The sequence below is a fragment of the Caldisphaera lagunensis DSM 15908 genome, assembly GCF_000317795.1.
GTDB classification, from domain to species: domain Archaea; phylum Thermoproteota; class Thermoprotei_A; order Sulfolobales; family Acidilobaceae; genus Caldisphaera; species Caldisphaera lagunensis.
The window spans coordinates 1,038,087-1,153,429 of sequence record NC_019791.1 but is presented as its reverse complement, the minus strand read 5'-3'; the positions used below and the strand labels follow the sequence as shown (position 1 = coordinate 1,153,429).

Genomic DNA, 115,343 nt, shown 5'->3' with positions numbered 1-115,343 from the left:
ATGTCTTGGCTTTCTAATATGGATGTCAAACTTGATTCAAAAGATGATGTCTATCAAGTTATGGGTTGGAAAACTGATAACTTAGAAGAGGCATATGCTGGGGGAGAAGAAGAGAGTGACGTTGCGATGGTTAAGAAAGGATATATTTCATTAAGTCCATTATGTGTAAGATGTATCCCAGAAGCTATTTCATATGTTAAGGCATTTAACAAGATAGAAAACAGAATAAAAGGTATAGAAAATTTAATTTTAGCTTAGCAATTCCAAATTATTGACCATGGAGAACAATATCTATAAATTAATATGGACAATTTTGCTAAATCTTCCTTATCTAAATCATATAGCTTTGATAAAGGACAATTATCCTTGCAAGATATCTCTTTTGTTTTTCCACTAATTTCAATATATATATTATCTCTATTTCCATATATTTTAATATCGTTTTCTAAAAATTTTTTCTCTTTTAATCCCAAAAGATTTAGACTTAAATCTTTTGGAGGTTTTTTTAGTATAATTGATTCTTCAGCCATATTTATTGCATTTTTTACCTCAAAAACTGATCCCCTATTTTTAACGCTTACCTCCCCTGTTAAAATAATGCTTGCACCAGACTCTATCGATAAAAAAGTTGCAAATGCATTTGTCCCTGTTGTATCTGCATCCATGAGCTCAGTTACATTATTTATTCCAATCATTATTGGAAGACCTAAATTCGATAGCTTTTTTGCTCTGATTAATGTATTAAAGAATCCAGGATAAATGGCAGGATAAGCTATTGGGTCTAATATTAATTTTATACCTTTTCTCTTTAAATCTCTAATTTTTTTAATCATATCATGATTAATATCATTGATTAACAATACAGAAACCCTATCAAAAATCCAATCTATATTTTCATAAATATTATTTATAGTAAAGCTCATAAGAATATCTACATCATTTTTAAAATTTTTTAAAATATCAATATTAGCATCTAAACCGATGGGAATTGATGATAATTCTCTAATATTATGAATGACATCCTTTAAATATTCATATTGTATTGATGGAAAAACTCCCAAAATTATTGTATCAGCTCCATCTTGTATATAACTTTTTATTACTTTCATTAGATCATTCATTCTTTCTTCTTTATGCAGAAAAATTTCAGTGAATAATCTTATTGGATATCTTTTATAGATTTTAAGATCTCTTATTTTAAAAATAGGTTTTTTATAAGCTTTTTTCTTTTTTTCAACTATTTTCTTTATTTGCTCAGGAAATAGTTTATCTGCGCTAACTTTAGGACTTAGCTTTTCAATTTCAACATAATTAAGTAGATCAAATAAATAATTGTAGAATTCTGTTCCTTTAATAATCTTTCCATTAAAATCGCTAAAATCCCAAATTATATTTCCAGGTAATATTATATTATCATACTTATCCATTATATTGGATAGAATGTTAACTATTTGATCTAAGTTCATATTGTATAAATCTTTTATTTCTAATATATCAAATGAAACCAATTTTTTGCTAGGTATCTTAATAAATTTTTTATTTGTCGTTAAAAGTAAAACTTTCTTTTTGTTTTTCATTTTGCTTCCCATAAAACATTATTTTTAAAAATTATTAAGTTATAAGCTATTTTTAAATTTTTTATAAATTTTAAATTATTAGCAATTCTTTTTCCACTAGTCTACCTTCTAGACCAAGCCATGATACATTAAACTCTGTATTATCAAAAAGATTCGCATATTCTTTATTTAATGCGAGGCTTGCTGTTATTCTTCCAATGGAATCTCCTTTCATAATACCGCTGCCGCTTGTTCCTGCTGAAATTATTAAATTGCTTTCATATGGCTCATAAATAATTGGTTGCCCATCAAAGCTTATATCATAATGACCTGCCCAAGATGCATATGGATTTTTTTCTTTAAACTGATCAAAATATAACGATAGAACTGGCAATATACTATATAAATAAAAGTTTTCTTCTGCAACTGGGTTATCTTCCAGTTCAATTTTCCTTCCCAATTCATCACTTAATCCTATCCAAAAGGTGTTTTCTGAAGGATTAGGCCTAATATATACACCTTTTGGTAAAATTACAAACGGCATAGTATTTTCATCATTAAAACCTTTAGAATACAATATTCTTTTTAGTTCATTATTATCTGCTTTTATAGAAAATATCTGTCTTTTCTTAGGCCTACTATAGCTATCTAATCCAATTTTATTCAAATATAAATTGCTCCACGCTCCTAATGCAGATATTATTTTTTTATTTGCTCTTACAATCGTTCCATCGTTAAGCCTAACTCCCTTTACCTTTATTTCTTCCCAGGCAAAAGGTTCTCCTTCTATTCCAAGAGGTTTTTCTGGTTCAATAATAAATTCCTTTATTCCTATTCCATATGAGAACTCGACATTACGATCTTTAAGCTTTCCATAATAATAATCAATTATTTTTTCCGGATCTAAAATACCAGCATTTTTGAATAAAATAGATTTATATATGTTATGTGCACCAATAATATCGGCTTCTTCACTCCCTTCTATATCAGTTTTTATTCCAAGATTATTTTGTAAATAATCATTCTCAATTTCAGAAAATTCTACTCCTAATTTTTCAGCATATTCTAAACCTTTTTTAAAAACCGAATAATTATTTTTATCTAAAGAAAACAAATATCCAACATGTCTCATTCCTAAATCAAATTTTTCATTTTTTTGTAAATGTGAATAAAACTCAATGCTAGAAGAAGAAAGCAGGATGTTTAATTTGCTTGTAAATGCTGTTCTAAATGCTGCTGCACTCTTAGATGTATCTCCGGCACCAGGTCCATCATACTTATCTATAATTAATATAGAGGAATCCTTATCTTGTTCTGAAATATGATATGCAGTAGATAAACCCACAATACCTGATCCTATTACAATGTAATCTGGCATTGATACATCCCCCCGTGTTATGGAAAGGGAATATCAAGAATTTAAACAATTCTAATAAAAAATTTTCCCATTAACGTGGGAATAAAGCCTATTGTTTTAATATATAAACTGGATTTCTCCTGCTTGGGGAGTATAAAACTAAAACTCCTTCTTTTTCTAATTCTTTTAATATTCTTCTAGCTGTAGATAATGCAACATTATAGCTATTTGCAACTTTATAAGGTGTTACATAATTTAACTTTGCTAGGTCCTTTTTAACTCTTGATATCAGCTCTGAACTTGCATCAAATGCGCTTGTTTGTTTCTTTTCTTCTTTTGCTTTAGGCTGTTTACCGGGCTTTTTACTGACTTCTTTTGACATTACACTTCACCTAAAATAAGTAGAAAATTTCTTAGTTAAAAAACTTTAAAATGATATTGTTGTTGTCCCTCTGCCTTCTTCTCTCCTTTCTTCTCCTATTTCTCTAAATCTAGCGATGAGGGGATTTATTCTACCTTCTCTAGATAACTCATCTAGCATTTTTCTCATTGATGATGTGTGTTCAATATCCATTAATATTAGTTGTTGCAATATATTAATAGTTCTATCCCATACTTGTAATAAAAGTTCTTTAGGGGCATTTGTTGTAATAAATGGGTCCTGTAGCCAGTCGTCAAATGCCTTCAATGTTCTTATCATATGATTGAATGCTATCCTAGTATTTACTATTATATCTAATCTATCTGAATCTCTTACTTTTGGATAGTTTTCTTTAAATGTATCTAAAACTGCTTGTTGCATAGAAATCCATCTATCTAGATTCTTTAAAAACTCTCCCAAATCTTGTCTATACTGAGACACTTTTTGCACCTGTTTACTATCTGGTGGACCAGGCTTATTATGAATATATCTATGCATCCTAATGGGCTGAGTAATTAAGGGATAGGTGAATGATAATTTTATGAATATAAATATAAAAATTCCAATCATTATTTGTTACAATGTAGGTGACAATCTATGAAAGGATGGAATGGTAACATATTATGGATAGATCTCAATAAAGAAGAAGCTAAAACAATAGAATATCCAAAAGAATGGGCTGCCGAATATCTAGGAGGAAGGGGGCTAGCAATAAGGATTTTATGGGAATATAACAAACCAGGGATTGATCCTTTTTCTCCAGAAAACTTGTTAATTTTTGCAATTGGACCCCTATCAGGAATGCCTATACCTAGTAGTGGAAAGCTACAGGTTGCATCAAAGAGCCCCTTAACAGGAGGTTATGGAGATGGAAATATTGGTACACTGTTTTCTGTTGAAATGAGGAAATCCGGTTTAGATGCGATAGTATTTTATGGTAAATCAGAAAAACCATTACTACTTAATATAGAAAACGATAAGGTAAGTTTTGAAAATGCTGATGATTTGTGGGGTTTAGATTCTTGGGAAACCGAAGAAAAACTTAGAAAAAGATTTGGAAGATTTGCTGGAATGGTAGAAATAGGACCGGGAGGAGAGAACTTAGTAAGATTTGCAACTGTTATGAGCCAAGAAGGGAGAAGTGGGGGAAGGCCGGGTATTGGAGCAGTTATGGGATCTAAAAAGATAAAAGCTGTTGTAATAAAAGGAACAAAGAATGTAGAATTATTTGATGAAAAGAATTTCAAAATAGAAGGGATTAAGGCATTAAAAGAAGTTAGAGAAAGGCCCGGTTATAATTTCTGGATGAGAGAAGGTACGATGGCAACTGTTGATTGGGCCCAAGAAGCAAGTGTTTTACCAACTTATAACTTTAGCGAAGGAGTTTTTGATGAATATAAAGGTATCGATGGTTATACTATGGAATCATTAAAGGTAGATCAAAGAGGTTGCCCTGGATGTAATATGCAATGTGGTAATGTAATACTAGATACTGAAGGAAATAAAAGTGAGTTAGATTATGAAAATGTTGCTATATTGGGAAGCAATTTGGGAATTCCTAGATTACAAGATGTAGCCGTTTTAAATACCTTAGCTGATAAGTATGGTTTAGACACAATAAGCCTTGGCGGTGTTTTAGGTTGGGGGACTGAGGCAAGCCAAAAAGGGATATTAAATGTTGATGGAAGAAAATTAGAATGGGGAGATGTAAAGACATATAAAGAATTAGTATCTGAGATAGCTTTTAGAAAAACAGAATTAGGAAATATATTAGCTGAAGGCACAATGCATGCCTGCAATAAAGTAGGAGGTTGTGATTTTGCTGTTAATGCAAAAGGTTTAGAAGTAAGCGCGTATGATTGTCATACAGCTCCCGGTATGGCTCTTGCCTTTTCAACAAGCCCAATAGGTGCTCACCATAAGGATGCATGGGTTATAAGTTGGGAAGTACAAAATGATAGATTTTCATATGATAGGGAAAAAGCCGCAAAGGTTATTGAATTACAAAGGATCAGAGGAGGAATGTTTGAAAGCATAACTACTTGTAGGCTTCCATGGGTAGAAATCGGATTGAATTTAGAACATTACCCACTTTTATTAACTTATGCAACAGGTATAAAGTATACATGGGATACTATATATGATGTAGCTGATAGAATATATGCGTTGATTAGGGCATTTTGGATAAGAGAATTTAATGCGTGGGATAGAAAATATGATATGCCTCCTGAAAAGTGGTTTAAATATCCTTTAACTAAAGGTCCATTGAAGGGTGGTAGACTGAGCTATGAAGGATATAATCAGCTCTTAGACCACTATTATGATTTAAGAGGATGGGATAAAAATGGTGTTCCAAAAATAGAAACACTAAAAAGGTTGAATTTAGAATTTGTAATACCTACATTAGAAAAAATAGTTAAATTAAGTTAAGATAATTTAGATGCAGCTTCTCCTGCAATTTCCTTATATCTATTTCTAACTGTTACCTCTGTAACACCAGCTACATGGGCAACTTCTTTTTGTGTTCTTCTTAATCCATGCTTAAGAGCTGCAAGATAAACTGCTGCTGCAGCAAGTCCACTAGGATCTTTTCCTGCCGTTGTTCCTTTACCTCTTGCTTCTCTCAATATTTTTATTGCTTCTACCGCTACATAATCAGGAAGTCCTAATGCGCTAACAATTCTATTAACGAATAATTCCGGCTCTATTACTGGTATATCTACCTCTAAATCTCTTACTAATAATCTATAACATCTAGCTATTTCTCTCTTTACATCATTATCTTTTATTGATAAATGCTTAGCGATTTCATCTATTGTACATGGAATTCTTAATTTACGACAGGCTGCATATAAAGTTGCTGCAACAACGCTCTCAATACTCCTACCTCTTGTTAAACCTTTTTGTGTAGCATCTCTGTACATTTTAGATGCCTCTTCTCTAACTTTATTTGATAATTCCATATGAGTCGCTAACTCATCTAAAATTTTCAAAGCCTGATTAATGTTCTTTTCTAAACTGCTTAATGTTCTGCCCATCCTAAAACTACGTTGTAACCTTAACATATCAATTCTTCTTGATAATCCTCTAATCTTTTTTCCACTCCCTTCATGAAAACTACCAATATAAACATCTACTCCCATATTTGGTTTGCTTAACGATAAAGGTCCTCCAACTCTTGTTCTCCTTGCTTTTTCATCCGGGGTATATGCACGCCATTCTGCTTCGTCTCCTATAACTTGCTCTTCTATAACTTCTCCTGTTTCAAGACAAATCCTTGCTCCCATATTTGCATCATATATTATCTTATCTGGTGGGCACTTAACACTTGACTTAGATTGATCCTTACCAGAATCCTGAGACTGGGACATGCACTTCACCAAACCTTTTAAACTTTTCCTACCTATAAGTGTTGCGCAAAGTTTATATATTAATATTAACAGAATCTAATATATAAAATTTTTTGTTTATTATTTAATAAATAATTACTTGCTAACCATTATTGTTTGATAAGTTTATTAGACTTTAAAAGGTTAGATTTTTGTAATATAAATAAAGCGGGAATTGGTATGATATTAGCAAGTTGGAGAGATATAGCTAAAACAATTAAGACATCAGATGTGGTAATAGAAGTATTAGATATTAGGGATCCAATATCTACAAGGAGTAAAAGAGTTGAAGAAATAGCTAATTCTTTAAATAAAAATTTAATAATATTGTTAAATAAAGCTGATTTAGTTCCTTATAATATTGCAGAGAAGTGGAAAGAAAAGTTTACATTAGAGGGATTTGATACTATTTTTTATTCAGTATGGAGAAAGAAAGATAGAAAGCATTTGCTTGAAATGCTTGATAAGTATTCTAAAGGTAATGAAACTTTTTATTCATTAATTGGATATCCGAAAACTGGTAAGTCAAGTATAATAAATTCATTAAAAGGTAAAAAAAGTGCTCCAACAAGTCCATTGCCTGGTAGCGCTGGATATACAAAGTCTTTTACTATATATAAAATTAAAAATGGTATTTATGTTTTAGATTCTCCTGGAGTAATGCCAATAGAAGGAGGTTTTCCAGAATCTATAATAAGAGGAAAAGCAATTGATGAGCTAAATGATCCAGTTAGACCTGCTGTTGCTTTAATAGAAAAGATTCTAAAATACAATCCAAACGCATTTTTGAATTCATATAAGATTAATGAGAGAGATCCATACAAAATATTAGAAGAGCTAGCATATAAGAGAATGTGGATATATAAGAAAACCAAGGAACCAAATATAGATGAAGCAGCAAAGGCAATAATAAGGGATTATCATAAGGCTAAAATAGAGTTTTTTGTATATCCTGAAGAAAATATTGAAATGAGCCAAGAATAAAGAATATAATGGCAATTAGCTTCTGATCCTGACTATCTTCGCCTTACCCATTATTAACCAATATTCTACTTCTACTCCAGGTTTTAGTTTTTCTAATAATTCTGGTTCATCATTTGGCTTTTCTACTTCTATTGTATCATATGATTCCATATCCATAACTTGTAAGTTGTTTCCCAAATCAGCTAATACCTGGCCGTTCCTTTTTTCTATAATAGGAACCTGGACTTGTGTATCTGTTGGAGCAATCAATGTTTTCTTTTGCCCTGTAAATAGGCTAACTGCAACAACATGAGCCTTAGCACTTCCATGCTTTCCAGTTTTGGCTTTAGTTATTTCTACAACTCTGCAAGGTTCATTATCAATTACTATATAGCTTCCCTTTTTTAGATCTCCTAAAGTGGCGAATTGTACGCTCATTTTTTCACCATATTTCATAAATATGCAAGTTCTAGATTTAAAAATTAACGTTCTTCTTTATTAGATTATACTCATTATTGAAGCTCTAATAATACTTATAGCAAAACCAGCTAATATTAGACTCATGAATTTATCTACCAATAGCGCTCCATGTTCTCCTAGATATTTTAATATGTATTGACCTGCATATAATATTAAATAAGCTAAGACTATGTTTATGAAAATGGTTATTATGGCTATTGGATATCCGTAAGAATACCTTATGTATAAAACGGTAGATATACTCCCAGGACCTGCCAATAGTGGTGTTGCTAATGGAACTATTGCTTCTTTTTCTATGTCTTCTATATTATTTTTAGGGGCTCCAATTTCTATGTCAAATAAGCTTGAAATTGCATAAACCAACAAAATTAGACCTGCTGCAACCCTGAAATCATTGAATGTTACTCCTAATATTTTGAAGATATAATCTCCAATTATAGTAAATGCTAGTAGCATAAAAACAGCAGCAAGTATTAATGTATTTAAAAATTTCTTCCTCTTTTCCTTAGGTAACAAATTAGCAGTTGGTATATAAAAAGGTACTACAGTAAATGGATCCAACACAACGAATAGCATTATAATTGAATTTATCAGTTCTCTTGTATTCAATATTTGCAAATGATAACACCGTTATATTATTGTTTATTTTTCTTCTTCCTCCCCTTCTTCTTCTATGCCTTCTGGAGCAGCTTTTTCTGTTGTTATTTCGACCGCTTCTTTCTCTAGCTCTGTTTTAATATCATCATTTATATATGGTGAAATCAAGTAAATCTTGTGTTCAACATAGTTGTCTTCTCCTATCATCATGTTTTCAAAACTTATTGTGTAAACTGGGATCCTAGCTATTGCCTTTTCTGATGTTCTGCTTAAAGTACCCACATTTCTTAAGATATCGACAAGTTCTGGATCTAATGGCAATGGCAATTCTAATTCTCTTATATCTCTTAATACTATGAAATCACTTGTTTCTGGATTCCACTCTTTCATAGCATCTTCGCTCTTCTTTTTTACTATTTGATCCAATTCTCCTTCCATTAATTCGCTTGAAATTATTTTACCTACTTCTGACCTTATTACTATTATTTTCATTTCTTGCACTCTCTTCGTTCGTTAATATTGATTTTTCCGGTTTATATGCTTTAATATACGTGCCAAAAGGAATTACCTTATGTTAAAAATAATTAAAATTATTAAACATTTTATGTTAAATTTTTAAAATTGTTTACCTTATCCTTGAGAAATGTAAAGCCATTTAAAAATACTTATAATTATCCTATATTAGACAAAATGATAAAGTAAAACTTAATAGTGTTAGAAATTTTCTTGTGAAAGAGAAAATCATAAAAACTAATTTAATATGATAAAGTTATAATTTATGAGGATTTATTATTATTGAATAATATTTATAAATCCTTATGGAAAACAAAACTAGGATATACCATGAATAATAATGCAAGAGGTTACATTTACCTAATATTAGTCGTATTAATTTGGGGTTCGGCATATCCTGTAGTAAAAATACTTGAGAATTATATTTCACCTATATATGTAGCATTGCTTAGATCATTAATTGGGGGTCTTATAATTTTTATTATTTGGAGAAAAATGATTTTTGGAATAAAGGAAACAATTGCTGGTATCTTAAATAACGCTTTGTTTTTAATTTTTTTAAATTTAGGTATAATGTATTCTAAAAATCCATCATTAGCAGCTGTTTTGGTATATACTCAACCAATTTTTGTTGTAATATTGAGTAAAATTTATTTAAAGCTTAAGATAACATTAATTCAATATATTGGAATAATAATTGGTTTTGTAGGCATATTTTTAACTAATATATCATCAATAGGTTTCAGTATTGGATTAATTTTTTCATTATTGAGTGGTATTTCATGGGCTTTGGGTACTGTTTATTTTGTTAAAAACCTACATGATAGAGATATTATAGGATTAAATTCTTATATGTCTTTGATTTCAGCTCCATTTATATCGATTTTTATACCATTAAGCAATTACTTTATAATTAGCTTAAAGTCATTATTATTAATATTATACACAACAGCAATAATTCAAGCTGCTGCATGGCTTCTATGGTTTTATGCTGTTAGAGCATTAGGCCCAGTAAAGAGTAGTGCAATAGTTATGCTAACTCCAGCAGTTTCATTTATTTTTACAATATATTTAATAAAGGTGCTACCATCGCTTTTGCAAATAATTGGATCAGCAATTGTATTAATTGGATCAATTATGTCTCAATCGAGTTACAGAAAAAGGGCTTAGACTTAAAGCCTTGGAGAAATTCATCATATATAATGAATTTTAATGATGATCGCTTATGAGGAATAATTGTGATTCATAATGGGCCTACATTTTCATATCCTTGTCTAACTCCTTGACCTGCTTTTTTAACTAAGCCTTCTCCATCTTCTTTTAATAATATCGCTAAATTTTCTGCATGAGCCTTTGTTCTTTCTATAGCAATTTTCTTAAGCTCTTCTTCATTATCGCTTTCATCCTCATGAACAGTAACATCAATAATTATTTTTCCTGTTAAAACTGATAACATAACAAGTCCTACTGATAGAGCTATGTAGCTGTATTTATCTACTTGCTTTTTACCTACCCACCCCAAAGTTATTATTCCATCACACCCGCTATCTATGAGTCTTCTAGCCTCTCCAGGCAAATCTTTAATTCCTGGGACTGTATGCCTTATTATCATGTAATCAGGTAGTAGATCTCTCAATACTTTTAATGCAATTGAACCCATATCAACCCTTGAAAATGTTGTATCAATAATCCCAACACATTTTTTCTCCTTCACAGGCTTCTAACACCTCCTTACCGCTTATTAAAACATACCCCATTTTTTTAGCATATTTCTCAGCTTTTTCCAAGCTTAATGAAACTCCAAAATCTAGCATTTCTGCAAATGTTGTTGCAGGTTCCATCTTAGCTAATAAAGATAAATAGATGCTCAACTCAGTATGTCCCTTTCTTTCTTTTAAATTTCTTGCAGCTAGTAATGGAACATGACCTGGAGCCTGAAACTCCTCTACAAATTTTTTAATGGCTTCATTTCTTTTGTCTTCAACAAATAATTTGATTGTTTTATAGAGTTCTCTTATGGTTAATGCCCTATCATTATCGCTTATGCCCGTTCTTACATTTACATGGTTTACCCATATTGTGAATGCTGGTCTATCTTTATAGAAAAGTAATTTTTCTGTTAGGGGTTTTAAATTTGGGATTTTAGCTATTAATTCATCACCCCATATTAATCCAAGTTCCTTAGCTATATTCCAAGATGTTGCAAAACAAATTAATCCTCCCGCTTCATTTCTTAATTTATATATTGATTCAGGAGTTACTTTAGATGCGTGGTAGACCATATCTATTTCACTTTCTCTATTTGAAGAATCATATAGTAATATTGGATAACCATTCTTCCAGCTCTCAATAGCCTTATCTATGTCTTTCCCACTTTGCATTTGATGTCACCAACGCTAGCACTAGCGTCAAAAGTGATAGTAAAAACAAGCTATAATATATTATCATATAGAATTTGTTATAATCTTCTTTATTTTCTGAAAATATATTTGAGCTATTTAATATAGTAACATTGCTTAAATTTTCTGGATTTGTTATAATCGTCTTATTAGTTGTGATAATCCCAAAGACAACATCAAGAGATGAATTATCTGAAAATTGATATATTAGCCATGAGCTCTTGGAAAATGAAATCGTTTTTCCTATTAAATTGTTTAAATTAATTTCTAGAATGGAACCATTTATGTTATATGTTTCATTAATTCCCGGTATATTTAAAATGCCATATTTGCCAATTGATATATTTAATATTTTTAAGTTAGAATCATTTGTATTTAACAATAGATATGGCGTAGAATTATAAAATGTTAAGTTTTTTATTTTTATGTTTATATTTTTTAAAAATATAATTAATAAGTTTGTATTAATGTTATAAATAAGTATTTTATAGGCTCCATTTAAAACAAGGCTTCCCTCATAAATGTTATTATAATATATCGAATATATACCATTATTAAAACTTGAGATGCTGTTATTTTTTATTTCTATTGATGAAGAGGGATTATTTAATAAAATAGGAATGCTTTCCAAATTATATATTGGTAGAGAAATCATAATTAATATTAATATAAAAAATAAGATCTTCATTTTTACCTCAACTTATTATAGCATTGATGCAACGATTTCAGCTATCGTTCTTGTTAAAAATGATTCAATAAATGCAGCAACAGCCAACATTATAGCAGATATAAGTAAGAGACCTATAGAATTCTTATACATTTTTACTGGTCCTTTAGAAATCAAAAGTATGAAAACTGATGAAACTAGTGTTACAGAAGGTATTTCTATTACTCCATGAGGAACCAGCAGATAGAATAATACAAGAGGAGGATTAGGATAAGCTCCTGGCAAAACAAAACCTACTAAGCCACCGTTTACTGCAACAATTAATATAGGTATAACAATTGTAAGAGAAGATACCCATGTTATTATGGCAGTTTTTACATTATTTCCAAAAATAATAAATGGCAATAGATAATAGCTGTTTCCTAATCCAAAGCTTTGTGCGATTTGTCTAATACCCGATTCTTGACTTTGTAAATATTGACCAACAAAGGATTGCATAATAGCGTTGTATGATAAGATTATTATGATACCTACAATTCCAAATAGTGCAATTAATGTAATCCAAGTTCTTCTAAGGCTTTTTTCGTTTATCATCAAATCCACTGCATCATCTATTATACCCATATTTTATCACCTTCACCTATTATAATACAATCTTTTGGCAGCCTATCTCCAATTATCCACATTTTGGAAGCCGGCATTATTATAATTATTTCTTTATTTTCTTTACAATACTCTAGACACTCTTCATTTTTACAATTTAATAATTTATAATTTTCTTTAAGTTCTATAAATTTTATTTTTTGGCTTTTAATCATAATACCCCTAAAATAAATTTCAAAGAAAAAATTTATATTTTTATTTGAATTAAAGTAGAGCTAACAAGTGTATTTTTTAAATTCTTATACTAACATATATTTTGTTGAGGAGAAACTCAAACCCAAATATATAAACAAATTAAAATGGTAAGGTGTAATTCATGGAGAAAGAAGGTAAGGATTTAAAGAAAAGGAAATCAATATTAATGGATTTATGGAATGATTTAATAACTATATGGGAAAGTAATCCCAAAAAGGTAACAAGAGAATACGTGATAGAAAGGTTAAAGAACGAATATAACAAAGAAAAAATTTCTCCAATAAAAGGAGCTACAGATCCCAAAGATTTATATGATAAAGAAATGACAAGTTTATACGTATTAGGAAAATATGGAATGGGTCTAGAAATACAGTATCCTGAATTATTTGATTTAGTTTTTGCCCAAGAAATTAAGATGGATCAAATAAATGAAATTTTGCTATCAGATAATCTCGATGGAGGAAAAGATAAAATATTGGCTATAATTGGAGGGATTAATGGGAATACAATTGCGAAAATTATGAGACTTGGTGTAACAAAAGAATATTTTGGGTTTATAGATCAAAGATCTGTAGTAAAGCTTGCGGATTCTCTAAAGAAATTATTTCCAAATCAAGAGAATGAAGTCAATAAATATATGAAATTTTATGCCGCATTTAAAATTTCTAAGGCAATAGATGATGGAACTGTAAGAAATAGAATAATGAAAGAAGCTTTAAGGCAGGCATTAGCCATAGAATTGAATATTGATAAAAAGAATATGCCTAGAGATAATTACATAATGAAGGTTGCATCTGGCTCATTTAACATACCGAAAAAAGTAATAAGGCAAATATTTCCCTATAATAAATCAAAAAAATTAAATAAAAATGAAAATAAAAGTAATTAAATCTTTAATCCAAAAGCCTGTCTTACCAACTCCCTTGCTATAGTTAATCTTTGTATTTCATTAGTTCCTTCATATATGGTTGTTATAACTGAATCTCTTAGATATCTTTCTAATCCCATTTCTTGATCTACTCCATAACCTCCATGTATTTGAACAGCTTGTCTAGATATCCATTCAGCAGCTTCTGATGCAAAAGACTTTGCTAGGCTTGCTGCTATTATGAACTCGCTTCTATTAGCATCTGCTAGGCTTGCTGCCCAATAAGTTAATAACCTTGCAGCCTCTAATTTCATGTACATTTCAGCTATCTTTTCATCTATCATCTCGAAATTAATTATTTGCTGTCCGAAAAGTTCTCTCTGTAAAGAATAATTTAATGCCTTTTCAAAAGTTGCTTGAGCTATACCAACTGCTTGTGCTGCAATACCTATTCTTGTATAATCATATGTCGATACTATAACTTTGAATCCTTCATCAACCTTACCAACAACATTTTCTTGTGGGACCTTAACGTTATCAAAAATAACTTCATATGGTTGTTCTCCTCTCATGCCTATTACTTTAAAATGCTGCCCTAATTTTACACCTGGCCAGTTTTTCTCAACAACAAATACTGTAATACCCCACCATCTCTTATTTTGCTGTTGTGGATTTGTTCTAGCAGAAACAATGAAGTAATCGGCTTTTTCAGCACCGCTTATGAAAACCTTTCTTCCATTTATTACATAATGGTCATTTTGCTTTTCTGCTCTAGATTGTATACCAGCAACATCGCTACCCCCGCTTGGTTCTGTATTTGCATGGGCTCCTTGAGCTTCTCCTCTAGCAATAGGCATTATGTATTTTTTCTTTAATTCTTCGCTACCAAATTTTAATATTGGTACACCAAATAGATGGTTTACTCCAACTGCAACTGCAAGGCTAGGCACGATTCTTGCTATTTCTTCCATCATAATTGTTGTCATTAATTGGCCTCCACCTTGTCCTCCATATTCTTCAGGAATACCAATGCCAAAGAAGCCTTGTTCTCCCATAGCTTTAAATATTTCAGGCGGAATTTGATTAGTATCCTCTATTTCTTTCCATCTAGGTTCAACATTCTTTTCTAGGAATTCTCTAACAGATTTCCTAAATAATTCATGTTCATTATTTATATCTATTTTGAAGTCTTCAATGCTTTTGAATGGAAATACCATGCCCACCACCTACACTCCATATAGTTTAGAAATTGAGGAGGTATAATATTTACTTATTTTTATATATTCATTACTCTTTATCATTGAGCCTATTAATATTTTTATCATATTTTTATCATATTTTTATCATATTTTTATAAAAATAATTAATTATCAATGATTAGAAAAGTTTAAATAATCCCTACTAAAATTAAGAGAAAGGTGAATTGTTTAGATGCGGGATAGTGATGAGAGTTCTCGGCCTAAATTGAGGAAATTCTTGACATTAACTGATATATTTATGTTATCAATAACCGGCATGATAGGTTCTGCATGGCTTTTTTCTGTAGTAGCTGGAGATTATTATGCAGGACCTGCTTCTATTTTAACATGGATCATTGCCGGTGTATTTTTCATTTTTATGGTGTTTGGCTTTGCAGAACTAGGAGGAATTTTCCCATTTTCTGGATCGTTAGCAAGATATAATCACTATACGCATGGAATATTTAGCAACTATCTGTTAGCATGGGCTTACTTTTTGGGTGCAGTTACAACTGTATCCGTTGAGGCTATTGCAATAGTAACATATGCAAGTTCATATATTTCAGGTTTAGTTGGAGCGAATGGTCTTTTAACGCCATTAGGGGTATTAATTGCTGCAGGATTAATTTTATTATTTACAATTATACAACTAGTTGGTATTAATGTATTTGGATGGTTTAACAGATTTATAACTGCATGGAAAATATTAATACCACTAATTACCATAATTCTCTTAATATCGTTATATTTCCATCCATCTAATTTTGTTTCATTAACAGGTGGTTTTGCTCCATATGGAACTGCTGCAATATTTGCTGGTATGATTCCTTCAGGAATAGTATTTGCGTATGAGGGCTTTAGACAAGGGTTGGAATATGCCGGTGAAGCCAAAAATCCACAAAGAGATGTACCATTAGGAACTATATTGGCAATAGTTGTTGTTATAATAATGTATGTATTATTGCAAGTTGCATTTACAGGAGGTATCAATTGGAGCGCAGCAGGCATTACTCCAGGTAATTGGACAGGATTATATAATGCATGGGAATCGCACCCATTTTATAGTGAATTAGTTGCATCCGGAGTTCCTCTGCTAGCTATTTGGGCAATAATTTTGTTAATAGACGCTGCAATTTCTCCAGCCGGGACATTAGCAGTATATACTGGCTCATCAGCTAGAAATATATTTGGTATGTCAAGAGTCGGTTATATACCAGAATTTTTATCTAAGGTTCACAAAAAATTCAGAACTCCATGGATAGCAATTTTAATAACATTTGTTTTAGCAATAGCATTTTTGTTGCCTATTCCAAGCTGGTATTATGTTGTTAGCCTAAGTTCTCTTTTAACAGTCTATAATTATTTAACTGTTGGTATAACAAATCATGCATTAAAGAATCTTGCACCAAATCTTAAAAGACCCTATAAAGCTCCTGTATGGTTTATAACTTTTCCATTAGGTTTTGTAGCAGCTGCAATGCTTGTTTATTGGTCTGGTTATAGCTTAATTAATACAACAGTTATAGCCGTTGTAGCAGGTTTACCATTAGTCTTATTTGGACCATATAGAAATAAATTGAACTTACCTTTAAAAGAGGTGAGCATATTTTCAATATTATTATGGTTATTCCTCGCATTTATTGTTGCTGGTAATGTTTATTCATGGGGGCCATTAGCAAACTTCCCAGTTTATTGGGCATTATTATCTCTCTTGCAAATAGCTTCAATAGCATATTTATATTTAAAGAGTCATCACAGAAGCGTTAAAGCAACTTGGTGGTTGATAATATTTAATATATTGTCTGGCGTAATATCGTATTACGGTTCATTAGGAATATCACCTATAATACCTTATCCATATGATTATGTAGTATTTGTAGTTACAAGCCTTGTCGTCTATTTCATAGGTGTTAAAACAGCATATTTAACAAATGATTTAAAGGATGTTATTGAAAAAGGATTGCCTGAAGAATGATCTAATTTATATTTAATATTTTTATTTTTTTGAATATAAAATCATAAATTTTTCTCCAAACATTTTCAAAATAAATGACTAGTAAAGAAGACCAAATTCCAACTACTACACCTGCTAATAGGTCGCTGAAGAAATGGACTTGCAAGGCAAGTCTAGTATACATTATAATTAATGCGTAAATCCATGATAAATATTTTAATTTGCCTTTCTTAGTTGTGTCAAATATATATGTTATATAAAACGCTAAAACCGATACTCTAACAGTGTGACCTGATGGGAATGAGAAATAATCAGCATTAATTAACGATTTTAATAAAGACCAATGGGGCTGTATTTCATATGGTCTAGGTATCATAGTAAATGCTTTAATTAATAATGTAGCTATCATAGAAATTATAATTGCAATAATAAAGCTAACAACGTTTTTTGTAACATTTTTCCTTAATATTGCCTGCCCAAAATACAAAATTACCATATATACTATGAATGCCTCAAGGCTTGCTGTATCTGTAATAAATTTTATCAACAAATTATTCTTTAAATTAATATGGGATAAAAAATATGTATTTATACCATTAAATGCCTTAAGTTCTTCTAAAATGATCATAACAATTAATATTAAAGTTGCTATGATAAGTTTTTGGGAATTTTTCATTTTTATCACCAAAGGCCTCCTCCGTAAGGTCTAGGGAGTTTACAGATTACCTCAATAGTTATTTTTATTTGGTATTATATAAATTTGCATCAAATAATGAAAGTTATAATATAATTAATATGATTAAAATTTTAATTTGAATAGATCATCAAGATATTTCAGAATATCTTAAAATCATTTCAGTTAGCCTAGTAATTCTATAATATATATGGTGTGTTCTAGTTTCTTCCTTAGGTTTAGCCTTTCTATGTTTGGCTTTTATTATTTTTTCTTTAACAGGAATTACTAATCCAAGATTTTCCAATTTTTCCAATATGTTTATTGTTTTATCCATATCTAATCCAAATACTTTTACAATAGTTCCAGCATGTTCATTTTCAGCCTTTCTTAAAAATATTAAAAGCTTTAGTGTATTATCATAGTTTGTTATTTTTTTAAAATATTCATTAAGACCTTCATAATTTTTTATTAGTTTTCTAATGGATAAACATGTTTCCCTAGTTAATTTATAATATGTATGATGCTTTCTTACTTCTTCTGCTAGCTTAAATTTAGCCTCGCTCCTTTTTATTGCACTACCTTGATGTCTTTCAATCAACCCCATTTTCTCAAGTTTATCTAGTTCATCAGTAATTATATCTATTGATATTCCTAAAATGGAGGCGATGGACCTACCATAGTCAACATTTGCTTTTTTTAAGTGAAATAATATGTAAAGATCTAAGGGAGAAATTTCATAAATCCTTTGCAATGTTTCTTTTATAATCTTTTCTTCACTTCCTTTTTCTTCCATTAAGTTTCATCTCTTCTTACTTATTTTGTTAGTCTATATTAAAATAAAAGAAGATAAATATTTTTTAAACGTTTATGAAAATACTTTAAATTAATAATGAATTTTAGTTTTTATAATATACATCATTCTTTATATATTAAAAGAATACATTAAAGATCTTGCTCTTTTGGATTAACCTTTATATCTTTAAATATTTTTCAAAACATATCTTTAATTGTGGAACAATGGAAATATTTGTAGGCACTTCGGGATGGATGTATTCTTGGAATAAGGGAAGATCACTTGATTGGTATATAAAAGAATCAGGTTTTAATACAGTAGAATTAAATGCTTCATTTTATAGGTTTCCATATAAAAATCAAATTAAATCATGGTCTGAAAAGGGATCCTCATTAAGGTGGGCAATTAAGGTTCATAAGTCAGTTTCCCACACTCATAGATTGAATAAAGATGCAATAGAGGTTTTTAAGAAGTTTTTGGATGCTTTTAGCGTTATGGACAATATAACCTCATTTTACTTAATTCAATTACCTCCATCCTTTAATAAAAACGATGAAAATTTAGATAGGTTACTTAGTTTTATAAAAGAAGCTAATTTGGGAAGAAGATTAGCAATAGAGTTTAGGCATAAGACATGGTTTAATGAAGACACAATAGATCTTTTTAATAGATTAGAAACAACTTTTGTTAGTGTAAGCTCGCCAATAATAGAGTATATAGCTAAAACAAATGATATAATTTATTTAAGAATGCATGGAAAAACTAAATGGTATTATTATGAATACAGTGAAGAGGAATTAAACTATATAGCTAAAACAATAATTAATTTAAATCCAAAAGAAGTTTACGTTTATTTCAATAATGATCTATGGATGCTAAGTAATGGTCAATATTTGATGAACTTAATGAAAAAATCTTAAAAGTCTTTATAATAAGAAATTTGTCCTTTTTCATCAATATATGTACCGCAAAATTTACAATGATTTCCTTTCATTTCATGACCACATATAGGACAAGGGTTCTTATTTGATTTATTTTCCAATTCATCATTAAAAATTCCTAATTCAAGACCTTTTTTAAATAAGTAGAAATGAGATAATGAAGGGAAGTTTATTCTATATTTGTTTTTATATTCTTGGATTTCTTCTTTTTTAACTTTATTTTTCCAACTTTGCAACAAAATTTCAGATCCTGTACCAATAGTTATTGGTGTTTTATTTCTTAAAGCAACGAATTCTAATCCTTTCCTCATAAGCCATAGCCTCATAAAATATTTTCCATAGATTTTGCCATTAATTTCGTTAATTTTACATTTTGTCGGAATACTTAAAGAAAGTTCTTTAGATTCATTGCTATATAATGGTAATATAGCCTTGATTCCCATATAATTAGATATTGGAATGGAATTGAAAAATGCATTATTCAACACATTTTTTAGCCAGTTATTTAAATAGCTTTCATTTCTATTTAATAAGAAATCGTAGCCAAAATAGAGTTCATCTCCTCCATCACCAGTTATAATGCAATTGCATTTAAGTTCCTTTGCCTTTTTAAGACCTAAGCATACTGAAACACCTGAAATTATTTCTATAGGATCAATAACTTTTAAAGAATATAAAACATTATTTAAACAATCGCCTATTTCTTGTTCATTTTTTATAATAATTTCATAATTCTCTATATTTAATTTATTTTTAACATAATCTATATATTCCTTATCTTTAGATTCATTGAACACTACTGAAATTGTTTTAGGCTTCTCATTTATTAAGGACATTAAGATAAATGTTGTGTCAATTCCTCCACTAAACAAGATGCAATCACAATTATTTTTTCGTGAATTTTCATATATAATTTTAGATAATTTTTCTGCATATTCAATACACATATATTTTCACTGTTTTAATTTTTATTCTCTTAATTTTTAAAGTTTTATTAAATAAATTATAGCTATTGTTAGAATTAATGTTATAATATATGAAACCAATATTAATTTTAATGCATTATTTATATTTTCTTTTTTTGGTAAATCATAATCGCAAAGTCTATAACTATTAATTTTTTCTAAACTTATTTTTAAAGCACCTGCAAAAGATGACATTGGATGGCCTGCATTTTTGCTTTCAGTTTTATTTTTATATTTTTTCCAACATGAAAAAAGAGATCTTAAATCGTTTCCTATTAAAACAGATGAAAGGGCAAATATGATAACAGATATTCTTGCTGGAATATAGTTTATTATTGTATCTGCTAAGGCGCTTACAAATCCAACATCTTTGTGTAATTCATCTTTAAAACCTAAGGACCCATCTAAAGTGTTGATTAATCTTTGCATTAGCGAACCTATAGGACCAAAAATTATTAACCAAAATAATGGTGATAAAATCCCATCAACAAAGCTTTCAGATAAAGATTCTATGGAAGCGGATGAAATATGATATTCATCCAAATTGCTTGTATCCCTTCTTACCAAGCCGCTTACAATATTTCTTGCCTTTTCAATATCGTTATTATATAAAGATTCCTTTACTTTTTTAACTATATCATATAAAAGTTTAAAAGATAATGATGTTTTTATTATATATGAAGAGGCTATAATCCAAAGTATGAAATTTATCCTATATAATAAATATAATAATAATAAATAAATTAATAAATGTGTTCCAATAGTTATAATCCATATGAAAAAACCTCTAAGTTTCGATGAATATGGTTTATAGAGTTTTTGTGATAAAATATATGATGTATGAACTGGATGTATCTTGTAGAAAACTCCTTTGTGATAAGGATATACTATATCTAATATTAAGGCCAATATTAATGATGCAATGATATATAATGGATTTGGATATAAGAATTTGGGCAAATAAATCATTCTATATTATCACCGAAATTAATAAAGAAGCTGTTTCAATAATCTCAATAGTAAATCCTATTACATCTCCATTTGCATAGCCAAGCCTTTTATTTGAATCAAATACAATAATAGGAACTAATAATAATGAGAAGATGCTTATTAAATAATATTTTGTTTTGGAAACAAAAAGCAAAATAATTATAATGATTAAGTATATTATTAAATTATACAAAAGTTTTTTCTTATTTTTAGAACTTTCAATAAACATGCTACCTAAACCTTGGTATTTGGGGGCATTAGAAAAATATGAAATGAGGTAACCAGATTCTATTCCGGTAACATATGATAATACTATTGAAAAAATATTTTTGATATTTGAAAAAGATGCAAACCTTATTATAATTATTAGTGATGTAAAAATAATTGCAAAGCTTCCTTTTCTAGGATCTTTTAATATTTTTTCCGCTTCTTCTCCAATTTTTCGTGAACCAATTACATCAGAATAATCTGAAAAACCATCTAAATTAAGTCCTCCAGTTAACAATAAATGAGATGCTAATAATATTGAACCATTTATTATAAAATTAAATCTGAGAAGAAAGAAGATTAAACCAATAATTATCCCTTCTATAAGACCTATTAATGGTGATAAATAAAAATATTCAGATGCCTCTTTAATATTATTTTGATTTGTTGGTATTGTTGTTAAAAATGATAAAAGACTTAAAAATCCTTTAATAGCTCTTTTCATTTAACACACCTTTTATTGAATTTAATAAAATCAGATTTTCATCATGTGTTTTAATTGAAATTCTAGAATACGATTTATCTAGCCCAAAAAATGTCGATGCATCCCTAATAAGTATCCCTCTCTTAATCAGTTTCTTTTTGAATAATGGATTTGGTATTTTTTCATGCCTTATAAGAATAAATGATGTATTACTTTTAAATTTTGTTAAATCTAGATTACTCATGATGAATTCCTTTTCTTTAAATATTAAATTGTTTGATAATGTTAAATATTCCTTGATGAATTCCTTTTCTTTAAATAATTTTATATAAAAACAATTTGTTACGGAATCAATAGGCCATGCTTGCAATGAAGACTCTATTTTATTTAAAATATTTTTATTTAATGAAATAACTTCTCCAAGTCTTAATCCAGGGGTTGAAAATGTTTTCGTTTGGCTTCTCACGATTATAATGTTTTCGTTTGGCTTAATTTTGTTGCAGCTTGATATTTCAACAAATGCTTCATCTACAATAAGTAAGTTATTTATGTTTGATGATAAATATTCTAAATCTTTTTCTTTCATACAATAACCTGTAGGATTGTTAGGCCTTGAAAATAAAACTGGAGAATTATTTTTATTAGCTATTTTAACTATTTCATCTATATCTATATATAGTTCTTCAAGATCAAGTTTTATTAAAGGTCTTATTAGTCTAATTCTTAAGTTTTTTGACATTAAATCAAAATCTCCAAAATTAGGTTCAATAATTATTAATTTTTTCAACTTTAGGGCTAATGGTATTAGAGTTAGGGCCTCATCGCTTCCATTAACTGGTATTATATTATCTTCATCAATTCCCCAGTAATCAGATAAAGCTTTATTTAATTTTTTATATGAAGGGTAATATTTGTAGACCTTATTTTTTATACAATTTTTTAATATGTCATCAGAAATAGCTGGAGGTCCATATGGATTTGTGGGTGAACTAAAATCAATAACGTTTTTGTTTGATGTACCACCATGATTTCTCTTAATCATTGCATATCACCTTTGCATTATTTAAATCATCTTTTGTGTTTATATTAATCAAATCTTCGTTTAACTTTAAATTTGTCCATCTATTTAAATCATTCCCCTTAATAATTGAAATGCCTACAGGTTCTCCTTGTTTATTTAATATTGTTATTAAATCTTCATTCATTCCTCTTGATAATAATATGATCTCTTCAATTGTGTTCTCTTTAATAAATGGTATATCTGAGGGAAAAACTATAATTGGCCTTTTCTTTATCATATCTAATACTATTTTTAAGTCTATCGAATAATCAATTCCTGTTGTATAAATTAACAATAGATCTTTGTATTTATTTTTTAAAATATATAAAAAATTTTCTACATTTTCAGATATTGCTATTATATTGAATTTAAACAATTTCTTAGTTTTATCTATTATATTAAATATCATAGGCTTTCCACAAATTTCAATAAAAGGTTTAAAACTTGACCCAAATCTCTTCCCTTTTCCTCCTGCCATGATTATTGCTATATCAGCATCAAAAACCATTTATTTTGCACCTAATAATTTATCATAAATTCTTGAGAGGGTAGAGCCAATTAATGCAGATACTATATCATCTTCAAACATAGGTAAATGAGAGAACTTTAGATTTTCCTTATCTTTGATTGTATCAACCCAATATGTTGAAGTTAGCCCCTTAAAACCTGATAAATAAATGCTTAGAGATGAGGCAAGAGCTTCATCAGCTATGATTCTTTTTGAATCTCTTTCAAACTCTTCTTTATTTAAATATGGAAATGTATTGCTTACCCCCCTTAAATCCAATTCTCTTGCTGCAATTATGTAGGACCATACGTTGGGATCCTTAAGCTCATTATTTAATTCGCTATATATCATATTATAAACAGTTTTTTCGTCTACGTTTGGTACTGGCGCTTTTTTATATATTATCATAGCTTGTTCAACTAATTCTTCTAGTGATATACCAAGTGATCTTTTTAATAGGGTTTGTTCATTGTTGAAAGAAACTAGTGTTTCATAAATTAACTTAGCTATAGCATTTCCATGATATGTTGCAAGCCCACTAAACATAAATCCATCATTAGATATTTCTGCAGCAACTCCTATTCCATCGCTTGATGTTCCAGATGCCCTTGATTCGCATCTTAACAATAAATCACTAGATGCAAGACATTTGGTTTCAGTTATTGTTCTAAAAAGATCAAGTAAGCCGTTAAGGGTTAATTTTATGTTAACCCATGATATTATGTTTATTGTACCTCCACACATTCCATTGAAGAGATCTTTTTGATATATGCAATTAGGGACTTCGAATCCAGCTGTTATTAAAGCCCCACCAAATTCATTTTCTTTAATTTTATAGTTTTTTATATCCACTGCTGTTAAAAAAACAGGTGTATTTAAGCTAAGGCCTAGTTTTTTTAAAACTTCTTTTTTAAATCCTTCAATATCATTTGTTTTAAAGTCTTTTTCGACGTGATTAATTAAAATATGTTTGCTCTTTGTAATAGCATTTATATGAACCGTTGTTAATATATTCATTTCTTTATCAAATTCTAAGATTAAATTGTTGTCAATTATTTTTATGTTAACCAAGAGATCTCAGCCTCTCATATTCTTCATAAATACTATTTTTAATTTCGTAAACACTCAATCCAAGGTATTTGGATAATATCATTGTTCCCCCTGCACCAACACCTTCTTTCACGTAACCTTCTTCATATAATTTAAGTCCTTCATACTTTGCATCTGAAAAATTAATATCCGATACAATAATTTCAATTCTTTTATCAATTTGTTCAATAAGTTTAAAAATGTTTGATTCTTTATCTTTTGCTATCCAACTTGTTGTTGCAATTTTTATTCTATTATCTAAATAGTTTAGTTTAGATAATATTGAAACAACTGCCCCCATCTGTGTACCTCCTGCTAATAAAATTTTTGATGAATTTTTCAATGAGCCAGCGGCAATTCCAGCCATTGAGATGTGGACTGGATCTCCAACTTTATCTATAATAGAAAAAACATTATCATTAGGATCTATTCTTTTTAATGCATTACTAATAACTTTTTCCTTTAAATCCCTTGGGTTCTTTGGTGATGCACTACTAATAAATTTCAATGCATTATATCCTAAGGCTTCCATTATTGCAGCAGCTGTAGTTGTTCCTCCTGGAATACTTTCTCCTATCAAAACAATGTCCTGCTTTGAAGATATTATTTCCCCCAATAGTTTTGATTCCTCAAATATATTTTTTGCAGTTCCATAGGGGAATGCATTAGAAGAATAGATGTTTTCTCCAGGAATAGAACTTGGTATTTTTATATGAGGAACCTTTAGCTTATAATATAAACCAGAATCAACAACAAAGTATTGTATATTTAATTTCTTTAAAATGGACCTGGTTATTACAGCAGGTGTCGGTAATCCATTTGGTGTAACTGGGATTTCTTTTTTCGTTATAGGGATTCCATTAATTACATATTCTAAATCAAGGGTTGGTGTATATAGTGTATCTTGGCTATTAGATCCTGCTATACTTATACCTTCTATGGTTGAAGTTTTTGTTGATCCTCCTACATATATTGCAACTGCTTTCATTTTTGCTCGAAACTGGATAGGGTAACCAGCAATATTTATATTTAAAATAAACGGAGATATTTTATAAAATTTTATTCAATTATCATAATGTTATCTGGCTGAAAACCCATTTTTATTAATATATCTTTTACTTTTTTTCTATGATCTCCTTGTAATTCTATTCTTCCATCTTTATAAGTTCCTCCAGCTGCTAATTCGCTCTTAAGTTTAGATGCCAAATCTTTGTAATTAACTTGTTTTTCATCAATTCCTTCAATAACTGTTACCTGTTTGCCAAACCTTCTTGTTTCAAGCCTTATTTTTATTATCTGTTCTTCAGTTGCAAGTTGCTCGCATATATCCGGCGGAAGACCTCCACAATCAACTTCTTTCGACATGGGTTTTATGAAGCACCTCACGGTATCTAGTTTTTATAAGGTTAATCTAGGAATATAAACCTTATCTTACAGATAACTTATAGGTGCACAAGGTGTCAGAAGACGAAGGCATCGGAGAACCAATAAGAGAAGAAAATGAAGAAGAATACTCAGGACCTTTATATGGTATAAAAGAAAGAGAAGTTTATTATATGTGCTTAAATTGTGGTTATAAGATAAGCAAATCGGAACTTGATCAATACCGCAGCATGCAATGTCCAAGATGTGGTTATAGAATATTTATTAAATTAAGAGCTCCTCCAACTCTTGTTAAGCCCAGAAGGGTTGATGCAATTTAATTAAGAATTTTTCTTGCTTAATGATATATAATTCTTCATAATTATTTCATTTATTAGCTTTGCAGCTAGCGAAGATGTTATTCCGCCTTGATCATAAGGTGGTGATACTTCAACAACATCTGCACCGACAAGCCTTTCATCGACTATTTGGTTTATAATAGTAAGTCCTTCTATATTAGTTATTCCTCCAGGCTCAGGATTTCCAACTCCTGGTGCATAAGAGGGATCAAATCCATCCATATCAATAGATAAATAAATGTGTTTGCAATCAACTAAGAATTTCTTTACTGAATTTATTGCATTTATTAAACCAACTTTATAAATATCAGAAGGTTTAATTGTATTTATGTTATTTTTAGATAGAGCATAATTTTTTTCTTCTTTAGAGTATGCCCTAACACCTATATAATTAATTTTCGTTCCTCCCAATAATTCTAAAGATCTTCTCATTACCGACGCATGTCCATTCTTTAACCCAAGATATTCATCTCTTAAATCATAATGTGCATCAATTACAATCAAACAAGGAGTAATACCTTGCTTTTTAAATGCTCTCATTGATCCATAGGTTATTGTATGTTCTCCTCCAATCATTATTGGAATTTTGTTTTCTTGAATTACATCACTTATGACCCCAGTTATCCTGTTTAAGGTTTCATTTATATCACCTATTACAATGCCTACATCTCCTTCATCAATTATGCCTATATCCTCAAGGTAAATATCTGAAAAATAGCTATTTGATTCTAATCCAGATGCAGCCTGTCTTATTGCATCAGGACCAAATCTTGTTCCTGGTTTGTATGATGTAGAAGAGTCAAAGGGAACACCTATTATTTCATACCTTGAGTTCTTATTATTTTCTAATCCAGCATAATTTTTTGATGATTTTGTTAAGTATATATCTTTCAAACTCAATTTCCTCACCTCACAGTAAATAAATCTATATAAATAAAAGTTTTGACCTATATAAAGGAGAAAAGAAGGGTTGAGAATTTTGCCAGATGAAAACATTTATGATAAAATAATAGATATAGCAAAGAGGAGAGGTTTCTTCTGGCCATCATATGAAATTTATGGAGGTCAGGCAGGATTCTATGATATAGGGCCATATGGTACTGTTTTAAAAAGAAAAATAATAGAGTTATGGAGGGAACTCTTTATTAAAGGTAATCAAGATACTGTTGTTGAGGTTGAAACACCAATTATAGGCCCATCAATTGTTTATGAAGCTAGCGGTCATGTAGAGAATTTTACAGATCCGATAGTTAGATGTAATAGTTGTGGTAGAATTTTTAGAGCTGATCATTTAATAGAAGAGAAATTAAATATGGATGCCGAAGGAATTGGTATAAATGAACTTAATAATATAATAAAGGAAAAAGGATTAAGATGTCCAGTTTGTAATGGGGAATTAGGTGAAGTTAAAACATTCAACTTATTATTTAAAACACAAATAGGACCTTATGAAGGTAACGTAGGTTACATTAGGCCTGAGCTTGCTCAAGGAATATTTGTTGCATTTAAAAGAATTCATGAATCTTTAAGAAATAAGTTACCTATAGGAATTGCTCAAGTAGGTAAAGTTGGGAGAAATGAGATCAGTCCAAGGCAAGGTATGATAAGGTTAAGGGATTTTACAATAATGGAAATGGAATATTTCTTTAATCCTAATAAAAATGAGTGTCCAAATGTTGAAAAATATTATAACGAAACCCTTAATATATTACCTTATACATACAAAGAAAATAAAAAAGGTTTCATAACTGTAACAGTAAAGGAAGCAATAGAAAGGAACTTTGTTATTAACCCTTGCATGGCATATTGGATGGTTATTGGAAAGCTCCTGCTTTTAAAAATAGGAGTTCCAGAAACAAATATGTATTTCTTAGAGAAGGGACCCAAAGAAAGGGCTCATTATTCAAGTCAGACATTTGATCATATGGTTAAGACATCAAGATGGGGTTGGATAGAAGTAGCAGGATATGCTTATAGGGGAGACTATGATTTATCAAGACATAAAAAATATAGTAATGCTGACATAGAGGTGTTTGAAGCTTATGAAGAACCTGTAGTTATGAAGGTAAAGAAGGTTTTATTAGATAAGGCATACGCGGGAAAGAATTTTAAGTCAAAAGCCTTTGAATTTATGAAGAAGGTTGAAGAATTAGATCCTGATTATGTTATAAGGGAAATAAATGAAAAAGGAAAAATTAACATAGATGGCATAGATGTTCCTAAGGAAGCCTTGATAATAATTGAAAAAGAGGAAAAAGTTGCTGGCAGAAAGTTTATTCCTCATGTTATTGAACCATCATTTGGTACAGATAGGCTTCTTTATGTGTTGCTAGAATATGCGTATAGAGAGGTTGATGGAAGGATAGTATTATCATTTCCTAGATATTTATCTCCTGTAGATGCAGTAGTTTTACCATTAATAGAAGATGATGAGAAATTAATAAATAAATCTAAGCAACTCTATTCATATCTTGCCTCAGAAGGCTTTAATGTTTTATATGATGATAATGGTAGTATAGGAAAAAGATATGCAAGGGCCGATGAAATAGGTATACCTGTTGCATTTACGATAGATTATCAAACACTAGAAGATAATACAGTAACTATGAGGGATAGGGATACTTGGAAACAGGTTAGGGTAAGCATTTCAGAAACAGCAAATGTTTTAAAGAAATTCATTTATAATTCCGCTGACCTAAGAGAACTAGGGAAAGAAGTAGAAACAAAAGGTTGATGGGTATGAGTGAAGAAAATGATAGTAAAAAAGTTAGTAAAGATGTAAGGCCTGAAAAGGCAGATCTAAGTAAGGCTTTATCTATAATACCACCAGCGTCTTCTCTTAAAGAAAAAGGAAAAAAGATAGTTGAGAGAAGATTAAGAATATCTTATGATGAAGGCGTTGATAAAGGGAATGTAAAGTTATCCAAGAAATTAGCTTCGGAATTAGGGATTCAGAAAAAGCTTGAGATGGTTATTGCAAGCAAAAAGAAACTAGTATTTGATTCGCAAATAGATGAATCTATTCAAGAAGAAACCAAGGTATTTGTTAATCCAGATGAAATGAAAGAAAAAGGTGTAGCTGATAATAGTATTGTGACTATTAGGGCCTTTCAAGAATAGCGGTGAAATTTTTGAGGAAAAAATGTGAAGATAGCTGCGAAACATATTCTATTATTTTGGAACAAAATTCAGAAAGAATTGCACAATTAATGCAAGAACAGATCTCATTAATTAACAATGGTAATGTTGCACATAATTCTTATTTATCAGATAAGAAAGAGGAAACTTTAAATGAACTCAATGAAATAATAAATAGGCTTAGAGAAATAAGGAATGTGATTTCCAGCGAGGTTGATAAATACTCAGACTTTATTGAGTGTTGTGATAATAAAAAAAGTGATGATGTGGAATTATTAATAGCTTACTATTTAGAGGCGGGCTCAAGAAAGGAAGAGGAGTTTTTAAAGAGTATCTCAAATGAAATAGATACAAAAGAAGACTTAGTTAACTTAAGATCCCTAATCATGAGAATAAAAGGGAATGAAAACTTCAAATTTATTCTTTAGATGTTAGTTTTTTCTTTAAAGTTAGGAATTAATAATGATATAAGCCTATTATCTTTTATATTAATAATCATATCGTTTTCTAGCATAATTGTCTCTTCTTCTTCATCTTTACTAAAACCTATATATAGTGTATCTCCAACTTTATCGTATTCCATCCAAATGTTTTCTGGATCTTCAACTATCAGATTCTTCACTTTTTCAACTCTTTCCATTTTTCTATCCCCATAATCTATGTATGAGAAAATTTTAAATGGATTATGCATACTTTTAATTTTATGGAGTTAAGGAATGAAAGTCCTTTTCTGCGAGGGATGGATTTTTATAGAAATTTTTATTTGTGTAAAAACTATGAAAAGTTAGCCTTGGTCGAAAGAGCGGGCCATATCCCCGGGATGGAGGACTTCAAGCTTGTGGAGGGCAAATCTTCTTTAACCTCACTTCCACATGGGGCATAACAAAAGAATCCGTTTGATAGAGTTTCCTCTATATGCGTAGATGAATATCGATGTGGCTCTAAAAATCAGGAAATTCTCATCGAGATATGGGGTATGCTACCTCTGTAAGGCGGGGTAGTTCGCTTTAGCAACTTTTTCCCAGCTCAAAGGAGGTTTTTTCTTTTGTTGTAAATATAATATTCGAAAAATTTTTATACTGTATTGTATATCTTTTTATGCAGTTAGGTGACCATTTTGAAGGAAGGGAATAAGAGATTAAGTAGTGGTGAAATAATTATTATTGCTATTCTATTAATAATACCATTTTTGGTTTACTTGTTATATCCAACGTATAATAAAGTAGAACCCACATTAGGAGGACTTAGCTTTTTTTATTGGTATCAAACACTCTGGCTAGCATTATCAGGTATACTATTTGCAATAGCTGCATATATATGGGATAGAAAAAGGTGAAATTTATGTTTGGCTTAGTTGGCTGGATAGTCTTTTGGGTATTATTTGCAGTATTTGTTTTTCTAGGATTTTTTGGATCAAGGTGGAGAAGAGGAGATTTAAGCCAACTCCATGAATGGGCATTAGCTGGTAGAAAATTAGGAGTAATTTTGGTGTGGTTTTTGGTTGGAGCAGATTTATATACTGCATATACTTTTGTTGCAGTTCCATCTTTAGTATACGCAAGCGGCGCTGTTGGTTTCTTTGCAGTTCCATATGTTGCTATAACTTTTGCTATTGCAATGTTATTCATGCCAATTTTATGGGAAAAATCGAGACAAAAGGGTTATATAACTGCTGCTGACTTTGCAGGTGATGTATTTAATAGCAAAACATTAGCTATACTTATTGCATTAACTGGAATAGTTGCTGAATTACCTTATATAGCATTGCAAATAGATGGTATGAGAGCGGTCCTTAGCGTTATGCTATTAGGCTATTCTGGAGGTAAGTTGGCGTCAGAGTGGGCATTGATTATATCATTTATTATATTGGCTGCATTTGTTTATACAAGCGGTTTAAGGGGGGCAACCTTAGGAGCTGTATTTAAAGATGTTCTCATATGGATTTCTATAATTGCTTTAATAGTTGTTGTCCCATTGAAGTATGGAGGATTTGGAGCTGCTTTCGCTGATGCTGCAAAAATTCATACGTTCGCAACAGGTCTAGAAACTTTAAAGCCTCTGTTTGCATCGGCATTTGTAAGTTTATTTATTGGAAGTGCATTGGCATTATATCTTTATCCGCACGCAGTAAATGGATCTTTAAGCGCAGAATCAGCATCTAAATTGAGGTTAAGCACTGCTTTACTGCCATTATATGGAATAGGCTTAGCTATACTTGCATTAATGGGTATTCTAGTTTATTCAGATCCAGCAGCGCTAAACATAACTAAGGTCTTATCGGGTTTAGCATCAGTTCCAGCGATTGCGGTAACAGCTTTCCCAGATTGGTTTGCAGCAATAATTTTGTTGGGTATTTTCGTTGGAGGTCTTGTTCCTGCCGCAATTATGGCTATTGCCCAGGCTAATTTATTAACTAGAAATATAATAAAGCCATTTAAGAAAGATTTAACACCTAAAGGAGAAACTGAAATATCTAAGTGGGCTTCAGTTGTATTCAAATTTATAGCATTAGCATTTGTGTTTTTGACTCCATTGACATATGCTATACAACTGCAGCTATTAGGGGGAATAATAATATTAACAACATTACCAGCAGTGTTTATAGGTTTGCTAACAAATAAATTGGATAAATATTCTTTAATAGTTGGATGGTTTGTTTCACTGATCTCATCCATATATTTAGTTTTATTGGCAAATCACTTTAAGACATTATCTTCTTCAACGTATTTAATATTGGGACATCCAATATACATAGGAATAATTGGTTTAGGAATTAACTTAGCAATAGTATTAATTGGCACTCTAATAAAATTTGCAATTAAAAAATAAAGTGTCAGCCCTCACACGGCTCTTCATCAAATCGGGCCGAAATCGGTCATCATCCACATAATTTTTATGCTATTTTCCACATTTTTTTGGCTATGATTTTTGTTGCAGCTCCTACACTATCTAGTATCTTTGGGTTTAGTTGATATTTTAAGCTTAGTTTTTTGTTTATTGAATTACTTAAGTCTACACTTAAAAACCAAATGTGATAAAGAACTTCCTTTGAACCTAAATACTTATCTCCTTGTATTAGTGGTTCAAAATAGGTAATCCAATCTAATGGTTCTCTGCTCCTTCTTATCAAAATTAAGAAGCCTGCTACTATTGGACCAATATCTTGATTTAACTTAAGCCTTATGGAATTATTAGATGAACTTTCTTCTTCTATTAATTTCTTTTCTTTCAATACCTTCTCAATTTCATTAAAAATCTTTTCAATATTCTTTCCTCCAATTTTAAGCAAGACTCTTTCTCTTTCTTGTTGAATGTTACCCTTTAATAAAATGAAATCTCCCTTATTTGATTTTTTGTATATTAATTTATAGCCTTCTTTTTCCCAGCTCATCATTTTCACCTTCTATATTATAACTAGAAAAGGTATTTAAATGATATAAGAGGTAATGGCCTCGCTCTTTAAGACGAGGAGATTAGATTTATTTCTTAGATTACTTTAAAATAATTTTTTAATACCTATTAATTCATCCCATTGAACTCCAAATGCTAACAAAAATTGCTCTAATGCCGATCTTATATATTCAACATATTTTGATGTATCTACTTCAGATAGCTTGGCTAACCTGACTGGTTTAACGCTTAGTTTATCTTTTGTTTTAATAAACGATATGACGTCACCTTTAGCTATATTAAAACCTTCTTTTTTCATTAATAATGCAGCCTTTACATGTTGGGGTGTGTTCCTTTCATATTCCCTCAAATCTTTACTTAACATAACTGTTATAGCTAGTTGATCTAATGTATACTCTTTCTTCCTTAGTTTTTGATATATTTCTTGTATTAGGTCTTTAAGTTGATTAAGAGTTTTTTCAACTTCTTCAGGACTATTGAGTTTTTGCAATATGTTTATAGCATTTTGAAATTCTAGCTTTATAAATTCAGGAGTATTGCTCTTCTTAGCTATAAGTCCTTTTATTGTTACTGAATTCGAATCATCAATACCTATATAATTTTTCTTTAGTCCGCTGAAAAGAACTATTTTAAATTTTTTATCTATTTCTAAATCTAATTCATATTTATCTTTAACATATTTTATAATTTCTTCTAATTTCTCTTTTTGTGGGTCCCATAAGAATAAGCTATCAGTATCGCCGTATAATATGTGAAGATTAAGTTCCTTTGATTTATTGAGTGTATCTCTTAGTATATTTCTACCGATCGCAGTAACGCTTTCGGCGACAGGCAAACTATAAAGGCTAAACGTTTCTGTCCCAAAGACTCCATAGCTTGCATTTATATAGACTTTCATTGCTGCCTGTACAGTATCATACCACATTCTTTCTTGGTTTGATAATTTTTTATCTTTGCTTTTCTTTTTATATATGTTTACTCTAAAATCCCTTAAAAGGCCTACCAATTCACTTGATATACCTTTTCTTTCTTTACAAATTACATGCCCTACCTCTGGTACTTGAATTGTTTCTCCATTACAGTTCCTTATATTTACTGTTTCATAGCTTAAATTCCAGTTTTTAATTATACTTGGATATAGGCTTGCAAAGTCTAAAACTAATACATTGAAATAAACACCTTGAGGAGGAGACAATACTATGGCCCCTCTATATTTCTTGTCTTTTATGATAGCCGTGCTCCTCGTTTTATCATTACCTTTTGATATGTCTTCCTTATTAGGTATCAATAAATTCCTTCTTCTATGTTCCCAATACAATGTGCTTTTTATCCATGCAGATACCTGGGTTCTTGAAACCTCTTCTAACCCCATTTTGCTAATTCTCATTATTAACATAAGTAAATTCCAAACCAAATTATTAGAAAATGTTGTTAATGATATTGTTAATATGGCATCTTGCAAGTTATAGCTTGCTAGCTCATCAATGTTTATATCATTTATGTTATCGCTTAATTTTAACTTTGACGATCCCAATAGAGATTCAGCAACAGCATCTAAACTTTTCTCTCTGTATTTATTGCTAAATGCGTAAGTCTGTAATGCCTTAATATCAAATAATTTGTGCAAATCTAAATGAAGGGAATTTTGAAAAGTTATATAATCTTGATGGAAAATTATTGGAATATCCCTAGGATCAACTCCTAATTCTATAAGTCTATTATAAATATAAGGTATATCAAAGTTATCTCCATTAAATGTGACAATAACAGAGTATTTGCTAAGTCTTCTTAACGTCTCTAATATCAAAGCCTTTTCCGTATCAAATATTTCAATTTCAGCATTAGGTAATTTACCTTTTATTTTTGAGCCAAATCTGTTTAAAATCAAGACCTGTCTATTATTTTTATTATCTGCTAAAGAAATAGATATTATTGGATAATAAGCTTCATCAGCATTAGGGAATTTACCTTGGGGGGTATATACTTCTATATCAATTGCAACTCTTTCTATATCTGGGGCTTTTTCTTCTAATACGGGTAACCATAAATATGCTAGTTCTTTTGTGCTGTCCTGAAAACTCTTTTCTACCAACTCAGACATGCTTTTATCTATTTCAACATTTTTTCTTACCCATCTATCGTTTACCTCGTATGGCATGCCCGGTATTAGTTGATTATCATAAATATAATTCAAGAAATATTTAATATCAGCCTCCCAAGCATTAAATCCTTTCTCTTTTAGCGCAATTCTTACATTTTTAACTGATAAAGGGTCTTCCATTATAATTTTAGTAAGCCTTAAATCAGTATTTGTTAATGGATTTTTTTTAATTACGTATGCATAGTTGCTAAATGATTTAAATTTGCTTAAGTCTAATGTTTGCCTACTATTTTCATCAGGCCTCATATCCGTTAAAAGATAAGGTTTATGGCCAGTTTTATCTATCCATTTCTTAATTTTTTTATCATTAGTATCATAAATTAATGCAACTGCTTTACCTATTTCCCCATCATATCTTACTTCTAATAGATATCCTGAAACACTGTTATAATACTTATCCTCTTCATTTAACCACCAACTATTTATTTCCCCACTATTTTTATTTATAATATCATAATTTTTATCTTCTTTATTGATAATTTTATTTTTATCTTTATCTATCATTTCTTCAACTTTAATTTCTTGTAATAAAACTGTTCCACTTGTTTTTTCTTCTATTATTTCAGTTTTCGTTTCATTCTTTTCTTCTTTAGGATTATCGTTAAACATATAGTCTGTTAAATCTCTAAACCTTTTTTTAACCTCATTTTTATTATTTTTATTGGTTATATTTTCCTCTTTCTTTTTTTCTTGAGTATCAATTTTTTTCTTTAAATCATTTAAAAAGTCATTTATATCTGTCTGCTTTTTAGATCCCAGAGCCCGCACCCTATATATGTAAGTTGTTTGAAATTAAAATTATTTTAATAAATTAAACTTTAATAAATAAATTATTATATAAATATATAAGTTTAATCTATTGTTTATACTTAAAGAACCTATATTATAGGTTTTTATAGTATGTGAAATTTTATGTTTAAGTGAAAAAGGTGTAAAGATTGGCATACATAGGTATTTATAACTTTGTTTGGGTTCAAAGTTATGAAGCTATAGTATATATATTAGGAACAATTGTAGCATTGATTATTTTATATTCAGCATGGGTTGGTTATAAAAGGTGGACATTTGGAGGAGAAAAAATAAAGTGGCCCTCCATTGGATATATTGTGAAGAATTTTATTCAATATGTAATATTTCAATGGAAAATTTTAAGGAAAAGGTTTCCAGGAACAATGCATGCCTTAATATTCTATGGCATAGGATGGCTTGCAGTTACAACAACGCTTAGAGCAATAAATGATCATGTAGTTGTTTTCTTAACTGGGGATGTATTCTTTGTTTACAAAATATTAGCAAATATAGCAGGTTTTATTGCTTTAGCTGGAATAATAATAGCGATAATAAGGAGAAAATTTAAATTAACAAAAAATTTACCCCAAGATCCTTATTACTATTTAGTTTTAGGAATGCTATTAGTTATATTAATTACAGGTTTCTTGGTAGATGGTATAGCAGCAGTTGCTTATAGATATACATGGGAATCTTATTGGTTTGACCCTGGAGGGTATTTGGTATTTTTATGGGCTAAAACAGTTCCGGTATCAGAGTTGCAAGTAATTTATAGAGCCTTATGGCTTTTCCATATGACATTGGCAATGGTTGCTATGGCATTAATACCATATACTAATTTATGGCATATTTACCCAGCTGCAGTTAACGTTTCATTGCAAAGAGAAGGTAACATACCAGATGGAATTAAACCAGTTATAGATATTGATGAAAGAATAGAAAAAGGTCAACCAATTGGTGTTGTTAAATTATCAGATACTACTTGGAAGCAAAGAATAGATTATGATGCTTGCACAAGCTGTATGAGGTGTACAAATGCTTGTCCTGCAAATATTTCAGGTAAAATATTGTCCCCAAGAGATGTTATCGTTAATCTTGCAGATATGGAACACAAAGGGATGTGGAATGAAAATGTTATAGGAACTAAGGTAATGCAAGTAAATCCTGAGGCAATATGGAGCTGCGTTACATGTGGAGCATGTGTTTACGAATGTCCAGTTACAATACATCATTTAGATACAATAATAGATTTAAGAAGGGGTATGGTAAGCACAAGTTCCCAAGATATACCTGAAGATGCATTAAATGCTTTATATAGATTACAGCAAACAGGAAACCCAACTGGGATGAATCCTGTAGAAAAGGAGCAATGGTTTAACGACCTCGCACAAAAGTTTGGAGATGATATAATAGCAAAAGAAGGAGAAGAATATGATTATTTGTATTGGATAGGATGCGTAACAAGTTATGACCCTAGAATAAGACCCGTTGCAGAATCTGTAATAAAGATTTTGAAAAATGCAGGATATAAAATTGGAATCCCATTAGAGCAAGGTTGTTGTGGAGAGCCTGCCAGAAGTATTGGCGATGAGGCATTATATGTTGAATATATAAAAATGAACTTGGAAATGCTAAGTAAGTACAAATTTAAGAAGCTTTTGCTTAATTGTCCTCACGGATTTAACAATTTCAAAAACAATTATAAGAAATACAAGGATTACTTCCTTAAAAATGAATCATTAAAAGGATATGCTGATTTGTTAGATAATTTAAAAGTAGAGCATCATAGTATGGTTTTATCTAAGCTTATTAAAGAAGGTAAAATTAAACCTTCTAAAGAGTTGAGTTATGCTTTAACATATCATGATCCGTGTTATCTAGGTAGATGGAATAATGTATATGATGAGCCAAGAGATGTGATAAGCAATATAAAGGGACTTAGAATTAAGGAAATGCCTAGAAATAGAGAAAATAGCTTCTGTTGTGGAGGTGGAGGAGGACAATTATTTTATGAAATTAAGAGAGGGGAAAGAATATCATCATTAAGGGCAGAAGAGGCATCAAAGACATTAAGTAATGAAAACAATAAGGTTGTTGCTGTTGCTTGTCCATTCTGTAACACAATGTTTAGAGGGGAATCCGGTAAGTTTGGATTTAATGTAAAAGATATAGCTGAGTTGCTAGATGAATCCTTAGAAAAGAAAGAAGATAGTTAATATTAATAGTTGTTTTTACCTTGATATTTGACCCTTATTATAATCATTCCATTCTTTTTACTAACCTTTGCTGTTTTTGGATCAATTAAAAATGGTATTGAATAAGTTCCTTTATATTTGTTTATTTTTCTTGCCCAATATGCTTGTCTAAATGCATTTTTCACAACTTCCTCTTTTATTTGGGCCTCAATTGTTATTTTGTTGGGTAATAGTTCAATATCTATTGTATTGGGATCGCTTCCTGGTAAATCAATAGTTATTAATAGTTCATCACCTAAATTATGCATGCTTATTATTGGAGTTATATACCCATTAGATGTCTCATATAATCTCTCATTGAACATTTTGCTTGGATTCAATGAAAGCTCCAAATCATCAAACAGACTTTCAAACCACGCATCAATTTCATCAGTTTCTCTCATAATATCTCTATACATTTTTAACATTCTTTTTCTTAAGTTTTCGAAGTAGTCGTATGACAATTGGTACACCCCTTCAGCTATATATTAGGGGTGTCCTGTACTCATATCCCTTTCCTACCTTTGCCAATACATCGTTTGTTTCTTTAGCTAATCCTTGCAATCTTAGTCTTAAAGTTTCAGCTTCTCTTATAAGTGGCGAAACATCTATATTTACATTAATAATACTTGAAATGATCTTAACTATTTCAGCAGCGGCCTCTGGATCAGGTATATCTGTAAAGGTGTCTGATAATAGCAATAAATTGTTAACTTTTCTTCTAACGGATTCCTTTAATATAATTGCATAAGGTCCTACTATGATACCATCTGGAAATGGTTTTAGATCATTTAAAAATGGTTCTATTAATTTTTGTGTTTCTTGAGTTGTTGTTAAATAATAAACGTTTGGTTTATCTATCTCTGCCCTTGATGGATTTCCAACACCGCTTATGCTAATTATATATTCTATACCTCTTTTTCTTGCAAATTCAACAATTGCAGAAGCTAATGGAACTATACCTGATGGAACAGGAGGGACATCTGTAATTAATACAGAAACTTCATTGTTTGAATATATTCTCATAGGGTATTTTATTGAATTGCCTTGAATTATAGCTGCAGGGGGAATATAGCCATAACTTTCTATTCCTAATACATCTGGTAATTTTAAAGATGTTACTATATGGCTTGCTGCTATTGGTCCAACAATTCCAGCATCTGGTAGACCTAATATTAAATATTTTGGTTTACCCAAGTCTCCATATTCTATAAATTGATAACCCAAAATCTCTTCTAGCGAATAGTTCATATTTCTACACCTTAATTAATTTTGTGAACTGTAGATTAAATTTGTTTAGTATTATCAATTGAATAAGATGATTATCAAAATCTCAGATTTGTAAGTTTATTAATCATTTGCTATCAAAAGTTTTTATACCAATATTATTAAAAAATAGTTTGTGAGAGGTGCTAAAGGATGACTTTAAGAGTATGGGAAGAACCTAGGGATAACTGCATAGCTGATATGGTATGTGTAAGTCTATGTGGTGATGTTTTTGAAATGTCTGATGTTGATGGCAAAGCTAATATAATTGCAAAATGGAGAAAAGATCCAGATAAAATAAATGAAGGCTTTGTACCAGATGACATGAAAGACTGTGTCGAAGCAGCAGTGCAAAGCTGCCCAACACAAATAATACATATGGAGCCAGCATAAAAAAATTATAAATTCAAATACATGTATATTTCATATGGATTTGGCATCATTCTTATCATATCGCTTTCATTTCTTTTAATCTCTATATAGCTATTTAAAAGTTCCATGCTAAATACAGGCTGTAAATATTCATTATCGCTTTCCAGTTCTTCTAAAGCCTCATCTAAGCTTTTTGGAAGTGTAGCTATGTTACCTTTTAGTTTTTCTTTAGGCATTTCATATACATCAAGTTCATAAGGATCTCCCGGATCAATTTTCTTTTTAATTCCATCAAGGCCTGCTAACAAGGTTGCTGAAATAGCTAAATATGGATTGCATGTAGGATCTGGGCTTCTAAACTCTATTCTTGTTAAGTTTTTCTTACCTGCAGTAGCAGGAATCCTTATAGCGGCACTTCTATTGCTATGTCCCCATACAAGATATACTGGGGCTTCATAGCCTGGGACTAGTCTATGATAGCTGTTTGTCGTTGGGGCAACAAGTGCTGCCAGACTTCTTCCATGATGTAATATGCCTCCAATGAAATATCTTGCTAATTGAGAAAGTTCATTAGATGTTTCATCCAAGAATAGGTTTTTCTTCATATCCAAATCCCATAGGCTTAAATGGAAATGAAGACCACTTCCATTATCTCCAAACAAAGGCTTTGGCATGAATACAGGTATTAAATTGTTTTGGATTGCTACATTCCTAGCAACATACTTAAATGTTATTACCTCATCTGCAACAAATAATGGATCCCCGGCTTTAACGCTCACCTCGTTTTGAGAAACAGCTACCTCATGATGTGATGCCTCAAAACCATATCCCATTTTTTCAAATGAGTTTATTATATCTTCCCTAGTTTTAGCTAGCTTATCATTTGGTTCAGCATGATGGTAAGCTTTCTTTGTTCTTAACGTTAGAGTATCAATATCCCAAGGTTGTTCTATAGAGCTTAATGAATATCCCAAACCTCTTATTGGATTTTCTATATCAATGCTAACAGAACTAAATAAAAAGAATTCAATTTCTGTTCCAACAAGCGGTGAAAATCCTTGTTCTTTTATGTAATTTGTAACTAGGCTAGCTATATATCTAGGATCTTTTTGATATCTTTTACCATAGAAATCATATATTTCTGTTAAAACTCTTGCCTTCTTTTCATTCCATGGTAGAACTGAATATGTTTTTTCATCAGCTTTAAGAAACATATCGCTCTTGTTTATTGGTTGAAATCCTTCTACACTACTACCATCAAAAGCCCCTACAAAACCTTTAACTTTTTCAACATATGATTTGTAGGGAACTGTAACTGATCTTAAAAAACCATTTAAGTCTATATACTGTAGGTCCACAAAATCTATGCCCGCAATTCCCAAACCTATTCACGGGCAAGATATAGTATATTTTTCGGATTAATAAGTGTTTCTACAGTTAATCTACTGTTTAAACATATATTAGTATATATTGAGATACATTATGTCCTTATAAGCAGTGATACATATTTAAGCTACCTCGTTCATATATTAAACGGTGAGCTTTTTGACCGAATTAGAAGATATGGAGGAAAATGAAAAGGTTGTTATGAGAAAAGTTCAGAAATTGGGTACTTCCTCTATGATAATTACAATTCCTAGGTCATGGGCAAGAAAGCATAGGATTAGTGTTGGTAGTCTTGTATCAGTTTATGAGGATGGAGATAGATTAATTATTTCTCCTAATAATGAGGGTTCTGTTTTAAAGGCAACATTTTCCACTCAACATAATAATGTGTGTAAGCATGCTGGAAGAATTATTTTATGTTCATATATCTCTGGCTTGGATTCTATTATATTATATTCTAATAGGCCTTTTAGAAATGATGTTATGGAAAAGGTGAGCGAAGTAGTAGAAAAGCTTCCTTATACCGAATCTGGATTATTAAGCGAATATGAGTTTGTAATAAACTTTAAGGAGAAGCCAGTAAACGTTGTTGATACACTTTTAATATATGGTAGAAGCTTAAGCTCTTTGTTATCTAAGTTAGCTGCCCATTTAGATGGGGCTAAATTAATAAAGAGTGAATTGGAATCAAATTATGAAGAAATGAAATTTTATAGTTATAAATTGCTAAGATTAGCAAGTAAAGGCCATGGGCAAAGCCTTAATGAGGAACATATAAATAGATTATTGGCTGCAGCAGTTGGGCTTTTAATACTTACTAATGATTCATTATATAAATTTGCAATTGATTTGTTAAACCTTTCAGATTTCCTTGATAATGAAGAGAAGGAAAGGATAAAGTTTTTGTTGCAATTATTAGAGGTTTCGATTGTTGCTTCTACATCTAGCATAAATCCACCAAGTATAAAGAAGGAAGAGGAAGCTTATTGGAAATTAAAGGCCATTTTAGAACTAGAAAATGACTTGAAGGATATAATAGCAAATACTTCAGGAACTTTTGGTTATTTATTATCAACATTAATTAATATTGCAAGAATTATAAATAATGTAGAAGAAACATTATTATGTTATTCAATATTTTCAAAATATTCTGATTGAATTTTATTTAATATTTTTTATCATTATATATTCTGAGCTTAACAAATAGTAATTGTATAAAGTTAGCGCATTATTTAATGTCGTTATATCACCTATTGTAGGCTTACCACCATTTGATAAATTATTTATAATTCTGTTTACAGAATTTACTACGCTTAATGCATTAGATATGTTTGATGTAAAATTATTTGGTAATCCTAAAATCATTCCATTATATTTAATTTGGTTTAAGGATTGATATGTTATGTTTATATAATAGCTTGCAAGCGTTAAATTGTATTTTGATGGGTTTTGTATAGAATTAAGCGTTAAGTTTACAGCAACGCTAAATGAAGTTTGAGCAATTTTATACTCTATCATGCTATTATTATAAATTATTAACTTATTTTGAATGACTTGTAAGGTTAATGTTTTATTATATATTGATAATAAACTTGTTGTAATATTTAATAATTTCTCTGTTGCATTTAGTGTTTTTTGATAATATGCAATTGCTTTAGATGCATTATTTAATGTAATTAATGATTGATTCAAATCATGTTTATACTTATTTAAAGAGGCATTCATTTGAGTATAAGAAATAACCCACAGCACATTTGTTAATATTAATGCTAAGACTAATGCTATGATTATATATTTTGCATTTTTTTCCATTTAAATTCACCTATGTTCTTATTGTTAAATAGGTTTATAAAGGTAATTTTTATTTACAATCTATTATTTAAAAATTAATTGTTAAACAAAAAGCTTTTATATCACTTATAGTGGCTAAAATTAAATAGCACAAGATAAGTTAGGGGATAAAATATGGTATGCGAAGGTTCACCTGAGGTTAGAGTTGGTAAAAAACCTGTTATGAACTATGTGTTAGCTGTTTTGACAACACTAATGGAACAAAACGTTGGCGCAGTAGTAGTGAAAGCTAGAGGAAGAAACATTACAAAGGCTGTTGATACAGTAGAGATAGTAAGGAGCAGATTTGCTAAAAACGTAAAAGTTAAAAACATTGATGTAGGAAGCCATGAAATAACTGTCAATGACCCACAGACTAATCAACAAAGAACAAGAAGGGTTAGCAGCATAGAGATTTGTTTAAGCAAAGAGTAAAAGTAATGCAGATATAAAAATTTTTTAAAGTTTTAACATTTTCTTAACGAAATTTAATATTATGTCATATGCATCTGAAATGCTTAGTTTGGTTGTATCGATAACTAAATCAAATATTGATAAATCTCTTATATCAATCCCATAATATTCCTTAAATCTTGCCCAGTGCGTATATTCTCTATAAGTTGCCTCTTCTATAGAATTTTCTAAGCTAACTTTATCCCTTGATAATATCCTATTTACCCTACTATTGAGATCTGCTTTAACATATATCGATATCGTTGGTAAATCCTTTAGTATCCAAGCTGCTAGATGAGAATCTATAACTATACATCCTTTCTTTGCCTCTTCTAAAGTTTTTTTATCAATTTTCAAATCTATCTCTGGATCCTTTTGAGCTATTTTATTTAATTCTATTAAATCTTTATTTAATTCTTTTGCAAGTTCTCTAAAAGCTTGACCGCTTGTATAATATCTTAATCCAAGATCTTGAGAAAGTCTTTTAGCATATGTCGATTTTCCTGATCCAGGAGGGCCAGATACTATAATTATTGGTTTTATTTTATCACAAATTTTCTTTTCTTCTTCCATTTTTTATCACTTATTTGGTTTGTACTTAAAATTTAATAAAAAAGTTTAACTTCTCTAATTGATAATAAATTGGTTAGGTAGAGAAAATGATAATAGGGATACTAGGGTTTATGTTGGTATATTGGTGGATAATGATTTTAGGGTCATTGGTAGCAGGAGTTATAGTTGCTTTGCTAACATTATCAGCACCAAAAATTGTTAGCAAAGAACCAGAAAGTCTATCAAGCTTAAGATATTCTATGGCATTATCAGCAATAGCAATAATTTTAGCTGGCATAGGAGTTTTTATTGGAAGTGCAGAATTATTAAGTTATGCTTTTGGACTACCTTTAGTAGGAAGTTCTATAGTTATTGGGGCAGTAATTTTTACAGGTTTCATTATAATACTGCAATGGCTTTTTTCACCATTTTTAATTAATCTAATGTATAAAACTCACCCTCCAAAAACACAAGAAGAGTTAAGATTACAAAAGAGTTTAGAAAACGTTGCTAAGAAAAGTAATATAAAAGTACCAAAATTAAGAATTGCCGAAGTTAATATACCAAATGCATTTTCTTATGGAAGTCCTTTAACAGGTAATTTTGTTGCTGTAACAAGAGGTATTATGGATATAATGCCTGAAGATGAAATGGAAGCTGTATTAGGTCATGAAGTAGGTCATTTAAGGCATAGAGATGTTTCCTTTATATTAGCTTTAAGCCTAATTCCATTAGCAGTATATTATTTAGGTCAAATACTTATATGGAATGGTTTATTAGGTGGAGGAAATAATGATAGGAATCAGGTAAGCGGTAATTTTTTGCTGCTTATTGTTGGAATAATATTAATGGCTGCTGCAGTTTTGTTTAGATTTTTGGTTGCGCACTTTAATAGACTAAGAGAATATTATGCTGATGCCAATAGCGCAATTGTTACGAAGGATCCAAGAAAGTTGCAAAGGGCCTTAGCAAGGCTTGAAGTCACATATGATTCGAGTAGAAGGCTTAAAAGGGAAGCAAAGAATAACTCAACAGCTCAAATGTTGTTTATTATAGCTCCCTTTGTAGAAATACAAGGAGGATTTTTCTTCAGCATAGATTATTCGAGGAAAGGATACAGAATAGATGATATAGATGAGGTAGTTGAAGAATTGAAACATAAAGAAACTGATCCAAGGGAAGAAATAATTGCTACGCATCCTCCAACACCAAAGAGGATAAGATTTTTGGATAACTTAGCTAAAAGGTTAGAATACTTCTAATCTTTTAGTTTATAGCTTTTTGTTTTTCCATAAACAACTTCTTCAATATATCCCATCTCAACAAGTTTTGAAAGTCTTCTATATAATGGGGTTTTTGGTATTCCTGTTTCACTCATTATTTGATTAGCTGTTGCGATGCCTCCAAGCTTTTTAATTGCATTTATTATTTGTTTATCCCTTTCATCAATACCTTCTTCTTTAATTTTTTCTTTTTTCTTTTTTCCTATTTTTCTTTTTCTAAATATTATTAATGATGCTATTATTAAGACAATAGCAGCAATAATGATTATATATAATGAGTAGTTATTTTTATGCAATGTTAATTGCTGGGAAGATAACGTATATTGTATAAAGATTTTTCCAGGAGGCATTAGTATAACTGGAGAATTTGATTGATAATAAACATTTATTGGTGTGGGGTTTATGTTTATTGGTATCGAATTTTCAGGTAGAAATATCTTAGTATAATAGCTTTCGCTTATATTAAAGCTCCATATCATTCCTTGTTTATTTACTACACCCAATGAAATATATGTTATGTTTAAAATACCTGTTTGATTTGCCAAAACTATTAGATCTGTTCCATTATAATCTATTGGCATGGTTTGGTAATTATTTATATAATAAGCTATATAGCTAGAGGGTTGTATTGTTGGTATAATAATTGCTTCCGGAGAAGTTACATTAATTAAACTAACTGATATAAAATCACCGGCATTATCAATATATATGTTATTTTCTATATAATTATAGCTATATGTAATTTTTATAGAAATCAGCATTAGTATTAATGCAACTAGCAACAATATTTTCTTGTTTTTCAAATTACCACCAAATATAATACATATAAAAATCTTATAAATTCTTAATTTCTTTTTGCTATAGGTGAGAAAATGTATAAGCTATTTATGACTAGAGAAATTCCTTTTCCTGCAACTGAAAAAATTAAAAAGATGTTTGATGTAACTATATGGCCTAAATATACTCCTCCTAGTAAAGAAGATATAATTAATAATGCCAAAGGAGTAGATGCTTTAGTAACAACTCTGGAAGATAAAATAACATGTGAAATAATTGAGAAGTTATCTCCAAATCTTAAAATTATAGCTCAATATGCTGTTGGATTTGATAATGTTGATTTGGAGTGCGCAACAAAACATGGTGTATATGTAACAAATACCCCAGATGTCTTAACTGATGCAACAGCAGATGTTGCATGGGCATTAATTTTATCTGTTTCTAGGAGAATTGTAGAATCTGATAAATTTGTCAGGAGCGGTAAATGGTATACGCTTGGTTCTGCATGGCATCCAACTTTAATGCTAGGTTATGATGTTTATGGTAAAACTATTGGTATTGTTGGAGGAGGTAGAATAGGTTATGCAGTTGCAAAAAGGGCTAAGGGTTTTGATATGAATATATTATATAGCAGCAGGAGCAGACATAAGGAAATGGAAGAATTAGGGGCCAAATATGTTGATATGAATACATTATTTAAGGAAAGTGATATAGTATCTCTTCATGTTCCTTTAACAAAGGAAACTGCAAATATGGTAAATGAAAACCTTCTAAGGCTTATGAAGAAGACTTCAATTTTAATAAACACTGCTAGAGGAAAGGTAGTTGATTTAGACGCGTTATATAAAGCATTAAAGGAAGGTTGGATTGCAGGAGCAGGCCTAGACGTTTATCCATCAGAACCATTAGATCCTAGACATCCAATAACTACTTTAGACAACGTTGTTTTGTTACCCCATATTGGGAGTGCAACGCATGAAACAAGGGCTAAGATGGCAGATTTGGTATATAAAAACTTAGAGATGTTTTTTAATGGAGAAATTCCGTTAACTTTAGTTAATAAAGATGTTCTAAATATTAGAAGGCCAGAAAAGTTGATATGAAATTTTAAAATACTTTCATTTATCTCTCACCCTAATTATTAATTATAATGGAATTTTGATTAATTCTCTTATTTACTTCAAATTGGGCTTAGACATGTATAGCCTAACTGGTATACAAGCTTTAGATACTTTAATTAACCCTATAAATAAAGGCAATATAATAGAAATATATGGGGATTGGAGAATAGCCTTATCTATATCCCATATGACCATGGCTTCTTTAACTAGATATGGAAAAGTAGGGGTAGTTTATATACAAGATTTTGGAAATTTAGATCCATATTTTGTAAGGAAAATGATAAAAATATTTGGAGGCAATTTTGATAATATCTATATTTCAAGGGCTTTTAGAAGATATGATATACCAGAATTGATAAAAAGTATTGAGGGGATAAACAATTTAATTTTAATAGATCCTTATCTTTTCTCTCCAGTAAGCCCATTAAACTATAATTTATTAACTCCTATAACTGGGGCTATAAAAGAAATTTCATCTAAAGGTATAACTGCTATAATATTTAATAGGGAAACATCTCTTGGAAAGTTTTTGCCTGAAGGAGGTAAGTTTCATCACCACATATTGCATGCAATAATTAAGGTTTTACCTTATAGAAATGGGATAGAAGCGATTTTAATAAAGCATTATGCTAAGCTAACTCCCAGGATTTCTTATATATCTTATAAAGAATTAGGGGATGAGAGATTATGGGTAGGACAACACCTTCTACAAGAATGGTTATAGAAGATGAAATAAATAGGTTATTAAAAATACTAGAATATACAAATGAAGATAAGGATAAAGCAAAAGAAATAATAAAGGAGGCATATGATTTAGTTAGTTATTACCAATTTGAAACGTTAAGCGATCCATTAGAGCCTATAGTTCTTGGTTTAATCTTGTACATAGCTAAAAGGTGTAGTTAATGGGAGGTTTATTTTTAAACGCTGAATATAAAAAAGGTGAGCTTTTACTTTATTTTTTAAATAAAAATATAGAAAAAGTTATTATTAAAGATTATAGGATAGCATATGTTGAACCTGTTAATTTAAATGAGCTTTTAAAAATACTAGAAAATTTGGATTTTATATATGAGATAAATGTTGAGAAATGGCTATCACCGCCATATTATGATAAGGAAAGCAATATATTAAAAATTAGATATCTAGGCAAAAAAGAATTTATAAGGAAAATAGAGGAAAAAGGTCTTGGGATAAGTGTTAACAATTATATAAACGAATTAAATCTAATTCTAAAAGAAAGAGGGCTTAATCCTGGTTATTTTTATGATCATTTTAATAAAAAAGATGATGAGGGTCCTTTATATGAGTTGCCAGAAATAAGGTATGCATATATAACTTCATTAAACAAATATGGAAAAGAGGCCTCATGGTATGATATTAAATATTATAAAATAAAAACAAATGATAATGAGTTTATTATTAATAACATAAATGAAATTTATGATATAATAAAAAAAGAGAATATAAAAATTGTTATGGCAGATATAAATGCTTTAAATCAGATAAAAGAAAATGAAGATTTTATTTTAATTCAAAAACCTCTTGTAGGTATTTATGGCTTAATAGAATGGTCTAGGATTTCTGGTTTAACCTTAAAGCAAGCAAGCAACTCTTCTATTGGGAAGATATTAACTTCAGCTGAAATTCTTGAGGCAATGAGAAGATTTTATTTGATTAAGAAGGTTAAGAGGCTTGAACCTTGGAGGAGCTTATATGAATTGGAAAGAGCTGATAAAGCTGGTGCAATTTCTATTCCAAAACCAGGTATATATTTTAATGTTTACCAACTTGATTTTTCTAGCCTATATCCAAACATAATAGTTTTAAATAACTTATCTGCAGAAACTGTTAACAACCCTAATTGTTTAAATTATGAAATAAAGGGTATAGGACATAAGGTTTGCTTAGATAAAGAGGGTATAATTCCAGCAGTTTTAAGAAATTTAATAAAAAGGAGGGAAATTCTTAGACCATATAAAAATAATCCAATGTATAAGGAAAGGTTTGATGCAATAAAATGGATTTTGGTAGCTGGTTTTGGTTATTTGGGTTATAGGAATAGCCTATTTGGTAGTATATCTGCTTATGAAACTGTTACCTCCATAGCTAGAGAAATTATGAAGAAATCTTACGAAATTTCCATAAAAAATGGGTACAAGGTAATAAATTTTATTGTTGATAGCCTATTTATAATACCTGAAAAGCCTAAGGTAAGCATTGAAGAGCTTAGCGAAATGATAAGCAATGAAATAAAGATTAAACTAAGGTTGGAAGATAAATTCATATGGCTTGTTTTTCCATATACACAAAAAGGTTTAGGTTCTCCTGGCAAATATTATGGTTTAAGGGATGATGGATCTTTAAAAATAAAGGGAATAAATGCTATAAGAAAAAATGTGCCAGATATTATAAAAGAAGCTGAATTAAATGCATTAGAAATTTTAAAAAATGCTAAAAACGAAAAGGAATTTTTTGAATTATTAGGCAAGGCAAGAGAAGCTTATAATAAAATAAAGGAGAAATTGATTAATAATGATATAAAGGATGAGCTATTAATAATAAATAAAAATGTAAATAGTATAAAGAAAACACAACAAGTAAAGGCAAGTTCTTATCTATATGGTTTAAGCGATTCTATAAGCTATATAATAAACTATGATGGAAAGCCAATACCTATTGATTTTTATACTGGAAGTTATAATAAGGAATACTATTTAAAATACTTAGAAAGGTCTGAAAACGAGATGCCTTGGGTTTTCCATGCTCGCATACCATAAAAATTTTCTTAAAAATTCCTCTTTTCTCACATACAGAAGTTTAAGGCCCCCAACAATATTACCGCAGGTATCTACCTATCTAGTGCTATAAATTCTTAAGAATACTAAACCAATCTATTTACAAACAGGCCGAAAGGCCTAGGTGAATTGGAATGGCAAAGGGTAAGAAGGCCAAGAAAGAGGAAGGTGCTAGCTCAGAAAAGAAATAAAGAGGTTATATAGAAAGATAAACAATTGATTTGGTTTATTATTTTTTGTTTTTTGATTCTTTTTTAAAGTTTAAATAAAAAATTAAAAGGTAATAATTGTTTTATAAATTATGAGTTATTTAAATATTCCTCCCTGCAACATTTTTAATGTAGGATGCATAATTTATTTTGAGAGCAACGAATACATGGTGATCAAATGCTAAAGATGGCAATAATTCACACAAGAATAAAACTAGGGGCAAGAAGAACTAACATGAAAAGACTTGAAGAGCTAATAAATAGATTGATAATAGAACACGAAGATATCGATTTAATTTATTTACCAGCCTACCCATTAACAGGCCCAATTGTTGGTTATTATCCAAACCAAAAAGTAAAAAATATACTAAAGAACTTTGCAGAAAGGCTAAATGGATCTGAAATACAACAAAACCAGACATTCATGATTGTATCAAAATGGTCCCATGAATTCGGAATTTATATAATAGCAGGCCCTATAGTTGAGAGAGCAGGACCTAGGCTTTACTTAACAACATTTATGAGTAATCCTCTAGGAGAATTGGCTGGAAAATATAGAAAGATAGCTATAACTAGAAGTGAAGAAGAAAATGGTTTAACACCAGGGAAAACTGTTGAAGTTTTCAATATAAAGAAGAAAAACGCATATGTAGGCGTTTTTACTGATGAAGATCTGGGTTATCCAGAGATTTTTAAGGCATTAAGCTTTATTGGGGCAAACGTTATCATAGGTTCAATGCTTCCTTATGAATCGAGATTCTTTAAGATGAAAAGTGAAAGCGGGACATCTATGCTAACGTTAGATTTAGAAAGCATAAATAATTTCCTATCGGTAAGAAGTAAGGAAACAGATTTACCTGTTATATTAGTTGGTGGGGCTGTAGAAGGGGTTAACAACAGCGGATATGTAGCTTTTATGCCAACCATAACTTCTGAGCCAGAAATTGGTGTTGTAAAAGAGAAGATAATATCGTATGATGATATAGATTTACCCATTATAGTAGAGGTTGATACGAGCACAAAACCTGTTCAGTATGATGAAATAAGCAAATTGATATTAAAAAATTTATGTAGAAGAAATGAACTAAATGAAAAGGAATCGGACGAAATTTAGGCAATTGGTCCTATAACTGTTTTTCCAGCCCTTTTGTTTATTGCCTCTACTTTTTGATCAACTAATTTCTGTATTTCATTTATTTCATCATCAGTTAAATGAGCAAATCTTCCCTGTAGTTTTAAATATTCTTTAACAGGTTTTCTCTTCATTACTGGAAAAGTTACTCTGAAGTTATCGTGATCTATTTCATAAAGCGGGAATATACCTGTTTCAGTTGCTAGTCTAGATATAGTAATGCCTAAAGCAGGATCAAAACGCCAACCCGTTGTGCATGCCATTAAAACTTGTATAAATGATGGCCCTTCATTTAATACCTCAAGTCCTCTAGCAAACTTATTTATCATATCCATTGGATAAGCTGGGTTTGCTGTTGCAACATAAGGAATATGATGTGCAGCTGCTATACCTGCTATATCTTTCTTATCCCTCCATTCACCTCTCCAAACTTTCCCCGCTGGAGTTGTTGTAGTCCATGCTCCATGCGGGGTTGAACCACTCCTTTGAATACCTGTATTCATATATGCTTCGTTATCATATAAAACATACATAACAGGTTCTTTTCTTTCTAGCATACCGCTTAGGCTTTGTAAACCTATATCTACTGTTCCTCCATCTCCTGCTACTACAACAACTTTAACGTCTTTATTTTTATCCATTAACCCTTTTCTTTTCATTGCTTTTATTGCAGCAGCTATACCGCTTGCAGATGCCCCAGAATTTTCAAATGCTGAGTGGAACCATGGAACTAACCAATTTGAATATGGATATCTTGTTGTTGATACTTCTACACAACCGGTTGCATTAACTATTATTGTATCTTTTCCGGTTACTTTTGTTAACATTCTCATTATTGTTCCAGCAGTACAACCTGGGCATAAACCATGGCCGCTTATAAACAGCTCGTCTCTAGGTAAATCATAAAGGCTTTTTATCCTTAAAATTTTATTTTCGCTCATTCTCTCACCCCATAGAATATTGTTTCTTCATGCTTTCTTCCTTCATGCGCAAGTCTAGCTAATGCTAAAAAGTCTTCGAATTCAACAGTTCTTTGCCCAATACCTGTTACAACGCTTATTAAGTTAAGCTTTAAGCCTGATCTTACCATTGCACCTGAAATTTCATTTGCTAATGGACCTTGGTATGGTGCTCCATAACTTATTGCCCTATCTATAACTAGCAAATTTTTCTTATCACTTGTATACTCAATGAACTTTTGCAATGGGAATGGTCTATATACTCTTAGCCTCAATAATCCAACGTTTAAGCCCTGTTTTCTTATTTCAGGCAAAAATGCCTTTAATGTTGATGCATAGCTTGCATTTGTCATTATTAATGAATCCGCATCTTCGCACATATAACATTCCATTAAGCCATAGCTTCTACCAAATGTTTTTCCAAAATCTTCATCTGTTTTTTCTATAATTGGTAAAGAACCATTTATTGCCTTTACTTGCTGATATTTGAATTCATAATAATATTCTGGTGGAGTAATGGAACCTATACTAACAGGCTTATCGGGATCAAGTTTATATGGGTATTGTTTCTTTGGCGCAAACTTCAATACTTTTTCTTTATCTTCTGTAATAACAGGTTCTATTGTATGGCTCATAACATATCCATCGTATCCAACCATTACTGGTAATAAGACGTTATGATCTTCAGCTATTTTATATGATTGTATAACTGTATCATATGCCTCTTGAGCAGTATGGGCAAATATTATTATCCATCCTGAATCTCTTGCATTAAATAAATCGCTTTGATCATTCCATATGCTTATAGGCGCACTTAAAGATCTCATCGCAACGCTCATAACTACAGGCGCTCTTAATCCGGAGGCGATGTGAAGCATTTCATGCATCAGTGCAAATCCTTGGCTTGCCGTTGCGGTAAATGCTCTTGCTCCAGTTAAAGATGCTGATATTGCTGCACTTAATGCGCTGTGCTCGCTTTCTACATGTATATATTCTGCATCAAGTTCTCCTTTTGCTATGAATTCTGATATCTTTTCTACAACTGTTGTTTGAGGTGTTATTGGATATGCTGATATAACATCAACATCTAAGTCTTTTACAGCATTAGCAATTGCATGGTTTGTGCTTAAAGGTATAGCCCTTTTAACTAATTCTTGCATTTTAAGCCACCTCTACTGGAACCATTTCTATTGCTTTAACAGGGCATTCTTGGGCGCACATTCCACAACCCTTGCAAAAGTCTGAATTTACATCATAGCTTACCTTATACTTCCTGTTTTTCTTTGTTGTATATTCCTTATCTAATTCAATTATTGCATTATCAGGACAAACATACCAACAAATCCTGCATCTTGTGCAGGTTTCTTGGTTAATAACTGGAATTAATACCTTCCAATCTCCAGTTTTATATTCTAAGCTATTTCCAGGATTTACAACAATTCCTCCTGGAGCCATTTCCGTATATGAAACAAGTTTTTCCATTTAAATCGCCTCTTGTAATTTCATAACTAAAGTTGAATCATATGCCTCCTTAACTGCCATTGCATTTGATTCCCCAATCTTTCCATGGAATCTGTTCTTTAAAACTTCTATTATTGTATCAATCTTAATTAAATTTGTAGTTTTTATTACTGCACCCAAAATTGCAGTATTTACTATGTTTGCTTTTAACCATTTTAATGCTATGCTTGTTGCGTCAACTGTTGAAACGTTATAGCTATTAGGTAAATCAATCTTCTTAATTAATTCATCTGGTTTTAATGGCGTATTTGCTATAATATATCCTCCTTTTTTAAGCCCTTCCATGTATTCTTTCTTTAAAAGGCTTCTATCCAATATAACAACTACATCAGGATTTTCTATTGGAGTTCTAGGTATATTTGGATTATCTGTTATTCTTGTATAAGCCCTTACAGGGGCTCCTCTTCTTTCAGCTCCAAATTCTGGAAATGCCAAAGCATATTTACCTTCTATAATTGCGCCAGATGCTAATACTTCTCCTGCTGTAACAGCTCCTTGGCCCCCTCTTCCATGCCATCTTATTTCTATTGTAGTCAACTAAACCGCCCAGTTTGTTATATTAAATACAGAGATTAAATATTAAGCGATTTCTTGAATAAAAAATATATTAGTAAAACAAATTGATTATATGATTAAATAATAATTTATTTTTCTATTAGAAACAATTTTCATTTTATTTAACGCTGTTAAAGATATATAAGGGTGTACCTATACTGTATATATTTGAGGGATAGGGTGTGAGTCTAAATTCAACCAGGAGGATTCAAAGGTTAGGGGGTTCAAGTTTAATAGTTACGTTGCCTAAGCAATGGGCTAAAAAACTTGGCTTAAAGGTTGGAGATGAATTAATGATTTTAGAAGAGGGAGACCACTTAAAATTGGTCCCAGCAAATAATAAAGCAGCAATTAAAGCTGAAACAGTATCAATAAAATATAATGGGGTTGCAAAAATTGCAGGCCCAAAAATAATAGCTGATTGTGCATTTATACATGGATATAATAGATTAAATATTAACGTAAAGGGTTTAGATAACATTGCGTATGAGAACTTAGTTAAGACATTAAATGAAAATGATAAGGTAGAAAACGTTGTTGAAGGTATAGATAATGTTGAGGTTGAATTATTAAACCCTCAAGAAGATGATTCAAGTAAATTAATTAAAGAATTAAATTCAAAACTGCAAGATATGATAAGCATTGCAACTAATGGAGAAGATGTTAAAAGTGATTTAGAAAAAATTAGAAAAGAGGCTGAAGACATATCAATGACAATATTAAGAACATCAAAGAAAGAAGGAGAACAATTAGATTCAATTGCTTATGGCTTAATATTATCATTACCTAATCTTGTCTATACATATTTAGTTTTATCAAGCAAGGAAAAAATAATAAAGGATTCACAACAGTTAGCAATTGTTTTAAGCGATCTATTAGGAGGAATTGCATCAAGCAGTGGAAGGAGGATTTTAAATGCCGTTAAAATTGCATCTGAAAGTAAAAATAATGAAAACAGTACATTAGCAAGTATATATTCAATAATTGAAAGCATAGGGACAAAACTTATTTGCCCAGCTATAATAGATGAAAACATGGAATTGGATTTAGAAGAGCAATAATAAAGATTTATTTTCTAAAAAATATTTTTTTCTCGGTGGAAGAGTGGATTATATAAGGGAAATAGCAGAAAAATTAATCAAAGCAAATTTTGCAGTTGTTTTAACTGGAGCTGGTATCAGTACTGGAAGCGGCATACCAGATTTTAGGGGCCCTCAAGGGATATGGAGGGTATACGATCCAAATTTATTTCACATCTCTTATTTTTATGAAAACCCTTTAGATACTTGGAAGCTATTTAAAGATAATATGTATGAGAAAATTAAGGATGCAAAACCAAATAGGGCACACTATTCTTTGGCAAGACTTGAAGAATTAAACATTATAAAGGCAGTTATAACTCAAAATATAGATAATTTACATCAAAAGGCAGGAAGCAAAAAAGTTATAGAATTGCATGGTAATATGAAGTTTGCAATATGTACACAATGCAATAGGAAGTTTGATATAGAAACTGCTTTCAAAGAAGTTAAAGAAAATAAGGTTCCTTTATGCCCATATTGCGGCGGTTTATTAAAGCCTGATGTAATATTTTTTGGAGAGCCTTTACCTCAAAAAGAATTAAGAGAAGCCTTTGAATTGGCATCTGAAAGTGATTTATTCCTTGTTTTAGGCTCAAGCTTAGCGGTTTCACCAGCTAACCAATTGCCAATAATAGCTAAAAGCAATGGGGCAGATCTAATTATAATAAACATGGGAGAAACTGAAATTGATAACTATGCTGATATAAAAGTTGAAGGAAGGGTTGAAGATATTTTCCCAAAAATATGTAAAAAAATTGAGGAGATGATAGCATCACTTAGCAATTGTTAAATAATACTCCATGTATATACATTCTTTGTTTCTTTCTTTTCAACAAGGTTTAATTTCTCAAGCCTTTTTAGATGAGCTAATGTTTCTCCCATTGCAAAAAACCTTTCAGGATATGGATATTCTTCCCAAGAATTATAAGATGCTCTCCATTTAACTTTCTTTGCAATTTCATAGGCAGTTAATGAATTTTTACTTATTAACTTCATTATTTCATTTAACCTCTCTTCATGATGTTTAATTATTTCCTTTGCTCTTTTAGAAGGATTCAATATAGGTTCTTTATGTCCAGGGAAGGCTATTTTAGCGTTTAACGATGAGATTTTTTCTAAGCTGCTTAAATAGTCCCCCAAGGGGTCGGTGTTTTCATCTGTTAATGTTATTTGTGGTGTTATTGGATCAAGTATATGGTCTCCAGTAAAAATTATATCGTTTTCTTTGTTGTATAAATTTATTTGCCCAGGTGTATGACCAGGAACTTCAATTATTTTAAATTTTATTCCATAAAGATCTATTTCTGAATCATTGCTCATAGTAATCCAAGGAATTTCTTGTAAATCGTTTGTATATACATCAACTAATTTCATCGCAGGATGAAACTTTGAAATTTCATTTGCTTCACTAGGAGGCATACCATGATTAATGTAAATTTTTAATGCCTTAGTTATGAATTTATCAAAACCTCTCCTTAAAACTTTCTCATCCTTTAAACCTAAATAAAAATCCGATGCTCCTAAAGAATATAAAACTGGAGAGAGGGTTATATGATCAACGTGGAAATGTGTAACTATAACTGATTCCATTTCATTTATTTTATATCCATTTTTTTTAATTTCTCTAGATAATTCATGAAAAGACCTCATGTTATACATACCAGAATCAATTAGGCTGAAGGAGTTGCTATCCGAAATCATATATACATTAATATATTTAAGGGATTCTATAGGTATTGGAACTTTAATTCTATGCAACCAAGAGGGAAATTCAAGCGACGTATTTTCCAATTTATACACCTAATTTAGTGTTATTGCCTGGAGTTTAATACCTATTCCTATTTTCTCCCGTTAAGGAAAATCATTTAGAGCAGCTAATTCCCCTTTACTTTCTATATAGTTCCTTGTTCAAAAAATATGTAAGTTTAATCCATAATCCCATAATCCTTTTGTTTATTAAAAATTTTTGTAAAAAATTTGTCTTAACTTTTTTAATTTTCAAGTTTTAATTAAATATGGTATATGAAATGGTAACAAACCTGCCAGCGGAAGCAATTGCTAAGTTAAACAAGTATAGTGATGCAAAAACAGTTGAGGATAAAATTAAGGCATTAGAGGAATTTATAAGTGCTGTTCCAAAGCATAAAGGAACTGAAAACCTGCTTTATTGGGCAAGGAGTAGACTTGCGGAGCTTAGACAAGAAGAGGAAAAAGAGAGGAGGAAGAAAAAAGGTGGGGGGCCAAGAATATTTATTGAGAAGGCAGGAGCAGGTCAAATAGCTATAATTGGTCCTCCTAATTCAGGTAAGAGCAGTTTAATGTCTAGACTTACAAATGCAAAGGTCGTTATAAGCCCAAATCCATTTTCAACAACAGATCCCATACCTGGTATGATGCAATATGAAGATATACAATTTCAGCTAATTGATACACCCCCTATTATTAGCAATGAAGGGAATTATGTTAATACAAGGGTTTTGGCAATAGCTAGAAATTCTGATGCAATAATAATTGTTATAGGATTAGATGATGAAAACTATTTGAATACATTGAAAAGGGTAATAGATACATTAGAAAAAAGGGGTATAATGATATCAATGCAAAAGGGGTATATTAGGATTATAAAGCATAGAAGTGGTAATGGAATAAATGTAGTTTTTTATGGTAAGCCAAAGTTTACTGAAGAAGATGTAAAAAAGGCATTAAGCTCTTATAGAATTTTTAATGCAACAGTTGAAATATATGGTGAACCAAGTTTAGATGATATTGACGCATCTTTAATTAATGCAATAACTTATAAACCAACAATAGTTTTATTTAACAAAAAAGACTTAAACAATTTTAAAGGAGCTGATCTACCAAAAGATGTTTTATATAAGGTAGTTTCAGCGAAAACTGGTGAAGGTCTAGAAGATTTGGGAAAAGATATATTTAACATTTTAAAAATAAAAAGAATATATACAAAAAAACCAAATGCGCCACCAGATAAGGATCCTTTAATAATAAGGGAAGACGCAACAATAAGGGAAATAGCGGAAACGATTAATCATTCTAATATAAAATATGCAAAGATATGGGGAAAGGGGGCTAAATATGATGGTCAAAGGGTTGGGCCTGATTTCATACCGAAAGATAAAGATATTGTTGAGATAAGATTTTAAGATAGTTGCTTCGCTTTTTCTAATAAATCCTTCATTAACTTAGACATAAGAAAGCTTTTCCCCTTTTCTCTAGCCTTTTCCCTCATTTCCATGTATAGGGATTCATTTTCCGTAATTTTGTTTATTGCCTCTACACCCCCCTTTATATCATCTGGTCCTCTTAGATGTATACCTTCAACTCCATTTGTTATTAACCATTTTTGTCCATATACTGCGCTTGTTATAACTGGTACACCCCCATACATGAATTCTATTTGAGTTAATCCTAGGGCTTCCATTTTAGACATTATTATGTTTAAATAACTTGCTTTTATTAATGAAGCTTTCTGATCAACACTTAATTCACCTGTTAAAATTACATTTTCAAGTTTCTTTGATTCCTTATAAACCTTATCCCATTGATCACCAGGTTTGCCAGCTATAACAAATAATAAATCGTTATTGTTTTTAAAATGCTTAGCAATTTCAACAACTGCTAAAGGATTCTTCCTCTCTTCTATTGTGCCTAAATATGTTATGATTTTCCTATCTAATTTCTTTTTTACGAATTGCTCCAAAAAGAGGTCTGGTTTCGCATCATCTATCTTTTTGGCTTCATCATCATCTAGACCTCCTGGAAATATGTATATTTGTTTAGGATTAGCGCCTTGGGTAATCATATCTTCTCCTTCTATTCCGGTAACAACTAAAATTAAGTCTGCAGCCTTGAAAATTGATGGCAATTCAGTCATATTCCATGCAATTCTATAAGTCCTCTCTATGGGATCATATCTACCAGGCTCTGGAGGTTGGTAATGGGACATATGAGCATAAATAATCTTTTTTTCTTGCACTCCTATGCTTCCCATCAATTTTCTCCACAATATCCATTTAGCAGTATCTTCAGGACCATTCCATAAAGTTGAGTGGGTAACAATAAAGTTTATCCCTATTTCCTCATCTATTTTATTTAATGTTGTTATAAAATCCCTAAATGTTATTCTCCTAGGAGGCCAATTCACCTTCCTACTTAATACCCTTATCGTTGGTAGATCTATTTTAGGATCCCTATCAAATATTTTATATGGCTTTTCAGATAATTCTAAATCCCTTTCTCTTATTATTGGCTCATTATCATGATAAATGCTTGTTATCAAATAAGATTTATATCCTAACTTAATTGCCCATTTTAGCATCCTTTGAGCAACGAGTTCTTGGCCTTTGCTATTTGATGTTTGATACATGACAGGAAAAAAGTTAAACTCCATCTCAGGCCCTCCTTATGTATCTTGATATTATTAGGGCAACGAATGCAATTGCTAATCCCCATGCAAGGGGCTGTAGAAGAATCATTAATGGGGTTACGTCTAAACTCACTTCCCTCATAGCTAAGGTTATAACTGTTATATATAAAACAATTTTTATGTAAACGATTAGTATTTCAAGTTCTTGGCCCCCCCTTAACTTAGCTTCGCTTGATATATAGCTATCAAAAACATCTATTAAAATGAAACCTATTATTATTATAAAGACGAATAAGGCTACATAACCTAATCCTTTGGTTAATAATGAGGAGGTAATTCTTATTTCTGTAACATATGTTGATAAATAATCTATTGATAATATCACACCTGTTGCATATAAGAAATAGGCTATTAGATTTCCAAAAAAGTCTCCAGCGGTCATTCCAGCTCTTAATGTTATTCTCCCCATGCTTATATGTTTAAACCAATCATTGAAACCTGTTATTTCTAAGGTTCTCTTAACTAAAAACTTTACAAACTTACCAATTAAATAGAAGACAACTATTATTAAAATGAAAATTACTGCATCTATTATGTAATCAATAATCTGCATATTTTCTTATCGCCTCCGAAACCTCGCTAAATTCTACCATTTCCTTTACGCCTACATTTTTCAAATGTTTATTATATTGGTGTAAGACCAAAATTGGTATATCTGTTTTTTCAAATGCAGGTAAATCGTTTTCGCTGTCTCCAAAATAGATGGTTAAATCAGGATTAAAAAGTCTTTTCAAAAAAATAACTGCATCACCTTTGTTTAAGTTGCTTACTAATATATCAATGAATGGTTCACTTTTATACTTTATAACTTTTAATTTCATTTTTTCTGCTTGCTCAATAATTTTTTGAATGCTTTCTGGATAAGAAGAATTTCTCCAATCTATTGTTATTCCAGCTATTAAATTTGATGTAGTCTTCTTTACTTCAATCCTTGCATTACTCCTTATGATTTCTTTATCATTTTTTATGAAATTTATTAAAGTGGTGGCATCATCTTGATATTTTATTAAGTTTGTATCTATACAAGACCTGTTTTCATATAATATTTCTGCACCAGCTATGCATGAATACACATCTGCTTCAACCCTATTCATTAAAAAATCGCATACCTTTGTTGATACTATAGCTATTATGTTTCCTTTTTTCCTAGAATATCTAATTGCATTTAATATTTCATTTGATGGAAACGCTTTATCAATGCTTACATCAATAGGGCTTATGGTTCCATCGTAATCAAGCATTATCAATTTCAATTTTTTTCTCCCCGCATTGTACATTTTTATATATTTTCTTCAATTTTATAAGGTTTATAATAGGATATAATTTATTTTTTTTGTAAAATATTAAACTTATTTTTACCTGTGGGCTGCTATGTCTAGCAGAAAAGGGGGTTAACCCTTAAATACTCGATTAATACCAAATAATTAACAGCAAAAACAAGGTGTAAACATGATGAATTCGAGAGAAAAATATGGGGCTATTGCCTTATTGGCAGTAGCTTTTGTGTTAGTAATGGCCTTTGGAGTAATACCAATAAGTCATGCTGCTACTCCAGTAACAATATCATCAGGTAGAGGAGCAGAATTTCCAAGCATAGTAAGCCCTGGTTCAACTGTTGAAATTGCATTTAACTTTACTATAGCAGCACCATCATCTGGATATTACCAGTTATACCTTTATTATCCAACAACATCAGGATATGTCACTGAGCCTGTTTCTCCAACATTCTTCTTAGATTCAAATGCACAATATTTAGCTGTAAATGTAACATTAACTCCAAATGAGGTTCAACAATTTGTTAGTAACATAGAAAAGTATCAAAATATAAGCGGGTATGACAATTTAACTGTTTTCATTGCATTAAATACACCATATACTCCAACAATAACAACAACAGCTCCGGTTATAGGGACAAACCAGTTTACTTTATTGTTAACACCTGCACTTCAAACTGCTATAAATGGTACTAGAGATATAAGCTATTATACATTATATAATGTGACAACAAATAGAACGGTATACAAATTAAATGTTACATTGACTTCACCAGTAAGTAGCAATGTATTGCCTAATTATGGTTATAACAAAAGTACAACAAACGTTACTTTAATATTGAATTTATTAAATAGCAATTATATGAATTATCCAATAATGTTATATGAAAATCAAACGGAATACAACAAGTCACCTTCAGGATTTCATTCGGTTAGTAGTTCAGATTTACTATCAAAAGGATTTAGTAGCGAGATTTATTCAAGTAATAAAATATACTTAAATGGTGCATTATATCCAGCAACTGCTTTACCTTTGGTTACTAACGTGTTAACAGCTAACTTTGGTTTAGAATACTCATACTTTGAAGGTAATGTTTTGCAACTAATAGTCTATAATGCATCATCTCAAGTTAGTTTAACTGCAAAGAAAGGTTATGTTGTAGAATACTTTGAAGCTGCATCAAATAGTGTTCCTATAAAACCATCTACTTCAGGTAGTTTAACAGAAAATGTTACATTATATTCGCTTAGTAATTTAGGCGTTAGTGTAACTCCATCAACGGTCTTAAACATATTCCCAAGTACGCAGTTATCATCGCCATCAAGTTATGAGTTATATCCTGGCGGAACATTTTCTTATGATTTATTAGCAGCAAACTTCCCATCAGGTAGCAATATAACATCAACTGGAATTTACTTTATAAATCCTGTTAATAAAACAGTTCAAAACACAAGTGCCGCGATAAGTGGAGCTCCATTATTTTATGCATTAGAAGGCGATGAATATGCAGAACCAACTGCAACGCCGACTTATGCCCCAACTCCTACATCATCATTTACTGTAACTCTGCCTTTAAATGATCCATATTGGGGATCTCCTGTAATACTATATATAAAGACTAATAATAGTGTAATAACTTATGCGGTATCAACACCAGAGACAACATTACCAGAATTTGCTTCAGTATATCCAATTTATTACGTAGTATCAGCTGGTAGTAACGGAACTTTCAGTGAATTAAATACCACAGCAATATTATTAGGTCAGTACGTATTTGTTTATGGATATGGATTTTATCCCAATTTAAATGTTTCAAACATATCATATGTAACAAACGGAAGTACAGCTCCAGTAGTAAAACAGCTATTGTTATTATCAACACCAATGACTGGCAGTAATTTAGTAATGACAAACGAAAACGGTATATTCTATTTCGTTGCCCAAGTACCATATACAGGATCTATTGCCAACTTAGCAGTTAAAGCAGGTTCTTCTGGTTTACCGGTTTACTTTAATGTATCAACATTAAGCGTATCAAATGTACCTACATATAATAAGTTGAATTCATCATTACCATCATCAAAAATATATGCGTTAAAAACAGGAGATGCTATAATATATATAAACCCACAACTTGAATATGTTAAGCTAAACACATCATTGATGGTATGGTGGCCTGAAGTAGTACAAAACAAATATTACTACTTAGTTCCATATAATGCAACTCAACCATTTAGCTTAACAATTGCTGGAAAGAGCTTCTCATTTAGCGGAATAGCTCCTGTAAGTGATGGTGAATTCACAGCTCAAATAATAGGAGCAAATGCAACTGCGTATGCAAACTATCTTAACTTAACCAATTCATCAGTTATAAAATCAATTGATGTTACAAGTCAATTGGTTAATGGTTATGGATTTGTTACAGTAGAAGTTCCAAACGCAAACGGAGGAATAATTATATCATTAAAAGTTGCATCATATGAAAAGACGAGTAGTGGTATGGAAAGTGTTTCTGAATCATCTCCATCATATTCTAAGGTTAAAGTGTTAACAGCTTATGAAGTAATTGTTGGTAAAATGCCCATATATGCAGTTGATGAGGGTCCCACTTATATGGGTCCAGTAACAGGTTTAGATAACACAACTTTCATAGTATTAAATAATGTACCTATAACTGTTGTAGGATGGGGTTTCGTTCCTGAAACATCTCAAGGATTAGAATTTGAGGTTAATGGAGTACCAGTAGCAAATGTTTCAGCAATAGTAAATGGATACGCAGAAGGTACAATGTTTGTTAACCAAACTAATGGATTTATATTATCAGGAAGCGATTATAGTTTTACATTAGATCCAAGCAATGTTGAGATAGCAACTCCAACAAATGTGGTGCCTGCAGCATCAGAAGAGTTATATTACATAACACAAATAATAATACCAGTTAATGTTATATTCTCAGGATCAACTGTTTCAGTTGGTGAACCCTATATAGCATATGTATTGAATCCATTAATAACAATGCAAATATACAACTCTCAACTATCCCAGTTTACGAAATACTTTGCATTGGGCCCAAGCTCTACAGAGGCCTTTGTTTACAATAATGGAATGCAAATGGGTAAAGTAATGTCTGGACAAAACGTTGTTCCAACACCTCCAACTATGCAATCATTCTTGATAACACCACCTATGGTATCACAAGGTCAATTAATATTTGACTATAATGTATCATTAATATTCTTACCATGGCCTTCAGTATCAGCGCAAGCCTATGGTATAGGAGAAGCTGGTATAGTTTCAAATACATCATTTGAAGGTCTATATCAATCAGTTAGTGCGTTATCGACTCAATTAAGTAATGCGCAATCAAGCATAGAAGCAAATATAACAGAAGGCTTGAACTCCCTAGGTTCATCCCTATCATCTTCCATATCATCCCTAAGCACTTCACTATCAAACGTTAACTCCACATTAGAATCACAGATATCATCCCTATCATCTTCCATATCATCCCTATCAACTTCACTATCAAACGATTACTCTGCATTGTCATCTTCCATATCATCCCTAAGCACTTCACTATCAAACGTTAACTCCACATTAGAATCACAGATATCATCCCTATCATCTTCCATATCATCCCTAAGCACTTCACTATCAAACGTTAACTCCACATTATCATCTAAAGTTGCATCAATATCATCTTCACTATCATCATTAGAATCAACTGTTTCAGGTATAAGTTCCACAGTCTCATCCCTAAGTACAACAGTCTCATCATTAAGTTCCACAGTCTCATCCCTAAGTACAACAGTCTCATCATTAAGTTCCACAGTCTCATCACTTAGCTCATTACCAAGTACAGTCTCATCACTAAGCTCAACTGCATCATCTGCATCAAGCAGAGCCTTAAGTGCTGAATACTATGCATTAGGAGCATTAATAGTAGCTGTAATAGTATTAATATTAGCTGCATACATGGCCTTTGCTAAAATGTAAATAACCTTAATTTAAATAATTTTTTTAATTTTCTTTTTCATTCTTTTTGTGGGGTTAAGGTTGAGAAAGGTATTTGTGTTAGGATTAGATTCATTACCTCCAAAGGTATTATATGAAAATTATGGTAAAGGATTAGATTTTATTAGGGAAATTATTAAGGATTCTCAAAATTATTTAATGAAAACATGTCATCCTCCAATAACTGTGCCAGCTTGGATTTCAATGTTTACAGGTAAAACTCCAGGAGAGCTAGGGATATATGGATTTAGACATAGAAAGCCTGGAACTTTTGATTCCTATATTGTTAATTCAAATGATGTAAAAGAAAAAGCAATATGGGATGATTTGGGTAAAAAAGGGTTAAAAATGGGTTTATTTGGTGTACCTCCTACTTATCCACCTAAACCTATAAATGGATTTATGATAACAGATTTTAATACACCAAGTAAAGAAAAGCCTTATTCCTTTCCCCCTTGGATAAAAAATGAATTGCAAAATAATTTAAAAGAAGAACCAATATTTGATGTAGTTTATAGGACAGAGGATAGGGATAAGGCATATAATGATTTAATGGAAATGATTGATAATCATCAAAGAATTTTAAATTATTTAGTAAAGAAGAGCTGGGACCTTTTTCTATATGTTGAAATAGGAGTTGATAGAGCACATCATATGTTTTGGAAATATTTTGATAATTCTCATCCAAGATATGAATATCATGAAAAGTATAGCAATGCAATTCCAACAGTTTATAAGAAAATTGATAACTGGTTTTCCAATTTAATAAAACAATTACCAAAGGATACCATTTATGTTATAGTAAGTGATCATGGAACTAAAAGTATGATAGGCTCATACCCAATAAATCAATGGCTTATTGAACAAGGATTTTTAAAATTGAAGAAAGAAGTAAATAATGAAGGCACAGATTTAACATTTGATATTATAGATTGGAACGAAACAAAGGTGTGGGCTTGGGGTGGTTATTACTCTAGGTTTTTCTTTAACATAAAAGGAAGGGAGCCCCATGGTATAATAGAAAAAGAAGAAGTTGAAGGCTTAGTAAAGGATATTAAGAATTCAATAAACAAAATTAAGGGACCTAATAATGAAAATTGGAAAAATGAAGCATATTTACCTCAAGAAATTTATCCAGTTTCAAAAGGTGATGCTCCAGATCTAACAGTTTATTTGGATGATTTAAATTGGAGACCTATTGGAACTATTGGGTATAAAAGCATGTATTTAGAGAAAAACGATAAAGGGCCTGACGATTCAATGCACGATTGGTATGGAGTTTTTTCAATTTATGATCCTGAAGGAACGTTGAAAAAAGGAAATATGGGTGTCATAGAAATAAATAAAATTAGGCAGGTATTGGAAGAATTGGTTTTAAGTTAATGCTTAAATTTTCAATTATATTTTATTTTATGGGGGGTATGTTGATAACTTTAGCAATTGCAATAATATCATCATTGATTTCGTTCTTTGTAGCTTACATTTTAATAAAAGCATGGATAAATGTTGCAAAAAGGGAAGGGCTTGTTGGGATTGATATAAATAAAAAAGATAAAAGGGAGGTTGCTGAAGCTGGGGGCTTATGGGTAGTTATTTCTACAACATTTGGCTTATTAATTTTCGAGGGAATATATGTTTTCACAAAAAATAACTATTATAGCTTAAATGACCTATATTCATTAGTTATATTATTGGTTTTATCAGCATTCTTAGGTTTTATGGATGATATATTGGGATGGAAAAAAGGTGTTCCTCAATGGATTAGAATAATAGCAATGATTCCAATGGCTTTACCATTAATGATTGCAAAATATAATGCATATGTTTTATCAATACCATTTTTTAACAAGATTTACTTGGGTATTTTGTATCCCCTAGTTATTATTCCTATAGGAGTTTTAGGGGCTAGCAATGCCTTTAACATGATAGCAGGTTATAATGGATTAGAGGTAAGCAATGGATTGCTTTTATTGCTTTTTACATTAATTTTTAGCATAATAAAAGGATTATATTTTATTGCTTTTATTATTTTGATTGTAATAGGGGCAATGATTGCCTTTCTCCTTTTCAATTGGTACCCTGCAAAAGTATTTCCAGGAAATACATTTACATATGCTATAGGGGCATTTTATGCAGGTTTAATAATTATAGGTGATTTTCCAAAGTTTGGCTTAACTTTGTTTTTCCTATATTATATTGAATTAATTTTGTTTATAAGAGGATTATTCCATGGAATTTATAAGGAGAACTTTGGTAAAGTAAATTCTGATAATAGCCTAGATCCACCTTATGATAAATCATATAGTATTACTCATTTAGCAATAAAGGTTTTAAAGAAAGTTAAAGGAAAGGCAACTGAAAGAGGTGTTGTAATATTTATAATAATTTTACAATTAATTGTTGGAATAATTACGTTACTTTTGTTTATTTAATTCAAAAACTATAAATCCTTCGGAATTTGATACAAAATTTCTACTCATATGTCTTATTCCTTCTATGTAACCTTTTACTAAGAAAGGTGGATCAGTTTCCAATAAGATGAGATCATTGTTTGCATATATCTTCCCATTGTATTTTTCAATAGGATACCAAACCCAATCGTTTACAAATCCTTTAACATATTTTAAATCATAGTTTGTTTCCTTTAAATTAAATTCTTCAACTATTTTTTCATAATTATAGTCCTTCCCTTCAACATAATAAAATCTATCTATTTCTTTAAAACCTAAAGCCTTTGCCAACTGTATTGAAGGAACGTTTTTCTCATTTGCCGCTAGTCTAAATACACTTTTACCACTCATTTCCATCGCTTTTTTTGCTAAAGCTTTCCCAATTCCTTTTCTCCTTATTTCTTGCTTAACCCTTACCCCTTCAAACCATGCAAAATCATCAAAAATTCTTGCATGTATTATACCTACTATTTCTTCATTGCTAATTGCTTTGATAAATAATCCTTCATTTACCCATTTTTCAAAAAGCTCAGGCGTATAATCTCCCCATTCCCACGTATTTTCAGTTAGCTTATTTATTTTATCTTTGTCTTCTCTTTTGACTAGCTCGAATCTAATTGGTTCAAACAACTCAATCCCCTCATTTATTGTATACTAAGTTGTTCAAATATTTATATGAGAAATATTTATAAGTTCCGTATCGAATAATAGATACGGGTGAGAAAATTGGGTTGTGGTAGAAACTTCGGTTGGTATCCAGGTAATGGACCATTTAATTATTTACCACCATGGGAGAGGCCTGGGTATTATATGAGGTATGGAATACAAAATGTTGGGTTTGTTCCACCATTTGCATACGGTATTTCATTATCAAAAGAAGAAAGAATATCATATTTGCAAACAATAAAAAACAACTTAGAAATTGCTAAGACAAATATTGAAAAGGAAATACAAGATATAAATAATATTATTGAAAATTTAAAGAAGAGTTGATTTAATAAAATCAATTGTTTTCTTTAAACCCTCATTTAAATCTATTTTTGGTTCCCAATTCAAATCATTTTTTGCTTTTTCTATATCTGCAACGCTAAACCTTATATCATTTTTTCTAGGCTCATCATAGATTGGCTCAATGTAGACATTTAGAATATTTTCTATAATATTTAAGAGTTGCTTAATGCTTGTTTCTTTTCCAGTTCCAATGTTATATATTCCATTTGCTTTATATTTTATTGCATTTAAAAATGCGTTTACAACATCTTTTACATAAATAAAATCCCTCGTATTTCTTCCATCTCCATATATGATTGGTCTTTCATTATTTAAAATTTTAGAAATAAATATTTGTATTACTCCAGAATAGGGCCCCTTTTTCATTTTAGGACCATAGACGTTAAATAATCTTAATGCCGAACCCTTTAAACTATATTCCTTCATATAAGAAAAAAGGATTTCTTCTTCCATCAATTTTGTATAACCATATAAATTTATTGGGTTTTTCTCATCATCTTCTTTTATTGGCATGTGATTTTTTTCACCATAAACTGCTGCACTGCTTGCAATTGTTACATATGCATCAGTTTTTCTAGCCAATTCCATAATGTTAACAGTTCCCATAACATTTGATTTAAATGTATTTAAAGGGTTAATTCTGGATTCTTCTACATTTACTATTGATGCCAAATGTATTATATTAATTTCTTCTTTAATATTTTCAATAAATTTTATTTGATCATAATTAGATACATCAGCAATAACAATTTTTTTATTTCTTTCATAAGAATTTGATGAATATAAATTATCTATTATTAAAAATTCTTCTTTATTTTTATCTAATTCATCTGATATATTACTTCCTATGAATCCTGCTCCACCTGTTATTATATACATTGTTTACCCCAGTATAGAATTGTTGTAAGGATTTAATTGTTTATTTAAAAATTTTAAACTCTTAACTATTATTTATAATCGAGGAATTATGAGCGTTTCAATAAAATCTTTAGAAAAAAGCTATTCAAAAACAAAGATTTTGAAGGGAATAGACTTAGAAATAGATAAGGGAGAATTCTTTGTTTTGCTTGGATTCTCAGGATCAGGAAAGACAACGCTTTTAAGATGCATTGCTGGTTTGGAAAAGGTGGATTCTGGGAAAATAATAATTGATGGTGTTGATGTAACAAATTTAGAGCCTTCTAAGAGAGGAGTATCGATGGTATTTCAAAATTATGTTCTATATCCTCATAAAACAGTTTATGAAAACCTTCTTTTGCCAGTAGAAGATAAAAAGGATGCAAAGAAAAAAATAGAAGAAATAAGCAAGGCATTAGGAATTCATGAATTATTAGATAGAATGCCTTCACAATTATCAGGGGGGCAACAGCAAAGGGTAGCTTTAGCAAGGGCATTAATTAAAAATCCGAGGGTTTTACTCATGGACGAACCATTAAGCAACCTAGATGCTCCCCAAAGGATTTCTGCAAGAAGATTTATTAAAGAATTGCAGAGAAAAGAAAACATAACAACAATTTATGTTACTCATGATCAAATAGAAGCAATGGCATTAGCAGATAGAATAGCAGTGATGAAGGATGGAAAAATTTTACAAATAGGTAAACCTGAAGAGATATATAATGATCCTATAAATGAATTTGTTGGTTCTTTTATTGGGGATCCTCCTATGAGTATTATAAATGGAAATTTTATGAAAATTGATAAAAAAATTGGTATAAGGGCTGATGACGTAGTTATTGGGGATGGAGAACTAGAAGGAGAAGTTGTTGATGTAGAGTTTATTAATGGTAAATATCTTGTTCATATAAAATTTAATGGATCTGAATTAAGGGGTTATTATTATAAAAGAATTAATGAAGGAGAAAAAATAAAATTTGAAATAAAAAAATATAGGGTGTTTTAGATGAAATATTCAATGCCCTATTTTGCCTATATAATATTGTTGGGAATTGCACCTTTTGCTGCAACTTTCTTATTAGCTGGTGTTGGAGTTAAAAGCATTGTTTTAGTTTACAAGCTATATCCTATTTACCAAATAATAGCAAATACATTTATTTATACTACAGTAACATCTGTTTTAGCAACATTAATTGGTTTATTAGCAGCTATTGCTATAGATGCCATAAACAACAAAACATTACAGCTAATCCTTGCATTTTTAGTAATGTTGCCTTATACAATACCTTTTACCTCTGCAGCATTAATTTGGTCTATTAGTTTTTATGGCCCATATGGATGGTTTACTTATTTATTAGGTTTAAAATATGATCCCTTGCTATTATCTTCTACAGCAATGCTTGGTGTAATATTAGTAAGCGTTTGGGGATCAATTCCTATGTCATTTTTAATTATATTTTCTTCTTTGAAGTCAGTTCCAAAAGAAATAAAAGAAAATACATTAATGGATGGGATGAAGAAGAGCGAATATTATTTTAAGATTGCATTACCATTAATAGGTAAGGCTGTATTAATAGTATTTCTATTAAGTTTTGTTTTTTCCTTGGGCGCTTTTGATACACCTTATATTTTAACAGGTGGTGGTCCACTTTTTTCTACTACAACATTAGGCCTCGCTGTTTATACAATTTCATTTAAATCATCTTTAAGGCAGGCATTATCTGGAGGAGCGTTTGCAGCAGCTATTTTAGCTGTTATTGCAACAATACCAGCACTTCTTTATGTTAAGGCGTTGAGAGCTCAAAGAGTCCCATTTCCATCATTAAACATAAAAATAAATAACAAATTAATGATGGGATTAATAACAATATTTTTGTTTTTATTAATTTTCTTCTTAGACTTCCCAATTTATTACATGTTTTTGGCAGCATTTAGAACACCAGAAATGGATTTTACTTCACCACCAGTTTTGTTACCTGTTGGATTAACATCAAGTTATTTTATACAGGCATTAAAAGAATCAATACCTTATTTGATATCTACAGTTGTTGTTTCTCTTATTTCCCCTATAATTTCAATTTTACTTGCCTCTCCCGCATCTTATGAAATATCTAGGGGAAAAAATTCATGGATCTTACCCTTATCTATGTATCTATACTCTTTACCAGTAATGGTATTTATAATACCAATATATATATTTATTTCTAAAATAAATTTATTAAACACTTGGTGGGCGCTAATAATTACGATGCCATTATATGGAGCTTTGTATGCATTATGGCTTATGTATAATTACTTTACATTATTACCCAAATCATATGATGAAACAGCAGAGCTATTTGGTATAAAGAATAAGTTCTTAAGAATAATAATGCCTTTAAGTAGGCCTGCATTGTTTTCAACTCTTCTTTTATTGATAATTGGTTCATGGCATGCATTATTTGTCCCATTGGTTTTAACAGAGACCCCTTATAATTTTTCTTTTCCTCCAAAAGGGGCACAAACTTTATCAATATTTGCATTGCTAGCAATTGGAGATGTTAGCGTTAATTGGTCATTATTGGCTGCTTCAGCTGTTGTCACAGCATTACCTGTTATGATATTATCAATAATATCAATAACTAGGGTATTAAAAGGATCTTATAGTGGGGGAATCAAATTTATTTGATTTGTAAATAGTTTGTTAAATAAGTTTTTATATAAGGATAAGCTAAATTAATAACGGTGAAAAGATGTCCAAGAAATATAAGGATAGTGTATCTATGAAATTATTATCTTCAATTATTGTTGTTATAATAATTATAATTGGAGTTGCTGTTTTCTCTTTGTATTATGGAAGTAAACAAAAGTTATCTACATCAACTACAATACAAACTACATCGTCTTCATCAAGTCTACCCCCGCAGACAATAACAGTATTTATGTATAGCGGTGGAGGAGCTAATTTCCTTAATAAAACTGTAATTCCAATGTTTGAGAAGCAATATCCAAACATAAAAGTACAGTTAATAACAGTACCATATAGCCAATATTTCTCTGCAGTTTCTACAGCATTTCAAGCTAATTCTACTCAATATGATATAGTTTTATACACTCATGGAACTGCATACCAATTTTGGCCATATTTATTACCATTAAATAATTCAGGCATTAATGTAAGTGATTTGTTAAACGGAGCTATGGCAGATGGAGGTTATTATTATAATCCTACAAACGGTAAAAATGAGATGGTGGGTATATTATTTGGTTCAAGTTTCTATATTTTGGCATATAATACAAAACTATTCAATAATACACAATTGCAACAGGAATTTTACAATGAATATCACTTCAGCTTGAATCCATGGACATGGAAGAATTGGACTCAAGTTTTAGATGTAGATCAATTCTTTGTTTCTCACAATATAACTAAATATGGATTTTTAATTGCTGATAGTGCATCTGGAAATGATATAGATTATGCATATACTGCAGTTTATTATTGGTATTATGAAAACAACAAAACAGTTAGCAACGGTCTCCCATCTGGTTTGCCAAATTGGGGTATTTATTTTTACGGTATTAATTCAACAGGCAAGTTCCCAATGATAGCATTAAATACTAGTGTAGGGATCCAAGCTTTAATAACTTACAAAGAGCTTGTTAACTATGAACCTAATCCTTTACAATTACCAGTTGGTTATGATAATTTACCGGATCTAATTGCTCAAAATATTTCTCCTGGGGCATTTATGTGGAATTCTCAAATAGATGCCATACCAAAGAATTACAGTAAATATCTTGCATTTGCACCATTACCTGGAGGTTATGCAGAACCTGGACCCACATTTTTAGGTATAAGCAAGTTTTCAACACATGTGAAGGCAGCAGAACTTTTCTTACAGTTCTTGGTCAGTCCTCAAGTTCAAGTTCTATCATCAGTTCCTGTTTCAAAAATCGCATTTGAACAAATAATATCAAATACCTCAATTCCATATTTGATAAGAGAAAGATATAATGCAACATTGATTGCTTCCCAAAAAGCATATGCTGGAGTGGGAACTGGAGTTCCATCTCAAATTCCAACTTTAACTACTTATTTGGTTGATGGTATTTTCTCATATTTATCAAATCAAACAAATAATCCTCAAGAGGTAATGAATACAATAACTCAAAAATGGATAAATGCTCTTCAAGCATATTATAGTTAAAATTACTTAATAATTAATTGTCTAAATAATACTAGTAAATAATTTTTATTTTATTCAATTTTTTAAATGGATAGAAAAATTTATATACCTTGTATTACATAAACAAAAATGGCTTAATGGAGGTAGGAATTTTGGTTAGAAAAATACTTGTGGGAATTCTATTAGGAATAATGATGCTGAGCTTTGTTTTACCGTATACATATATTAATGGTAAAGCACAGACAACACAGTATCCAAGGTTAAATACAATAACAGTACTGACTTTTGGAGGAAATGATTTAAATGGATTAGAAGCTTTTACATCTGGATCAATACAGATGTACACATTCCCTATACCCCCTTCTAAAATAACTTCATTACCATCAAATGTCTCTGTTTATATAATGCCTGTCGGAATTTATGATGTATTATTAAACCCAGTGAACACTACTTGGGGATTTAATCCATTTATGTTCCAACCTGTTAGATATGCTGTTAATTATTTAGTAAATAGGCAGTTCTTCGTACAACAAATATTAGGAGGTTATGGAATGCCTGAGTATGGTCCATATGCTGGGGAATATGAGGCTTTAGCAACATCTAATGCAACTGCAAAATATGTTGGAATAACTTATAATTTAACATATGCAAATCAAACAATATATAATACATTAATCAAACACGGTGCCCAATATATAAATGGAAAATGGTATTATAATGGTAAACCAATAACAATTTATTTCTTTGTAAGAACTGATACAATTATAAGACAAGAATATGCATCTGATCTAATAAATGAATTAGAGCAATTAGGTTTTACTGTACAAACTATATCAGGAAACTTAGCTAAACAAAACTTGCTTATATATGGTAGTGATCCTGCAAATTCTACTTGGAATATTGCAATAGAATCATGGAGTGGAGGATACTCATATTATGAATATGGAAACCCAGTAGAATTTTATTCAACTTGGTACAGTGCAGTTCCTGCTACAAGCCAATTATACTTATCATTTGGTTCATATAATGATTCAGCTAGAGAAACACCTGATTTATTAAAAATGCAAACAGAAATTGATAATATATCTTTACAATTATTAAACACAAACTTCAATACATCAAAGCAATATTATAGTCTTCTAAATCAATTAGTTTCATTAGGTATGAATGAATCAATAAGAGTATTTATTGCTAGATCTTTTATACCAATTTATGGAAGCCCTACATTACAAGGGGTTCTTCCATCAATATATTATGGATCAGTACTAAATACTCCTAACTACATGACAATGTATACTCCATCAGGAGTAGCAACAATAGGGGTTAGGTATTTATCCCAAGGAGCTATGAATCCAGGCTTTGGATTTACAGATGCATATTCTGTAGACTTAGCTTATGCGCTCATATATCCCTTAAGCGAAGCTGGACCAAATGGATATACAGTTCCAACTGGTGTTATACTTAAGGTAGTTAATGAATCTAATACAACTAGCATATTAGTTCCACAAGATGCATTAGTTTACAACACAACTGCAAATAAGTTACAAAGGGTAGAACCAAACACATATGCACAGCTCGCAATAATAGCTAATTTTGCACCAATAATACAAAATACTAAGTTTGCTGATGGACAAAACGTGACACTTGCAGATATATTAAATATTTATTTAGAAGCTGCTAAGATGGTATCACCTAATAATTCAATAAGTGATTCGGCAGTTCAAGGATTCTATAGTTCATTTATAAATTCAATAAGTGGATTTAAGATAATAAACTCAACAGCAATAGAAATATGGGGTAATGTAAGATTCTTTGATCCATTATATGCTGCAGAAACATTATTAGGTGATTTCTTACCTTTGGGAGGTTATAGTCCAGCATCCTTATTCCCATGGCAATTATATTCAGCTATGAATAAATTGGTATCATCAGGAATGGCTGCATGGGATCAACCTACTGCAGAACAGAAAGGAGTAGATTGGCTAAGCATTGTTAACTTAAAAGACGTCTCTAATATATTAAGTGCATTGCAAAACTTCTCATCTACAAATTATATATCACCTACATTGCTTGAAGTACAAAACTTAAGTGGGGTCACATTAGTTACACCATCTAGTGCACAAAGCGGTTATCAAGCATTAATTAACTATATTAATACTTATGGGAATGCATTTGTAAGCAACGGACCTTTTATGCTAACCAGTTATAATGTCAATACAGGAGCTATATTAAAGAGAAATCCATATTTTAACATGACGCTGCCAAGTGTAGTATTGGCTACACCTATGATATACACAACTAGCATTAATGTGCCAACTATATTAACACCAGGGCAAACATTAACTGGAACCGTATCTCAAACACCTGATAATGGATCTAAAGTTTCGCAACAACCAGCTCCAAATGTTATAGTTTATGCTCAATTAATAGATAGTAATGGGAATGTTGTTAAGGTATATAATACAACAACAGGAGCTAATGGGAACTTTGAAATAACCTTACCAAGTAATCTACCTACAGGTAAGTATTATTTAAGAGCATATGCCTACACATATCAAAACATATTCATGTTCCCTGTAGTATATTCCTTATTTGTAGTACCATCAACCACCACAACATCAACCACAACATCAACCACATCAACCACAACTCCATCAACCACCACAACATCAACCACAACATCAACCACATCAACCACAACTCCATCAACCACCACAACATCAACCACAACTCCATCAACCACCACAACATCAACCACAACATCAACCACATCAACAACAACAATAATCGCAGTAGCAGTTGTGATTGTAATTATAGTAATAGTTGCGGCAGTTTTATTGGTTAGAAGAAGATAAATATAAATATCATTTTGCTATAAAAATATAAACCTATTTTTATTTTTTATTAAAATGCTACTGGGGAAAAATTATGGGTTATAAAGCATACCTAGTAAAGGAGATTATAATTTACATAACAGTATTAATTGCTGCCATGAGTATTTTATATTTATTTACATATCCCATTATACAAAAGTCTTTATTAGCAACAGTCAATACTGATGTCGCAGCTTTTAGATCTTCATTTCTTAAAAAATCTGCGGGACATGCTGTTAATATAACCCAAGTTAATTTATTAGCAGATAAATATAAGCAATCATTATTAAGTGCTTATGGATTAAATCAACCAATTTTTATAAAATATGCGATTCAAATGAAAAATTTGTTATTATTCAGGTTTGGAAATGCATATTTTTTAAGCGCTCCTTCTGGAAGTATAAAGGTTGCTGATATAATTGCTGCATATTTACCTTATACCATATTATTGTTCACTACTGGTACTATTATAGTTATTGTAATTGGTACAATATTAGGTCTTTTATCAGCTAGGTATGCAGGTACAGCATGGGATAAAATTATTCCAACTATTGCTATAATACATTCTAGTTTACCTACCTGGTGGCTTGGATTTCTTTTAATAGCAGCATTAGCATATGGTATAAAGATATTTCCTCCTGGAGGAATTGTTTCAGTTCCGCCTCCCAAAGAACCCTTTATGTATGCTATTAACTTACTCTATCATATGGCATTGCCTTTATTAGCGTTTTTTATAGTAAATGTTGGAGGATTTGCTTATGTTGTTAGAAGTCTTGTTATAAGCGTCACAAAAGAAGATTTTGTAACAACAGCAAAAGCAAGAGGTTTACCAGACTCAAGGATTTTATATAGACATATATTGAGAACTGCATCACCATCTATTTCAACTCAGGTTGCCTTGGCCATAGCAGGCTCTTTTGCTGGGGGTCTTACAACAGAGATAGTTTTTAATTGGCATGGAGTCGGATGGTTAACTTATGTTGCTATATTGCTAGAAGATGTACCTGTTATATTAGGAATTACTTTTGTTTTAACAGTAATTTTACTAATAGCTCTTTTCATTGATGAGTTAGTTAAGGGAATATTAGATCCGAGAATAAAAGCAGGTGAATGATATGTCTAATGAAGTAGGTATTAAATCATATATAAATGTATTAATTAAAAATAAATCAGGTCTTATAGGAATAATAATGATTATTATTTATGTTATCTTATCTATTTATGGTGTAGTTAATTATGGTTATGTTTCACAAGAATGGAAGAACATACCATATTGGGAAACTTATCCAAAAGTAGCACAACCAGCGTGGATGTCAATTTTTAATCCATCTAAAATATTTACTACAGTATCATATACATCAAAACCTAGTTTAATTTATTCTGGAAATGGGTTAAATATATATCAAATTACGTATAACTTTACATGGAATAAAGATGTACCTCCATCAGATGTAGTTTTTTATTTAAGTACAAATGGAAGTTTACAAAGCCTTCAGGTTTTATGGATAAAACCTAATGGAAATAATTTTACAATGTCGATATCTTCTTCTCCTGGAAATATAAATGATTTGGTATCTTTTTCTAGTTCAATACAAAGTTATATAGCTACTCAGGTTAAAACAGTTCCTTCTCAAATAACAGCTCCGATATTAAGCAAAGCATTGTTTGGTTATCCTGGGCCTAATTTATTGAATGGAACAGCTATGAAAGGAACTTATAAGGCAGTTGTTACTATAATCTCTTCTCAAAATGTTAAAATCTTATCAAATAGAATTTATTTAGAAGGAAATGCATATGGGTTATTTGGAACAGATATTGATGGGAGACCTTTAGATTTAGGTATATTATTAGGTTTTTCTAATGCATTGGAAATTGGTCTACTTACGTCAATTATTTCTGTTATAGGAGGGGTAATCGTTGGGGGTATTTCAGGTTATCTTGGTGGTAAGGTTGATTCAGGGTTAAATTGGTTAACGTTAGTAATATTAGTTTTACCTGCACTACCATTTTTAGTTGTCTTATCATTTGTTATGAGACCTAATCTTTTATTAGAGTCATTATTAATAGCATTTTTAAGTTGGCCATTTTATGCTATAATTGCAAGATCTGCAGCTCAAAGTATCAAAAATGAAGTATTTGTTGAAGCGGATAAAGTATTGGGAATACCATCTTATAGAACATTTTTAACTCATTTCATGCCAAGATTGACTCCATTTGCCATAGCATATACTGCATTAGGAGTCCCGGCAGCAATAATATTAGTGCAAACACTAGCATTTTTAGGGTTAGCACCATATGGTATATTAACATGGGGTACAATATTAAATAGTGCAGAATCAAACTTTGCGGCAGTAAATGGTTGGTGGTGGTGGATTCTCTTCCCTGGTATCATGATAATATTGGTATCTATACCTTTTGTAATGATAGGTTTTGCTATAGAAAAGGCAATTTTTGGAGGTAAGTAAAATGCCTATATTAAGCATTAAAAATTTGTCTATTCATTTTTATACACCAAAAGGAGTTAGGAAGGCTGTAGATAGGGTAGATTTGGAATTAAATAAAGGAGAGGTTATAGGAATAGCTGGAGAAAGTGGATCAGGCAAGAGCACATTAGCATTAGGGATAATGAGACTTATCACATATCCTGGAAGAATAGTTTCTGGGGAAATATATTTTAATGGAGAAAACATATTAAAAATGAGTGAAGATGAATTTAATAAGAAAATAAGATGGAAGAAAATTGCAATGATATTCCAAGGATCTATGAACGGTTTTACACCAGTTTTTAAGATAGGGGATCAGATAAGGGAAGTAATGGAAATTCATGAATATAACGGTGATTACGAATCAAGAATTAAGGAATTATTAAATATGGTAGAACTAGATGAAAGCGTCGCTAACAAGTATCCACATGAATTATCTGGTGGAATGAGGCAAAGGGCATTTATAGCAATGGCATTGGCATTAAATCCTGAAATACTAATATGCGATGAGCCTACAACGGCATTAGATGTAATAACACAGGCTAAAATAATAAATTTGTTAAAAAAATTAAAAAAAGAATTAAATTTATCAATAATATTTATAACTCATGATCTAGCATTGCTTTCAGAAATATCGGATAAATTATATATAATGTATGCTGGAGGAATTATGGAAAGAGGTAATTCATTAGATATATATAAAAATCCAAAACATCCATATACACAATTATTAATCGAGGCGATTGCTGATATAAATAAAGATTATATTAAAGGTATACCTGGATTTATGCCTGATTTGGCAAACTTGCCAAGCGGGTGTAGGTTTAGCAATAGATGTCCTTTTGTTATGGATATATGCAAAAAGAAAGAGCCTGAGCTGAAAAGATTGGAAGGTGATAGATATGTCTCATGTTGGTTATATTGATCCTAATTATATATTTTACATAAAAGATTTAAAAGTATACTTTACAAAAGGAGGTTTTCTATCAAAACCTCTTATAACAAAGGCTTTAGATGGAATAAACTTGAAGATTAGGAGGAAAGAAGTATTAGCATTAGTAGGAGAAAGCGGTAGCGGTAAAACCACATTAGGTAGAACTTTAATTGGGTTGCAAAAACCAACCTCTGGACAAGTAATTTATAATAGAGATGGTAATAATCCTATTTTAATAGATCCTAAAGCTAAGCATATAAAAAAGGTAAGAAGAGAATTGCAAATGATTTATCAAGATCCATACTCATCTATTGATCCATACATGAAGGTATATAATGCAATGGAACAGCCATTAAAATATGCAGGAATAAAATCAAAGGAGGAAATAAATAAGAAGATTGAGCAATCTCTAAAAATGGTTGGACTTCCATATGATTTGGTACAAAACTATGTTTTTCAATTATCTGGTGGGCAAAGGCAGAGGCTTAGCATAGCTAGAGCATTATCATTAGATCCAAAGTTTTTAGTTGCTGATGAGCCAGTTACCATGCTTGATGCATCATTAAAAGGGGAAATAGTTGAAGTTTTAAGCAAAATAAATAAGGAAACTGGTATAACAATTTTATTTATAACTCACGAATTACCAATTGCAAAGATAATTGCAAATAGGATAGCTGTTATGTATAAAGGAAAAATTGTAGAAGCAGGCAATGCAAAAACAGTTTTAACAGATCCATTGCATCCCTATACTAAGGCATTATTGGAAGCATATCCTAGAATTGATCCGACTTTAAAGGATACTTATAAGACAGTAAATGTTAAAGAAGAAGGAAAGATTGTTTCTAACGGTTGTCCATTTTATGATAGGTGTCCCTTTGCAACGCAAAAATGTCTTGAACAGAATCCACAATTAAAAGAAATAAGTTCAGATCATGAAGTTGCATGCTGGCTTTATTAAGAGAAGTGAAACTATGGAGAAATACTTTAAGGAAATAATAATTGGTTTTTTTATGTTATTGTTTTCTTTTGTTTTAACTTATTTTGGCAAAGCTTATCAAAATTTGTGGATTTTAGTATTTGCTATGTCGTTTAGTTTGGCAGGTGCATTAATAGGGTTAAGGGGGTTGGTTGAATTTTTAACAAAGGTTTTTAAAAAATAATAAGATAATTATTTAATTTTCTTCCATAGTAATAGTTATGGTGTAAGTTTTGAAAATTGCAGTGGTAGGAAGTAGAGGATTTGGTAGAGTTCACCTTTATGCATTAAATAAGTTGAAAAATGAGGGATATGATTTAAAGTTATATGTATTTAGTTCAGATAAAAGTGAAGCAGAAAAGTTGGGAAAAGAATTTATGGCTTCCGGCATATTTACCTCATATGATGAGATATTGTCATCAGATGTTGATATAGTTGATTTAATTGTGAGTCACGATTCACATTTAGATATGAGTGTTAAAGCAATGGAGAGAAAAAAACACGTTATCTTAGAAAAACCTATTGCTAGAACTGTAGAAGAAGCAACAAAAATAATTGAGAAAGCTAAAATTAGCAAGGTTAAATTTATGGTAGCAGAGAATTATTATTTTGACTCATCTATAAGAAAAGCAGTTGAGTTAACTAATAATGAACTAGGGAAGATATATTCAATTATAGTTAGATATTCAACATATAACCAACCAAGAACTTGGAGAAAAAATAAACAATCGATGGGAGGAGGCGCTTTAATAGATGGAGGAATACATTTTGTTGATGCTATGCTTAATTTAGGTGGAAGTTATGATAAGATATGTTCAATTAGCTATAAAACTTATGTAGATATGGAAGGGGAAGATACAACCGTTGCGATAATTAATTTCAAAAATGGGGCCAAAGGAACATTGATTTTCAGTTGGGGGATGAATAATTCACCTTTAGTTCCTGCTTTTGAAGTTTATGGAGAAAAAGGAACAATATATGAAGATCCTTATACAAGAAAAGTAGAAATATCTGGAAAGACTAAGTATGTAAGAAGGTTTGGTGATATAATTTATAATAATAATAGGGTTGAAATACCAGACTCTGATTCAATAAAAGATGAATTAAAGGGGTTTATAGATTCAATAATTAATGAAACACAAGTACCCATGCCTCCAGAAATAGCTTTAAGGGATTTAAGGGCGGTTTTAGATATATATGATTCAAATTGTTTTAAGCAATTAGCTTAGCAATTTTAGTATTTTTTCTTTGTATGGGGATTCATTTATAGCATCATTTAATACTTTTTTGTCCCTATTTTTCATATTTTCTGGTAAATTATTTTGCGCTTGAAGCCTCATTGCTATAACTTGTTTTGCAACATTGTCTGGCAATGATGATATTATTTTTAAGTTTGTCTTGCAAACTTCCTTATATTGATTATCATTAGCATATGTTTGAAGTCCTTTAAGAAAATCTGTTAAGGCATTAACAACTTGATCCTGTTGTAATCCTAATAATGATGAAAAAATACTTTTTAAAGTCTCCTCCCTTTTGTTTTCAGGAAGACTTAATAAAGATTTTATATCTAAAGACATACAACTCACCAAAATATTAATGTTGCCTAAAGATTAAATATTTATATATTTTATTTATATATCTTCAGAACTCAATTTTTTATAATTTATGCATTTTTTAGAAATTTCGTAATAATTGTCTATATCTCTTAAAGTTAATCTGATATATTCTCCATTTTTGCTTTTATGCATAGAATATTTTTTATAGATTTTAAGTTTAATTGTTTTTTCATTATATCCTTTAAATATTAATAAAACTATATCTTTAACTATTTCATTGTTGCAAACATCTTTATTTTCTTGCTCTTTATTTCTAATTTTGTATAGGCAATTAAATGCAATATCATAATAATTCAAAAATTCTTTATTGTTAAGTGATATTTTATAATCAAAATATAACATGGATTCTATACAATTTTTACCAAGTCCCTTTTTTATTAAACTTTCTATAATTTTTACTATTTTATCATTGCAATCTATACTCATTTTTAATCATTTAAAGGGTATGATTAAGGCTTTAAATTTTTTAGAGGCAAAAATATTTGTTAACTTATATGTATCTATATATCAAATGTTAAATAAAATTTTATGTAATATTGAAATAGGAGCATCTAAGAATGGAAAAGGTATCTGAAATACTAAATTCAAACCTTGAATGGTCTGATGTAGAGAGATTTCTTTATTATAGACCATATCATTACCATGTTTTAATAAAAAAGACAAATATTGGACATCCAAAAGAATCCGGGTATAAGCGATCCTATGGGGAATATAATGGAGAAAAATATGATTGGAGGAAAACTTTGATAGATGGAAGCTGTGCACATGTTAGAGAATATGATACATATTATATAGTGCATAGAGATAGGGTTAATCCAGATGACAATTTGATAAAGCATATAGCGCTAGATTCGCTGAAAAGTTTGCCAAAAATATTGCCATTTATAATTCCAATTCTTTTGTTGAGATATAATTATAAATTAGTTAAGAAAAAAAGATTGAGAAGATCTATTAAATAACATAAATAAATTAAAATATCTCATTTAAATTTCCTGATATTTTTGGTATATTTGCAAAGTACATTGTTAACCCCCCGGTTAACAATTACAAAAATATTTATCAAAAAAGATAATGATTTTTATAAATATTCATTTTTGAATGCAATCCTTACTAATATAATAATCATCAACCTTAACAAATGAATCATCGATTGGATTAAGGTATTTCGTACAATCATTTAAACCTGCTTTTATAAAAGCACTATGTCTATTTTTACATGATTCGCATTTTCCACAATGATATTTTTCGCTTAAATAGCAACTCCACGTATCATATATGGAATTTTCTAATATTCCATAACAAGTTTTTATTAGATCTGATTTTTTATATCCTTCTTTGCTAGGAGACCAAATCTCTATGTTCCTATCTCCTCTAAAATGACATATTTTAAAAGAAGATTGCAGAGATTCAATACATTCTGGACTACAATCTGGATATAGAGGTTCATAAGTATCTTCTCTAGGCTTAATATCATCATAATGGGAACCATAGATTATATAAATGTTTCCTTTATAGTTTTGTAAAATGCTATATGCATATGCTGTTGCTATTGATAACATTACAACATTCCTTATAGGTACAACAACACTTGGCATATAAGATTCCTCTACTTTTACACTATTGTCAGTTAATTGTGTTTCCTTCCAAAGTTCACCCATAAATGACATATCAACGACTTTATGCTCAACTATTTTGCCAAAATTATTAAATTTTTTAGATAAATTATTAAGTTTTTTTATCATTTCTTTTGCTATTTCGACTTCTTTATTTCCTTTTTGTCCATAGATGAAACTTAATACATGTACATCACAACCTCTTGAAAGCCATAAGGCAGTATAGCAAGTAGAGTCAGGTCCACCACTCATAATAGATACTGCTTTGCATGGCTGTTTAATGGTAGGTTTTATCCCTAAGCTAGACATTTTTGCATCCTCTTTTTAATTTAAGTTTAATATTTTTAACTTTAATCCTTAAAAAGAGTTTTATTGTTAAAAGGTTTAAGGAAAAAACTTAATATTTTGTATGATTGCTTATTATTTGGTGAAGAATATGAGTCAAGAAAAAGAAGTAGTTTATGTGTCAAAGGATTTATATGAAAAGATCAAAAAATACATTAAAGAACAAGGAACATTTAATTCTGTAGATGAATTGGTTGAATTTATGCTAAATGAATTATTGGATCAATCAACAAATGAAGTTATGACTAAAGAAGATGAGGAAAAGGTAAAAGATAGATTAAAAAGACTAGGATATATGTAATTTTTTAAATTTATTTAACGATTTATATGATTGATAATAGGGGGATTATAAACCATTTTTGATACTTACTATAACCTAAATGACATTTATTAGTTGTAATTTTGATTTAATTATTTATTAGGTTTATAATTTTGTTCTATAATAAATTATTTAATAAATCGTTCAACACTTTTTATAATAATAAATTTTTAAAGTATTATATATAATTATTTTTAACTGTTAGTAATCTACTTTTCGTTAATTTTTTTATTTATAAATTCATATAATTTATTTACATTTTCTTCTATAGAATTATTAACAGTATCTAGCAACAAATCGTATTCTTTAGGTTCTTCATATGGATCATCTATTCCAGTGAAATTTTTAATTTCCCCTTTTAATGCTTTTTTATATAATCCCTTTGGATCTCTTTTTATGCATTCTTCTAAATCGCATTTTACATAGATTAAATAAAAATCTGCTTCACTTTTTATGATATTTTTCACCTCATTTCTTACATCCTCATAAGGAGAAACAAAACTGCATATTGTAATTACACCATTCCTGGCTAAAATTTTTACAAAATTTGCTACTCTTATTAAATGTTTTCTTCTCTCTTCTTTAGTATATCCTGCATTTTGATCTATATTTTGTCTAAACCAATCGCCATCAATAATTTCTGCCTTATAACCTTCTTTCCTTAACCTTTCTTTAACTAAATTTCCTATAGTAGTTTTACCGCTTCCAGATAATCCTGTAAGCCAAAATACCAAACCTTTATCGAGGCATTTCATTTTTATCACAAATTATATTATAATTTTGCATATTTAAGTCTAACTTACATTAAATCGTATATACATTTTTAATTAAATATTATTAAACTTCTAATTAAATTTAATTAAGAGGTGAGAAAATGAAGCAGAGAGTTGGTGAACAAAGTTCAAAATACACGACTGTATCAATACCAATTACATTGTATGATAGGATAAAAAATTTAATAAATGGGACAGGATTTACTAGTGTTTCTCAATTCGTTATTTATGTATTGAGAGATGTCGTTGCAAGTATGGAACAGGAAAAAGTATCATCAAACATTTCTGAAGAAGAAAAGAAGGAAATTATAGAAAGGCTGAAAAAATTAGGATACATATAACGGTGAAATTATGGTTTCTAAACCTCATGGTGGGAGACTAATTGATAGAACTAGAACTGGAAAAAGTTTAGAAAGGCTGCAAGAAGATTCAGAAAAAATGTTAAAAATAAATGTAAATGAGGGAAGGGCTTATGATATCGAAAATATTGCTCATGGAGTATATTCACCTTTAGAGGGCTTTATGGGATACAATGATTATGAATCAGTTTTAAAAAATATGAGATTAGAAAATGATATTCCATGGACAATACCAATAATTTTAGATGTTGATAATAATGATATAGCTAATATAAAAGAAGGAGATGAAGTTGTTCTTAGTTATAACAATATCAATATAGCAATATTGAGGGTAGAAGAGATATTTTCATGGGATAAGAAGGAATATGCCTATTATATATACAAAACTAAATCAGTGGAACATCCTGGGGTAGAGAAAATATATAATAGAAAAGATAAAATTATTTCTGGGCCAATAACTTTGTTAAGAGATATTCCGGAAATTTATGAGAATGTAAGATTGTTTCCAAAAGATACAAGGGTTTTATTTGACCATTTAAATATGAAAAATATAGCAGCATTTCAAACTAGGAATGCCCCTCATATGGGTCATGAATATGTAATGAAAGCTGCATTAACATTTGTTGATGGCTTATTTATAAATCCATTGTTAGGTTGGAAGAAAAAAGGAGATTTTGTAGATGATGTAATAGTTAATTCTTATAAAGCATTGCTAAACAATTATTTTCCAAAAGATAGTTATGTGTTTAGCATTTTAAGAATGGAAATGAATTATGCTGGACCTAAAGAAGCAATTCATCATGCAATAATTAGGAAAAATTTTGGTGCTACCCATATAATTATTGGAAGAGATCATGCTGGCGTTGGCGATTATTATGCTCCTTACGAATCATGGAGAATTTTTGAAGAATTTCCAGATTTAGGAATAACGCCTCTTTTCATAAGGGAGGCATTTTATTGTAAAAAATGTAAAACTATGACTAATGATAAGATCTGTCCTCACTCAGATGAAGATAGAATAAAAATTAGTGGGACTCAAATAAGAAATTTGATAATGAAGGGAGAAAGACCGTCTGAATATATAATGAGACCGGAAGTGGTTGATGTAATTTTATCATATAAAAATCCCTTTTTCTAAAAACAATTCCAATTATAATTTTTGGCTAAGACACAATATATTATTAAACTAATAAATATTGAAACTAGTAATGATTCACCTAATATTATATATTTATTTATGTAGAAATTTAAATATTCTATTTTTAAATCATTTGTTATAATTGGAGAACCTGTTGTTTTATTAAATTGTATATTTATTTTAGTTGTATTAACGTAAGTTTTTTGATATGATATATTAATTTCTTTAATAAAACCTTTTGACACTATTGGATCATTAGATAAGGTATATCCAATAGGAAGTTTGTACCCTATATCACCATTTAAGGTTCCATTAATATAAAATCCTGCTTGATAATCATTATTTCCTATCGTCATTTCTCCCGTAAACCATAATCCCTTATCGTAATGGCCTTCATAATTAAGTGTAAATGGATATGATAATCCTATCATTGTCGTATAAACGTATTTATTTTCTATTATAGTTATTAGGTAACTCCATGTTGAATAAGGTCTATAAAGAAGAGAATAGCCGTTATAATTATCAACTCCTGCACCTATGAATCCTTGATAATTATTTAATCCTATTATATATGATCTATTATTGCTATTAAATAAGAAGCCATTCGTTGTATTGTTGCTTATAGATCCAGCAAAGTATAAGCTATTATAAGCGAAAATACTATCTATGCTTATTGATGATGGAAATGAAATTACATAACTATTGTTTTTAAATAATAATACATTATTGTTATTAAATGTTATAATGAAAGTATTATTATAGAAATATAATGATGAAGGAGTTCCCAAATATGTATCTACTTGATACAATTTTATCTGATTATTGCTAAAATTAAGAAATGCAATATATGGATTTATATTATTTAATCCTGTAAAAACAATTCCATTATTTAAACAATAAATATAATTTGGTGAAGAGTGTAAGCCCAACAAATAAATAGTGTAATTGCTTCCATTAAAAATTGCTATTGAAGGAATATTATTATAATAGCCCGATAATGCAATAAAATTTTCTTTATAACTACATGCACTTATGCTATTTAACCCATTTATTTCAAATTGTTTTCTGTTAACTATAATAGTTTTTGAGTTATTACTAAAAACAATCATAGGATTTCTATATGGCTCATAATATAACATGCTCATATTAGTTTTTACTAGAACTGCTTGATCTGTTTTATTATTGATACCATAAATGGAGAACATAAATGAAGAAAGTATGAAAAAAGAAAAAATAATAGCTATTGCTAATAGCCTATTGCTTAGCATTAATTACACCGTTAATTAAAAATGCCTTTTAATTAAAATCACGGCTATCAATATTACCAAGACTACAGCAACTGACCCTCCAATGGCTTCTTTTGTCATCATATTAGAATTATTACTATTAACAACAACGCTAACATTGCTTAAATTACCTATTGTTGTTTGATTTGGTTTAACTGTTACGCCTTTTCCAATAAGTGTAACTTTTACCATATAAGCAGAATTAACTTTGCTTGCTAATTGATCAAAACCATTTTGCTCTAAAATATTTGACATGTTTCCAATTAAATAGTCTATGCCTAAGAGGTTTTCTTTAGCATTTGTTGAAGTCTTAAATGCGATTTTAGGGGTCTCAAGACTATAATTTATTATTTTATTACCATATGAAATATTTAATGATAATGAGCTTGGAGTTAAAATTTCATAATTGTTGTTTATATATTTAATAATTTCTACAGATGCGTTTAATGCATTTTTAATTATTGAAATGTTGAATTGAGAAATTTGTGGTATATTGTTTAAATTTAGATTAGAATATGAAGGAATGCTTGTTGACGTTAAATTAATATTTGTGTTTATATATAAGTTTGCTTTGAGCGTGTGATTTTCAACAATTTTATATGATGATATATATAAATACTTTGGTTTTAAATAACTATTAATCAAATTGTTAATTAGAACGCTTTCATTGTTTGCATTGTTTTGTGTAATTACTGATGAATTGAATGTTGCATTTATTTCAATGTATATAGAGTTCTTATTTATTTTTACATTATAGTAGGTTATATTTAATCCAGGTATATTTGAATAATTAAAAGAAGAGAATCCAAAAATGTTTGAAACCCCTTGTATATTAAAGTTATTTTCAAAGTTATCGTTCATATTAAACTGTTGAGAAATAAATTGCTGGTAATTATTTAATTGGTTAAATATATCATTGGAATAGTTTATAGATCCTTCCCAAACTGCATATAATGAAAGATTAATATAATATATTTTTGTAGATGGATTTGCTGTTACTATCAGATGACCATTAGATGTAGAATTAAAATATTGTGATTCATGAATTGAGGTGTAGTTTGATATCCCCATTCCTCCATTTGCATTATAATATAATTTAAATTCACTCAATGAATATTTATTATTATCAACATATTTTGATAGGTTTAATGTTAATTCTTTTGAACCACTCAAAAACAACAAATTAACGTTTAAGCTACCATATCCTTCGCTATCAACATATTTTGATCCATTAAATAGCAATGATATTGAATTAGGGTAAACTATTATGTAATTGTTTGAGGTATAATTATTTTGGAAATAATCAGCCATAGATGCTAATGGAAATGCTATAATAGATGCAACAAGCATAAATGTTGCTATCATTAATAGATATTTTTTTAACATATCCTCACCCTATATATTTATGTTAAGCGGGGTGCGTTTATACTTTTCTATATGTCCTTTTATTTATGATTTCCTTTTTCCAATTTTTTTAAACTGATTTCGTTAACCATTTATTTTTAAACAATTTTTAATAATTTAATTAAGAGCCAATATTTAAATTTGGGAAAAATATAATATTAATGGGGTGTAAAAATATGAGTTATATTCAGGGATTAGATATAGAAAGATATGATATATTCATGGATTTTAATGAAGCCAAATACGAAGGTGTTGAGAAAATAGAATTAACAACTGACAGCCAAGTAGTATTAGATGCAGTTGGCTTAAAAATAAAATACGTAAAGGCTAATGGGAAAAGTGTTGAATTTAAACAAACAGAAAATAGCTTAATAGTAAATACTGGGCCTTTCAATGGTATATTAGAAATAGGATTTGAAGGAGAAGCTGTGGAGAGGCTTGTTGGCATATATAAGGCAAATTACGATAATAAAAACTATGTTATATCAACCCAATTTGAATCAGTTCATGCTAGAAAAATGATTCCATGTGTTGATAATCCAAATTATAAAGCAGTATTCAAGTTGAAAATAAGGGTTTCAAAGGATTTAGATGTTATATCAAATATGCCTATTGAAAAGATAGAATTTGATGGCAATAAAAAGATAGTAAGCTTTTACGAAACACCAAGAATGTCAACCTATTTATTATATTTAGGTATTGGTAAATGGGAGCAATTAAGTAAAGGAAAAATAATAGTTGCTACAGTCCCAGGGAAATCCAATAATGGAGAATTTTCTATTTGGGTTGCTAAGAAGTCCATAGAATTTTATGAAAGATATTTTGAAATACCATATATGATACCAAAAATGCATCTAATTGCAGTCCCTGAATTTGCTTTTGGTGCTATGGAGAATTGGGGAGCTATTACATTTAGAGAATCAGCATTATTAGCACCAAAGGATTCAGATTTGGGTCAACTAAAAAGGGTTGCTGAAGTAGTTGCTCACGAGATAGCCCATCAATGGTTCGGAGACCTAGTAACGATGAAGTGGTGGGATGACTTATGGTTAAATGAAAGCTTTGCAACATTTATGAGCTATAAGGCTGTCGACTCTTTTATGCCAAATATGAATATGTGGGATGATTTCTTGATTAATGAGACAAGTGGAGCAATGGTTAGAGATTCTCTATCAACAACTCACCCAATTCATGTAGATGTTAAAAGTCCTGAGGAGATCGAAGGAATATTTGATGATATAAGTTATGGGAAAGGTGCAAGCATATTAAGGATGATAGAATATTTCTTAGGAGAGTCGTTTAGAAAAGGATTAAATAATTATTTAAATCATTTTAAATATAGTAATGCAAAGGCAGCTGATTTATGGGATTCATTGCAAACAACTACGTCATATCCTGTTAGATCTATAATGGATAGTTGGATTATGCAGTCCGGTTACCCCTATGTAAAGGTAGATTTTGATAAAGACCATATTATATTGGAGCAAAAGAGATTTACTTTAGCAAATAATTTGGAAGATTTGAGCTATATTATTCCTATATCGATGAACGTGAATGGGAAAAGACAAGATATTTTAATGACAGAAAAGAAGATTAGCATAAATATAGACAATTTAAGATCTCTTAAGTTAAATTTGGATAGAGCAGGATTTTATAGGGTATACTATAACATCGATAAAAATTTAATTGAAGATATGAATCCAAAAGAAAAATGGGGACTTATAAATGATTATTATAATTTCCTATTATCTGGTTTATCAAATAAGGATGAGTATTTGGAATTAATTAAAAGGAATTACAATGAAGAATCTTATTTGCCAGTTAATGAAATTTCTTCACAACTTTTCACTCTTAGTTTAATAAATAAAAAATTATTCAAAGATGTTGCCATAAGCTATAATAAAGATCAATATAATAGGCAAAATAGGAAAGTTGATCCCAATTATAAATATTTAGCAGGATTAATAGCAAGGAGGCTTTCAATACTAGATAAAGGATTTGCCCAAGAACTTTCAAATATGTTCGGAAAAGAAGTAGAACCAGATTTAAGAGAAGCTGTATATACTTCTTATGCAATAATATCTAATGATTTTGAAACTCTTAGCAAGAGATATTTATCAGAGAATCTTGATTCAGAAAAGCTAAAGTTCTTAAGATCAATGATGTTTATGTCAGACCCATCAATTGTAAAAAGATCTCTAGAATGGGCAGAAAATAATGTTAAGATACAAGATTTATTATATTTAAATAACGCTGCAATGAATGAAAATGCAAAAGACGTATGGTGGGAATGGTTTAAGTCTAAGGGTTTCAATATATTATATAAAGCATTTGAAGGCACAGCAATTTTGGGTAGGAATTTGACGTATGTGATACCAATAATTGGAATTAATAGGGAAAAAGAAGTTGAGGAATTCTTTAGCAACAGTCCACTTTCAAATGATGCTGGCATTAGATCAGGCCTTGAGTTGCTTAGAGTATATTCAAGAATTTCTAAACTCTAACATTAATTATATTTTCAATTTTTGTATATAAGATAAAGATATCATTTTCAATTTTTGTATTAAGGCTTATAATGTTTTAATATATTAATAACACGGGGATAGATTTTGGGTAGTGAATTAAAAGTAGAAGATTTAACCCGCATATCATTAATTTCTAATCCTATGATTTCAAAAAATGGATCAAAAATTATGTTTGTTGTTTCAAAAAATGATTTAAATAAAAACAGGTTAAAGAGCAATATATGGATCCATGAAAAAAATGAATATTACCCATTAACAAAAGGAGATAAAGATTTATGTCCTGCATGGTCTAATAATGATGAGCTTATATCTTTTGTAAGGGTTGGGAAAAAGAAGTTTTCTTTAAATGTCTTAAAAATTGGAAGTGAGGAATATGAATTAATTACTCATAAACAAGGAATCTCTAATGTAAAATGGTCAAAAGATAATAATAGAATAGCATTCATATCTAGGTCAACAAATAAGGATTTCATTGAATATAGCAAAAGGGAGGCGTTTGTTATAGATAATATTCCCCCATATTTTAATGGGGAAGGATACATATTTGATAGGCCATACAATCTATTTACAGTTTCATATCCAGATGGGGAATTAAATCAGATTACTAACAGTAAATTTGGTGTTTCATCTTTTGATTTTTCTCCAGATGGCGATAAAATAGCATATGTTAACTCTTATGACGAACTCAAACCATATTTGAATGAAATTAGAATTGTGAATTTGAAAAATGGAGAAGATATTAGCGTATTAAAAGATTATTCCATTTCTCAAGTTATGTGGAGTCCTAAGGAGGAAAAACTTGCTTTCTTAGGAAATAAAATGGAGAAAGGATATTCAACCCATACAAAGCTTTATCTCTTAAATTTGAAAAATAATGAAATTAAACAGATTTGGGGAGGCCTAAATAGGAATATTGAAAATTCAATAAATAGTGATGTTAGAGGTCCCTCTTGTAATGAAACTGCATACTGGGCGTTAGATAACAATATTTATTTCTTAGTCAGCGATCAAGGTAGGGTTCATATTTATTCCACTAATGAAAAAGGAGGACTTAAAGGTTTGTTAACGCCTGAAGAAGCAACAATAGATGAATTTTCCATTTCAGAAAGCGGGACTATTATTGCGTATACTCAAATGACTGATAATGAGCCAAAAGAACTTTATTTATATGATGGTTTGAAATCGAAGAAAATTACAACGTTTAATGATGAATTGGTTAAAAATCTTGCAAAATCAAAGCATCTTAAAGCTAAATCAGAGACAGGAGAAGAATTAGATTATTGGGTTTTATTACCTAAAGAAATGAAAGAAAAGAATCCATGGATATTGTATATTCATGGTGGTCCGAAAACATTCTATGGATATTCATTTAACTTTATATTCCATTATTTGGCATCATTAGGTTATGCAGTAATATATGGTAATCCACATGGAAGTGATGCATATACAGAAGAATTTGCTGATATAAGAGGAAAATATGGTACAATAGATTATTCAGATTTAATGAACATTGTTGATAATGCATTGAAGCAATACAAGAACTTAGATCCAGATAAGGGAGCAGTAGCTGGAGGAAGTTATGGAGGTTTTATGACAAATTGGATTATTACCAAAACTAATAGATTTAAGGCTGCAATTACAGAAAGAAGTTGTTCAAATTGGTTTAGCTTTTATGGAGCAAGCGATATAGGATGGCATTTCGCATCAGATCAACTTGATTTAAAATATCCATGGACAGATTTTGATAAGTTTAAAGAAAAAAGCCCATTATTTTATGCAGACAAAATAGAAACCCCTCTTTTAATAATGCATGCATTAGAAGATTACAGATGTCCATATGAACAGGCATTGCAACTATTTACCGCATTAAAGAATTTAGGAGTAGAAACAAGGCTTGCATTATTTCCAGGAGAAAATCATGATTTAACAAGAAGTGGTAAACCAAAAACAAGGATAAAATATATGGAAATTATGGCAGATTGGCTTAAAAGGCATATAAGCTAATTAATTTTAAGAAGTATATATTAATGGTGCTCTGTATGCTAAAAGATGAAGACTTGAAAAGAGCAGAGAAGTTTTGTAAGGATGAGATAAATACATATGTATTATATAAAGCTATTTCTGAAAATAGTAAAGATATACAAATCAAAAATCATCTTCTAAACTTATCAAAACAAGAACTTGAACATTATAATTTTTGGAAGGAAATTGTTGGACATGAATGTAAACCAGATATAAAACCAGGTTTCGTGTTTAAGCTATTATATAGGTTATTTGGTCCAATTTTTACTCTTCAAATTATAGAAGGAAATGAGTCTAGTACTATAGAAGATTATGAAGACTTCTTAAATAAATTGGATGATGAAAATCAAAGGAAAATATTACAAAAAATAATAAATGATGAACAAGAGCATGAAAAACAGATAATATATGATATTAAAGATTTAAGAGTTAAGTATTTGAGTTATGTAGCATTAGGGTTAGCTGATGCAATAGTAGAGGTATCAGGTGTTCATGCAGGTTTCTTAGGGGCTACAGATAAAACATTGATAGCAGGTATCGCTGGATTAGTTGTTGGTTTTTCTGCGGCATTATCAATGGCTGGAGCTGCCTATTTACAGGCAAAACAAGAAAAGAGTGTTAGAGCATCTTATGGAGCCACTGTGACAGGATTTACATATTTGATAACGGTTTTTGTTTTAGCATTACCTTATCTACTAATAAGAAATATAATAGACGCCTTTTCAATATCTCTAATATTAGCTACAGCTATGATAAGCTCTTTTACATATTATAGTTCTGTCGTTCATGCACAGCATTTTTCAAAAGAAATTATAGAAAGCTTATTGATGCTATTCTTAACAGCAATAGCCGGTTTCTTCTTTGGTGATATAATAGGAAAAATTTTTGGAATAAGGGCCTTAATTGGATAATTTTTATTATAATTTTTTGCTAAGAATTTTAATTTCATACTAAACCTTTAAAAGATTTGATCTTATTAAATAATTGTGAACATAATGGATTTGATCTTAATTATATCAATTATACTTATAGCATCGATTCACATGATAGCCCCGGACCATTGGATGCCATTAACTGTGTTATCTATTAAAAGGAGCTATAGTTTAGGCAATATAGTCTTTATTTCAGCCCTAATAGGATTTCTGCATTCATTTATTTCAATTATTATTAGCCTCTTAATTTTATATCTAGGCTTAAGTTTATTAAATTTTACTGATTTAAAATATTTTTCTTTAGCATTAATATTCATTGTCTGTATTTATTTTTTAGTTGGATTATTTAAAGAAAGAAAAGAAAGCAATACTTTAGAAAATTCTTCGCTTATGGTTAGCATTTTGCCTGACCCGGCAATAATACCTTTTATAATTAACTCTTCTATTTTAGGAATGAACTTCCTTATATTCTCAATAATATTGTTTATATCAATTAGCTCATTAGCTCTAGCCTTTATATCAGTTTTAGTTAATAGAGGAATTATAAAAGCTCTTTCAAAGCTTAAACCATATTATGCAGATTATTTAATAATTATTATATTAATTATTACAGCAATATACATTTTATTTGAATAATTTATTTAATAATTATTATATTATGTTGGGATATATAAGATAAAAGATCTCCACAATTCATTATAAATCAGCCTTAGCGCTTGGTTAATCTATCTTGTAACGAATGAAATTCTTACCATTTAGGGCTTGGAAGAAATCAGTGGGAGGAAAAATAAATATCTCTTTTTTATTTGTTTAGAAAGTTTTAAAACAGTTATGTATCCTAATTAATTTTATGGTTACCCTTATTACTATTCTATGATATTTGATTAAAAAAGGGAATAGGTTATCATTTTATTAACTTTGTATTATAAATAATTAAATGGTGATACATTTGGAAAAAATTAAAAAGAACGTTATTATTAAAATAGAATTACCTGAGGAAGACTATAAAATATTATCAAAAATTGCCAAATCTAAGGGATATACATTAACAAATGACTACATAAGAGAAATAATTATTGATGCGGCAGAGAGAAAAGAAAACATGCAAATAAATAAAGAATCCCTAGATCAATTATCTAGGAAAATTGAAAAAACAGTTCAAGATTTGTTAAATCCATTTACTCAAAAAATAGATGAATTGTCTTCAAGAATTGCAGATTTAATAGAAAGCTTAGAAGAAGTAAAAGAGGAAAAAGAAGTAAAAGAGGAAAAGCCATTACTTAAAGAGTCTAAAGAAGAAGAGAAAGGTAAAAAGAAAACTGCTGTTGAAATACTAAGAGAACAAGGTGTGATATTTTCTGATGATGTTCGATGGTTAAGAAATCCTGATGCATATTTTAAAAAGCTTGAAAGCAGCGGTGCTTTAGTATTATATTTTGATAATGAAAGAATAGCTTTAGATAAGGAATATTGGAATAGATTTAAAGCAAAGCTTGAATCAATTGCGATAAGAGATGCTAAAGAAGTTGAGGAATTAATAATATCTGAATTCGGAGAGAACGGGGGAAAATTATTTAATATTTTAATTAAGAAAGGTTTGGTTTACTATGATGAGAGTTTAAATGCTTGGACTACTAATAAATAGGTATAATGGCTTTATTAATTATTATAATAATTTTGTATGATATTAAAATTTCAATATATTGCTAAAGAGTGTTGTTATTTGTTTTAAGATAGTTTTTAAGGCTATAAGATCTTTCTCATGATTGAATAACTTGTTTATTTGATATAATCAATTTAATAACTATAAATTAAATGCATTTCTAATACATTCTCAACAACTTTCTATAATATAGATTTAAAAATTTTTAAAAGAATCAATAAATGGGTAATATGATTGAGAATTAGGGAATTAATTGATTTTATGTCAGATTTAACATTAAAAACAGGATATCCTGTACCTGTACCAAAAGACTTTGCATATAAATGGGCTACAAATTTAAATTTTAGCAGAAAAGGGAAAAAGATTCTTTATACTGGAGCTTTATATCAATTAATTCCTTATATTGAAGCATTATCAATATATTTAAAGGCTATGGAATCTAGCGATGAAGGTGCATATTTAGCATTAAGATTTACCAGAAATATTCCTGGATCATTAATAAATTCTATTATTAAGCCTGAGCCTAGCTTAATAGAATGGTCAAATAGAGTTTTGTTAAACATAGCAAATTTATTATTAAAAAGTAAAATAGAGTTTTCATATCTTTATGATAAAGATGTTTACAGTGGAGTTCTTCTTTATGATATGGGTGCTGAAGAGAAATTTGAAATACACGCAAAAAATGTGTTTAATATATTAAAGGAGTCTGGGGCAGAAGAAATTATAACAGTTGATCCTCATACAACATTTATTTTGAAAAACATTTATCCTAAATATATAAAGGAGTTTAACTTTGATGTAAAGAGCTATTTAGAATTAATAAATAATGAAGGTGAAATTAAAAAAGATGGAGAAACAATAACTATACATGATTCATGTATATATGCAAGAGGGTTGTCAATAATTGAACGACCAAGATCATTATTATCAAATAAAGGGTTTATAATAAAAGAAGCTAATAGAAATAAAAAATTAACGTCTTGCTGCGGAGGTCCTGTGGAAGCAATTTTTCCTTCATTAAGCAATGCAATAGCAAGAAACAGAGTTAAGGAGTTAAGTAGTGTATCTAATGAAATTGTTACTATGTGCCCTATTTGTTATATAAATCTCAAAAAAGTTTCAAAGGATTATAATTCAACCATTTATGATATTTCAGAATTATTGCTTAGGTGATAATGATGGATTATCTTGAAAAAACTATATTAAATATATCAGAGATTTTAAAAGATTCTGATTTTAGAGAGGCTTTAGAATCTAGTGTACCCATGTCTGAAAAAAGAGTATTAGATTTTTTGAATAATCATGATGATATCGTAAAATTAGCTAAAGAAGTAGAAAACATAAAAAATGAAGTTTTATCAAATATAGACTATTATATTGATATGGTATTCAAATCATTAAAGTCAATAAATGGTAATCCATATTATGCAAACACAAAGGATGACGTCTTAAATATTATTGATAAAATAGTTGGAGAAAAGAAAAGAATTATTTTATCTAAAAGCATGGTAGCTGAGGAAGTAGGCGTTAGAGAACATTTATCAGCATTAGGAAAAGATGTTTGGGAAACTGATTTGGGTCAGCTATTAATTCAACTTGAAAATGGAAAGCCAATGCATGCTATAGCCCCAGCAATACATATGACAGTAAAAGATGTAATTAAATTAGTAAAGGATAGATTAAATATAGAATTAAGAGGAGATGAAACTCCTCAACAAATTGTTGCCAAAATAAGGCCATTTCTAAGGGAGAAATTTGTTAATGCTCAAATTGGAATTAGCGGGGCAAATGCTATTGCAGCAGATTCAGGCTCGATATTTTTGATAGAAAACGAAGGTAATATTAGACTTGTTACTACTCTACCTCCTGTACATATAGCAATTGCCGGCATTGAAAAAATTGTACCTACTCTTATTGATGCATTTAAAGTTGTATTAGTTCAATCATCTTATGCTGGGTTATATCCTCCAACATATGTAAGTATGATATCTGGTCCAAGCTCAACAGGGGATATTGGGCATAGAAGGGTTTATGGAGCTCATGGTCCACTAGAATTACATTTGATACTATTGGATAATGGAAGAAAAGATGCAATAAAAAATGAGTTCCTAAAAGATCAATTAAGATGCGTTAGATGTGGAAATTGCCAAATATTTTGTCCTGTATGGGATATAACTGCAAATAAATGGGGAGGTAAAGTATATGGAGGTCCCATGGGTGTGGGATGGACTGCAATAACAGAAGGCATTGAAAAAGGAGCTGAGCTTTCACAGCTTTGTCTAGGATGCATGAGATGCGATTTAGCTTGCCCAGTAGAAATACCTTTATCTTCATTAATCCATAATTTGAAAAAAATTTATGTTAGATCCAAATAAACTATAATAACTTTTAATGAAAATGTTATAATAGGGATCAAACTGCCTGCGTGAATTAGCCCCGCGTCACGGGGTCATGTGTGCGCAGGAGATCCCCTTCTAAGGTGAAAAGATGTATATAATATTATTGGGAACTGCAGGAGCTGGAAAGAGTACATTAGCAGGAGAGCTAAGATCTGTTATGGAAGAAACAGGAGGAAATGTTGCAATAGTAAATTTTGATCCAGCTGCAGAAAAGCTTCCTTACGATCCAGATGTTGATGTTAGAAATTATGTAAACATAGAAGATTTTTTAGATAAGGGTTTGGGTCCTAACGGTTCATTGGTGAGTGCAGTCGATTCATTAATTAATTATACAGATAAGATTAGAAATGAAATTGATAAGTTTAAACCAGATTTTACAATTATTGATACCCCAGGACAACTTGAATTATTTTCATACAGGGTAGGAGGGCCTTTAGTTTTAAATTCGTTAATATATAATGATAAGGCAGTTGTTATTTTCTTAATGGATTCAATATTTTTTGATAATCCGGCAAATATGGTTTCAATATTAACATTGGCAAGTTCTGTTAATACAAGGTTTAAGAAACCTCAAATAAATGTAATTAGTAAATCTGATTTATTAAGTGAAGAAGTTGTTAATGAAATAATTCCAAGGCTTCATGAAGAAGGGTATCTGGAATCATTGCTAAGGGATTTTAAAGAACTAGATGGTTATACTTTAAGTTTATCTTTAAGCCTAGCAAGAGCTTTATATGAAGCTGGCTATTTTGGTCATATACTTCCGGTTTCAATATTTAATGAATTAAGTCTAAGGAATCTTTATGGGCAAATCCAAGACATATTAACTGAAGGAGAAGATTATAAGGTTTATGATAACGAATAAATTTATAAATTTTTAGTTTTTAATTAGTTGTGGGAAATTAGATGGTAAGAAGAAGTTTATCCGTAATAGGAGCGGGAGTTATTGGAAGTGCTATAATTAGATCTTTGATTAGTTCTGGAAATGATTGGAAAATAATTGCGACAGCTAAGAGCGAAGAATCTTTAAATAAAATTAAAAAACTTGGTGTTGAGGCAACAAGGGATAATATAAGTGCTGTTAAAAATTCAGATATAATACTTTTGTCAATAAAACCTTCACAACTTATTCCTTTGTCTGATGAAATTAATCAATTTGTAAAGGGAAAGTTGATAATTTCTGTCGTGGCAGCATCACCTATAAAATGGCTTAGTAAGAAATTTTTGGGAGCAAAAATAGTTAGAGCAATGCCTAACATAAATTCTGAAACTTCATCTAGCTTTACTGTTTTATCAACAAATGATAATATTGATGAAGATTCTAAAAAATTAGTAGAGGAAATTTTTTCAACCATTGGTTATTATGAATGGATAGATGAAAAGTATATGAATGCTTTAACAGCATTAAGCGGGAGTGCCCCTGCTTTTTTAGCAGAGATAATTGATTCTTTGGCATTAGGAGGGATTGCTGCAGGATTACCAAGGGATTTAGCTTATAGAGCTGTATTATATACAATGAAAGGAACAGCAAAAACGCTTTTAGAAAAAGGATGGTCACCCCATTATTTGAGAGACTTAGTTATAACTCCAGCAGGTACGACTATTAGGGGGATCATGGTATTACAAGGAAATGGTTTAAAAAGGACAATAATGGAGGCTGTATTAGAGGCTCAAAAGAAAGCTGATGAAATAGAAAACTATTTATTTAATATGTAAAAATTATTATGATTTTTTAAAATATTTATGAATATTATCTTTCTTAAAAATAAGGGATAGATTTTTATTTAATCTATATAACATAGAGAATTGGAGAAAGGGTGCAAATAATGGCAATTGATAGCTTATCAAAAATTACGCTTATTGAAGTGTTGCAAAATATGGCTCAAGATATACAAAATGTTACAGCAATATTGCTAACTAATATTCGTGAAAATTCTAACGTAGAGTATATAGAGAAATTTTATAGACAAGAATTAATGTCAACAAAAGACAAAATTTCAAGAAACAAAGACAGGATATTTGATTATCTAGCAAGCGGCAGATTAGAGTTAATTTCTTATAAGGAGTTTTATATAAATACAGCACTTCAATTAGAATGTTCAATTAGTAAATTAGAGGCAGGAATTTACAGGTTATTGCTATCATATAGTATAGAGAAAGGAGTTGATAGCGATATATATAAAGCAATAGAAGGTCTGATAGGAGAAATATATAATTCTTCTCAATCATTAGTGGATCTTTTAAGATCTATATCAACAGGAACCAAAGGAAATTCAGAAAAAAGAAAAATGATAGAAGAAAGATTTAACAAAATAAGTGATTCTGAAGAAAAAGGAGACATGATATATAGAGAAGGGCTTGCAAAAGTTCTAATGAAATATTCAGATAAACCATCAAGGTTAATATCATTTAAAGAGACCATAGAATATCTAGAGGATTGCTTAGATTGTTTGTTTAATTCTGCAGTTTATATAAAACTAATTGGTTTTAGTGGGCTTTCATAATGGTAATAAGAGCTGATATATTAAATGGAGTAGTAATAATAAAGGATTTAAATAATTCAAGGAAAATATATTTTTTAGGATATTTTGGAAAACCTATAAATGCTGAAAAGGTAAAGGTGGAAACCGATATAACTTCACCTCTTATTTTGAATTCTTTTGAAGCATTGTATTTAATGGAAAAGGGGGTTATAGATTTATTTTATAATGATAAAAGAGTTAATGATATTAATGAGGCCAAAAAAATTTTAAAAATTAATTCAAAAAAAGAAAGGCAATATGAGATATATAAAGAATTGAGAGATAATGGTCTAAAAGTAAGATCAGGTCTTAAATATGGATCTGATTTTGTTGCATATCGATTAGGTCCAGGTATAGAACATGCACCTTTTATAATTCATTATTATGATATAAATGAAAATTTTGATCCCATAGAGTTAGTAAGAGCCGGTAGACTAAGTCATAGTGTTAAAAAAGATTTCATAATTTCATCGCTAAAAGACAATGGAAAATCTTTATACATAATATTTAAATGGTTTAAACCATAAATATATATAGTGGTAAACCGAAGTTTGGATTAATTTAATGAGGTGCAAGTATTGGTATCAAATACACCTGGACCAGTTAAGCAAGGTCATGATCAAGGTAGCCATATAGCAAAAAGTGATAATATGCAACAAAGTAGGGAATTAAAGCCAAGACCTATTGGAGATAAATGTAATCCTCTATGTCCATTCTTTAGGTGTGGTCAAAAAGCATTGAGATTCACCACAGATCATTATAGAGGTAGACCAATAAAGGTAGCATTGTGTAATTGGATTGGAGATAGATGTATTGGTGCATCTTGTAGATATGCATATTGTGAGAAAAAGGCAATGCTACCCGATGGAAGATGCTCATTTGCCGTTGAAAATCAACCCAAGAAAATGAAATCATTTGAAGAGGAATTAAATGAAGAAAACGAGATAGATTTACCTCAAGGTTATAAAGGTCTTCCAAAGAAGAAGATTTAATCCCATCTCTTATATAAGTTATTTGGTATATTTAAAGAATCCAAAATTTTTCCTACCATAAAGTTTATCAAGTCCTCTATATTGTTTTTATTTGAGTAAAAACCTGGTGATAAAGGCATTATTATGCCCCCATAATGAGCAATTCTTAATAAATTCCTTAATTCTGCAATGCCCAAAGGAGTTTCTCTAAATGCAACAACTAAAGGTCTTCTTAGCCTCAAATGAGCTAAAGCTGCTCTCGAGATTAACGTAGATTCAATTCCATTGGCTATTAGCCCAATTGTTTTCATACTTGCAGGGCATATAACCATGCACTTAGATATATTGCTAGAGCTTGCTAGTGGGGAATTAAAGTCATTTTCATCGTAAATATTTGCATATTGTTTTAAAATATTTATAAAACTATTTTTTTCTATACCTTCTTCGGCTTTAGCAACTTCTATTGAAGAATTCGAATAAATAATTCCTTTTATGCTAATATTCGATTGCTTTAATACTTCTATTAATCTTAATCCATATTTAATACCGCTTGCTCCTGTTAATGCAACGCTAATATCATCGCATTCCATTTAATCCATCTCCATATATGCTTTTTATTTTCAATTATATATATAATTATGAGGTGTTAAATTTGAGTAAATATGAAGGAACTAGTTATTCTAATGTTGGAATTAAAGTTAGGCTAAGCAGAATCCTTAAAAATGATAGGGCCGTTATATTTGCATTTGATCATGGTTTAGAGCATGGTCCTAGGGATTTTATGGAAGATAGATATATGGCAAAAACTATTTTAGAAAAAGTTGTTAATGCTGGAGTAGATGCAATGATGTTACTACCTGGTATGGCAAGGTTAACTTATGATATTTGGAAGAATAAAGTAGCATTAATTATAAAATTAACTGGAAAGAGCGATATAAGACCGCAGGATAAGCATTATTTACAATCTTCATTAGGTAGTGTTGAACAAGCAATATCATTAGGCGCTGATGCTGTTGCGGCAACAGTTTACTGGGGAAGCGATTATGAAGATGAAATGATTTCACATTGGTATGAAATAAAGGAATCAGCGACCTATTATGGTATGCCGGTATTGCAGCTTGCCTATCCAAGAGGATCAGCAATAAAAAACAGGTATGATCCAGAAATTGTTATGTATGGGGCAAGAGCAGCAGCTGAAACAGGTGCTGATTTGATAAAGACATATTATACTGGAAATAAAGAAACATTTGCAAAAGTTGTTGAAATGGCTCAAGGATTACCGGTAGTAATGAGTGGAGGGGCTGTTAGAGATAAGCCAATTGAATTTCTAGAAGATGTTTATAATGTAATTCAAGCTGGAGGTAGTGGGGTAGCTGTTGGAAGAAATGTGTTTAGAAGCAATAATATAGAGGGCATGGTAAGGGCAGTAATGAAAGTAGTTCATGAAAATGCCTTACCAGAAGAGGCAGTAAAAGAACTTGAAAAATGACTTTATTAAATAATTGAAATCTATATTTTTAAGTTTTAAATATTACTAGTTTGTTGAAAGGGTGCAAATAAATGTCAGATTCAAAAACTATTGATATCACATCAATTGGACACGCATTGATGGATATGAGATTTATGGTAGAAAAATTTGCAGAACCTGATGAGGAGGCTGATATACTAGAACAATCTACAGGACCAGGGGGATCCGCAGTTAATGTTTCTTTAAATGTAAGAAAATTAGGAGGGACATCAGCTATAATAACAAAAGTTGGCCTAGACACATTTGGAAGATCTATAGTTGAGGATCTAATGAAATCAAAGGTGGATATATCTGGTTTAAAGATATGCTTTGGAGAAACAGGATTTTCAATAGTTATAATAGATCAACAAGGAAATATTTCTATATATGGATTTAAGGGGTGTGCTGAAAAGCTCGAGCCTAAAGAAATAGATAGTGAAACGATATCAAAGTCTAAGATTATACATATAGCAAGTTTGAGACCAGATACTTCTATTAGAGCTGCCGTAGTCGCTAAAGAAAATGATACCTTAGTCTCTTGGGATCCAGGGAGGAGGTTGAGCCTTAGAGGATTGAAAGAACTAAGAGGTTTAATAAAGTTAGTTGATATAATATTGTTAAACGAGCAGGAGTGTAAAAACTTAACAGGTATAGATAATCCAGAAAAATGCAGTCAATTATTAAAATCAATAGGACCTGAAAATGTTATTGTCAAAATGGGACCCAAAGGATTATATGCTAATACAAATGATTTTGTAGGATATATGCCTGCATTTAGAGTTAAGGAAGTTAGGGATTCAACGGGTAGTGGGGATGCATTTGCAGCAGCATATTTGCTTAGTTTAACTAGAGGGATAAAAACCGTTGATGCATTAGAATTTGCACAAGCAGTAGCTGCTCTAAAAGTTACTAAACTAGGAGCTAATGCTATACCGACTCAAGAAGAGGCATTGGAATTTCTTAAGCAACAGAAAAAATTAGTTAATGATGAAGCTCATACAGGAACAAATTCATAAGTTAAATAACCTTCAGGCTCCCTTTTCGTTATTTCTAGTTTTACCTTCATTCCTATTCTAAGCTTTTTAGGATCAGTTTCCCTAACCCATGCTAATACTTGAACTCCATTAGATAATTTTGCTATACCTACGGTATAATCATTATAATGAGAAAAGCTGAAGGGCTTTGTTGTTATAATTGTGTATGTAATTAATTCTCCATCTTTAGGTAATTCAACCCACTCTACTTCACTTCCAGGAGACGATGGACAATCTACTTGAGGAGGAAACAGTATTTCTCCAGTCTTTACGCATTTTGTTGCTAATAGCTTTCCTTCAGATAATGATTCGAAGAATTTTCTTGTTTTTTCAATGCTTACCATAAATTTAAGATTTAATTCTCTTTGATCATACCAAATAGCAACATTTGTTTTTGGATCAACTATCATTGGTACTCCAATACTAGACTTCATATTATTTGCAAACGCTTCCAATTGTTTTAATGATTCAATCGCTTCTTCTTTCTGAGATTTAGGCATAATGATCACCTTAATCTTTAGGCTTATCCAAGCCTAGAATTGTTACGTATGCATAATGCCCAGTTCCACCTACATTATGTGAAATTGCCCTTCCATTTTTTATCGTTGCTTGTCTTCCTTTATCTGCTTTGTTTAATAGCTGTTTTGTTAATTCAACAACCATACTTTCTCCAGTAGCGCCTATAGGATGGCCCTTAGCTTTTAATCCACCGCTAAGATTAACAGGTATTAGGCCCCCTATGTATGTCTGTCCCTCTTTAGCTAGCTTATAACCTTCACCTCTTTTAACAAATCCTAAGTCCTCATAAGCCATTATTTCAGCAATTGTAAAACAATCATGGACTTCAGCTGCATCAAAATATTTTGCTGTATTTTCAGTTTCTAATCCTGCTTTTTTATAAGCCATTTTTGCAGCTAATTGAGCAGCCTCTAAACCGGTGAAGTCATTCCTTTTAGATAAGTTTGCACTTCCAGAGGCAGCACCTATAGAATGAATCCAAACTGGGGAATCAGTGATTTTCTTTGCTACATCTTCGCTTGCCAAAATTACTGCAGCGCTTCCATCAGTTATTGGCGATGAATCAAAGAGCTTTAATGGCCATGCAATGTATCTGCTATTCATACATGTTGGCATATCAATTTTTCTTTGGAATTGCGCCTTTGGATTCATACTAGCATAATAATGATTCTTTATAGCAACTTGGCATAAATCCTCTTCACTAGCTCCATATTTCGACATATATGCTGTTGCATATAATGCGTAATATCCAGGGAATGTTAAACCAAAGTTCTCAAATTCCCAGAAATAATTTCCAGCTCTACCGATAAATTCAACTACTGTAGGTGTGGGACTTTCGTTCATTTTTTCTACTCCAATAGCCATTGCAATGTCTGCTTGTCCAGATGAAACAGCATTATAGGCATTAAAAACTGCAGAACTTCCACTTGCACAGGCTGCCTCTACTCTATGTAAAGGCTTTCCGGTTAAACCTGCATATTCAGAAACTACTACCGCAGGTAAAGGCTCTCCGCTCCAACCACCTACGTTTGATACTGATATGTATTGTATATCCTTTGGCTCTAAATTGGAACTTTCAAAGGCCTGTTTTATTGATTCCCAAGCAAGTTCTGCGATATTTACATCATTTCTAACTCCAAATTTAGAATGTCCAATTCCTACAATAGCAACTTTTCTTCCCACTTTATACACCTCTGTATTAAAGATGCAAGAAAGAGTATAAATTCTTCTTATTGATGAATTAATTATAATCTTATATAAGAAACTTTTAACCTTTAATAAAAAGGCTATATAAATGTATTAAATAAATTTTTATTAATATGTTAAAGATATAACAATAATTATGTCTTATGCATGTATAAAAATTGGGTGGGGGAATGTCTCTAGATGAAATGAGAGTAAGTCTTGAAAGAATATATGAAAAAGCAAAAGATAAGGTACCTGAAATAAAATCATGGAACAAAGCTTATCAATTTGTAGTAGAAGGAGAGGGGGAATTTTACGTTGAAATATCAAATGGTAAAATAAATATAGCAAGTGGTAGACATCCTAATCCAATAGCTACACTAACTGCTAAACCTGACGTAATGAAGAAAATAATAACTGGAGAATTGGATTCAATGAAGGCATTTATGACAAGACAATTAAAAATAACTGGAAATGTTTTGGATACAGTTAATTTAAAAAGAGTTATAGATGCAGGTTTGGGAAAAGATTAATTTAATTTAATCAAGTTATTTTTATCAACTCTGTATGTTATGAATCCTTTTTGAACTCTTTTAACTATAGAATTATATAAGTTTAGTGAATTTATTATGCTAGATGAATATCCATCAATTAATAGGAAATGAGAAGGCATACCTTCCTTTATAATTTTTGGATTAACACCAACTGCCTTATAACCATTTATATATAGGGATTTTAATATTTCTTTAGCAATTTCTTCCCCCTTAATTTGGTTTAATCTCAAATAAAGTAAAAGTTGATAAGCTTCTCTATATACATCTGGTATAAACCATGAAGCGTTATCAGTTCCAATTGCAAATTTTATATTATATTTTAAAGATAAATCAATGGGAGGGAATTTTTTCCCATGCCATAAATTGCTTGATGGACAGAAAATTAAATATACATTTTTATTTTTTAAAATTTCAAAATCATCATTTCTCAAATATAACCCATGAATTAATGCATTAAAATCTGATTTCATAGCAATTTCAAAATCATTATTATTTCTAGTTTCTTCATCTTCTGCAATATGTGTCATAGACGGTTTAAATTTTCTAGATAATTCAATAACATAATTTTCATCATAATCTATTGGACTTGAAATGCCTAAACCGTCACAATTATTTGGAAAATCGTTACCTGGTCTTCCCAATACAATAATATCCATATCCTTAATATCCTTTGAAGCTTCTTTAGATGCTTTGCACCCAATGCCTCCCCCTTCTCTAAAATCTACAACTAATCCAAGGCCTAGGCTATAGGCAGTTCTATAAAACGAAGATATTCCAGAAACCAATTTATTATAACTTAATGAGTTTAATAATTTATGTTTTAACCCATCTGGGTAAGAAACCAATTCATGCAAATTTTTGTCTATGCCATATTCTGGAAAACTATTATCTGCGCTATGAACATGAGCATTTGCTGGTTGAGGTATTGCAATTATATTATCATTTCCAATGTAATTATTACAAGTACTCCCCTTACCGATAGATTCTATAATACCTTCATCATTTATTTCAATGCATACATCTTTTATTATTTCTAAATCTTCATTTATTAAAGCTATACCTGCCTTAATTTGCATTATTAAACCCCTAATTTTTATTGATCTATATTTTTTAAAAGCTTTCTGATTTGGATTTAAAAAGGGAATAAATAATTAAATAAGATTAGAAGCAGACATGGGGGAAAGAAATGTCGTTTTACATCGAGCAAAGGTGGAAATCAACACTGTTAAATCAAGTATATATAATTATATATTCTATTTTAGCAGCAATAATAGGAGTTAATTATTTACTATTTATACTAGTTATAGTTTTTGTAATCATAAGCATGTTTTTACAAAGCTATTTAAGTGGAAGTCCTTTAGGTAAGAATATCAAACCTCAAGAAGTATTACAAGGAAAAAGATTATATCATGAGCCTGAAACAAGGAGCATACAGATGAAGGATAAACAAGTAATGGTTGACTTCCAAGAGCAATCGCGTTTTACTATGTACACAACAATAGGCATGTTTATAGGTCTAATATACTTCTTCGTTTTATTTAGGTATGTACCAGATTTAGCTAACTTCTTAAAGTTATACATAACTGATTATAGAATTGATTTGTTTTTAGCATTTTTAATTTATTTCGAAGGTTATTTTGCTATAACCATGTTAAACACAATGTGGGCTGTAAGCAGAATAAAGAAGTTGCCAATGGTTAATGTGCCATCTCAATATACAATTACAGATAAAGGAATAGTAATAAAAGGCCTGGTAACCACTAAAGGTATAGCATTTCCATTACCTAATGAAACAAATGTGAATTTAAATGAAGAAAGAAGATTTGTTGAAATCATAAAAGAAGGAAAAAGAACTATTACAAAGCTCAGATTTTATTCAAAAAACCCAAAGAGGCTTTATGAAATAATTAAAAAATATGGCAAAATTGATCAACAAGACGGACAGAATACATAAGCTTTAATATATTCTCCTCTACAAATTAAGCATGAGAAATAGGAAAGGTGTATAAAATGTCTGGAGAAAATAAAACAATTAGCCCAATGAAATATTTGAGAGATGCTTTAAATGCTCAAGTTTATGTTAGGCTAAAGGATGGTAGCGAATTTGTAGGCATACTAAAAATGACAGATTCTACCATGAATCTAATATTAGAAGACTCTATAGAAGTTAAAGATGGAAAACAAGTTGTTGCAAAAATTGGAAAGATATTAATAAGGGGAAGTATGATCCAATACATAAGCTTTACGCCAGAAATCGCTGCAGGAGAAGCTATTGGCAAATAATGAGAAATACTATTTAAAAAAAGAATAATAACAAAAATATTCTTTCAAAAACGGAAAGGTTTTATATTTCGTAACATACAGGTATAAGTAAGATGATAAGGTGTTAGGATTGCCAATAAGAACAGTACTGTTAGGGGCTGGACCAGGAGCTGCTTACTTTTCAGCTGGTATAGAAAGATTGAAAATGGGTGAAATAGAAAGTTATGGTATACCCTTTGGAAATTTATTTAGATCCTATAGGCCTGAGGATATACAAATTGTTGGTGTTTTTGATGTAGATAATAAAAAAATTGGTTTAGATATGTATTCTTTAACAACCAAGCTATTAAATGATGAAAATGTTCCAAAAACGTTAAAAGATATTGAAATTTTGAGAGGATTGCATTGTAAGAGTTTACAAGGGCTACCAATTGATGCAATGGGTCTTGATGATATTATTGGTGATTCAAACATAGCAATGAATGAATTTATTTCTTTATTAGATAAGTTAAAGCCCGATGTTATTGTTAATATAATCACTACAGAAAAACAAATACAAGTTAATAATGAATCAGAATTTATAAAATTAGCTAAAAGTTGTAATGGAACAGCTTCTTTAGCATATGCTTATGCAGCTGCGGAATATAGCAGATTACATAACAGAGTTTCATTCATTAATTTAACCCCACCTTTATTAGCTAACTCTCCTGGGGTAGTTTCATATTATGAAAAGGTAGGGGGATTAATATTTGGAGATGATGCAGCAACAGGAGCAACACCTCTTACTGCAGATTTGCTAGAACATATGGCTGAAAGGAATAGAAAAGTTAATTCTGTTGCACAATTCAACATTGGAGGTAATATGGATTTCTTAAGTTTAACCGAGCCAGAAAGAAATAAATCAAAGGAAAACACTAAAGGAAGTATAGTTAACGATATATTGGGTTATGATGCCCCCCATTACATTAAACCTACAGGTTATTTAGAGCCCTTAGGGGATAGGAAGTTTATAGCAATGCATATAGAATACATAAGTTTTGGAGGGTTTACAGATGAAATAGTCGTTACAGGTAGAATTAATGATAAAGCTAATTTAGGAGGAGTTATGGCTTCGGTAATACCTATAACTAAAGCATATATTGATAGGGGGTACAAGGGAACAGTTTCTTCAATAAATAGGTTCTTTATGAAAAAACCCGGTCCTTTGGGAACAAAAAATGTATCAAGGATCATTGCATATAATGAGTTAATGAAAGAATTAAAAGCCCTTGATATTATTTAAGTTTATATTATTTAATTAATTTGTTAAGTGAAAATTTTATATGTATAATAAATACATAAAAGTTTATATTTTTAATTATCAATAGATAAAAATTTGTAGAGGGTGATATAAATGATAACTATAATACAATATGCTTTATCAATAGTTTCAGGTGTTATTGTTGGATTTTCTCTTGGCTTAATAGGAGGGGGAGGCTCAATACTTGCTGTTCCTTTATTACTTTATTTTGTTGGATTAAGTAGCATGCCTAATGCTGCTCATATAGCATTGGGCACAACAGCTTTAGCGGTTGGATTAAACGCTTTCGCAAATTCATATATGCATTTGAGGAAGAGGAATGTTGCAGTTAAAACAGGGGGGATATTTGCTGGAGTTGGTGTTGTAGGATCATTAATTGGCACATATCTGGGTCATATTACTCCAGGGTCTAGCCTATTGTTATATTTTGCAATTGCGATGATAGTATTAGGATTTTATGTTGGATTTGGTAGAAATTCAGCAAAAGCAGGAACACATGAAGAAATACCTAGAATTAATGAAGCAACTAAAAAATGTAAAAAATTAACATCTAGATCATTAGTTTTTGTAGGCGTGTTTGGTTTCTTAGTTGGTTTGGTAAGTGGTTATTTTGGGATAGGAGGAGGGTTTTTAATAGTTCCAGCATTAATGTTTTCATCATCATTATGCATATCTAGAGCAATAGGTACATCTCTTATTAGTGTTGGTGCGTTTGGCTTAACTAGTGGACTTCTTTATTTATATTATGGTGATACCATAGTTCAAATATCATTGCTATATTTGGTAGGAGGTTTATTGGGAGGATATATAGGAACCTCACTAGCCGTTAAAGCACCAAAATCAACCTTACAGAAGGCTTATGGTGCTATAATAGTCTTAGTTGGTATTTACATGATATTTAAGGTTGCTCATTTAGGATTATGATTTTTCTAAAAGGACAATTGTTAACTCCCCGGTTAACAATGAACATTTTTAAACATCATTAATAAAAAATTTTTATAAACAGAATCAATAAATTTATATTGATTCTTTTCTAGATAAAAATTAAAATTTGGATAACTAATTAAAATCTGGTAGATTATTATGAAGATAAGGGCAGCTGTATTAAAAGAATTTAGGAAACCATTTTCTATAGAAGAAATTAATGTGGAGCCAAAAGAAGATGAGGTAATAGTTAATATAAAGGCTGTTGGGGTTTGTGGTAGAGATTTAGTTGTATGGAAGGGAGGGTTTAGGAACTTAAAAACACCCTTAGTTTTAGGTCATGAGATTTTTGGAGAATTTAATGGGAAACCTGTTGCAGTGTTTCCTGCTAAGGTAGGAAAAGAATGTCTAAAGCTAAGCGAGGGAAAAGAAAATTTATGTAATGATTATTCAATTATAGGAGAAAAGGAAATGGGAGGATATAGCGAAGCAATAGCAATACCTAAATGGAATCTCATAGATCTCCCAGATAAAGATTATGAAAAATATGCAGCATCTACATGCGGTGTAGCAACTATAATACATGCAAATAATTTGGCTAAATTGGATAAAGGCTCAAAGGTTTTAGTAACAGGTGCTAATGGAGGAGTTGGTATTCATGCTATTCAATATCTATCAAATTTATATGAAGTTTATGCTTATGTTAGAAGTGAAGAAAAAGCAAAACAACTAAAAGACTTAAATGTTACACCTGTAACTTCTTTTGATTTCTATAAGAAATTCGGAAAGGTAGATGGTGTATTTGAAATAGTAGGAAGCTTAACAATAAACGAGAGTATGTTATCATTAAAAAAGGAAGGAAAATTAATTTTAATAGGTAACATATCAGGGGAACCAATAAACTTGATTAGGCCAGCATTTATTGTTATGAATGAAATAAGCATTATAGGATCCGCAGCTTATACTAAAAAAGAATATGAAGAAGCTATAAAAATAATCTCTGAAGGTAAGGTTAAACCTTTTTATAAAGCCTATAACTTAAGTGATATTAATAATGCATATAATGATATTATTAATGGTAAAATAGTAGGGAGAGCAGTATTAAGAATTTAAATTCAATTATCTAACAATTAATGGGAGTAAAAAATGAGCAATGTCGTCATAATAACTGGTGGAGATAGAGGTATTGGGAAAGCGATAGCAAAAAGATTTGCTAAAGAGAAATATTTTGTTATAATAACCTATAATGCAAATAAAGAAGAGGCTGAAAAAACATTAAATGAATTGAAGAAATTGGGAGCAGAAAAAGCATATAGCTTTAAATTAGATGTTTCTAATGAAGGTGAAGTAAAAGCTTTTTCTGAGGAAGTTAAAAAGATAACAGATCATGTCAATACTTTGGTTAATAATGCAGGTATAATAAGCTATACCCCTTTTGAGCAATTAACATTAGAAGAATGGAACAAAATAATATCAGTTGACCTAACAGGTGTTTTCTTAGTTACTAGATATCTTTTAGACTTATTAAAAAAGGCAGATTGGGCTTCGATAGTTAATATATCAAGTATAGCAGGTCAAACAGGCAGCGTTTATGGGGGAATTCCTTATGTTGCTGCAAAAGCTGGAGTAATTGGGCTTACAAAAAGGTTATCTAATGAATTAGCAAAATATGGGATCAGAGTAAATGCTGTTGCCCCAAGTTTTGTGGAAACAGATTTGGTAGCAGAATTTTTAAAAGATGAAAACAAGAAAAAAAGTATAATTGAATTGCATCCTTTAAAAATATTGCTTAAGCCAGAAGATATAGCGGAAGCAGTATACTTCTTCTCAGATCCAACATTATCTCGCGGAGTAACAGGACAAGTATTGGGAATAAATGCTGGAAGATATACTTAATAATCGCATGAGGTAATTATTTTGCTAGGTAAACTAAGAAAGTATGTAAATGAAATATTACCAAAAACTGTAGGAAAATATTTATCTAAAATAGGTTTAACACCAAATGCTGCAACAACAATAGGATTTTTATTTGCTATATTAGCACCAACATTGGCATATTTTAAATTTTTTATAGCAATACCAATAATGATTGTATTATCTGGTTTAATGGATGTTGTAGATGGAGCAATAGCAAGGGCAACAAATAAAACGACGAAATTTGGGGCTTATCTTGATTCATTAACAGATAGGATTTCAGACATGCTTTTCTTCTTAGCCTTAATATTTGAAGGTCTAAATCCATATTTATCAATAATTGCATTGGGTTTTTCAGAGATTGTAAGCTATGCTAGATCAAAGGGGGAATTGCTAGGAATAAAAATGGAAGGAATTGGCTTACTGGAAAGAAGCGAAAGGCTTATTCTTCTATTTGTAGCATCAATATTAGCTCTATTAAAATATTATTTAGTAGGAAACATTATAATAGTTATAATAGCAATTCTAGGGGCAATAACTGTATATCAAAGGTCTTATAGAGTAAAAAAGGCATTAAATGATTAAAAAGGATTTATTATATTTTTCCCTTTTATTATGTTATCATTATCTAAAACCAATTCTCCTCCTATGAATGCATTTGTAACAAATCCATAATTTTCTTCCATAAAATGATTATAATAAGGTGCTTTACTATATGTTTCTATAAATCTCCAAACTTTATCTTTATCTATGGTTATTATATTTCCTCTTTTTCCTTTTTCTAAAGAACCATAATTATTTAAGCCCAAAATTTTTGAGGGAGAATATGATATATAATAAAAGAAATTAGATATTTTAATGAGGTCATATTTAACAAGCCTAAAAATAAGCCAAGGCCAACTTCCAAGCCATGGGATTCCTGAAGGGCATGTCTTAAAGTTTTCCTTTTCTTTTTTAGAATGGGGTGCATGATCGCTGCACAAGGCATCTATATTACCATCTATAAAC

General features: G+C 30.3%; 121 protein-coding genes (2 of these 121 cut by a window edge). 66 read left to right on the top strand and 55 right to left on the bottom strand.

Annotated features, from left to right (window positions below; translation table 11 throughout):
- Positions 1-258 carry the end of a 5'/3'-nucleotidase SurE gene (gene surE, locus CALAG_RS05605; RefSeq protein ID WP_015232767.1) on the top strand. The gene continues 564 nt to the left of window position 1, outside the view, so 258 of the gene's 822 nt are visible here — the last part of the coding sequence; its start codon lies off the left edge, out of view; its stop codon occupies positions 256-258.
- On the opposite strand, the gene CALAG_RS05600 is transcribed toward surE, so the two are convergent.
- The 4 genes from CALAG_RS05600 to CALAG_RS05585 all read right to left on the bottom strand — a co-directional run bounded on the left by CALAG_RS05600 (position 255) and on the right by CALAG_RS05585 (position 3,775).
- Positions 255-1,577: a hypothetical protein gene (locus CALAG_RS05600; protein ID WP_015232766.1), complete on the bottom strand. Its 1,323-nt coding sequence runs from the start codon at positions 1,575-1,577 to the stop codon at positions 255-257. The genes surE and CALAG_RS05600 overlap by 4 nt on opposite strands.
- A gap of 70 nt (positions 1,578-1,647) precedes the next feature.
- On the bottom strand, positions 1,648-2,934 hold the full coding sequence (locus CALAG_RS05595) for an NAD(P)/FAD-dependent oxidoreductase (protein WP_015232765.1): 1,287 nt from the start codon (positions 2,932-2,934) through the stop codon (positions 1,648-1,650).
- 88 nt (positions 2,935-3,022) lie between these two features.
- On the bottom strand, positions 3,023-3,295 hold the full coding sequence (locus CALAG_RS05590; RefSeq protein ID WP_015232764.1) for a 30S ribosomal protein S25e: 273 nt from the start codon (positions 3,293-3,295) through the stop codon (positions 3,023-3,025).
- 45 nt (positions 3,296-3,340) lie between these two features.
- Positions 3,341-3,775 (bottom strand): DUF2153 domain-containing protein, encoded by a 435-nt coding sequence (locus CALAG_RS05585; protein ID WP_015232763.1) that lies wholly within the window; start codon positions 3,773-3,775, stop codon positions 3,341-3,343.
- Positions 3,776-3,931: 156 nt separating this feature from the next.
- Between CALAG_RS05585 and CALAG_RS05580 the strand changes: the two genes are divergently transcribed.
- Positions 3,932-5,764 (top strand): aldehyde ferredoxin oxidoreductase family protein, encoded by a 1,833-nt coding sequence (locus CALAG_RS05580; protein ID WP_015232762.1) that lies wholly within the window; start codon positions 3,932-3,934, stop codon positions 5,762-5,764.
- Here CALAG_RS05580 and CALAG_RS05575 read toward each other — a convergent pair.
- On the bottom strand, positions 5,761-6,705 hold the full coding sequence (locus CALAG_RS05575; protein WP_048816791.1) for a transcription initiation factor IIB: 945 nt from the start codon (positions 6,703-6,705) through the stop codon (positions 5,761-5,763). The two genes, CALAG_RS05580 and CALAG_RS05575, sit on opposite strands and share 4 nt — an antisense overlap.
- A gap of 135 nt (positions 6,706-6,840) precedes the next feature.
- Between CALAG_RS05575 and CALAG_RS05570 the strand changes: the two genes are divergently transcribed.
- Positions 6,841-7,707, top strand: a complete 867-nt coding sequence (locus tag CALAG_RS05570) for a GTPase (RefSeq protein WP_015232760.1) — start codon at positions 6,841-6,843, stop codon at positions 7,705-7,707.
- A gap of 15 nt (positions 7,708-7,722) precedes the next feature.
- Here the strand turns inward: CALAG_RS05570 and CALAG_RS05565 are convergent, their stop codons facing one another.
- Genes CALAG_RS05565 through CALAG_RS05555 form a run of 3 tightly spaced genes read right to left on the bottom strand, consistent with a single transcriptional unit; the run spans position 7,723 to position 9,255 of the window.
- Positions 7,723-8,124 (bottom strand): translation initiation factor IF-5A, encoded by a 402-nt coding sequence (locus tag CALAG_RS05565; protein ID WP_048816789.1) that lies wholly within the window; start codon positions 8,122-8,124, stop codon positions 7,723-7,725.
- 60 nt (positions 8,125-8,184) lie between these two features.
- A complete protein-coding gene (locus tag CALAG_RS05560) occupies positions 8,185-8,784 on the bottom strand; it encodes a MarC family protein (protein ID WP_245529225.1) in 600 nt (199 codons plus the stop codon).
- A 24-nt stretch (positions 8,785-8,808) separates the two neighbouring features.
- Positions 8,809-9,255: a DUF2286 domain-containing protein gene (locus CALAG_RS05555; RefSeq protein WP_015232757.1), complete on the bottom strand. Its 447-nt coding sequence runs from the start codon at positions 9,253-9,255 to the stop codon at positions 8,809-8,811.
- A 303-nt stretch (positions 9,256-9,558) separates the two neighbouring features.
- Between CALAG_RS05555 and CALAG_RS05550 the strand changes: the two genes are divergently transcribed.
- A complete protein-coding gene (locus CALAG_RS05550; protein WP_015232756.1) occupies positions 9,559-10,446 on the top strand; it encodes a DMT family transporter in 888 nt (295 codons plus the stop codon).
- Between the two features lie 73 nt (positions 10,447-10,519).
- Here CALAG_RS05550 and ribC read toward each other — a convergent pair whose 3' ends face one another.
- The 5 genes from ribC to CALAG_RS05525 are packed head-to-tail and all read right to left on the bottom strand — an operon-like array spanning position 10,520 to position 13,160.
- A complete protein-coding gene (gene ribC, locus CALAG_RS05545) occupies positions 10,520-10,936 on the bottom strand; it encodes a riboflavin synthase (RefSeq protein ID WP_048816892.1) in 417 nt (138 codons plus the stop codon).
- 22 nt (positions 10,937-10,958) lie between these two features.
- The gene (locus CALAG_RS05540) at positions 10,959-11,657 is read right to left on the bottom strand and encodes a 3,4-dihydroxy-2-butanone-4-phosphate synthase (RefSeq protein ID WP_015232754.1); all 699 of its coding nucleotides are present in this window, start codon (positions 11,655-11,657) and stop codon (positions 10,959-10,961) included.
- A complete protein-coding gene (locus CALAG_RS05535) occupies positions 11,632-12,363 on the bottom strand; it encodes a hypothetical protein (protein ID WP_015232753.1) in 732 nt (243 codons plus the stop codon). Before CALAG_RS05535 ends, CALAG_RS05540 begins: the two co-directional genes overlap by 26 nt.
- Positions 12,364-12,378: 15 nt before the next feature.
- Complete coding sequence (locus CALAG_RS05530; protein ID WP_015232752.1) at positions 12,379-12,966, bottom strand: stage II sporulation protein M; 588 nt, start codon at positions 12,964-12,966, stop codon at positions 12,379-12,381.
- A complete protein-coding gene (locus CALAG_RS05525; RefSeq protein WP_015232751.1) occupies positions 12,957-13,160 on the bottom strand; it encodes a hypothetical protein in 204 nt (67 codons plus the stop codon). Before CALAG_RS05525 ends, CALAG_RS05530 begins: the two co-directional genes overlap by 10 nt.
- 161 nt (positions 13,161-13,321) lie before the next feature.
- On the opposite strand from CALAG_RS05525, the gene CALAG_RS05520 reads away from it, so the two are divergent.
- Positions 13,322-14,089 (top strand): DUF2192 domain-containing protein, encoded by a 768-nt coding sequence (locus tag CALAG_RS05520; RefSeq protein WP_015232750.1) that lies wholly within the window; start codon positions 13,322-13,324, stop codon positions 14,087-14,089.
- Here the strand turns inward: CALAG_RS05520 and CALAG_RS05515 are convergent.
- Positions 14,086-15,285, bottom strand: coding sequence for an acyl-CoA dehydrogenase family protein (locus tag CALAG_RS05515; RefSeq protein WP_015232749.1), 1,200 nt, complete (start codon positions 15,283-15,285; stop codon positions 14,086-14,088). The genes CALAG_RS05520 and CALAG_RS05515 overlap by 4 nt on opposite strands.
- Before the next feature lie 259 nt (positions 15,286-15,544).
- Between CALAG_RS05515 and CALAG_RS05510 the strand changes: the two genes are divergently transcribed.
- Positions 15,545-17,281: an APC family permease gene (locus CALAG_RS05510; protein ID WP_245529224.1), complete on the top strand. Its 1,737-nt coding sequence runs from the start codon at positions 15,545-15,547 to the stop codon at positions 17,279-17,281.
- A 1-nt stretch (position 17,282) separates the two neighbouring features.
- Here CALAG_RS05510 and CALAG_RS05505 read toward each other — a convergent pair whose 3' ends face one another.
- Positions 17,283-17,936, bottom strand: a complete 654-nt coding sequence (locus CALAG_RS05505; RefSeq protein ID WP_048816788.1) for a phosphatase PAP2 family protein — start codon at positions 17,934-17,936, stop codon at positions 17,283-17,285.
- A 148-nt stretch (positions 17,937-18,084) separates the two neighbouring features.
- Positions 18,085-18,729, bottom strand: a complete 645-nt coding sequence (locus CALAG_RS05500; protein ID WP_015232746.1) for a DUF2250 domain-containing protein — start codon at positions 18,727-18,729, stop codon at positions 18,085-18,087.
- Positions 18,730-18,953: 224 nt separating this feature from the next.
- On the opposite strand from CALAG_RS05500, the gene CALAG_RS05495 reads away from it, so the two are divergent.
- Complete coding sequence (locus CALAG_RS05495) at positions 18,954-19,649, top strand: DUF72 domain-containing protein (RefSeq protein ID WP_015232745.1); 696 nt, start codon at positions 18,954-18,956, stop codon at positions 19,647-19,649.
- Here CALAG_RS05495 and CALAG_RS05490 read toward each other — a convergent pair.
- The 8 genes from CALAG_RS05490 to yciH form a co-directional block, all read right to left on the bottom strand.
- Positions 19,646-20,542 (bottom strand): asparagine synthase C-terminal domain-containing protein, encoded by an 897-nt coding sequence (locus CALAG_RS05490; RefSeq protein ID WP_048816787.1) that lies wholly within the window; start codon positions 20,540-20,542, stop codon positions 19,646-19,648. The two genes, CALAG_RS05495 and CALAG_RS05490, sit on opposite strands and share 4 nt — an antisense overlap.
- A 111-nt stretch (positions 20,543-20,653) precedes the next feature.
- Positions 20,654-21,604, bottom strand: coding sequence for a cobalamin biosynthesis protein (locus CALAG_RS05485; RefSeq protein WP_015232743.1), 951 nt, complete (start codon positions 21,602-21,604; stop codon positions 20,654-20,656).
- A 1-nt stretch (position 21,605) separates the two neighbouring features.
- A complete protein-coding gene (locus CALAG_RS05480; RefSeq protein WP_015232742.1) occupies positions 21,606-22,337 on the bottom strand; it encodes an adenosylcobinamide-GDP ribazoletransferase in 732 nt (243 codons plus the stop codon).
- Complete coding sequence (locus tag CALAG_RS05475; protein ID WP_015232741.1) at positions 22,321-23,358, bottom strand: pyridoxal phosphate-dependent aminotransferase; 1,038 nt, start codon at positions 23,356-23,358, stop codon at positions 22,321-22,323. Before CALAG_RS05475 ends, CALAG_RS05480 begins: the two co-directional genes overlap by 17 nt.
- Positions 23,351-23,884, bottom strand: coding sequence for a GTP--adenosylcobinamide-phosphate guanylyltransferase (locus CALAG_RS05470; protein ID WP_015232740.1), 534 nt, complete (start codon positions 23,882-23,884; stop codon positions 23,351-23,353). Before CALAG_RS05470 ends, CALAG_RS05475 begins: the two co-directional genes overlap by 8 nt.
- Positions 23,885-24,955 (bottom strand): adenosylcobinamide amidohydrolase, encoded by a 1,071-nt coding sequence (locus tag CALAG_RS05465; RefSeq protein ID WP_015232739.1) that lies wholly within the window; start codon positions 24,953-24,955, stop codon positions 23,885-23,887. It lies immediately after the preceding gene.
- Positions 24,948-25,979 (bottom strand): nicotinate mononucleotide-dependent phosphoribosyltransferase CobT, encoded by a 1,032-nt coding sequence (cobT, locus tag CALAG_RS05460; RefSeq protein WP_281086587.1) that lies wholly within the window; start codon positions 25,977-25,979, stop codon positions 24,948-24,950. The genes CALAG_RS05465 and cobT overlap by 8 nt, the downstream gene beginning before the upstream one ends.
- A 53-nt stretch (positions 25,980-26,032) precedes the next feature.
- Positions 26,033-26,338, bottom strand: a complete 306-nt coding sequence (gene yciH, locus CALAG_RS05455) for a stress response translation initiation inhibitor YciH (RefSeq protein ID WP_015232737.1) — start codon at positions 26,336-26,338, stop codon at positions 26,033-26,035.
- A gap of 92 nt (positions 26,339-26,430) precedes the next feature.
- On the opposite strand from yciH, the gene CALAG_RS05450 reads away from it, so the two are divergent.
- Positions 26,431-26,676, top strand: a complete 246-nt coding sequence (locus CALAG_RS05450; RefSeq protein ID WP_015232736.1) for a TFIIB-type zinc ribbon-containing protein — start codon at positions 26,431-26,433, stop codon at positions 26,674-26,676.
- Here the strand turns inward: CALAG_RS05450 and speB are convergent, their stop codons facing one another.
- A complete protein-coding gene (speB, locus tag CALAG_RS05445) occupies positions 26,677-27,603 on the bottom strand; it encodes an agmatinase (protein WP_425393256.1) in 927 nt (308 codons plus the stop codon).
- Positions 27,604-27,673: 70 nt separating this feature from the next.
- On the opposite strand from speB, the gene glyS reads away from it, so the two are divergent.
- The 3 genes from glyS to CALAG_RS05430 are packed head-to-tail and all read left to right on the top strand — an operon-like array spanning position 27,674 to position 30,260.
- Positions 27,674-29,428 (top strand): glycine--tRNA ligase, encoded by a 1,755-nt coding sequence (gene glyS, locus CALAG_RS05440; RefSeq protein ID WP_015232734.1) that lies wholly within the window; start codon positions 27,674-27,676, stop codon positions 29,426-29,428.
- 5 nt (positions 29,429-29,433) lie between these two features.
- A complete protein-coding gene (locus CALAG_RS05435) occupies positions 29,434-29,814 on the top strand; it encodes a hypothetical protein (protein ID WP_015232733.1) in 381 nt (126 codons plus the stop codon).
- Positions 29,815-29,825: 11 nt separating this feature from the next.
- A complete protein-coding gene (locus tag CALAG_RS05430; RefSeq protein WP_048816785.1) occupies positions 29,826-30,260 on the top strand; it encodes a hypothetical protein in 435 nt (144 codons plus the stop codon).
- On the opposite strand, the gene CALAG_RS05425 is transcribed toward CALAG_RS05430, so the two are convergent.
- The gene (locus tag CALAG_RS05425) at positions 30,257-30,472 is read right to left on the bottom strand and encodes a DUF2283 domain-containing protein (protein ID WP_015232731.1); all 216 of its coding nucleotides are present in this window, start codon (positions 30,470-30,472) and stop codon (positions 30,257-30,259) included. The two genes, CALAG_RS05430 and CALAG_RS05425, sit on opposite strands and share 4 nt — an antisense overlap.
- A gap of 477 nt (positions 30,473-30,949) precedes the next feature.
- Here CALAG_RS05425 and CALAG_RS05420 point away from each other — a divergent pair, with 477 nt between their 5' ends.
- Both CALAG_RS05420 and CALAG_RS05415 read left to right on the top strand, forming a co-directional pair.
- Positions 30,950-31,168, top strand: a complete 219-nt coding sequence (locus CALAG_RS05420) for a DUF3311 domain-containing protein (protein ID WP_015232730.1) — start codon at positions 30,950-30,952, stop codon at positions 31,166-31,168.
- Between the two features lie 5 nt (positions 31,169-31,173).
- The gene (locus CALAG_RS05415; protein ID WP_048816784.1) at positions 31,174-32,661 is read left to right on the top strand and encodes a sodium:solute symporter family protein; all 1,488 of its coding nucleotides are present in this window, start codon (positions 31,174-31,176) and stop codon (positions 32,659-32,661) included.
- 64 nt (positions 32,662-32,725) lie between these two features.
- Here CALAG_RS05415 and CALAG_RS05410 read toward each other — a convergent pair whose 3' ends face one another.
- Positions 32,726-33,223, bottom strand: coding sequence for a hypothetical protein (locus CALAG_RS05410; protein ID WP_048816783.1), 498 nt, complete (start codon positions 33,221-33,223; stop codon positions 32,726-32,728).
- Positions 33,224-33,328: 105 nt separating this feature from the next.
- Positions 33,329-36,172, bottom strand: coding sequence for a DNA-directed DNA polymerase I (locus CALAG_RS05405; RefSeq protein ID WP_015232727.1), 2,844 nt, complete (start codon positions 36,170-36,172; stop codon positions 33,329-33,331).
- Between the two features lie 170 nt (positions 36,173-36,342).
- Here CALAG_RS05405 and CALAG_RS05400 point away from each other — a divergent pair, with 170 nt between their 5' ends.
- Entirely contained in the window at positions 36,343-38,409 is a 2,067-nt protein-coding gene (locus tag CALAG_RS05400) for a heterodisulfide reductase-related iron-sulfur binding cluster (protein WP_015232726.1), read from the top strand.
- 2 nt (positions 38,410-38,411) lie between these two features.
- Here CALAG_RS05400 and CALAG_RS05395 read toward each other — a convergent pair whose 3' ends face one another.
- Positions 38,412-38,891 (bottom strand): Hsp20/alpha crystallin family protein, encoded by a 480-nt coding sequence (locus CALAG_RS05395; RefSeq protein WP_015232725.1) that lies wholly within the window; start codon positions 38,889-38,891, stop codon positions 38,412-38,414.
- A gap of 13 nt (positions 38,892-38,904) precedes the next feature.
- On the bottom strand, positions 38,905-39,678 hold the full coding sequence (locus CALAG_RS05390; RefSeq protein WP_015232724.1) for a proteasome assembly chaperone family protein: 774 nt from the start codon (positions 39,676-39,678) through the stop codon (positions 38,905-38,907).
- A gap of 168 nt (positions 39,679-39,846) precedes the next feature.
- Between CALAG_RS05390 and CALAG_RS05385 the strand changes: the two genes are divergently transcribed.
- Positions 39,847-40,086, top strand: coding sequence for a ferredoxin (locus CALAG_RS05385; protein ID WP_015232723.1), 240 nt, complete (start codon positions 39,847-39,849; stop codon positions 40,084-40,086).
- Between the two features lie 5 nt (positions 40,087-40,091).
- Here CALAG_RS05385 and glnA read toward each other — a convergent pair whose 3' ends face one another.
- Positions 40,092-41,423: a type I glutamate--ammonia ligase gene (gene glnA, locus CALAG_RS05380; protein WP_245529223.1), complete on the bottom strand. Its 1,332-nt coding sequence runs from the start codon at positions 41,421-41,423 to the stop codon at positions 40,092-40,094.
- Positions 41,424-41,601: 178 nt separating this feature from the next.
- Here glnA and CALAG_RS05375 point away from each other — a divergent pair, with 178 nt between their 5' ends.
- Positions 41,602-42,609 (top strand): AbrB/MazE/SpoVT family DNA-binding domain-containing protein, encoded by a 1,008-nt coding sequence (locus tag CALAG_RS05375; RefSeq protein WP_015232721.1) that lies wholly within the window; start codon positions 41,602-41,604, stop codon positions 42,607-42,609.
- Between the two features lie 3 nt (positions 42,610-42,612).
- On the opposite strand, the gene CALAG_RS05370 is transcribed toward CALAG_RS05375, so the two are convergent.
- Complete coding sequence (locus CALAG_RS05370) at positions 42,613-43,263, bottom strand: hypothetical protein (RefSeq protein ID WP_015232720.1); 651 nt, start codon at positions 43,261-43,263, stop codon at positions 42,613-42,615.
- 153 nt (positions 43,264-43,416) lie between these two features.
- Here CALAG_RS05370 and albA point away from each other — a divergent pair, with 153 nt between their 5' ends.
- Positions 43,417-43,716, top strand: coding sequence for a DNA-binding protein Alba (gene albA / locus CALAG_RS05365; protein WP_015232719.1), 300 nt, complete (start codon positions 43,417-43,419; stop codon positions 43,714-43,716).
- 24 nt (positions 43,717-43,740) lie between these two features.
- Here albA and cmk read toward each other — a convergent pair whose 3' ends face one another.
- Entirely contained in the window at positions 43,741-44,307 is a 567-nt protein-coding gene (cmk, locus tag CALAG_RS05360) for a (d)CMP kinase (protein WP_015232718.1), read from the bottom strand.
- Between the two features lie 86 nt (positions 44,308-44,393).
- On the opposite strand from cmk, the gene htpX reads away from it, so the two are divergent.
- A complete protein-coding gene (gene htpX / locus CALAG_RS05355) occupies positions 44,394-45,548 on the top strand; it encodes a zinc metalloprotease HtpX (RefSeq protein WP_015232717.1) in 1,155 nt (384 codons plus the stop codon).
- Here the strand turns inward: htpX and CALAG_RS05350 are convergent.
- Positions 45,545-46,372, bottom strand: a complete 828-nt coding sequence (locus CALAG_RS05350; protein WP_015232716.1) for a helix-turn-helix transcriptional regulator — start codon at positions 46,370-46,372, stop codon at positions 45,545-45,547. The genes htpX and CALAG_RS05350 overlap by 4 nt on opposite strands.
- A gap of 69 nt (positions 46,373-46,441) precedes the next feature.
- Between CALAG_RS05350 and gyaR the strand changes: the two genes are divergently transcribed.
- The 5 genes from gyaR (at position 46,442) to CALAG_RS05325 (ending at position 51,588) form a co-directional block, all read left to right on the top strand.
- Positions 46,442-47,449 (top strand): glyoxylate reductase, encoded by a 1,008-nt coding sequence (gene gyaR, locus CALAG_RS05345; protein WP_015232715.1) that lies wholly within the window; start codon positions 46,442-46,444, stop codon positions 47,447-47,449.
- Between the two features lie 94 nt (positions 47,450-47,543).
- On the top strand, positions 47,544-48,191 hold the full coding sequence (locus CALAG_RS05340; RefSeq protein WP_015232714.1) for a hypothetical protein: 648 nt from the start codon (positions 47,544-47,546) through the stop codon (positions 48,189-48,191).
- A complete protein-coding gene (locus CALAG_RS05335; protein WP_015232713.1) occupies positions 48,155-48,373 on the top strand; it encodes a hypothetical protein in 219 nt (72 codons plus the stop codon). The genes CALAG_RS05340 and CALAG_RS05335 overlap by 37 nt, the downstream gene beginning before the upstream one ends.
- On the top strand, positions 48,373-50,247 hold the full coding sequence (locus tag CALAG_RS05330; RefSeq protein ID WP_015232712.1) for a DNA polymerase domain-containing protein: 1,875 nt from the start codon (positions 48,373-48,375) through the stop codon (positions 50,245-50,247). Before CALAG_RS05335 ends, CALAG_RS05330 begins: the two co-directional genes overlap by 1 nt.
- Positions 50,248-50,652: 405 nt before the next feature.
- On the top strand, positions 50,653-51,588 hold the full coding sequence (locus CALAG_RS05325; protein ID WP_157463206.1) for a carbon-nitrogen hydrolase family protein: 936 nt from the start codon (positions 50,653-50,655) through the stop codon (positions 51,586-51,588).
- On the opposite strand, the gene CALAG_RS05320 is transcribed toward CALAG_RS05325, so the two are convergent.
- From CALAG_RS05320 to CALAG_RS05305, 4 genes are read right to left on the bottom strand one after another with little or no spacing between them, the layout of a single operon-like run.
- The gene (locus CALAG_RS05320; RefSeq protein WP_015232710.1) at positions 51,585-52,547 is read right to left on the bottom strand and encodes a thiamine pyrophosphate-dependent enzyme; all 963 of its coding nucleotides are present in this window, start codon (positions 52,545-52,547) and stop codon (positions 51,585-51,587) included. The two genes, CALAG_RS05325 and CALAG_RS05320, sit on opposite strands and share 4 nt — an antisense overlap.
- Positions 52,544-53,725 (bottom strand): 2-oxoacid:ferredoxin oxidoreductase subunit alpha, encoded by a 1,182-nt coding sequence (locus tag CALAG_RS05315; protein WP_015232709.1) that lies wholly within the window; start codon positions 53,723-53,725, stop codon positions 52,544-52,546. The genes CALAG_RS05320 and CALAG_RS05315 overlap by 4 nt, the downstream gene beginning before the upstream one ends.
- 1 nt (position 53,726) lies before the next feature.
- Complete coding sequence (locus CALAG_RS05310) at positions 53,727-54,047, bottom strand: 4Fe-4S binding protein (protein WP_015232708.1); 321 nt, start codon at positions 54,045-54,047, stop codon at positions 53,727-53,729.
- On the bottom strand, positions 54,048-54,623 hold the full coding sequence (locus CALAG_RS05305; protein ID WP_015232707.1) for a 2-oxoacid:acceptor oxidoreductase subunit gamma family protein: 576 nt from the start codon (positions 54,621-54,623) through the stop codon (positions 54,048-54,050).
- Between the two features lie 200 nt (positions 54,624-54,823).
- On the opposite strand from CALAG_RS05305, the gene CALAG_RS05300 reads away from it, so the two are divergent.
- Both CALAG_RS05300 and cobB read left to right on the top strand, forming a co-directional pair.
- Positions 54,824-55,702 carry an AbrB/MazE/SpoVT family DNA-binding domain-containing protein gene (locus CALAG_RS05300; RefSeq protein ID WP_015232706.1) on the top strand — a complete coding sequence of 293 codons (879 nt, stop codon included), beginning with the start codon at positions 54,824-54,826 and terminating at the stop codon, positions 55,700-55,702.
- A gap of 43 nt (positions 55,703-55,745) precedes the next feature.
- Positions 55,746-56,513, top strand: coding sequence for an NAD-dependent protein deacetylase (cobB, locus tag CALAG_RS05295; protein ID WP_015232705.1), 768 nt, complete (start codon positions 55,746-55,748; stop codon positions 56,511-56,513).
- Here the strand turns inward: cobB and CALAG_RS05290 are convergent.
- The gene (locus CALAG_RS05290) at positions 56,510-57,514 is read right to left on the bottom strand and encodes an MBL fold metallo-hydrolase (protein ID WP_015232704.1); all 1,005 of its coding nucleotides are present in this window, start codon (positions 57,512-57,514) and stop codon (positions 56,510-56,512) included. The genes cobB and CALAG_RS05290 overlap by 4 nt on opposite strands.
- Positions 57,515-57,750: 236 nt before the next feature.
- Here CALAG_RS05290 and CALAG_RS05285 point away from each other — a divergent pair, with 236 nt between their 5' ends.
- A complete protein-coding gene (locus tag CALAG_RS05285) occupies positions 57,751-58,884 on the top strand; it encodes a GTPase (protein WP_083859949.1) in 1,134 nt (377 codons plus the stop codon).
- Here CALAG_RS05285 and CALAG_RS05280 read toward each other — a convergent pair.
- From CALAG_RS05280 to CALAG_RS05270, 3 genes are read right to left on the bottom strand one after another with little or no spacing between them, the layout of a single operon-like run.
- On the bottom strand, positions 58,881-60,131 hold the full coding sequence (locus CALAG_RS05280) for a glycosyltransferase family 4 protein (RefSeq protein ID WP_015232702.1): 1,251 nt from the start codon (positions 60,129-60,131) through the stop codon (positions 58,881-58,883). The genes CALAG_RS05285 and CALAG_RS05280 overlap by 4 nt on opposite strands.
- Position 60,132: 1 nt before the next feature.
- Positions 60,133-60,720: a mechanosensitive ion channel family protein gene (locus tag CALAG_RS05275; protein ID WP_015232701.1), complete on the bottom strand. Its 588-nt coding sequence runs from the start codon at positions 60,718-60,720 to the stop codon at positions 60,133-60,135.
- Positions 60,707-61,420 (bottom strand): HAD-IIB family hydrolase, encoded by a 714-nt coding sequence (locus CALAG_RS05270; protein ID WP_015232700.1) that lies wholly within the window; start codon positions 61,418-61,420, stop codon positions 60,707-60,709. Before CALAG_RS05270 ends, CALAG_RS05275 begins: the two co-directional genes overlap by 14 nt.
- 199 nt (positions 61,421-61,619) lie before the next feature.
- On the opposite strand from CALAG_RS05270, the gene CALAG_RS05265 reads away from it, so the two are divergent.
- The 3 genes from CALAG_RS05265 to CALAG_RS05255 are packed head-to-tail and all read left to right on the top strand — an operon-like array spanning position 61,620 to position 67,888.
- A complete protein-coding gene (locus tag CALAG_RS05265; protein ID WP_015232699.1) occupies positions 61,620-65,438 on the top strand; it encodes a hypothetical protein in 3,819 nt (1,272 codons plus the stop codon).
- 60 nt (positions 65,439-65,498) lie between these two features.
- Positions 65,499-66,839 (top strand): alkaline phosphatase family protein, encoded by a 1,341-nt coding sequence (locus CALAG_RS05260; RefSeq protein ID WP_048816781.1) that lies wholly within the window; start codon positions 65,499-65,501, stop codon positions 66,837-66,839.
- 38 nt (positions 66,840-66,877) lie between these two features.
- Complete coding sequence (locus tag CALAG_RS05255) at positions 66,878-67,888, top strand: MraY family glycosyltransferase (protein ID WP_048816780.1); 1,011 nt, start codon at positions 66,878-66,880, stop codon at positions 67,886-67,888.
- Here CALAG_RS05255 and CALAG_RS05250 read toward each other — a convergent pair.
- Entirely contained in the window at positions 67,871-68,536 is a 666-nt protein-coding gene (locus CALAG_RS05250) for a GNAT family N-acetyltransferase (protein WP_015232696.1), read from the bottom strand. The genes CALAG_RS05255 and CALAG_RS05250 overlap by 18 nt on opposite strands.
- Before the next feature lie 96 nt (positions 68,537-68,632).
- Here CALAG_RS05250 and CALAG_RS05245 point away from each other — a divergent pair, with 96 nt between their 5' ends.
- On the top strand, positions 68,633-68,899 hold the full coding sequence (locus CALAG_RS05245) for a hypothetical protein (protein ID WP_048816779.1): 267 nt from the start codon (positions 68,633-68,635) through the stop codon (positions 68,897-68,899).
- Here the strand turns inward: CALAG_RS05245 and CALAG_RS05240 are convergent.
- Positions 68,885-69,796, bottom strand: coding sequence for an NAD-dependent epimerase/dehydratase family protein (locus CALAG_RS05240; RefSeq protein ID WP_015232694.1), 912 nt, complete (start codon positions 69,794-69,796; stop codon positions 68,885-68,887). The two genes, CALAG_RS05245 and CALAG_RS05240, sit on opposite strands and share 15 nt — an antisense overlap.
- 88 nt (positions 69,797-69,884) lie before the next feature.
- On the opposite strand from CALAG_RS05240, the gene CALAG_RS05235 reads away from it, so the two are divergent.
- The 10 genes from CALAG_RS05235 to CALAG_RS05190 all read left to right on the top strand — a co-directional run bounded on the left by CALAG_RS05235 (position 69,885) and on the right by CALAG_RS05190 (position 82,478).
- Positions 69,885-70,820 carry an ABC transporter ATP-binding protein gene (locus CALAG_RS05235; protein WP_015232693.1) on the top strand — a complete coding sequence of 312 codons (936 nt, stop codon included), beginning with the start codon at positions 69,885-69,887 and terminating at the stop codon, positions 70,818-70,820.
- On the top strand, positions 70,821-72,482 hold the full coding sequence (locus CALAG_RS05230) for an ABC transporter permease (RefSeq protein ID WP_015232692.1): 1,662 nt from the start codon (positions 70,821-70,823) through the stop codon (positions 72,480-72,482). It begins immediately after the preceding gene.
- 64 nt (positions 72,483-72,546) lie between these two features.
- Complete coding sequence (locus tag CALAG_RS05225; RefSeq protein ID WP_015232691.1) at positions 72,547-74,004, top strand: ABC transporter substrate-binding protein; 1,458 nt, start codon at positions 72,547-72,549, stop codon at positions 74,002-74,004.
- A gap of 131 nt (positions 74,005-74,135) precedes the next feature.
- Positions 74,136-76,838 carry an ABC transporter substrate-binding protein gene (locus CALAG_RS05220; protein ID WP_015232690.1) on the top strand — a complete coding sequence of 901 codons (2,703 nt, stop codon included), beginning with the start codon at positions 74,136-74,138 and terminating at the stop codon, positions 76,836-76,838.
- A gap of 73 nt (positions 76,839-76,911) precedes the next feature.
- Positions 76,912-77,970: an ABC transporter permease gene (locus CALAG_RS05215; protein WP_015232689.1), complete on the top strand. Its 1,059-nt coding sequence runs from the start codon at positions 76,912-76,914 to the stop codon at positions 77,968-77,970.
- Position 77,971: 1 nt separating this feature from the next.
- Complete coding sequence (locus CALAG_RS05210; protein WP_015232688.1) at positions 77,972-79,321, top strand: ABC transporter permease; 1,350 nt, start codon at positions 77,972-77,974, stop codon at positions 79,319-79,321.
- A gap of 1 nt (position 79,322) precedes the next feature.
- The gene (locus tag CALAG_RS05205; RefSeq protein ID WP_015232687.1) at positions 79,323-80,264 is read left to right on the top strand and encodes an ABC transporter ATP-binding protein; all 942 of its coding nucleotides are present in this window, start codon (positions 79,323-79,325) and stop codon (positions 80,262-80,264) included.
- Complete coding sequence (locus CALAG_RS05200; RefSeq protein WP_015232686.1) at positions 80,242-81,231, top strand: ABC transporter ATP-binding protein; 990 nt, start codon at positions 80,242-80,244, stop codon at positions 81,229-81,231. The genes CALAG_RS05205 and CALAG_RS05200 overlap by 23 nt, the downstream gene beginning before the upstream one ends.
- A 13-nt stretch (positions 81,232-81,244) precedes the next feature.
- Positions 81,245-81,433 carry a hypothetical protein gene (locus CALAG_RS05195; RefSeq protein ID WP_015232685.1) on the top strand — a complete coding sequence of 63 codons (189 nt, stop codon included), beginning with the start codon at positions 81,245-81,247 and terminating at the stop codon, positions 81,431-81,433.
- A gap of 49 nt (positions 81,434-81,482) precedes the next feature.
- Positions 81,483-82,478 (top strand): Gfo/Idh/MocA family protein, encoded by a 996-nt coding sequence (locus CALAG_RS05190; RefSeq protein WP_048816777.1) that lies wholly within the window; start codon positions 81,483-81,485, stop codon positions 82,476-82,478.
- Here CALAG_RS05190 and CALAG_RS05185 read toward each other — a convergent pair.
- Positions 82,470-82,826, bottom strand: a complete 357-nt coding sequence (locus tag CALAG_RS05185) for a transcriptional regulator (protein WP_157463205.1) — start codon at positions 82,824-82,826, stop codon at positions 82,470-82,472. The genes CALAG_RS05190 and CALAG_RS05185 overlap by 9 nt on opposite strands.
- A gap of 54 nt (positions 82,827-82,880) precedes the next feature.
- Complete coding sequence (locus CALAG_RS05180; RefSeq protein WP_015232682.1) at positions 82,881-83,291, bottom strand: hypothetical protein; 411 nt, start codon at positions 83,289-83,291, stop codon at positions 82,881-82,883.
- 131 nt (positions 83,292-83,422) lie between these two features.
- Between CALAG_RS05180 and CALAG_RS05175 the strand changes: the two genes are divergently transcribed.
- The gene (locus CALAG_RS05175; RefSeq protein ID WP_015232681.1) at positions 83,423-83,824 is read left to right on the top strand and encodes a hypothetical protein; all 402 of its coding nucleotides are present in this window, start codon (positions 83,423-83,425) and stop codon (positions 83,822-83,824) included.
- Positions 83,825-83,953: 129 nt separating this feature from the next.
- On the opposite strand, the gene CALAG_RS05170 is transcribed toward CALAG_RS05175, so the two are convergent.
- Positions 83,954-84,787: a 7-cyano-7-deazaguanine synthase gene (locus tag CALAG_RS05170; protein WP_015232680.1), complete on the bottom strand. Its 834-nt coding sequence runs from the start codon at positions 84,785-84,787 to the stop codon at positions 83,954-83,956.
- Between the two features lie 127 nt (positions 84,788-84,914).
- Between CALAG_RS05170 and CALAG_RS05165 the strand changes: the two genes are divergently transcribed.
- Positions 84,915-85,124 carry a CopG family transcriptional regulator gene (locus tag CALAG_RS05165; protein WP_157463204.1) on the top strand — a complete coding sequence of 70 codons (210 nt, stop codon included), beginning with the start codon at positions 84,915-84,917 and terminating at the stop codon, positions 85,122-85,124.
- Between the two features lie 227 nt (positions 85,125-85,351).
- Here CALAG_RS05165 and cysC read toward each other — a convergent pair whose 3' ends face one another.
- A complete protein-coding gene (gene cysC, locus CALAG_RS05160; protein ID WP_048816776.1) occupies positions 85,352-85,897 on the bottom strand; it encodes an adenylyl-sulfate kinase in 546 nt (181 codons plus the stop codon).
- A 119-nt stretch (positions 85,898-86,016) separates the two neighbouring features.
- Here cysC and CALAG_RS05155 point away from each other — a divergent pair, with 119 nt between their 5' ends.
- Both CALAG_RS05155 and sat read left to right on the top strand, forming a co-directional pair.
- The gene (locus CALAG_RS05155) at positions 86,017-86,256 is read left to right on the top strand and encodes a ribbon-helix-helix domain-containing protein (protein WP_015232677.1); all 240 of its coding nucleotides are present in this window, start codon (positions 86,017-86,019) and stop codon (positions 86,254-86,256) included.
- A 10-nt stretch (positions 86,257-86,266) separates the two neighbouring features.
- A complete protein-coding gene (gene sat, locus CALAG_RS05150; protein ID WP_015232676.1) occupies positions 86,267-87,412 on the top strand; it encodes a sulfate adenylyltransferase in 1,146 nt (381 codons plus the stop codon).
- Here the strand turns inward: sat and CALAG_RS05145 are convergent.
- Both CALAG_RS05145 and CALAG_RS05140 read right to left on the bottom strand, forming a co-directional pair.
- Positions 87,409-88,680, bottom strand: coding sequence for a hypothetical protein (locus CALAG_RS05145; RefSeq protein WP_015232675.1), 1,272 nt, complete (start codon positions 88,678-88,680; stop codon positions 87,409-87,411). The genes sat and CALAG_RS05145 overlap by 4 nt on opposite strands.
- Before the next feature lie 15 nt (positions 88,681-88,695).
- Entirely contained in the window at positions 88,696-90,084 is a 1,389-nt protein-coding gene (locus tag CALAG_RS05140) for a hypothetical protein (protein ID WP_015232674.1), read from the bottom strand.
- A 194-nt stretch (positions 90,085-90,278) separates the two neighbouring features.
- Between CALAG_RS05140 and CALAG_RS05135 the strand changes: the two genes are divergently transcribed.
- From CALAG_RS05135 to CALAG_RS05080, 12 genes are all read left to right on the top strand, one after another.
- Positions 90,279-92,606 (top strand): M1 family metallopeptidase, encoded by a 2,328-nt coding sequence (locus CALAG_RS05135; RefSeq protein WP_015232673.1) that lies wholly within the window; start codon positions 90,279-90,281, stop codon positions 92,604-92,606.
- Positions 92,607-92,711: 105 nt separating this feature from the next.
- Positions 92,712-94,631: an alpha/beta hydrolase family protein gene (locus CALAG_RS05130; protein ID WP_015232672.1), complete on the top strand. Its 1,920-nt coding sequence runs from the start codon at positions 92,712-92,714 to the stop codon at positions 94,629-94,631.
- A gap of 35 nt (positions 94,632-94,666) precedes the next feature.
- Positions 94,667-95,560 (top strand): VIT1/CCC1 transporter family protein, encoded by an 894-nt coding sequence (locus CALAG_RS05125; protein WP_048816775.1) that lies wholly within the window; start codon positions 94,667-94,669, stop codon positions 95,558-95,560.
- Between the two features lie 84 nt (positions 95,561-95,644).
- Positions 95,645-96,217 carry a hypothetical protein gene (locus tag CALAG_RS05120; RefSeq protein ID WP_048816774.1) on the top strand — a complete coding sequence of 191 codons (573 nt, stop codon included), beginning with the start codon at positions 95,645-95,647 and terminating at the stop codon, positions 96,215-96,217.
- 313 nt (positions 96,218-96,530) lie between these two features.
- Positions 96,531-97,226, top strand: a complete 696-nt coding sequence (locus tag CALAG_RS05115; RefSeq protein ID WP_048816773.1) for a hypothetical protein — start codon at positions 96,531-96,533, stop codon at positions 97,224-97,226.
- A gap of 252 nt (positions 97,227-97,478) precedes the next feature.
- The gene (locus CALAG_RS05110; protein WP_015232668.1) at positions 97,479-98,417 is read left to right on the top strand and encodes a heterodisulfide reductase-related iron-sulfur binding cluster; all 939 of its coding nucleotides are present in this window, start codon (positions 97,479-97,481) and stop codon (positions 98,415-98,417) included.
- Between the two features lie 5 nt (positions 98,418-98,422).
- Positions 98,423-99,619 carry a lactate utilization protein B gene (locus CALAG_RS05105; RefSeq protein WP_245529222.1) on the top strand — a complete coding sequence of 399 codons (1,197 nt, stop codon included), beginning with the start codon at positions 98,423-98,425 and terminating at the stop codon, positions 99,617-99,619.
- A gap of 112 nt (positions 99,620-99,731) precedes the next feature.
- Entirely contained in the window at positions 99,732-100,508 is a 777-nt protein-coding gene (locus CALAG_RS05100) for an ATP/GTP-binding protein (protein ID WP_015232666.1), read from the top strand.
- A gap of 41 nt (positions 100,509-100,549) precedes the next feature.
- A complete protein-coding gene (proC, locus tag CALAG_RS05095; protein ID WP_015232665.1) occupies positions 100,550-101,359 on the top strand; it encodes a pyrroline-5-carboxylate reductase in 810 nt (269 codons plus the stop codon).
- Positions 101,360-101,469: 110 nt separating this feature from the next.
- Complete coding sequence (locus tag CALAG_RS05090; RefSeq protein ID WP_048816772.1) at positions 101,470-102,147, top strand: hypothetical protein; 678 nt, start codon at positions 101,470-101,472, stop codon at positions 102,145-102,147.
- The gene (gene endA, locus CALAG_RS05085; protein ID WP_015232663.1) at positions 102,147-102,692 is read left to right on the top strand and encodes a tRNA-intron lyase; all 546 of its coding nucleotides are present in this window, start codon (positions 102,147-102,149) and stop codon (positions 102,690-102,692) included. The genes CALAG_RS05090 and endA overlap by 1 nt, the downstream gene beginning before the upstream one ends.
- A gap of 51 nt (positions 102,693-102,743) precedes the next feature.
- Complete coding sequence (locus CALAG_RS05080; RefSeq protein ID WP_015232662.1) at positions 102,744-103,157, top strand: hypothetical protein; 414 nt, start codon at positions 102,744-102,746, stop codon at positions 103,155-103,157.
- Here CALAG_RS05080 and CALAG_RS05075 read toward each other — a convergent pair.
- Positions 103,154-103,726, bottom strand: a complete 573-nt coding sequence (locus tag CALAG_RS05075) for a UbiX family flavin prenyltransferase (protein ID WP_015232661.1) — start codon at positions 103,724-103,726, stop codon at positions 103,154-103,156. The two genes, CALAG_RS05080 and CALAG_RS05075, sit on opposite strands and share 4 nt — an antisense overlap.
- A 62-nt stretch (positions 103,727-103,788) precedes the next feature.
- Between CALAG_RS05075 and fba the strand changes: the two genes are divergently transcribed.
- Positions 103,789-104,625 carry a class I fructose-bisphosphate aldolase gene (gene fba / locus CALAG_RS05070; RefSeq protein ID WP_015232660.1) on the top strand — a complete coding sequence of 279 codons (837 nt, stop codon included), beginning with the start codon at positions 103,789-103,791 and terminating at the stop codon, positions 104,623-104,625.
- 71 nt (positions 104,626-104,696) lie between these two features.
- Positions 104,697-105,659: a carbohydrate kinase family protein gene (locus CALAG_RS05065; protein ID WP_015232659.1), complete on the top strand. Its 963-nt coding sequence runs from the start codon at positions 104,697-104,699 to the stop codon at positions 105,657-105,659.
- Here the strand turns inward: CALAG_RS05065 and CALAG_RS05060 are convergent.
- Positions 105,638-106,177 carry a Zn-ribbon domain-containing OB-fold protein gene (locus tag CALAG_RS05060; protein WP_015232658.1) on the bottom strand — a complete coding sequence of 180 codons (540 nt, stop codon included), beginning with the start codon at positions 106,175-106,177 and terminating at the stop codon, positions 105,638-105,640. The genes CALAG_RS05065 and CALAG_RS05060 overlap by 22 nt on opposite strands.
- A gap of 10 nt (positions 106,178-106,187) precedes the next feature.
- The gene (locus CALAG_RS05055) at positions 106,188-107,378 is read right to left on the bottom strand and encodes a thiolase domain-containing protein (protein WP_015232657.1); all 1,191 of its coding nucleotides are present in this window, start codon (positions 107,376-107,378) and stop codon (positions 106,188-106,190) included.
- A 194-nt stretch (positions 107,379-107,572) separates the two neighbouring features.
- On the opposite strand from CALAG_RS05055, the gene CALAG_RS05050 reads away from it, so the two are divergent.
- On the top strand, positions 107,573-107,914 hold the full coding sequence (locus CALAG_RS05050; RefSeq protein WP_015232656.1) for an SCP2 sterol-binding domain-containing protein: 342 nt from the start codon (positions 107,573-107,575) through the stop codon (positions 107,912-107,914).
- Here the strand turns inward: CALAG_RS05050 and CALAG_RS05045 are convergent.
- Positions 107,911-109,011, bottom strand: coding sequence for an amidohydrolase family protein (locus CALAG_RS05045; RefSeq protein ID WP_015232655.1), 1,101 nt, complete (start codon positions 109,009-109,011; stop codon positions 107,911-107,913). The genes CALAG_RS05050 and CALAG_RS05045 overlap by 4 nt on opposite strands.
- A gap of 110 nt (positions 109,012-109,121) precedes the next feature.
- Between CALAG_RS05045 and CALAG_RS05040 the strand changes: the two genes are divergently transcribed.
- The 7 genes from CALAG_RS05040 (at position 109,122) to pgsA (ending at position 114,920) form a co-directional block, all read left to right on the top strand.
- On the top strand, positions 109,122-109,889 hold the full coding sequence (locus tag CALAG_RS05040) for a DUF2208 domain-containing protein (protein WP_015232654.1): 768 nt from the start codon (positions 109,122-109,124) through the stop codon (positions 109,887-109,889).
- A gap of 56 nt (positions 109,890-109,945) precedes the next feature.
- Entirely contained in the window at positions 109,946-110,218 is a 273-nt protein-coding gene (locus tag CALAG_RS05035) for a U6 snRNA-associated Sm-like protein LSm6 (RefSeq protein WP_015232653.1), read from the top strand.
- Between the two features lie 109 nt (positions 110,219-110,327).
- Positions 110,328-111,479: an inositol-3-phosphate synthase gene (locus CALAG_RS05030; protein WP_015232652.1), complete on the top strand. Its 1,152-nt coding sequence runs from the start codon at positions 110,328-110,330 to the stop codon at positions 111,477-111,479.
- Between the two features lie 111 nt (positions 111,480-111,590).
- A complete protein-coding gene (locus tag CALAG_RS05025; RefSeq protein WP_015232651.1) occupies positions 111,591-112,421 on the top strand; it encodes a sulfite exporter TauE/SafE family protein in 831 nt (276 codons plus the stop codon).
- A gap of 165 nt (positions 112,422-112,586) precedes the next feature.
- A complete protein-coding gene (locus CALAG_RS05020) occupies positions 112,587-113,534 on the top strand; it encodes an alcohol dehydrogenase catalytic domain-containing protein (protein WP_157463278.1) in 948 nt (315 codons plus the stop codon).
- A gap of 33 nt (positions 113,535-113,567) precedes the next feature.
- Positions 113,568-114,317, top strand: a complete 750-nt coding sequence (locus tag CALAG_RS05015) for an SDR family NAD(P)-dependent oxidoreductase (protein ID WP_015232649.1) — start codon at positions 113,568-113,570, stop codon at positions 114,315-114,317.
- Between the two features lie 21 nt (positions 114,318-114,338).
- Positions 114,339-114,920: an archaetidylinositol phosphate synthase gene (gene pgsA, locus CALAG_RS05010; RefSeq protein WP_015232648.1), complete on the top strand. Its 582-nt coding sequence runs from the start codon at positions 114,339-114,341 to the stop codon at positions 114,918-114,920.
- Here pgsA and pyrC read toward each other — a convergent pair.
- Positions 114,917-115,343, bottom strand: the end of a protein-coding gene (pyrC, locus tag CALAG_RS05005; protein WP_015232647.1) for a dihydroorotase. The gene runs 797 nt beyond the window's last position; only the last 427 of its 1,224 coding nucleotides appear in the window; the start codon falls outside the window, past its right edge — the gene reads right to left on this strand; it ends in the stop codon at positions 114,917-114,919. The two genes, pgsA and pyrC, sit on opposite strands and share 4 nt — an antisense overlap.

Excerpts from the sequence above, each read along its gene's own strand:
- CALAG_RS05590 (WP_015232764.1), bottom strand. The coding sequence starts at position 3,295 with ATGTCAAAAGAAGTCAGTAAAAAGCCCGGTAAACAGCCTAAAGCAAAA.
- CALAG_RS05060 (WP_015232658.1), bottom strand. The coding sequence starts at position 106,177 with ATGCCTAAATCTCAGAAAGAAGAAGCGATTGAATCATTAAAACAATTG.
- CALAG_RS05165 (WP_157463204.1), top strand. The coding sequence starts at position 84,915 with ATGAGTCAAGAAAAAGAAGTAGTTTATGTGTCAAAGGATTTATATGAA.
- CALAG_RS05555 (WP_015232757.1), bottom strand. The coding sequence starts at position 9,255 with ATGAAAATAATAGTAATAAGGTCAGAAGTAGGTAAAATAATTTCAAGC.
- CALAG_RS05015 (WP_015232649.1), top strand. The coding sequence starts at position 113,568 with ATGAGCAATGTCGTCATAATAACTGGTGGAGATAGAGGTATTGGGAAA.
- CALAG_RS05425 (WP_015232731.1), bottom strand. The coding sequence starts at position 30,472 with ATGGAAAGAGTTGAAAAAGTGAAGAATCTGATAGTTGAAGATCCAGAA.
- CALAG_RS05595 (WP_015232765.1), bottom strand. The coding sequence starts at position 2,934 with ATGCCAGATTACATTGTAATAGGATCAGGTATTGTGGGTTTATCTACT.
- CALAG_RS05565 (WP_048816789.1), bottom strand. The coding sequence starts at position 8,124 with ATGAGCGTACAATTCGCCACTTTAGGAGATCTAAAAAAGGGAAGCTAT.
- CALAG_RS05285 (WP_083859949.1), top strand. The coding sequence starts at position 57,751 with ATGGTAACAAACCTGCCAGCGGAAGCAATTGCTAAGTTAAACAAGTAT.
- gyaR (WP_015232715.1), top strand. The coding sequence starts at position 46,442 with ATGTATAAGCTATTTATGACTAGAGAAATTCCTTTTCCTGCAACTGAA.
- CALAG_RS05600 (WP_015232766.1), bottom strand. The coding sequence starts at position 1,577 with ATGAAAAACAAAAAGAAAGTTTTACTTTTAACGACAAATAAAAAATTT.
- CALAG_RS05415 (WP_048816784.1), top strand. The coding sequence starts at position 31,174 with ATGTTTGGCTTAGTTGGCTGGATAGTCTTTTGGGTATTATTTGCAGTA.
- CALAG_RS05135 (WP_015232673.1), top strand. The coding sequence starts at position 90,279 with ATGAGTTATATTCAGGGATTAGATATAGAAAGATATGATATATTCATG.
- CALAG_RS05435 (WP_015232733.1), top strand. The coding sequence starts at position 29,434 with ATGAGTGAAGAAAATGATAGTAAAAAAGTTAGTAAAGATGTAAGGCCT.
- CALAG_RS05175 (WP_015232681.1), top strand. The coding sequence starts at position 83,423 with ATGGAAAAGGTATCTGAAATACTAAATTCAAACCTTGAATGGTCTGAT.
- CALAG_RS05535 (WP_015232753.1), bottom strand. The coding sequence starts at position 12,363 with ATGAAGATCTTATTTTTTATATTAATATTAATTATGATTTCTCTACCA.
- CALAG_RS05235 (WP_015232693.1), top strand. The coding sequence starts at position 69,885 with ATGAGCGTTTCAATAAAATCTTTAGAAAAAAGCTATTCAAAAACAAAG.
- CALAG_RS05485 (WP_015232743.1), bottom strand. The coding sequence starts at position 21,604 with ATGATTTATTTGCCCAAATTCTTATATCCAAATCCATTATATATCATT.
- CALAG_RS05495 (WP_015232745.1), top strand. The coding sequence starts at position 18,954 with ATGGAAATATTTGTAGGCACTTCGGGATGGATGTATTCTTGGAATAAG.
- CALAG_RS05140 (WP_015232674.1), bottom strand. The coding sequence starts at position 90,084 with ATGTTAAAAAAATATCTATTAATGATAGCAACATTTATGCTTGTTGCA.
- cysC (WP_048816776.1), bottom strand. The coding sequence starts at position 85,897 with ATGAAATGCCTCGATAAAGGTTTGGTATTTTGGCTTACAGGATTATCT.
- CALAG_RS05515 (WP_015232749.1), bottom strand. The coding sequence starts at position 15,285 with ATGGTATTTCCATTCAAAAGCATTGAAGACTTCAAAATAGATATAAAT.
- CALAG_RS05090 (WP_048816772.1), top strand. The coding sequence starts at position 101,470 with ATGGCAATTGATAGCTTATCAAAAATTACGCTTATTGAAGTGTTGCAA.
- CALAG_RS05280 (WP_015232702.1), bottom strand. The coding sequence starts at position 60,131 with ATGGAGTTTAACTTTTTTCCTGTCATGTATCAAACATCAAATAGCAAA.
- CALAG_RS05240 (WP_015232694.1), bottom strand. The coding sequence starts at position 69,796 with ATGTATATAATAACAGGTGGAGCAGGATTCATAGGAAGTAATATATCA.
- CALAG_RS05025 (WP_015232651.1), top strand. The coding sequence starts at position 111,591 with ATGATAACTATAATACAATATGCTTTATCAATAGTTTCAGGTGTTATT.
- CALAG_RS05255 (WP_048816780.1), top strand. The coding sequence starts at position 66,878 with ATGTTGATAACTTTAGCAATTGCAATAATATCATCATTGATTTCGTTC.
- yciH (WP_015232737.1), bottom strand. The coding sequence starts at position 26,338 with ATGTCGAAAGAAGTTGATTGTGGAGGTCTTCCGCCGGATATATGCGAG.
- CALAG_RS05390 (WP_015232724.1), bottom strand. The coding sequence starts at position 39,678 with ATGAACTATTCGCTAGAAGAGATTTTGGGTTATCAATTTATAGAATAT.
- CALAG_RS05525 (WP_015232751.1), bottom strand. The coding sequence starts at position 13,160 with ATGATTAAAAGCCAAAAAATAAAATTTATAGAACTTAAAGAAAATTAT.
- CALAG_RS05125 (WP_048816775.1), top strand. The coding sequence starts at position 94,667 with ATGCTAAAAGATGAAGACTTGAAAAGAGCAGAGAAGTTTTGTAAGGAT.
- CALAG_RS05335 (WP_015232713.1), top strand. The coding sequence starts at position 48,155 with ATGGGTAGGACAACACCTTCTACAAGAATGGTTATAGAAGATGAAATA.
- CALAG_RS05155 (WP_015232677.1), top strand. The coding sequence starts at position 86,017 with ATGAAGCAGAGAGTTGGTGAACAAAGTTCAAAATACACGACTGTATCA.
- CALAG_RS05275 (WP_015232701.1), bottom strand. The coding sequence starts at position 60,720 with ATGCAGATTATTGATTACATAATAGATGCAGTAATTTTCATTTTAATA.
- CALAG_RS05040 (WP_015232654.1), top strand. The coding sequence starts at position 109,122 with ATGTCGTTTTACATCGAGCAAAGGTGGAAATCAACACTGTTAAATCAA.
- CALAG_RS05035 (WP_015232653.1), top strand. The coding sequence starts at position 109,946 with ATGTCTGGAGAAAATAAAACAATTAGCCCAATGAAATATTTGAGAGAT.
- CALAG_RS05100 (WP_015232666.1), top strand. The coding sequence starts at position 99,732 with ATGTATATAATATTATTGGGAACTGCAGGAGCTGGAAAGAGTACATTA.
- CALAG_RS05200 (WP_015232686.1), top strand. The coding sequence starts at position 80,242 with ATGTCTCATGTTGGTTATATTGATCCTAATTATATATTTTACATAAAA.
- CALAG_RS05265 (WP_015232699.1), top strand. The coding sequence starts at position 61,620 with ATGAATTCGAGAGAAAAATATGGGGCTATTGCCTTATTGGCAGTAGCT.
- htpX (WP_015232717.1), top strand. The coding sequence starts at position 44,394 with ATGATAATAGGGATACTAGGGTTTATGTTGGTATATTGGTGGATAATG.
- cmk (WP_015232718.1), bottom strand. The coding sequence starts at position 44,307 with ATGGAAGAAGAAAAGAAAATTTGTGATAAAATAAAACCAATAATTATA.
- CALAG_RS05180 (WP_015232682.1), bottom strand. The coding sequence starts at position 83,291 with ATGAGTATAGATTGCAATGATAAAATAGTAAAAATTATAGAAAGTTTA.
- CALAG_RS05170 (WP_015232680.1), bottom strand. The coding sequence starts at position 84,787 with ATGTCTAGCTTAGGGATAAAACCTACCATTAAACAGCCATGCAAAGCA.
- albA (WP_015232719.1), top strand. The coding sequence starts at position 43,417 with ATGGTATGCGAAGGTTCACCTGAGGTTAGAGTTGGTAAAAAACCTGTT.
- CALAG_RS05385 (WP_015232723.1), top strand. The coding sequence starts at position 39,847 with ATGACTTTAAGAGTATGGGAAGAACCTAGGGATAACTGCATAGCTGAT.
- CALAG_RS05195 (WP_015232685.1), top strand. The coding sequence starts at position 81,245 with ATGGAGAAATACTTTAAGGAAATAATAATTGGTTTTTTTATGTTATTG.
- CALAG_RS05185 (WP_157463205.1), bottom strand. The coding sequence starts at position 82,826 with ATGTCTTTAGATATAAAATCTTTATTAAGTCTTCCTGAAAACAAAAGG.
- CALAG_RS05045 (WP_015232655.1), bottom strand. The coding sequence starts at position 109,011 with ATGCAAATTAAGGCAGGTATAGCTTTAATAAATGAAGATTTAGAAATA.
- CALAG_RS05475 (WP_015232741.1), bottom strand. The coding sequence starts at position 23,358 with ATGATTAAGAGAAATCATGGTGGTACATCAAACAAAAACGTTATTGAT.
- CALAG_RS05480 (WP_015232742.1), bottom strand. The coding sequence starts at position 22,337 with ATGAAAAGAGCTATTAAAGGATTTTTAAGTCTTTTATCATTTTTAACA.
- CALAG_RS05105 (WP_245529222.1), top strand. The coding sequence starts at position 98,423 with ATGGATTATCTTGAAAAAACTATATTAAATATATCAGAGATTTTAAAA.
- endA (WP_015232663.1), top strand. The coding sequence starts at position 102,147 with ATGGTAATAAGAGCTGATATATTAAATGGAGTAGTAATAATAAAGGAT.
- CALAG_RS05325 (WP_157463206.1), top strand. The coding sequence starts at position 50,653 with ATGCTAAAGATGGCAATAATTCACACAAGAATAAAACTAGGGGCAAGA.
- CALAG_RS05575 (WP_048816791.1), bottom strand. The coding sequence starts at position 6,705 with ATGTCCCAGTCTCAGGATTCTGGTAAGGATCAATCTAAGTCAAGTGTT.
- CALAG_RS05210 (WP_015232688.1), top strand. The coding sequence starts at position 77,972 with ATGTCTAATGAAGTAGGTATTAAATCATATATAAATGTATTAATTAAA.
- CALAG_RS05120 (WP_048816774.1), top strand. The coding sequence starts at position 95,645 with ATGGATTTGATCTTAATTATATCAATTATACTTATAGCATCGATTCAC.
- ribC (WP_048816892.1), bottom strand. The coding sequence starts at position 10,936 with ATGGGTTCAATTGCATTAAAAGTATTGAGAGATCTACTACCTGATTAC.
- CALAG_RS05310 (WP_015232708.1), bottom strand. The coding sequence starts at position 54,047 with ATGGAAAAACTTGTTTCATATACGGAAATGGCTCCAGGAGGAATTGTT.
- CALAG_RS05230 (WP_015232692.1), top strand. The coding sequence starts at position 70,821 with ATGAAATATTCAATGCCCTATTTTGCCTATATAATATTGTTGGGAATT.
- CALAG_RS05530 (WP_015232752.1), bottom strand. The coding sequence starts at position 12,966 with ATGGGTATAATAGATGATGCAGTGGATTTGATGATAAACGAAAAAAGC.
- CALAG_RS05470 (WP_015232740.1), bottom strand. The coding sequence starts at position 23,884 with ATGGTTTTTGATGCTGATATAGCAATAATCATGGCAGGAGGAAAAGGG.
- CALAG_RS05205 (WP_015232687.1), top strand. The coding sequence starts at position 79,323 with ATGCCTATATTAAGCATTAAAAATTTGTCTATTCATTTTTATACACCA.
- CALAG_RS05340 (WP_015232714.1), top strand. The coding sequence starts at position 47,544 with ATGTATAGCCTAACTGGTATACAAGCTTTAGATACTTTAATTAACCCT.
- sat (WP_015232676.1), top strand. The coding sequence starts at position 86,267 with ATGGTTTCTAAACCTCATGGTGGGAGACTAATTGATAGAACTAGAACT.
- CALAG_RS05215 (WP_015232689.1), top strand. The coding sequence starts at position 76,912 with ATGGGTTATAAAGCATACCTAGTAAAGGAGATTATAATTTACATAACA.
- CALAG_RS05520 (WP_015232750.1), top strand. The coding sequence starts at position 13,322 with ATGGAGAAAGAAGGTAAGGATTTAAAGAAAAGGAAATCAATATTAATG.
- CALAG_RS05145 (WP_015232675.1), bottom strand. The coding sequence starts at position 88,680 with ATGCTAAGCAATAGGCTATTAGCAATAGCTATTATTTTTTCTTTTTTC.
- CALAG_RS05330 (WP_015232712.1), top strand. The coding sequence starts at position 48,373 with ATGGGAGGTTTATTTTTAAACGCTGAATATAAAAAAGGTGAGCTTTTA.
- CALAG_RS05225 (WP_015232691.1), top strand. The coding sequence starts at position 72,547 with ATGTCCAAGAAATATAAGGATAGTGTATCTATGAAATTATTATCTTCA.
- CALAG_RS05370 (WP_015232720.1), bottom strand. The coding sequence starts at position 43,263 with ATGGAAAAAAATGCAAAATATATAATCATAGCATTAGTCTTAGCATTA.
- CALAG_RS05320 (WP_015232710.1), bottom strand. The coding sequence starts at position 52,547 with ATGAGCGAAAATAAAATTTTAAGGATAAAAAGCCTTTATGATTTACCT.
- proC (WP_015232665.1), top strand. The coding sequence starts at position 100,550 with ATGGTAAGAAGAAGTTTATCCGTAATAGGAGCGGGAGTTATTGGAAGT.
- CALAG_RS05580 (WP_015232762.1), top strand. The coding sequence starts at position 3,932 with ATGAAAGGATGGAATGGTAACATATTATGGATAGATCTCAATAAAGAA.
- CALAG_RS05540 (WP_015232754.1), bottom strand. The coding sequence starts at position 11,657 with ATGCAAAGTGGGAAAGACATAGATAAGGCTATTGAGAGCTGGAAGAAT.
- CALAG_RS05315 (WP_015232709.1), bottom strand. The coding sequence starts at position 53,725 with ATGCAAGAATTAGTTAAAAGGGCTATACCTTTAAGCACAAACCATGCA.
- CALAG_RS05410 (WP_048816783.1), bottom strand. The coding sequence starts at position 33,223 with ATGAGCTGGGAAAAAGAAGGCTATAAATTAATATACAAAAAATCAAAT.
- CALAG_RS05500 (WP_015232746.1), bottom strand. The coding sequence starts at position 18,729 with ATGGAAGAAAAAGGAAGTGAAGAAAAGATTATAAAAGAAACATTGCAA.
- CALAG_RS05505 (WP_048816788.1), bottom strand. The coding sequence starts at position 17,936 with ATGAAAAATTCCCAAAAACTTATCATAGCAACTTTAATATTAATTGTT.
- CALAG_RS05065 (WP_015232659.1), top strand. The coding sequence starts at position 104,697 with ATGTCAGATTCAAAAACTATTGATATCACATCAATTGGACACGCATTG.
- CALAG_RS05075 (WP_015232661.1), bottom strand. The coding sequence starts at position 103,726 with ATGGAATGCGATGATATTAGCGTTGCATTAACAGGAGCAAGCGGTATT.
- CALAG_RS05050 (WP_015232656.1), top strand. The coding sequence starts at position 107,573 with ATGTCTCTAGATGAAATGAGAGTAAGTCTTGAAAGAATATATGAAAAA.